General features: G+C 69.0%; 105 protein-coding genes and 14 pseudogenes (2 of these 119 cut by a window edge). 47 read left to right on the plus strand and 72 right to left on the minus strand.

The features are described from left to right. Positions 1-44, plus strand: the end of a protein-coding gene (locus QF037_RS03190; protein WP_307021564.1) for a sugar phosphate isomerase/epimerase family protein. It extends 919 nt beyond the left edge of the window; 44 of the gene's 963 nt are visible here — the last part of the coding sequence; its start codon lies beyond the left edge, outside the window; its stop codon occupies positions 42-44. Positions 45-157: 113 nt separating this feature from the next. Here the strand turns inward: QF037_RS03190 and QF037_RS03195 are convergent, their stop codons facing one another. From QF037_RS03195 to QF037_RS03220, 6 genes are all read right to left on the minus strand, one after another. Next, the gene (locus QF037_RS03195) at positions 158-514 is read right to left on the minus strand and encodes a transposase (RefSeq protein ID WP_373463656.1); all 357 of its coding nucleotides are present in this window, start codon (positions 512-514) and stop codon (positions 158-160) included. A 298-nt stretch (positions 515-812) separates the two neighbouring features. After that, the gene (locus QF037_RS03200) at positions 813-2,099 is read right to left on the minus strand and encodes a DUF3533 domain-containing protein (protein ID WP_307021566.1); all 1,287 of its coding nucleotides are present in this window, start codon (positions 2,097-2,099) and stop codon (positions 813-815) included. Between the two features lie 69 nt (positions 2,100-2,168). Continuing rightward, positions 2,169-2,984, minus strand: a complete 816-nt coding sequence (locus tag QF037_RS03205) for an SGNH/GDSL hydrolase family protein (protein WP_307021568.1) — start codon at positions 2,982-2,984, stop codon at positions 2,169-2,171. A gap of 163 nt (positions 2,985-3,147) precedes the next feature. Continuing rightward, entirely contained in the window at positions 3,148-4,722 is a 1,575-nt protein-coding gene (locus QF037_RS03210; RefSeq protein ID WP_307021570.1) for a CocE/NonD family hydrolase, read from the minus strand. 206 nt (positions 4,723-4,928) lie between these two features. Next, positions 4,929-5,807, minus strand: a complete 879-nt coding sequence (locus QF037_RS03215; protein WP_307021572.1) for an alpha/beta fold hydrolase — start codon at positions 5,805-5,807, stop codon at positions 4,929-4,931. A gap of 471 nt (positions 5,808-6,278) precedes the next feature. Then, a complete protein-coding gene (locus tag QF037_RS03220) occupies positions 6,279-6,848 on the minus strand; it encodes a TetR/AcrR family transcriptional regulator (RefSeq protein ID WP_307021574.1) in 570 nt (189 codons plus the stop codon). A gap of 336 nt (positions 6,849-7,184) precedes the next feature. Between QF037_RS03220 and QF037_RS03225 the strand changes: the two genes are divergently transcribed. The 3 genes from QF037_RS03225 to QF037_RS03235 all read left to right on the plus strand — a co-directional run bounded on the left by QF037_RS03225 (position 7,185) and on the right by QF037_RS03235 (position 8,362). After that, positions 7,185-7,484 (plus strand): hypothetical protein, encoded by a 300-nt coding sequence (locus tag QF037_RS03225; RefSeq protein WP_307021576.1) that lies wholly within the window; start codon positions 7,185-7,187, stop codon positions 7,482-7,484. Beyond that, complete coding sequence (locus tag QF037_RS03230) at positions 7,472-7,756, plus strand: RNA polymerase sigma factor (RefSeq protein ID WP_307021578.1); 285 nt, start codon at positions 7,472-7,474, stop codon at positions 7,754-7,756. Before QF037_RS03225 ends, QF037_RS03230 begins: the two co-directional genes overlap by 13 nt. A 183-nt stretch (positions 7,757-7,939) precedes the next feature. Further along, complete coding sequence (locus QF037_RS03235) at positions 7,940-8,362, plus strand: hypothetical protein (protein WP_307021580.1); 423 nt, start codon at positions 7,940-7,942, stop codon at positions 8,360-8,362. 373 nt (positions 8,363-8,735) lie between these two features. On the opposite strand, the gene QF037_RS03240 is transcribed toward QF037_RS03235, so the two are convergent. The 8 genes from QF037_RS03240 to QF037_RS03275 form a co-directional block, all read right to left on the minus strand. After that, the gene (locus QF037_RS03240) at positions 8,736-9,362 is read right to left on the minus strand and encodes a peroxiredoxin (protein ID WP_046258487.1); all 627 of its coding nucleotides are present in this window, start codon (positions 9,360-9,362) and stop codon (positions 8,736-8,738) included. A 164-nt stretch (positions 9,363-9,526) separates the two neighbouring features. Then, a complete protein-coding gene (locus QF037_RS03245; protein WP_307021584.1) occupies positions 9,527-10,699 on the minus strand; it encodes a thiolase family protein in 1,173 nt (390 codons plus the stop codon). 55 nt (positions 10,700-10,754) lie between these two features. Beyond that, complete coding sequence (locus QF037_RS03250; RefSeq protein ID WP_307021586.1) at positions 10,755-11,432, minus strand: 3-oxoacid CoA-transferase subunit B; 678 nt, start codon at positions 11,430-11,432, stop codon at positions 10,755-10,757. Beyond that, the gene (locus QF037_RS03255) at positions 11,429-12,187 is read right to left on the minus strand and encodes a 3-oxoacid CoA-transferase subunit A (protein ID WP_373463657.1); all 759 of its coding nucleotides are present in this window, start codon (positions 12,185-12,187) and stop codon (positions 11,429-11,431) included. Before QF037_RS03255 ends, QF037_RS03250 begins: the two co-directional genes overlap by 4 nt. An 840-nt stretch (positions 12,188-13,027) precedes the next feature. Then, the gene (locus tag QF037_RS03260; protein WP_307021588.1) at positions 13,028-13,654 is read right to left on the minus strand and encodes a CGNR zinc finger domain-containing protein; all 627 of its coding nucleotides are present in this window, start codon (positions 13,652-13,654) and stop codon (positions 13,028-13,030) included. A gap of 132 nt (positions 13,655-13,786) precedes the next feature. Beyond that, positions 13,787-14,575, minus strand: coding sequence for an enoyl-CoA hydratase/isomerase family protein (locus QF037_RS03265; protein ID WP_307021590.1), 789 nt, complete (start codon positions 14,573-14,575; stop codon positions 13,787-13,789). Positions 14,576-14,645: 70 nt separating this feature from the next. After that, positions 14,646-15,866 (minus strand): alpha/beta fold hydrolase, encoded by a 1,221-nt coding sequence (locus tag QF037_RS03270; RefSeq protein WP_307021592.1) that lies wholly within the window; start codon positions 15,864-15,866, stop codon positions 14,646-14,648. Further along, on the minus strand, positions 15,863-16,585 hold the full coding sequence (locus QF037_RS03275) for a flavin reductase family protein (protein WP_307021594.1): 723 nt from the start codon (positions 16,583-16,585) through the stop codon (positions 15,863-15,865). Before QF037_RS03275 ends, QF037_RS03270 begins: the two co-directional genes overlap by 4 nt. Before the next feature lie 354 nt (positions 16,586-16,939). Here QF037_RS03275 and QF037_RS03280 point away from each other — a divergent pair, with 354 nt between their 5' ends. The 3 genes from QF037_RS03280 to QF037_RS03290 all read left to right on the plus strand — a co-directional run bounded on the left by QF037_RS03280 (position 16,940) and on the right by QF037_RS03290 (position 19,526). Beyond that, positions 16,940-17,710 carry an alpha/beta hydrolase gene (locus QF037_RS03280; RefSeq protein WP_307021596.1) on the plus strand — a complete coding sequence of 257 codons (771 nt, stop codon included), beginning with the start codon at positions 16,940-16,942 and terminating at the stop codon, positions 17,708-17,710. After that, positions 17,703-18,599 carry an alpha/beta hydrolase gene (locus QF037_RS03285; RefSeq protein WP_307021598.1) on the plus strand — a complete coding sequence of 299 codons (897 nt, stop codon included), beginning with the start codon at positions 17,703-17,705 and terminating at the stop codon, positions 18,597-18,599. Before QF037_RS03280 ends, QF037_RS03285 begins: the two co-directional genes overlap by 8 nt. 75 nt (positions 18,600-18,674) lie before the next feature. Further along, a complete protein-coding gene (locus QF037_RS03290) occupies positions 18,675-19,526 on the plus strand; it encodes an MBL fold metallo-hydrolase (RefSeq protein ID WP_307021600.1) in 852 nt (283 codons plus the stop codon). Between the two features lie 495 nt (positions 19,527-20,021). Here the strand turns inward: QF037_RS03290 and QF037_RS03295 are convergent, their stop codons facing one another. Together QF037_RS03295 and QF037_RS03300 are read right to left on the minus strand one after the other, a co-directional pair. Beyond that, a complete protein-coding gene (locus QF037_RS03295; RefSeq protein WP_307021602.1) occupies positions 20,022-20,234 on the minus strand; it encodes a hypothetical protein in 213 nt (70 codons plus the stop codon). Positions 20,235-20,547: 313 nt separating this feature from the next. Beyond that, a complete protein-coding gene (locus QF037_RS03300) occupies positions 20,548-21,282 on the minus strand; it encodes a dienelactone hydrolase family protein (RefSeq protein WP_307021606.1) in 735 nt (244 codons plus the stop codon). Positions 21,283-21,454: 172 nt separating this feature from the next. On the opposite strand from QF037_RS03300, the pseudogene QF037_RS03305 reads away from it, so the two are divergent. Next, positions 21,455-21,664, plus strand: a pseudogene (locus QF037_RS03305) (hypothetical protein); the annotation flags it as partial. Positions 21,665-22,497: 833 nt separating this feature from the next. On the opposite strand, the gene QF037_RS03310 reads toward QF037_RS03305, so the two are convergent. The 4 genes from QF037_RS03310 to QF037_RS03325 all read right to left on the minus strand — a co-directional run bounded on the left by QF037_RS03310 (position 22,498) and on the right by QF037_RS03325 (position 24,187). After that, positions 22,498-22,884 (minus strand): VOC family protein, encoded by a 387-nt coding sequence (locus QF037_RS03310; RefSeq protein ID WP_307021608.1) that lies wholly within the window; start codon positions 22,882-22,884, stop codon positions 22,498-22,500. Positions 22,885-22,966: 82 nt separating this feature from the next. Then, entirely contained in the window at positions 22,967-23,239 is a 273-nt protein-coding gene (locus QF037_RS03315; protein ID WP_307021610.1) for an IS3 family transposase, read from the minus strand. 7 nt (positions 23,240-23,246) lie between these two features. Next, on the minus strand, positions 23,247-23,882 hold the full coding sequence (locus tag QF037_RS03320) for an IS3 family transposase (protein WP_307021612.1): 636 nt from the start codon (positions 23,880-23,882) through the stop codon (positions 23,247-23,249). Then, positions 23,879-24,187, minus strand: a complete 309-nt coding sequence (locus tag QF037_RS03325) for a transposase (protein WP_307021614.1) — start codon at positions 24,185-24,187, stop codon at positions 23,879-23,881. The genes QF037_RS03320 and QF037_RS03325 overlap by 4 nt, the downstream gene beginning before the upstream one ends. Before the next feature lie 83 nt (positions 24,188-24,270). Here QF037_RS03325 and QF037_RS03330 point away from each other — a divergent pair, with 83 nt between their 5' ends. Continuing rightward, entirely contained in the window at positions 24,271-25,236 is a 966-nt protein-coding gene (locus tag QF037_RS03330; RefSeq protein WP_307021617.1) for a helix-turn-helix transcriptional regulator, read from the plus strand. 255 nt (positions 25,237-25,491) lie between these two features. On the opposite strand, the gene QF037_RS03335 is transcribed toward QF037_RS03330, so the two are convergent. From QF037_RS03335 to QF037_RS03350, 4 genes and pseudogenes are all read right to left on the minus strand, one after another. Beyond that, the gene (locus QF037_RS03335) at positions 25,492-25,812 is read right to left on the minus strand and encodes a hypothetical protein (protein ID WP_307021618.1); all 321 of its coding nucleotides are present in this window, start codon (positions 25,810-25,812) and stop codon (positions 25,492-25,494) included. A 355-nt stretch (positions 25,813-26,167) separates the two neighbouring features. Then, positions 26,168-27,442 (minus strand): IS701 family transposase, encoded by a 1,275-nt coding sequence (locus QF037_RS03340; RefSeq protein ID WP_307021619.1) that lies wholly within the window; start codon positions 27,440-27,442, stop codon positions 26,168-26,170. A gap of 63 nt (positions 27,443-27,505) precedes the next feature. Continuing rightward, a pseudogene (locus QF037_RS03345) lies at positions 27,506-28,640 on the minus strand (IS630 family transposase). A 62-nt stretch (positions 28,641-28,702) separates the two neighbouring features. Beyond that, entirely contained in the window at positions 28,703-29,353 is a 651-nt protein-coding gene (locus QF037_RS03350) for an alpha/beta hydrolase family protein (protein ID WP_307021621.1), read from the minus strand. Between the two features lie 97 nt (positions 29,354-29,450). Between QF037_RS03350 and QF037_RS03355 the strand changes: the two genes are divergently transcribed. Continuing rightward, positions 29,451-29,735 carry a hypothetical protein gene (locus QF037_RS03355; protein WP_307021623.1) on the plus strand — a complete coding sequence of 95 codons (285 nt, stop codon included), beginning with the start codon at positions 29,451-29,453 and terminating at the stop codon, positions 29,733-29,735. Positions 29,736-29,756: 21 nt separating this feature from the next. On the opposite strand, the gene QF037_RS03360 is transcribed toward QF037_RS03355, so the two are convergent. Next, on the minus strand, positions 29,757-30,404 hold the full coding sequence (locus tag QF037_RS03360; RefSeq protein WP_307036961.1) for a TetR/AcrR family transcriptional regulator: 648 nt from the start codon (positions 30,402-30,404) through the stop codon (positions 29,757-29,759). Positions 30,405-30,558: 154 nt separating this feature from the next. On the opposite strand from QF037_RS03360, the gene QF037_RS03365 reads away from it, so the two are divergent. Continuing rightward, positions 30,559-32,031, plus strand: a complete 1,473-nt coding sequence (locus QF037_RS03365; protein WP_307021625.1) for an MFS transporter — start codon at positions 30,559-30,561, stop codon at positions 32,029-32,031. Here QF037_RS03365 and QF037_RS51435 read toward each other — a convergent pair. After that, a pseudogene (locus QF037_RS51435) lies at positions 32,028-32,195 on the minus strand (IS630 family transposase); the annotation flags it as partial. The gene QF037_RS03365 and the pseudogene QF037_RS51435 sit on opposite strands and share 4 nt — an antisense overlap. 268 nt (positions 32,196-32,463) lie before the next feature. Here QF037_RS51435 and QF037_RS03370 point away from each other — a divergent pair. Further along, the gene (locus QF037_RS03370; protein ID WP_307021627.1) at positions 32,464-33,069 is read left to right on the plus strand and encodes a dihydrofolate reductase family protein; all 606 of its coding nucleotides are present in this window, start codon (positions 32,464-32,466) and stop codon (positions 33,067-33,069) included. Positions 33,070-33,907: 838 nt separating this feature from the next. Then, positions 33,908-34,252: a DUF6234 family protein gene (locus QF037_RS03375; RefSeq protein ID WP_307021629.1), complete on the plus strand. Its 345-nt coding sequence runs from the start codon at positions 33,908-33,910 to the stop codon at positions 34,250-34,252. 1,211 nt (positions 34,253-35,463) lie between these two features. Here the strand turns inward: QF037_RS03375 and QF037_RS03380 are convergent. Beyond that, a pseudogene (locus QF037_RS03380) lies at positions 35,464-36,428 on the minus strand (helix-turn-helix transcriptional regulator). A gap of 301 nt (positions 36,429-36,729) precedes the next feature. Here QF037_RS03380 and QF037_RS03385 point away from each other — a divergent pair. The 3 genes from QF037_RS03385 to QF037_RS03395 all read left to right on the plus strand — a co-directional run bounded on the left by QF037_RS03385 (position 36,730) and on the right by QF037_RS03395 (position 38,011). Then, on the plus strand, positions 36,730-37,221 hold the full coding sequence (locus tag QF037_RS03385) for a hypothetical protein (RefSeq protein WP_307021633.1): 492 nt from the start codon (positions 36,730-36,732) through the stop codon (positions 37,219-37,221). Positions 37,222-37,323: 102 nt separating this feature from the next. Beyond that, entirely contained in the window at positions 37,324-37,482 is a 159-nt protein-coding gene (locus QF037_RS03390) for a hypothetical protein (RefSeq protein WP_307021634.1), read from the plus strand. 244 nt (positions 37,483-37,726) lie between these two features. Beyond that, positions 37,727-38,011: a hypothetical protein gene (locus QF037_RS03395; RefSeq protein WP_307021636.1), complete on the plus strand. Its 285-nt coding sequence runs from the start codon at positions 37,727-37,729 to the stop codon at positions 38,009-38,011. A 178-nt stretch (positions 38,012-38,189) separates the two neighbouring features. Here the strand turns inward: QF037_RS03395 and QF037_RS03400 are convergent, their stop codons facing one another. From QF037_RS03400 to QF037_RS03415, 4 genes are all read right to left on the minus strand, one after another. Then, positions 38,190-38,726 carry a dihydrofolate reductase family protein gene (locus QF037_RS03400; protein WP_307021638.1) on the minus strand — a complete coding sequence of 179 codons (537 nt, stop codon included), beginning with the start codon at positions 38,724-38,726 and terminating at the stop codon, positions 38,190-38,192. Positions 38,727-39,969: 1,243 nt separating this feature from the next. Further along, complete coding sequence (locus QF037_RS03405) at positions 39,970-40,812, minus strand: hypothetical protein (protein ID WP_307021640.1); 843 nt, start codon at positions 40,810-40,812, stop codon at positions 39,970-39,972. 141 nt (positions 40,813-40,953) lie between these two features. After that, positions 40,954-41,196, minus strand: coding sequence for a hypothetical protein (locus QF037_RS03410; RefSeq protein WP_307021642.1), 243 nt, complete (start codon positions 41,194-41,196; stop codon positions 40,954-40,956). Between the two features lie 993 nt (positions 41,197-42,189). After that, positions 42,190-42,420, minus strand: coding sequence for a hypothetical protein (locus QF037_RS03415; RefSeq protein ID WP_307021644.1), 231 nt, complete (start codon positions 42,418-42,420; stop codon positions 42,190-42,192). 82 nt (positions 42,421-42,502) lie between these two features. Here QF037_RS03415 and QF037_RS03420 point away from each other — a divergent pair, with 82 nt between their 5' ends. Further along, positions 42,503-43,219: a hypothetical protein gene (locus QF037_RS03420; protein WP_307021646.1), complete on the plus strand. Its 717-nt coding sequence runs from the start codon at positions 42,503-42,505 to the stop codon at positions 43,217-43,219. Between the two features lie 9 nt (positions 43,220-43,228). Here QF037_RS03420 and QF037_RS03425 read toward each other — a convergent pair whose 3' ends face one another. The 3 genes from QF037_RS03425 to QF037_RS03435 form a co-directional block, all read right to left on the minus strand. After that, positions 43,229-43,666, minus strand: coding sequence for an SMI1/KNR4 family protein (locus tag QF037_RS03425; RefSeq protein WP_307021648.1), 438 nt, complete (start codon positions 43,664-43,666; stop codon positions 43,229-43,231). 514 nt (positions 43,667-44,180) lie between these two features. Then, on the minus strand, positions 44,181-44,858 hold the full coding sequence (gene lexA, locus QF037_RS03430) for a transcriptional repressor LexA (RefSeq protein WP_307021650.1): 678 nt from the start codon (positions 44,856-44,858) through the stop codon (positions 44,181-44,183). Between the two features lie 1,342 nt (positions 44,859-46,200). Then, on the minus strand, positions 46,201-46,590 hold the full coding sequence (locus QF037_RS03435; protein WP_307021651.1) for a hypothetical protein: 390 nt from the start codon (positions 46,588-46,590) through the stop codon (positions 46,201-46,203). Between the two features lie 480 nt (positions 46,591-47,070). Here QF037_RS03435 and QF037_RS03440 point away from each other — a divergent pair. Continuing rightward, positions 47,071-47,758 (plus strand): annotated as a pseudogene (locus tag QF037_RS03440) (class I SAM-dependent methyltransferase). Between the two features lie 522 nt (positions 47,759-48,280). Here the strand turns inward: QF037_RS03440 and QF037_RS03445 are convergent. After that, positions 48,281-48,457, minus strand: a complete 177-nt coding sequence (locus tag QF037_RS03445) for a hypothetical protein (RefSeq protein WP_307021653.1) — start codon at positions 48,455-48,457, stop codon at positions 48,281-48,283. A gap of 121 nt (positions 48,458-48,578) precedes the next feature. After that, on the minus strand, positions 48,579-49,205 hold the full coding sequence (locus QF037_RS03450; protein WP_307021655.1) for a helix-turn-helix domain-containing protein: 627 nt from the start codon (positions 49,203-49,205) through the stop codon (positions 48,579-48,581). Between the two features lie 153 nt (positions 49,206-49,358). On the opposite strand from QF037_RS03450, the gene QF037_RS03455 reads away from it, so the two are divergent. Continuing rightward, complete coding sequence (locus QF037_RS03455) at positions 49,359-50,348, plus strand: alpha/beta fold hydrolase (protein WP_307021657.1); 990 nt, start codon at positions 49,359-49,361, stop codon at positions 50,346-50,348. A 532-nt stretch (positions 50,349-50,880) separates the two neighbouring features. Here the strand turns inward: QF037_RS03455 and QF037_RS03460 are convergent. The 6 genes and pseudogenes from QF037_RS03460 to QF037_RS03485 form a co-directional block, all read right to left on the minus strand. Continuing rightward, positions 50,881-51,735, minus strand: coding sequence for an oxygenase MpaB family protein (locus tag QF037_RS03460; protein WP_307021658.1), 855 nt, complete (start codon positions 51,733-51,735; stop codon positions 50,881-50,883). A gap of 53 nt (positions 51,736-51,788) precedes the next feature. Beyond that, on the minus strand, positions 51,789-52,277 hold the full coding sequence (locus QF037_RS03465; RefSeq protein WP_307021660.1) for an MSMEG_6728 family protein: 489 nt from the start codon (positions 52,275-52,277) through the stop codon (positions 51,789-51,791). A gap of 11 nt (positions 52,278-52,288) precedes the next feature. Then, positions 52,289-53,169: pseudogene (locus QF037_RS03470) on the minus strand (SDR family oxidoreductase). Between the two features lie 73 nt (positions 53,170-53,242). Beyond that, a complete protein-coding gene (locus QF037_RS03475; protein ID WP_307021662.1) occupies positions 53,243-53,722 on the minus strand; it encodes a hypothetical protein in 480 nt (159 codons plus the stop codon). Beyond that, positions 53,664-55,356, minus strand: a pseudogene (locus QF037_RS03480) (phytoene desaturase family protein). Before QF037_RS03480 ends, QF037_RS03475 begins: the two are co-directional and overlap by 59 nt. Further along, positions 55,349-55,799, minus strand: a pseudogene (locus QF037_RS03485) (SRPBCC family protein). The pseudogenes QF037_RS03480 and QF037_RS03485 overlap by 8 nt, the downstream one beginning before the upstream one ends. 129 nt (positions 55,800-55,928) lie before the next feature. Between QF037_RS03485 and QF037_RS03490 the strand changes: the two are divergent. Next, positions 55,929-56,798: a helix-turn-helix transcriptional regulator gene (locus QF037_RS03490; protein ID WP_307021664.1), complete on the plus strand. Its 870-nt coding sequence runs from the start codon at positions 55,929-55,931 to the stop codon at positions 56,796-56,798. Positions 56,799-56,894: 96 nt separating this feature from the next. Beyond that, positions 56,895-57,755, plus strand: a complete 861-nt coding sequence (locus QF037_RS03495; protein WP_307021666.1) for an oxidoreductase — start codon at positions 56,895-56,897, stop codon at positions 57,753-57,755. A 319-nt stretch (positions 57,756-58,074) separates the two neighbouring features. Here the strand turns inward: QF037_RS03495 and QF037_RS03500 are convergent, their stop codons facing one another. Next, positions 58,075-58,836, minus strand: coding sequence for an SDR family oxidoreductase (locus tag QF037_RS03500; RefSeq protein WP_307021668.1), 762 nt, complete (start codon positions 58,834-58,836; stop codon positions 58,075-58,077). Between the two features lie 424 nt (positions 58,837-59,260). Here QF037_RS03500 and QF037_RS03505 point away from each other — a divergent pair. The 5 genes and pseudogenes from QF037_RS03505 to QF037_RS03525 form a co-directional block, all read left to right on the plus strand. Further along, positions 59,261-59,500, plus strand: a pseudogene (locus tag QF037_RS03505) (sulfite exporter TauE/SafE family protein); the annotation flags it as partial. 377 nt (positions 59,501-59,877) lie between these two features. Further along, positions 59,878-60,936 carry a YihY/virulence factor BrkB family protein gene (locus tag QF037_RS03510; RefSeq protein ID WP_307036963.1) on the plus strand — a complete coding sequence of 353 codons (1,059 nt, stop codon included), beginning with the start codon at positions 59,878-59,880 and terminating at the stop codon, positions 60,934-60,936. A 250-nt stretch (positions 60,937-61,186) separates the two neighbouring features. Beyond that, positions 61,187-63,250 (plus strand): DUF4139 domain-containing protein, encoded by a 2,064-nt coding sequence (locus QF037_RS03515; protein ID WP_307021669.1) that lies wholly within the window; start codon positions 61,187-61,189, stop codon positions 63,248-63,250. A 6-nt stretch (positions 63,251-63,256) separates the two neighbouring features. Beyond that, the gene (locus tag QF037_RS03520) at positions 63,257-64,816 is read left to right on the plus strand and encodes a mucoidy inhibitor MuiA family protein (RefSeq protein ID WP_307021671.1); all 1,560 of its coding nucleotides are present in this window, start codon (positions 63,257-63,259) and stop codon (positions 64,814-64,816) included. 370 nt (positions 64,817-65,186) lie between these two features. Further along, entirely contained in the window at positions 65,187-65,462 is a 276-nt protein-coding gene (locus QF037_RS03525) for a hypothetical protein (protein WP_307021673.1), read from the plus strand. Between the two features lie 500 nt (positions 65,463-65,962). Here the strand turns inward: QF037_RS03525 and QF037_RS03530 are convergent, their stop codons facing one another. Then, positions 65,963-66,799 (minus strand): NAD(P)-dependent alcohol dehydrogenase, encoded by an 837-nt coding sequence (locus QF037_RS03530; RefSeq protein ID WP_307021675.1) that lies wholly within the window; start codon positions 66,797-66,799, stop codon positions 65,963-65,965. A gap of 235 nt (positions 66,800-67,034) precedes the next feature. Here QF037_RS03530 and QF037_RS03535 point away from each other — a divergent pair, with 235 nt between their 5' ends. The 5 genes from QF037_RS03535 to QF037_RS03555 all read left to right on the plus strand — a co-directional run bounded on the left by QF037_RS03535 (position 67,035) and on the right by QF037_RS03555 (position 71,164). After that, the gene (locus tag QF037_RS03535) at positions 67,035-67,871 is read left to right on the plus strand and encodes an alpha/beta fold hydrolase (RefSeq protein ID WP_307021677.1); all 837 of its coding nucleotides are present in this window, start codon (positions 67,035-67,037) and stop codon (positions 67,869-67,871) included. Then, complete coding sequence (locus QF037_RS03540) at positions 67,864-68,448, plus strand: TetR/AcrR family transcriptional regulator (RefSeq protein WP_307021678.1); 585 nt, start codon at positions 67,864-67,866, stop codon at positions 68,446-68,448. The genes QF037_RS03535 and QF037_RS03540 overlap by 8 nt, the downstream gene beginning before the upstream one ends. A 41-nt stretch (positions 68,449-68,489) precedes the next feature. Beyond that, complete coding sequence (locus tag QF037_RS03545) at positions 68,490-69,020, plus strand: hypothetical protein (protein WP_307021680.1); 531 nt, start codon at positions 68,490-68,492, stop codon at positions 69,018-69,020. A 167-nt stretch (positions 69,021-69,187) separates the two neighbouring features. Then, the gene (locus tag QF037_RS03550) at positions 69,188-69,772 is read left to right on the plus strand and encodes a GNAT family N-acetyltransferase (RefSeq protein WP_307021682.1); all 585 of its coding nucleotides are present in this window, start codon (positions 69,188-69,190) and stop codon (positions 69,770-69,772) included. A gap of 834 nt (positions 69,773-70,606) precedes the next feature. Further along, positions 70,607-71,164: a GNAT family N-acetyltransferase gene (locus tag QF037_RS03555; RefSeq protein ID WP_307021684.1), complete on the plus strand. Its 558-nt coding sequence runs from the start codon at positions 70,607-70,609 to the stop codon at positions 71,162-71,164. 314 nt (positions 71,165-71,478) lie between these two features. On the opposite strand, the gene QF037_RS03560 is transcribed toward QF037_RS03555, so the two are convergent. Then, a complete protein-coding gene (locus QF037_RS03560) occupies positions 71,479-71,895 on the minus strand; it encodes a hypothetical protein (RefSeq protein WP_307021686.1) in 417 nt (138 codons plus the stop codon). 327 nt (positions 71,896-72,222) lie between these two features. Between QF037_RS03560 and QF037_RS03565 the strand changes: the two are divergent. Next, positions 72,223-72,431 (plus strand): annotated as a pseudogene (locus QF037_RS03565) (helix-turn-helix domain-containing protein); the annotation flags it as partial. A 21-nt stretch (positions 72,432-72,452) separates the two neighbouring features. On the opposite strand, the gene QF037_RS03570 reads toward QF037_RS03565, so the two are convergent. Beyond that, positions 72,453-72,863 (minus strand): RICIN domain-containing protein, encoded by a 411-nt coding sequence (locus QF037_RS03570; protein WP_307021688.1) that lies wholly within the window; start codon positions 72,861-72,863, stop codon positions 72,453-72,455. A 533-nt stretch (positions 72,864-73,396) separates the two neighbouring features. On the opposite strand from QF037_RS03570, the gene QF037_RS03580 reads away from it, so the two are divergent. The 3 genes from QF037_RS03580 to QF037_RS03590 all read left to right on the plus strand — a co-directional run bounded on the left by QF037_RS03580 (position 73,397) and on the right by QF037_RS03590 (position 74,673). Then, positions 73,397-73,675 (plus strand): hypothetical protein, encoded by a 279-nt coding sequence (locus tag QF037_RS03580; RefSeq protein WP_373463659.1) that lies wholly within the window; start codon positions 73,397-73,399, stop codon positions 73,673-73,675. A 631-nt stretch (positions 73,676-74,306) separates the two neighbouring features. Beyond that, positions 74,307-74,498, plus strand: coding sequence for a hypothetical protein (locus QF037_RS03585; protein WP_307021690.1), 192 nt, complete (start codon positions 74,307-74,309; stop codon positions 74,496-74,498). A gap of 40 nt (positions 74,499-74,538) precedes the next feature. Next, the gene (locus QF037_RS03590) at positions 74,539-74,673 is read left to right on the plus strand and encodes a hypothetical protein (RefSeq protein WP_307021692.1); all 135 of its coding nucleotides are present in this window, start codon (positions 74,539-74,541) and stop codon (positions 74,671-74,673) included. Positions 74,674-74,691: 18 nt separating this feature from the next. Here the strand turns inward: QF037_RS03590 and QF037_RS03595 are convergent. The 6 genes and pseudogenes from QF037_RS03595 to QF037_RS03620 form a co-directional block, all read right to left on the minus strand. Continuing rightward, positions 74,692-74,913, minus strand: a pseudogene (locus QF037_RS03595) (transposase); the annotation flags it as partial. Positions 74,914-74,960: 47 nt separating this feature from the next. Next, positions 74,961-75,401, minus strand: coding sequence for a DUF7144 family membrane protein (locus QF037_RS03600; protein WP_307021694.1), 441 nt, complete (start codon positions 75,399-75,401; stop codon positions 74,961-74,963). A 30-nt stretch (positions 75,402-75,431) separates the two neighbouring features. Next, positions 75,432-75,896: an SHOCT domain-containing protein gene (locus QF037_RS03605; RefSeq protein WP_307021695.1), complete on the minus strand. Its 465-nt coding sequence runs from the start codon at positions 75,894-75,896 to the stop codon at positions 75,432-75,434. 49 nt (positions 75,897-75,945) lie between these two features. Continuing rightward, a complete protein-coding gene (locus QF037_RS03610; protein ID WP_307021697.1) occupies positions 75,946-76,287 on the minus strand; it encodes a hypothetical protein in 342 nt (113 codons plus the stop codon). 402 nt (positions 76,288-76,689) lie between these two features. Further along, positions 76,690-78,048 carry a hypothetical protein gene (locus tag QF037_RS03615; RefSeq protein ID WP_307021703.1) on the minus strand — a complete coding sequence of 453 codons (1,359 nt, stop codon included), beginning with the start codon at positions 78,046-78,048 and terminating at the stop codon, positions 76,690-76,692. Positions 78,049-78,171: 123 nt separating this feature from the next. Next, complete coding sequence (locus QF037_RS03620; RefSeq protein WP_307021705.1) at positions 78,172-78,831, minus strand: HdeD family acid-resistance protein; 660 nt, start codon at positions 78,829-78,831, stop codon at positions 78,172-78,174. A gap of 419 nt (positions 78,832-79,250) precedes the next feature. Between QF037_RS03620 and QF037_RS03625 the strand changes: the two genes are divergently transcribed. After that, entirely contained in the window at positions 79,251-79,376 is a 126-nt protein-coding gene (locus QF037_RS03625; RefSeq protein ID WP_307021707.1) for a hypothetical protein, read from the plus strand. A 19-nt stretch (positions 79,377-79,395) separates the two neighbouring features. On the opposite strand, the gene QF037_RS03630 is transcribed toward QF037_RS03625, so the two are convergent. The 4 genes from QF037_RS03630 to QF037_RS03645 form a co-directional block, all read right to left on the minus strand. Beyond that, positions 79,396-79,593 carry a hypothetical protein gene (locus QF037_RS03630; RefSeq protein ID WP_307021709.1) on the minus strand — a complete coding sequence of 66 codons (198 nt, stop codon included), beginning with the start codon at positions 79,591-79,593 and terminating at the stop codon, positions 79,396-79,398. A 127-nt stretch (positions 79,594-79,720) separates the two neighbouring features. Next, positions 79,721-80,239: a hypothetical protein gene (locus tag QF037_RS03635; RefSeq protein WP_307036965.1), complete on the minus strand. Its 519-nt coding sequence runs from the start codon at positions 80,237-80,239 to the stop codon at positions 79,721-79,723. Between the two features lie 27 nt (positions 80,240-80,266). Next, positions 80,267-81,895, minus strand: coding sequence for an MFS transporter (locus QF037_RS03640; protein WP_307021712.1), 1,629 nt, complete (start codon positions 81,893-81,895; stop codon positions 80,267-80,269). Between the two features lie 36 nt (positions 81,896-81,931). Then, entirely contained in the window at positions 81,932-83,752 is a 1,821-nt protein-coding gene (locus QF037_RS03645) for a glycoside hydrolase family 15 protein (RefSeq protein ID WP_307021713.1), read from the minus strand. 248 nt (positions 83,753-84,000) lie between these two features. On the opposite strand from QF037_RS03645, the gene QF037_RS03650 reads away from it, so the two are divergent. Next, positions 84,001-86,070, plus strand: a complete 2,070-nt coding sequence (locus QF037_RS03650) for a SpoIIE family protein phosphatase (RefSeq protein WP_307021715.1) — start codon at positions 84,001-84,003, stop codon at positions 86,068-86,070. Between the two features lie 4 nt (positions 86,071-86,074). Here the strand turns inward: QF037_RS03650 and QF037_RS03655 are convergent, their stop codons facing one another. From QF037_RS03655 to QF037_RS03675, 5 genes are all read right to left on the minus strand, one after another. After that, positions 86,075-88,756, minus strand: a complete 2,682-nt coding sequence (locus tag QF037_RS03655) for a LuxR C-terminal-related transcriptional regulator (protein ID WP_307021719.1) — start codon at positions 88,754-88,756, stop codon at positions 86,075-86,077. 72 nt (positions 88,757-88,828) lie between these two features. Beyond that, the gene (locus tag QF037_RS03660; RefSeq protein WP_307021721.1) at positions 88,829-89,674 is read right to left on the minus strand and encodes a class II glutamine amidotransferase; all 846 of its coding nucleotides are present in this window, start codon (positions 89,672-89,674) and stop codon (positions 88,829-88,831) included. A 145-nt stretch (positions 89,675-89,819) separates the two neighbouring features. After that, positions 89,820-90,176 (minus strand): carboxymuconolactone decarboxylase family protein, encoded by a 357-nt coding sequence (locus QF037_RS03665; RefSeq protein WP_307021723.1) that lies wholly within the window; start codon positions 90,174-90,176, stop codon positions 89,820-89,822. Between the two features lie 209 nt (positions 90,177-90,385). Then, complete coding sequence (locus tag QF037_RS03670) at positions 90,386-91,189, minus strand: hypothetical protein (RefSeq protein WP_307021725.1); 804 nt, start codon at positions 91,187-91,189, stop codon at positions 90,386-90,388. Positions 91,190-91,226: 37 nt separating this feature from the next. Next, positions 91,227-92,039 carry an NAD(P)H-binding protein gene (locus QF037_RS03675; protein ID WP_307021727.1) on the minus strand — a complete coding sequence of 271 codons (813 nt, stop codon included), beginning with the start codon at positions 92,037-92,039 and terminating at the stop codon, positions 91,227-91,229. Between the two features lie 85 nt (positions 92,040-92,124). Between QF037_RS03675 and QF037_RS03680 the strand changes: the two genes are divergently transcribed. Then, the gene (locus QF037_RS03680) at positions 92,125-92,538 is read left to right on the plus strand and encodes a winged helix-turn-helix transcriptional regulator (RefSeq protein WP_307021729.1); all 414 of its coding nucleotides are present in this window, start codon (positions 92,125-92,127) and stop codon (positions 92,536-92,538) included. 526 nt (positions 92,539-93,064) lie between these two features. On the opposite strand, the gene QF037_RS03685 is transcribed toward QF037_RS03680, so the two are convergent. Then, positions 93,065-94,108 carry an NAD(P)-dependent alcohol dehydrogenase gene (locus QF037_RS03685; protein ID WP_307021730.1) on the minus strand — a complete coding sequence of 348 codons (1,044 nt, stop codon included), beginning with the start codon at positions 94,106-94,108 and terminating at the stop codon, positions 93,065-93,067. Between the two features lie 114 nt (positions 94,109-94,222). Here QF037_RS03685 and QF037_RS03690 point away from each other — a divergent pair, with 114 nt between their 5' ends. Beyond that, on the plus strand, positions 94,223-94,897 hold the full coding sequence (locus QF037_RS03690; RefSeq protein WP_307021732.1) for a TetR/AcrR family transcriptional regulator: 675 nt from the start codon (positions 94,223-94,225) through the stop codon (positions 94,895-94,897). Positions 94,898-94,994: 97 nt separating this feature from the next. After that, positions 94,995-95,354, plus strand: a pseudogene (locus QF037_RS50875) (SDR family oxidoreductase); the annotation flags it as partial. 100 nt (positions 95,355-95,454) lie between these two features. On the opposite strand, the gene QF037_RS03695 reads toward QF037_RS50875, so the two are convergent. Continuing rightward, the gene (locus tag QF037_RS03695; protein ID WP_307021734.1) at positions 95,455-95,943 is read right to left on the minus strand and encodes a flavin reductase family protein; all 489 of its coding nucleotides are present in this window, start codon (positions 95,941-95,943) and stop codon (positions 95,455-95,457) included. A gap of 964 nt (positions 95,944-96,907) precedes the next feature. Here QF037_RS03695 and QF037_RS03700 point away from each other — a divergent pair. Then, positions 96,908-97,051, plus strand: a pseudogene (locus QF037_RS03700) (lytic polysaccharide monooxygenase); the annotation flags it as partial. Positions 97,052-97,270: 219 nt separating this feature from the next. Here the strand turns inward: QF037_RS03700 and QF037_RS03705 are convergent. From QF037_RS03705 to QF037_RS03720, 4 genes and pseudogenes are all read right to left on the minus strand, one after another. After that, entirely contained in the window at positions 97,271-97,777 is a 507-nt protein-coding gene (locus tag QF037_RS03705; protein WP_307021736.1) for a signal peptide protein, read from the minus strand. A 675-nt stretch (positions 97,778-98,452) separates the two neighbouring features. Continuing rightward, a pseudogene (locus QF037_RS03710) lies at positions 98,453-98,809 on the minus strand (ATP-binding protein); the annotation flags it as partial. 92 nt (positions 98,810-98,901) lie between these two features. Next, positions 98,902-99,240, minus strand: coding sequence for a thioredoxin family protein (locus QF037_RS03715; protein WP_307021741.1), 339 nt, complete (start codon positions 99,238-99,240; stop codon positions 98,902-98,904). Positions 99,241-99,485: 245 nt separating this feature from the next. Next, positions 99,486-100,625, minus strand: a complete 1,140-nt coding sequence (locus QF037_RS03720; RefSeq protein ID WP_307021742.1) for a PucR family transcriptional regulator — start codon at positions 100,623-100,625, stop codon at positions 99,486-99,488. 87 nt (positions 100,626-100,712) lie between these two features. Between QF037_RS03720 and QF037_RS03725 the strand changes: the two genes are divergently transcribed. Both QF037_RS03725 and QF037_RS03730 read left to right on the plus strand, forming a co-directional pair. After that, positions 100,713-101,768 carry a ferredoxin reductase gene (locus QF037_RS03725; RefSeq protein ID WP_307021744.1) on the plus strand — a complete coding sequence of 352 codons (1,056 nt, stop codon included), beginning with the start codon at positions 100,713-100,715 and terminating at the stop codon, positions 101,766-101,768. Between the two features lie 7 nt (positions 101,769-101,775). Beyond that, a complete protein-coding gene (locus QF037_RS03730) occupies positions 101,776-102,912 on the plus strand; it encodes a fatty acid desaturase family protein (protein ID WP_307021746.1) in 1,137 nt (378 codons plus the stop codon). A 762-nt stretch (positions 102,913-103,674) separates the two neighbouring features. Here QF037_RS03730 and QF037_RS03735 read toward each other — a convergent pair. Next, the gene (locus tag QF037_RS03735) at positions 103,675-104,571 is read right to left on the minus strand and encodes a helix-turn-helix transcriptional regulator (RefSeq protein WP_307021748.1); all 897 of its coding nucleotides are present in this window, start codon (positions 104,569-104,571) and stop codon (positions 103,675-103,677) included. 221 nt (positions 104,572-104,792) lie between these two features. On the opposite strand from QF037_RS03735, the gene QF037_RS03740 reads away from it, so the two are divergent. The 3 genes from QF037_RS03740 to QF037_RS03750 all read left to right on the plus strand — a co-directional run bounded on the left by QF037_RS03740 (position 104,793) and on the right by QF037_RS03750 (position 107,752). Further along, positions 104,793-105,770, plus strand: a complete 978-nt coding sequence (locus tag QF037_RS03740; RefSeq protein WP_307021750.1) for an aldo/keto reductase — start codon at positions 104,793-104,795, stop codon at positions 105,768-105,770. A gap of 63 nt (positions 105,771-105,833) precedes the next feature. Continuing rightward, a complete protein-coding gene (locus QF037_RS03745) occupies positions 105,834-106,862 on the plus strand; it encodes a zinc-binding dehydrogenase (RefSeq protein WP_307021752.1) in 1,029 nt (342 codons plus the stop codon). A gap of 38 nt (positions 106,863-106,900) precedes the next feature. Continuing rightward, the gene (locus QF037_RS03750) at positions 106,901-107,752 is read left to right on the plus strand and encodes an aldo/keto reductase (protein WP_307021754.1); all 852 of its coding nucleotides are present in this window, start codon (positions 106,901-106,903) and stop codon (positions 107,750-107,752) included. Between the two features lie 501 nt (positions 107,753-108,253). Here the strand turns inward: QF037_RS03750 and QF037_RS03755 are convergent. The 4 genes from QF037_RS03755 to QF037_RS03770 all read right to left on the minus strand — a co-directional run bounded on the left by QF037_RS03755 (position 108,254) and on the right by QF037_RS03770 (position 111,824). Then, positions 108,254-109,225 carry an aldo/keto reductase gene (locus tag QF037_RS03755; RefSeq protein ID WP_307021756.1) on the minus strand — a complete coding sequence of 324 codons (972 nt, stop codon included), beginning with the start codon at positions 109,223-109,225 and terminating at the stop codon, positions 108,254-108,256. A gap of 593 nt (positions 109,226-109,818) precedes the next feature. Then, positions 109,819-110,034: a hypothetical protein gene (locus QF037_RS03760; protein ID WP_307021758.1), complete on the minus strand. Its 216-nt coding sequence runs from the start codon at positions 110,032-110,034 to the stop codon at positions 109,819-109,821. Positions 110,035-110,170: 136 nt separating this feature from the next. Then, positions 110,171-110,590 carry a VOC family protein gene (locus QF037_RS03765; RefSeq protein WP_307021760.1) on the minus strand — a complete coding sequence of 140 codons (420 nt, stop codon included), beginning with the start codon at positions 110,588-110,590 and terminating at the stop codon, positions 110,171-110,173. Between the two features lie 196 nt (positions 110,591-110,786). Then, on the minus strand, positions 110,787-111,824 hold the full coding sequence (locus tag QF037_RS03770) for a hypothetical protein (protein WP_307021762.1): 1,038 nt from the start codon (positions 111,822-111,824) through the stop codon (positions 110,787-110,789). A 758-nt stretch (positions 111,825-112,582) separates the two neighbouring features. On the opposite strand from QF037_RS03770, the gene QF037_RS03775 reads away from it, so the two are divergent. After that, on the plus strand, positions 112,583-113,512 hold the 5' portion of the coding sequence (locus QF037_RS03775; protein ID WP_307021764.1) for a serine hydrolase domain-containing protein. The gene runs 219 nt beyond the window's last position; only the first 930 of its 1,149 coding nucleotides appear in the window; the start codon lies at positions 112,583-112,585; its stop codon lies off the right edge, out of view.

A 113,512-nucleotide genomic window follows, 5' to 3' on the forward strand; every position in this document is an offset into this window, starting at 1 on the left:
TCGCCCTGCGCGAACCCAGCTCCTACAAGCCCCAGGAGATCTGAGCCCGGTTCCACCGGCTTGATTCCCGGTTGATCGTTTCGGGCATGGGGTGGCCGCTGGTCTGCCCAGCTCTTCCACTTTGTCCACAGGTCTCGGGCCCTTTCGGGCAGGTCGCTCAGGGAGCGTCAGAGAGCGGCGGTGCATGCACCGTGCTGAACAGCTGGGTGAAGTCCTCGCTCCAGGGCCAGCGTTCGGGCAGGTGCAGGGTGAGGCGGCAGGCGGAGCCGGCCAGGCGGGCGGGCACGTTGATCAGGCGGTCACGGATGGTGGCGGTGGTCGCCCTGGCATGCAACACGGAGGCCAGGGCGCCGGCGGCGCGGGTCAGGTTGTGTGACAGGGCCGCCAGGGCGAGCCACGCGGCATTGGCCTGGAAATGACCGGACGGCGCGTGGGCGAAGCCGCTGTTCTTGACATCGGCGACCACCTGCTCGACGACATCGTGCCGGCGGTGATCACGCTCGGCATCCCTCAAGGCGAGCGGGGAGTCGGTGAACGCTGCGTGGTAGCGCCAGGCGTCGAAGAGCGTGCCCTTCGGCCAGCCGCGCCACCGGCTCCAGCCCGCCGTACGCGATCAGGTCGCAGGTCGCAAGGCACTTCTTTGTTTCTGGAAGAACCATCCACCGGCATCAAGCCGGTGGATCCGGGCTGAGTGGACGTCAAGTCCGATCGGCGTTGCCCCGCGCCCATGACCACCGCGTCGAAGTCCGTCGCCGTGGTCACTGTTCGGCGGCCTCTCGGGCGACCAGCTCCACCCCTCACCGGTCGTCGGACTATGCCCGGCCGAGGAGCGGCTGCGGTTCCTCGTCGGCGGGAATGCGATGGAGTCCCTTGCGGTCGTAGAACCGGGTCACGCCGAAGCCGAAGAGGCCGGCGACCGCGAGTCCCACACCCAGCATCACCCAGCCCCGGGTCAGACCCGCGTCGGCCTGGGCGTCGTAGTAGAGGATGGAGCGGACGGCGCCCGTGATCTGGCGCAGGGGCTCGAACTCGCCGAGGGCGCGGTAGAAACCGGGGAGCGCTTGGAGGGGGACCGTGGCGCCGGACGTCGGTACCGCCATGGCGATGTAGAAGATCGTGATGAACAGCATCCCCGGCGTGCCGAACACAGCGAGCAGTCCGAGCCCGCCGATGCCTACAACCGCGATCGTGCACACGGAGAAGAGCCACAGCAGGGGCAGGTGAGAGGCGTCCATGCCCATGATGCCCACCGCACCGGCCAGGGCCAGGCTGCCCATGAGCAGGGACAGACCGATCATGAGCGTGCTGCTGATGGCCAGGGTCTGGACGCGAGTCGCGCGCAGCAGCGGGTTGTGGACCCGCAGCGGGCCCATGTCGCTGTGGGTGTAGCCGAGGGCGTGGTCCACCTGGCCGCTGATGACGTTGGCGGCGAGCATGCCGCAGACGACGAGGACGAGGGAGTAGTAGAAGGCACTCAGACCGAGGCCGCTGTGCGAGTCGAGTGGATGCCCGTCCTCGATCTGCACCACGGCCGGGTCGGCCAGCAGCAGGCGCGCGGCAGCGGGCAGTTGGTCCTGCGCGGCCTCGGCCTGAGCGGTCAGCTGTTCACCCACCTGCGCGGAGGCCGACTGCGCGGCCTGCCGCGCCATGCTGGACCCCACGCTGCCGGCGGACTGGTTGGTCAGCACGGTGAGTGTCGGGCGGACGGGCTTGCCGGCCGCCCCGGGGCCGGTGAGGGCGGCGACAGTGGCGGTGAAGTCGCGGGGCACGACGAGCGCGCCGAACAGCTTGCCCTTGCCCAGTTCCTCCCTCATCTCCTCCTCGTCCATCACCTTCCAGTCGATCCTGTCTCCGCCCTGGGACGACTTCTTGATCGACTGGGTGATCTGTGCGCCGAGGTCGGTCTGCTTGCCACCGACCTTCGCCCCCTCATCGGCGCTGACCAGGCCGACGGGCAGCTTGTGCAGGTGACCGGCAGGGTCGATGTTGGCGCCGACGTAGAACACCGTGAACAGCAGTGCCACGAAGCCCACGATCACACCGTTGACGGTCCACAGACGCTTCGCGCGCAGGACGCGGAAGGGGTGGGCATTACTCATTTCCAGCTCCGGAACGAGGAAGAGAGAAGTGCAGCAGGAGGAGCCGCCGGCGTCGTCGCGGGCGGATCCTCATACGGCTGAGGAGGTGTCCCCGGCGGACGCAGCCACCGGAAGCAGCGCCGGCCGCTTGGCCTGGCGGCCGTCGCCGGAGGAGCGGCCACGCAGGCGGCGGCCGAGCCAAGGGCCGAGGAAGGTGCCGGCCCAGCGCACTTCGGCGCCCACGGTCCTCCAGACAGAGATGTCCGTCCCCTCGGCCGGAAGGGGAAGGGTCCACTTGTCGTCGCTGCCCGGCAGACCGAGCGCCTGGGCCACGGCAGCCGCGATGCGCGCGTGCCCCAGCGGGCCGGCGTGCAGCCGGTCAGCACTCCACAACCGCGGATCGGTCGCCGCCGCGTGCGCGGCCGTCTCCGCCACCACCACACCGTGGCGGTCGGCGGCCTCCCGGATGCGTGCGTTGAGTGCGAGAACACGGTGACCGATCGGGCGGGCCAACGGCGTGATACGGCCGACATCGGGAAACATGAGGGTCGCGACGGTGGCGCCCTGCGCCGTGAGGGCGGCGAACATCGCCTCAACATGGTCGGCCACCTCGTCGAGGTCGCAGCCCGGGCGCAACACGTCGTTGACCCCAGCCACCACGGTGGCGAGGTCGGGCCGCATCGCGAGAGCCGGAGCCAGCTGCTCGGCGCGCACCTGACCGGCCTTACGGCCGCGCACCGCGAGGTTGGCGTAGCGCAGGCCGGGGCTGTGGCGTGGTCGCCGACCGTGACCTGACGCGGCACGCCGGACGTCCCCGGAGCAGGCGGGCCGCTCGTACCCCCTTGGCCAGGCCCCCGGTGCCGTACTCGCCCAGATGGCCGCCACCTCCGTATCCGGCCGCGGCATCGCAGGCCGATCGGGCAGAACGTGGTCGGTCTGCTGACCGAGGACTGGTGGAGGTCATCGCCTCCGCCGCAGGATGCCTGCCCCCTTCGACCGAGCCGACATGGCTGCTTCGGCGCCCTTGCCCGCCGGAGCAACGGATCGGCCGGCTCTCCCCTCGCTCCGGTCAGGCCGGAGGCACCACGGGCAGGACGATGCGGGACGGTCGGGCGGGGTCGTGGAAGACCTGCTGGCGGGCGGTTCGGACCGTGGTCGCGCTCTCTTCGGGTTCGCCGGTGTTGAGGTTGCGGTCCCAGCGGGGGAAGTTGCTGGAGGTGACCTGGAGGCGTATGCGGTGCCCTGCCCGGAAGACGATGCTGGTCGACCACAGGTCCACGTTGTGCTCGGCGGGCTCGCCCGGTGTCGCTTCCCGTACCCTCACGATGCCGTCGGTCACATTGCGCGAGACGCCGTTCTCGTCGACGTCGCACAGGCGGGCCACCCAGTCGGTCGAGGGGCCGTCGGTGGCGGCGAAGAGCACCGCCCGGACCCGGCCGGTCACTTCCAGGTCCTCGGCGAGTGGTTCGCTGGTGAAGACCAGGACGTCCTCGCGCGCTTCCACGGCAGCCTGGTCCAGCGGTCCGGGACGGAAGTCCTCGGTCATCAGGAGCGCGCCGCCGGTGGTGGGCACCGGGTCCATCGGGTCGTAGGTGAACTGATCGGCCTGCTCGGCGACGGACGGCGGCTCGGGGGTCAGTCGTCCGTCGGCGCGCAGGTGGAAGTCGGTGTCCACGGCCCGCGACAGGGGCCATTCCGTCTCCTCGCGCCACTGGTTGGTCCCCATCACGAACAGCAACACCGTGCCCGTGTCCGGCTCCAGCGCCGCCCCCTCGCCGAGCGTGCGCGCGAACCAGTCGAACTGCAGGTCGTGCACGCGTCCCCGCATGCCCATGAACTCGGAGTGCGCAGCGAATCCGAAGTTGACGTCACCGACCACGTGCTGCCAGTTGGTGTGGGTCCACGGGCCCATGATCAACGTGGCGGACCGGCCGGCGCGGCGCATGGCGATGAAGTTGTCGAGCGTGCCCTGGGTGAAGATGTCGTACCAGCCGCCGAGTTGGAAGGTGGGCAGGTCGACCTCGTCGTGGCGGCCCGCGACGGTACAGGACCGCGCCCACTCGGGCTCCCGCCGGGAACGCTCGTAGCCCAGCTCGGGCAGATCGTGCCGGGCGAACGCGGGAAACCGCCCGGCGGGCAGTTCCCCGTAACCGCCGCACGCCAGACCGTCCAGATCCCGTACGAGTCCGGTGACGCCGCTCACGAGTCCGTCGAGGTCGGTGCGGTGACGGCGCATCAGGGTGTCGGCGCCGTGCATCAGCGTCCAGGGCGCGGTGATGCCGAGCTCGATCGCACCGCCGCGCGTCCACAGACCGTCATCCGGGTCCGACCAGGTGATCATCGGGGCGATGGCCTTCAGCTCCGGCGGCTTCGACAGTGCCGCCATCCACTGGGTGTTGCCGAAGTAGCTGCCGCCGATCATGCCGACGGAACCGTTCGAGCCGGGCAGCGCGGCGGCCCACCGCACGGTGTCGTAGCCGTCGCTCCCCTCGTACGTCCACGGCTCCCACTCGCCCTCGGAGGCGAACCGACCCCGGGTGTCCTGGATGACCACCATGAAGCCACGCCTGGCCGCGGCCAGCGGATCGAGTACGACGCCCATCATCGGGGTCTGCTTGCCATACGGCAGCCGGGCCAGCAACACGGGCCACGGCCCCGTATCTCCGGGCCGCTAGACATCCGCGCGCAGCACGGTGCCGTCACGCATCTCCGCCGGAACATCGAACTCGATCCGTATCTCCGCCACGCGCTGCTCCTTTGCATGCCACGGCGCTGTCAGACACATGGTCGAGCGTGGTCCCCGTCCCGCACTACACCCGAACGGGGGTGACTACAGCGCTTTCGGGGCGGTCACGCCACCGCGTTCAGCAGGTCGGCCAGAAGGTCGGGCCGTTCCAAGGCGATGAAGTGGCCTGCTCCCGGCACCTGCGTGAAGTCGGCGGCCGGCAGCAGCTCCTTGTCGGCTTGCCGGTCCGAGGGCCGCGACCAGTCCTTCTCGCCGTAGACGAGGTGGACGGGTGCCTTGACCTCGGGGTAGCGCGAGCGGGCGGCGATGAGGCTGGGCATGCTCTGGTACACGGCCCGGGCGACGGTCGAGTAGCCGGGGCGGCTGCCCACCTGGAGGAGTTCATCGAGGTAGTCCTCCCGCAGCGCGGTCTTGTCGACCAGCCCGCCCCGCAGGATCCTGCGGACGACGGGCTTGGGCTCCACCCCGGCGACCACCGCGCCTACCCCCGGAGTGAGGACACCGCTGACCACCACACGGGCGAGCAGACTGGAGCGGGCGATCCCGCCGGGGAAGTCGTACGCGTTCACCGCGACGACGCGCCGGACCCGCTCGGGCAGGTCGGCCGCGGTGGTCAGGGCGAGCACCGCCCCCATGGACTCGCCGACCAGGGTCACGTCGTGGAGGTCGAGTTCGGTCAGGAGCCGCTTGACGCCCGCACGCATGGCCGGCTCGTCGTACGACGCACCGGGCACGATCTCGGAGTAGCCCATCCCCGGCAGATCGAGGGCATACACGGTGTACTGGTCCGCGATCAGCGGGATGAGGGAGCGGAAGTGCTCGGCCTGAGTGCGGACGGTGTGCAGCAGGACCACGGGAGCGCCGGTGCCCGCTCTGAGGTAGCGCAGGGTCCCCTCGTCGCTGCGGTGTCCTGCGCGCGGGGCGATGGTGTGGCTGGTGGTTCCCGGGATGTGAATCGTGGGACGTGACTCTGTGCTCGGCATCTCGCTGGCTTCCCTTTGTGTGACCTGAACTGCTGCAGACGGTGGTTCGGACAGGGCCCGCCCGAAGGAGACGTGGCCACGGACCAGCCCTTGGATTCATTGAGAAACCGACCGGTTTCCAACATCGTAAACCGATCGGTTTCCGAGCGCAAGGCTGAGGTTGCCATCCGCAGCGACAGGGTCAGCGCACAGGAGACACGCGAGCATGTCATCCGCACAGCGGTCGCCGATTCCACACTCAAGGGCCACTACGCCACACCCAAACGCTCCAGCAGCAGGGGATGAGCCCCGGGAAGCCGCGCACCTGCCGCTGGGCGCTGACGTCGACGAGCCGACGGCCTTCCTGGCGCGCGGCACGCCCGTCAACACCCTTACGGCCACCCGCCCCCCTCGATCGCGGGGCATCAGAGACGGGAGCCATCGACCTGGGGAGGCCACACGGTCACGGCGCCTGCCCGAAAAGGGGATGCGTCAGTGCATGCCTGCCGCATCGAGCAGGGTGGTCACGGTGGGCGTGACGAGCCCGGTCAGCTTGTCGGCTCCGATCCCCGCGCGGGCGCTGGCGCCGTCGAAGACCAGGCTGAGCTGCCGGGCCAGCAGGTCGGGATGGCGTGCCCCGCCCCGTTCGGCCTCGGAACGGAAGAAGGCGGCCAGATTCTCCTTGACCCGGTGGGCCACCTGGCTTGCCGGGTGGCTCTGGTCCTTGAGCTCGATCTGGGCAGCCAGGTACCGGCAGCCTTGGAAGTCGGGCGCACCCGCCTGCTCCTCCAACTGGTCGAAGACATGCAGGATCCGCTCGCGGGGTGAACGGCCGTCGTCCGCCCGGGGCAGGAACCCGGCCGCGAAGGCAGAGGCGCGCTCCCCCAGGCTCGCCGCCAGCAGTTCGTCCTTGCTCTCGAACAGCTGGTACAGGGAACGCTTCGACACCCCCGCCGCCTTGCACAGCGCCTCGACGCCGATGCCGACGCCGTCTCGGTAGGTGAGCGTGGCCGCTGCCTCCAGCAGCCGCTCTCTGGTACTTGGCTTCACTACGGTGGTCATACCGCGAGGTTAACTCGATATGGACAAAACGAAAACCGATCGGTTTACGACGCTTCGCCGGGCGCTCTCGCGCCGCCCACGGGCCGGGGCGGGCAGGTGAGTGCGGTTCCGCTACACCGGGGCGGCGGTCTTCTGTGAGGCTTCGTCCGGGCGGGGACACGGTGCAGCCCCTGGCGGCCGCCCGTCGCCCCCGAAGCCGGAGAGTGCGGCCGTGATGAGGCCGACGGTCATCGTCACCCCGCCCCTGGCCGACGGACCTCCCTTGGGCCGGATAAGTACAGTGCCCGGGCGATGAAAGGAACAGTCCCCGGCCGGACAGGTGGGGGTGTGGAATCCATGCTGGAGCAGGAACGTGCCCAGGCCCGAGAAGCCCGCTTCGATGCGTTGGCGCGCGCGGTGGCAACGCCGCTGCACCGATATCTGCTGCGCCGGGCGGACGCCGACGCGGCAGATGACATCCTCGCGGAGACGATGCGCGTGCTCTGGCGCCGTCTCGAGGACGTGCCCGGGCTCGGGAGGGGCCCCGTGACCGACCCCGACACCATGCTGCCCTGGTGTTACGGCCTCGCACGCGGCTGCCTGTCCAACGCCCGGCGGGCGGACGGGCGCGTCGGCTCCGGCTGGTGGAGCGGCTGACACGTACCGCACCGCCGCCGAAGCCCGGGGAAGCCGACCACCCCGAACTGCACGCCGCACTCGGCACACTCGGCGCCCTGGACCGTGAGGTGGTGCTGCTCTGGGCATGGGAGGGGCTGACCCCGCGCGAGATCGCGGAAGTGACCGGACTGACCCCCAACGCCGTCAGCATCCGCCTGCACAGAGCAAAGAAGAAACTCGCCGCTCTGCTCGACCGAAAGAATGACGACATGGCCGGACATGAGATGGGTGAAGGAAGGAGCAACCGGTGAACGACGAAGAACTGCTGGCCCGGATGAGGGCCATCGACCCGGCGCGGACCTCTGATGCTCCCCAGCCCGACATCGACCGTCTCCTGGAGGCCACCATGACCGCCGACACCACAGTCCGCACCTCCCCCCGCACATCGGACCGCCCCCGCCGCCCCCTGCTGCTGGCCGGCAGCAGCCGCCGCTGTGCTCACGGCGGGAGCCGGCATCACCTGGGGAGTCACGGCGACCCGCGACACTCCTCCGGCCGTGGCCGCCCCGCTGGTCCTGACCGTTCAGCAGGACACAAGCGGCGGCCTGGAAACAGCGTGCGCCGAGCTCGACGTCACCACTCTGCGCCAGTACACGACCGCCTTCGAGGGCACCGCGACCTCCGTCGACGGCGACCAGATCACTCTCCGAGTGGACCACTGGTACCGCGGCGAAGACGCCTCCACCGTCCGGCTCGACAACACCCACGCAGGACAACTGGAGTCATTCGGCCAGGAGTTCGCTGTCGGCCAGACCTACCTCGTCTACGCCAGGGACGGCAAGGTCCCGGCGTGCTACGGCGATGCCGAGGCCACCCCGAAGCTGCGGAGCCTCTACGAGCGAGCGTACGGGCAGTGAGCCCACAAGCTCGGCGGCTGTTCCGTCTCGCTAGGTCCGCCGTTGCCTCGATGCGAGATCCAGCGGGAACCGGTCGGTGAACGCGTTACCGCTCGCATCGCCCTGCCCGACGACCTGGGCGGGGACGTCACCGGACACCGCCCCCTGTAGCAGCCGGCGCTCCCCCTCGGCCCCCGCCTTCACTGACGGCCTGATGAGAAGCGGCGCGCTACAGGGGGTGATACCGGTGGGACAGAGGTCGGGGCGGGCGCGGTGCTGGCGCGACCACGGTGCAGCTGACCGAGATCGCTGCTTCGAACGGGACGGCGCTGCGCGCCGGCACAGACATCATTGCTTTCTCCGCCCGTATCGGCCGGTATGGGCGGCGGGAGACTTACGGCTGGTCCGTCAGGCGCAGGTATGGCTTCACCGTTCGATATCCGGGAAACCGAATGGCTGCCTCTTCGTCACTTACGGCAGGGGTGATGACGACCTCCTGGCCGGGCTGCCAGTCCGCAGGCGTGGCCAGTTGGTGCTGAGCCGTAAGCTGCAGAGAGTCCAGCACTCGAAGAATCTCTGCGAAGTTCCGCCCCGTGCTGGCCGGATATGTCATGGTCAGCTTGATCTTCTTGTCGGGACCGATGACGAAGACGGTGCGCACCGTCGCTGTGTCGGATGCGTTCGGGTGGATCATCCCGTAGAGGCCCGCAACGGACCGGTCACTGTCGGCGATCATAGGGAAGTTGACCTGGGCGCCCTGCGTCTCGGCGATGTCGTTCGCCCAAGTGCGGTGATCCTTGGCGGAGTCGACCGACACTGCAGCGATCTTCGTGTCACGCCTGGCAAATTCGGGTTCAAGCCGGGCGGCCGCTCCGAGCTCCGTGGTGCAGACCGGAGTGAAGTCGGCGGGATGGGAGAACAATATTCCCCAACTCTCGCCGAGCCATTCGTGAAAACGCAGTTCACCGGTGGCGGACTCTGCCGTGAAATCAGGGGCGAGGTCACCTATTTGGAGCGTCATTTCAGCATTCTCCTTCAATCAGAGTGGCGTGCGGGAAAGGTAATGCGCGGCGAAGGGCCGCTGAAGCACCTGAAGACCGAAACCGACGTGACGGCGCACAGCACTGCTCCCCAAGCCTCGGTGGCGACGCGGACCGTGGCGAGCCGGCCCTGTCGCTCCGGCGGTCAAGCTTCGAGCACTACGGCGAGTCCCTGGCCGACGCCGATGCAGATGGCGGCGACGCCGATACCGCCGCCGCGTGCGGCAAGTGCGTGTGCGAGGTGTCCGACGATGCGTCCTCCGGAGGCGCCGAGGGGGTGGCCGATGGCGATGGCACCGCCGTCGACGTTGACCTTCTGGGGATCGAGTTCGGGCCAGAGCCGCATGCAGGCGATGCTCTGGGCGGCGTATGCCTCGTTGAGTTCGACGAGGTCGACGTCCGACCAGGTTCTGCCGGCGCGGGCGAGTGCGCGGTTGGCTGCCTCCACCGGGGCGATGCCGAAGACGTCCGGGTCGTTGCCGGCCACTCCTCGCCCGGTGATGCGGGCCAAGGGTTGCCCTCCGGGCAGGGCGTTCTCGGCTCCGAGCAGTACTGCGGAGGCACCGTCGTTGAGGGGAGAGGAGTTGCCCGCTGTGACGCTTCCGTTCGCGAGGAACGCCGGCTTGAGCGCGGCAAGGGCAGCCATGCTCGTGTCGTCGCGGATGCCCTCGTCGCGGTCGAGGTCGACACCGGGCATACCGATGATCTCTGCCGCGTAGGCGCCGTCGGCGAATGCGCGTGCCGCGTTCTGATGGCTGCGCAGGGCGAAGGCGTCCTGCTCCTCGCGGGAGACGGCGAAGCGTTCCGCGAGGATCTCGGCTGTCTGTCCCAGGGGGATGGTCCACTGCTCGGGCATGCGGGGGTTCACGAGCCGCCATCCCAGGGTGGTGGAGACCATGGTCGCGTTGCCTGCCGGGTAGGCTCGGTCCGGCTTGGGCACGACCCACGGTGCGCGGCTCATCGACTCGACGCCGCCGGCGAGCACGAGCGTTGTGTCACCGGCTTCGATGGCGCGGCTGCCCTGGATGACCGCCTCGACTCCGGAGCCGCACAGGCGGTTGACGGTCACGCCGGGTGTACTGGTGGGGAACCCTGCCAGCAGTGCGCCCATGCGGGCCACATTGCGATTGTCCTCGCCGGCGCCGTTGGCGTTGCCGAACACGATGTCGTCGATCCGCTCCGGGTCCAGGTCCGGCTGCCGCTCGACGATGGCGCTCATGACATGTGCGGCGAGGTCGTCCGGGCGTACGCCCGCCAGTGCTTTGCCGTACTTTCCGAAAGGGGTTCGTAGCGCGTCGTATACGAAGCTAGCGGTCATGACCTCGTCCGTTTTCGTTCATGGCGTCGAGTGGCGGAATTGTGCTGGCGTCTTGTCAGGAACCGTCGGCAAGGGGGACTACTCGTCCATCCCTGAGGTGCAGTCCGGTGGCCGCGGTGAGCGCGTCGATCGTCGCGGCGCCGAACAACTCACGCACCGCAAAGCCGGCGGGGGTGATGTCGAATACCGCGTGGTCGGTGTAGACGCGGGACACGCAGCCCACGCCGGTGAGGGGGTAGGTGCACTGTGGGACGAGCTTTGGTGTGCCGTCCCGGGTGAGCAGATCAGTCATCACCCACACCGACTTGGCACCGATCGCCAGGTCCATCGCCCCGCCGACCGCGGGTATGGCGTCGGCGGCGCCGGTGTGCCAGTTGGCCAGGTCGCCGTGCTCGGAGATCTGGAACGCCCCGAGCACGCAGATGTCCAGGTGCCCTCCGCGCATCATGGCGAACGAGTCGGCGTGGTGGAAATAGGAGGCTCCGGGCCGCTCGGTCACCGGCTGCTTCCCCGCGTTGATGAGATCCGGATCGATGTGGCCCGGCACTGGTGCCGGTCCCATCGCCAGCATGCCGTTCTCGGTGTGCAGGACGACTTCCACATCTTCGGGGATGGCATCGGCCACGAGCGTCGGCGCACCGATCCCCAGGTTCACGACGGAGCCCTCGGGAATGTCCAGCGCGATGCGGGCGGCGAGTTCGCGGCGGGAAAGGCCGGAGCTGAGAACGGTCATCGGTTTTCGTCCCGTGAATCGAAGGTGCTCGCGTTCGGGTTGCCCTCCGCGTCCGCGGCGCCGACGAAGGCGCCCTTACGCAGCCATGTCCGCTCTCCGACACCGACCACCCGATCGACGAAGATCCCCGGCGTGACAACGGTCTCGGGATCGATCGCACCCAACTGCACGACGCGGTCCACCTGTACGACGGTGCTCTGCGCGGCGGCAGCCATGATCGGTCCGAAGTTCCGCGCGGTCTTGCGGTACACCACGTTGCCCCAGCGGTCGGCCAGATGGCCGCTCACCAGCGCGTAGTCGGCGTGCAGAGGGTGTTCCAGCACGTGGTCGCGCCCGCCGATGACCCGATGCTCCTTGCCGGCGGCCAGCGGGGTGCCGAAGCCCGTGGGAGTGAAGAACGCGCCGATTCCCGCGCCTGCGGCTCGGATGCGTTCAGCCAGTGTCCCCTGCGGGGCGAGTTCGAGCTCGATCTTCCCCGCCCGGTAGAGGCGGTCGAAGACGTAGGAGTCACTCTGACGCGGGAACGAGCAGATGATCTTGCGGACGCGGCCTGCGGCGAGCAGAGCGGCCAGGCCCGTGTTTCCGTTGCCTGCGTTGTTGTTGATGACCACGAGTTCGCGGGCGCCCTGCTCGAGAAGGGCGTCGATCAACTCCACGGGCTGACCGGCTCTGCCGAAACCACCGATCGTGATCGTTGCCCCGTCCTCGATGCCCGCCACGGCCTCGGCGACGCTCGGACAGACCTTCGAGATCAAGTGACATCACCCTTTCGCGAAGCGGCCTCAACGCCGCCCTGCCAGCGGTAACAGTACATCGGGAGCAGCGATTCGTACATAGTCAAAAGACTAATGCCTATGTACCCAACAGGTCAGCCACGGGCTGTGCCGCACTTCCGCTGGGCAACTGGGCCATGCGTCGAAGGGGTCGCCCGGGGGCCGGGCAGCCGCTTTCGTCCGCCCGTAGTCCCGGGCCAGGCGGTGCAGCGGCCATCCGGCGGGCGGCAGCGGGGGCGTGCCTCATGTGCCCGGAGGAAGTGTCCACAGGAGGAGTCCGGCCGCCGGACCGCGAGCTGCGAAGAGCCACTGGACGCCATGGAAGCATTCGACGGCCGTGGCCCCTGTGGGTTGCCGAGGACAGCGCCGAGCCGGCGGAGGCTAGTTGGTCGCGAGCTGAGAGCTAACGGCGCAGGCAGCGCTGGGCGGCGGCTCGGGCCAGGTGCCGATGGCAACCGGCCGCCGGTCCACCGGAATTCCGGCAGAAGCGGGGCTAGTTGACGCAGGAGAGACCAGGGCGGCGAAGGCTGCCTGCAGAGCCCGCCCCGCGATCAGCGACGCCCGCGTTCGGTGCGAGGCCGCGCGGCGCGCAAGCGGGAGACGGCCTGCGTGACGAAGCGGCAGCCGGCGAGCACCCCGCGAACTGCGCCGGGCAGATCACACCGTACGGCGAGGCTGCCCAGCGTGCCGCGACGGGAGGCGTCAGCCACGCTTCGGGTCAGTTGCCTCGGCTGCTGCCGGACTGACTCGGTCTCTGTGCCTGAGCATCTTCGGCAGCGCCCGCACCGCGCGCGACGGCGTCCGCTTGCGGATGCCGTCGCATCACCGCGCCGAGGAGAGCCCGCGTTCCTTCAGGCGGGCCCGATAGGCCCGTACGTTCTGGGTGTTGCCGCAGGTGGTGACGTCGTGCCAGAGACGCGAGCAGTTCTTGGAGCGGTCGTAGAACGCGCCGCGGCAGCGCGGGTTCGCACACACCTTCAGTCGCCGCATCGTGTCGGCATAGGTGGCGGCGGCCAGTTGGATCATGACGTACGAGCGGAGAAGTTCGACACCCTTGCCGCGAGCGTGCAGCCGCGCGCCTCCGGGGTCCAGACTGACGGCTGCCGTCGTCTCGATCGACGGGGCGGCGACGGCGGCGGCAGGTTCGTCGGCATGCCCGGTGGCCAGCGCGGCACGGAGGTCGTCGCGCAGCGATCGGAGGCGCCCAAGGCCCCGCGCATCGAGGGGGCTGGGAGCGGAAGGAGCGCTGGAGTCGATACTGCTCAGCGTTGTGAGTGAGGACCGGAGCCATTGCTCCGCCGCATCGACGGACTCCAGAAGGTCAGGCTGACGTGGCTTGCCCAGGCTCGCTGTGTTCAAGAGGTCCTGTACGAATCCCAGGCCGCCTGGGGCGTTGTGTTCGACTTCCTCGTAGCGAGCCGAGGCCGGCCATTGGACCGCCGCACTCATCGTGTCCTCCTGGTGCCGTCAGGGTGCTTGCATCGCCTCTGTAAGAGCCTATCGCTTTCACCTGTGACCCATGGCCAGACCGCACGAGCGGGGCCGCCGGCATGACGGCCCCGCGAGGCGACCTACTCCCCCCTATTCCCCGGTGAAGTCGACGGTGGGTCGGGGCTGTCCGGCCTTGTAGGCCGCCACAGCCGACGCAAGAGCGACGGTCACGTCCTTGGACTCGAACAAGGGGATGGCGATGTCGAACATCGAGTCGTCGGCGGCCTTCACGCCACCAGCTTCCCACATCCGCAGCAGCGCCTTGTGCGCGGCGTGCGCCCGGGTGGGCCCTGCGGCCACCTTGCGGGCGAACGCCCGGGCGGCTTCAAGGACTTCGGCATCGGGCAGAACGTGGTTGACGACTCCGGCCTGCGCCATGGTGGCAGCGGGAACCTGTTCCGAGGTCAGTGCCCATTCGTAGGCCCTGGCACGGCCCGCACGAGCGGCCGATCGGTAGATGCCGCCAAGCAGGGTGACGATGCCCAGCGTCTGCTCGGGGTGCCCGAACCGGGCCCCCTCGCCGGCGAAGATCACGTCGGAGCGCAGCGCGAGTTCGAAGCCCCCGCCGAAGCACAGGCCGTTCACCACTGCGATCACTGGCACGGGCATCTGCTCGAAGCGGTTGAAGGCGAACATGTAGCGCTCGAACAGCATCCGCAGCTGCCGCACGTCGAGGTCAGGCCACGTGACGATGTCCCCGCCGAAGCAGAAGTCAGGCCCTTCGGCCCGCAGGAGGATCGCCCGCGCCCCCGATGACTCCGCCTTCTCGACCGCGGCGAGCAGTTCCTCGGCCATCTGTTCGTCGATACGGTTCTGCGGCGGGTTGTCCAGGACGATCTCGGCGACGTGGTCGTTGATGCCGAACCCAAGATGGCTCATCGGTCTTCCATTTCTTTCCTGCGGACACGGTTGCTGAAGGTGGCCGCACGGGACAGACGGGGCTACTGGGCTACGCGCCCTGAGCGGGCTGCGGGTCGCCCGCATAGAAGTGATCGGGCGGGACGATGCCGTCCAGCCGGTCGCGGACCGTGGCGGAGAATCGCAGGACTGCTCCGAGCGGGCGATGGTGAATCGCCGCCCGGACGACGTCGCCGTCTGCGTTCTTCTCCAGCAGCGTGACACCGCAGAACGCCACTCCGCCGAACGCCGTCGCCTTCCACTGCAGGTAGGTCGTGGTGGCGTCGGAGGCCTCGGCCGTGAACTCCAGCGACTCGTAGATGGTGCTCGCGGCCGCGAGAGCGGAGGCGACGAGCGCCCGACCGGCGATCGGCCGGGCAAGGATGCTGGCCTCCAGCACGACGTCCTCGGCGAAGCCCTGGGCGAAGGTGTTCTCGGAGTGCTCCGAGAACCCGCTGCGCCAGCCCGAGGCCGCATCGCCGGCATTCAGGTTCTGGAGGAAGCCGAGGACTTCGCGGGCCAGGGCGTGGGGGTACTCCACGTGCAGCCAGTGCCCACCGCCGGGAACCGTCGCCTGACGCGCAGCAGGGAAACGAGGCGCGATGGCGCCGGCGACGACTTCCTCGGTGACGAAGCCGTCGCTGTCGCCGCGGACGATGAGGACGGGGCCCAAGTACGCGCTCTGTTCCGGTGCCTCCTCGACACCGTTGTTCCAGATGTCGACGTACCGTGCGACCACGGGCGGGGCAACCAGCAGGCCGCTGCGGCTCAGCGCGTCCAGTGCCTCCTTGTCGAGCGCCGGCGAGAGCTGGGTGCGAACGGCACGCTGGGCCTCCGCGTTCCCGCCGAGTACCCGGAACGGCACGACGGCTTCCTCGGGCAGACGGGTGCCCCCGAGCGGGACCGGCGTGAGCAGAACCAGTCCGGCGACGCGCCCGGGCCGGGCGGCGGCCGCGAGTTCGGCAACCTGGGAGCCCATGCTCTGGCCCACCACCACGACGGGTCCCTCGATGTCGTCGACGGCGGATGCGACCTCGTCGGCGAACAGGGCCAGACTCAGCTTCTCCGTGTCCTCGGCACAGGACGCACGGGTCCCGGAACCCGGAAGGTCGATACGCGCCGTCGCCACGGCCCCCTGCAGGGCTTCGACGAAGCCGTCCCAGACGGTGGCATCGTCCAGGAATCCGTGGACGAGCAGCAGTGTCGGCGCCTGCGGGAGCGCCTCGCCACCGCCGGTACCTGCCGGGTCGGCGCGAACAAGGTCTCTGGTCATTTCGATTCCGTCCTCGTTGATCCGGAAGGGGACCATTCCGCCGTGTCGATGGGTGAGAAGTCCGTCGGACGTTCATCGAGCCGCGCGCTGCGCGTCACGCGCAGACGCTCGACGAGCTCCTCGGGAAGGGGGGTGGTGAAGATGTTGTCGACGAGCGAGTACTCGGCGGCCAGACGCCCAACGGCACCCAGGGCACCGATGTCGATGCGCCCGCCGGGCAGGTAGAGGTCGTCGCGCACGTGGAAGCGCTCCACGCGCCCCCAGACCACGTGGTCCGGCATCGGGGGCATGGGGATGATCCGATCGACCACGCACTCCATGGAAATGGGGGCGTCGGCGATCCGGGGCGCCGCGACGACCTCGCACTTGCCCTTCTCCAGGCCGAGTGCCTCGAATTCGTCGACCTCCGGGTCGAACTCGAAGGCGGAGCGGTGCACCTCGTCGGCGTGACCGATCGACGCCATGTTCACCACGAACTCACCGGTGTCCCGGATGTTGACGAACGTGTCCTTCAGGGTGACCTCGTCGGAGCGGGGCTGAAGGGAGATCGACACGATCGGGGGAAGGCGGCCGACGACGGTGAAGAAGGACACCGGGGCCACGTTGCCGATGCCCGCGGTCGACCGGGTGCTGACCCAGGCGATCGCGCGCGGCAGCACGCTGCCGATGAGAAGTTTGTAGCTCGACCTGGCGTCGAGCGATGCCGTATCGATGATCATTTGCACTCTCCGTTGAACGCCTCATCCGAAGGGCTGCCGGTCTCGGCCTGCTCTCGGCGCCCGCGACGATGGCCGGCTCGATTCCCGGTCGGTACCGGGTGGGGATAGCCCCGGGGAAGCACGGGGCGAGAGGGACGACCTCTGATGCGTACAGGAGCGTAGCGCTTACATGTGTGACAACGCCAGATGTGCACCACCTGAGAAATGACAGAGTCATACCGTTGTCACCTGTGTACCGGGCTGTTAGGGTCCGCCGCTATGAGAGCAACAACGCTTCCAGGTCTCACCGGGGAACCGGCACTGGAGATGCGTCACGCCGCGCCACTGAGACCCGCGGCCCCCGGAACACCCCAGTTGCTGTTCGTACACGGTCTGGGCTACGCCGCTTGGGTCTGGGAGGACTGGATGGCCGCGGCGGCCGCGGCCGGACACGACAGCTGGGCGGTCTCCCTGCGCGGCCACGGCGGCAGCGGCGGCACCGCCGCCCGCTCCGCGCTGAGCGACTACGAGGCCGACGTCGTCCGCGCCGCACGCTCGCTCCCGGGGCCCGTCGTGCTGATCGGGCACTCCATGGGCGCGCTCGTCGTCCAACGCGCTGCCGCGGCGGCGAACGCCGCTGCCATGATCCTGGTCGCTCCGCTGCCCCCACGTCCCGCGGTGCACACGATTCTGGCGGTACTGCGCCGGCAACCGTGGCAAGTGCCTCGCTACATAGCCGGCAGGCCGATCAAGCTCGGTCCCCACATCCTCTACGCCCACCCGGACGACCCGGCGACGGCCGAGGCGAGCAAGCGCCTGACCCCCGACTCCCCGTTCGTCCAGTACCAGTTCCTCTTCCACCGGCCGACGGGCGTGCCGCCGCTGCCGGTCCTGGTGGTCGCCGCCGCGAAGGACCGGCTCGTGCCCCTCGTCTCCGTACGGGCCACTGCGCGGCGCTACGGGGCGCGACTCCGGAAGATCGCCGCCGTCGGACACACCATGATGCTCGACCCGGAACGGTCCGAGGGCTGGAAGCAGATCGAGTCCTGGCTCGCCGACGGCCCCCCGACGGCAGCCCACCCCACCGGCCCGCCACCCACCCGGCGCGGCAGGAGTGACAGTAAGGAAAAGAGGAACCATGGTTGACAGGCGAGACGTGGCCTTCACCGCCGACGGCGGAGTGACCCTGCGCGGCTGGTATTTCGTACCCGAAGGCGAAGGCCCGCATCCGGCGATCTCCATGGCTCACGGCTACGCGGGCGTCAAGGAACACGCCCTGGAGGGCTTCGCCCGGCGGTTCGCCGAGGCGGGCTTCGCCGTACTCCTCCACGACCACCGCACGTTCGGCGCCAGCGACGGCGAGCCACGTCAGGACGTCAATCCGTGGGTGCAGGCCGAGGACTGGCGTCGGGCGATCTCCTTCCTGGAGGCGCAGCCCGAGGTCGATCCGGACCGGCTCGGTGTCTGGGGAAGCAGTTACGCCGGCGGGCACGCCATCGTGCTCGGCGCCACGGACCGGCGCCTGAAGGCCGTCGTCGCGCAGGTCCCGAACATCAGCGGCTTCCGGCAGGGGCTGCGGCGGGTGCCTCCGCATCTCGTTCCCGCCCTCGAGGAGGGGCTCGCGGAGGAGGAGCGCAGCGCCGCTCGCGGGGAACCGCTCCAGTACCAGCAGATCGTCAGCAGCGATCCGGCGGTCCGCGCGTCCTACTACTCCGGCGACGCGGTCGACTTCTATCTCCAGGAGCTGCCGGAGGGAGTCTGGGAGAACCGGGTGACCGTACGGTCCACGCGCATGGCGCGCATGTACGAGCCCGGGTCGTTCATCCGCAGGGTGTCCCCCACGCCTTTGCTGATGATCGTGGCCAAGGACGACTACCTGACGGTGACCGACGTCGCTCTCGAGGCCTACGAGGACGCACTCGAACCCAAGAAGCTGGTCCTCATCCCCGGTGGCCATTTCGACCCGTACCGCGCCCAGTTCGAGCGCGCATGCTCGGAAGCACTCGACTGGTTCCAGAAGTATCTGCAGGCATAGAACGAGTGCGCCCCGACACGGCCGCCTCGACCGCGGGGCACGGGCCCCATGACAACTAAACGATAGGAGTCGGCCTTGGCCGGTAAGAAGGACCTTCGATACGCAGTCCACATCTCACCCTCGATCCCCACAGAGATCAGTGATCTGCCGCCCGGTGTGGAGCGGCGGATGTGGTCGCCCACCTCCTCGACACTCGTCTACGGCGAGCGGGACGCGGTACTCGTCGACCCGGTCATGACGGTCCAGCAAGCCGTCGCGCTCGCCGAATGGGTGGAAACGTACGACCGGAATCTGACGACGGTCTACGTCACTCACGGACATGGAGATCATTGGTTCGGGCTGGCGACCCTTCTCGAGCGCTTCCCGACCGCTCGAGCGGTCGCCACGCCGGCGGTCGTCGAACACATGGCGAAGCAGATGGAGCCGAGCTTCGTCGAGAGCTTCTGGAACGCAAGGTTCCCGGGCCAGATCCCGGAGCGCCTCGTGGCAGCCGACCCGATGAAGGACCAGGTGCTCGAACTCGAGGGACGAGAGTTGACGGTCGTGCCGCTCGGTCACACCGACACCGACGACACGACCGCGCTGCACGTCCCGTCCATCGGGCTCGTGGTCGCCGGGGATGCCGCCTACAACGACGTGCACCTGTATCTCGCCGAGTCGCCGAGCGAGGGCCGCAAAGCGTGGAAGGAGGCGCTCGGCGTGATTGCCGGCCTCGGAGCCGACCATGTCGTGGCGGGGCACAAGCGTCCCGGCCGGCCTGACTCGCCGGGCATCCTCGCCGAGACCCGCGCCTACATCGATGGCTTCGAGGACTGCGTCGCGCGCACCGCCTCCACTGAGGAGCTCTACCAAGCGATGTTGGAGATCCATCCGGACCGGGTCAACCCGGGCGCCCTGTGGGGCTCGGCCCGTTCGGTGAAGGGCTGACGCGACACGCCTTCTTCGGCCCCGCGCCACCGTGGCCTGCACCATGCGTCCGGCTGACAGCCGATCACCGACCCGTGGCACACACCGGGCCGCACTGTTCAGGCGGCCGACACTTCCGGAGGCCCCACGACGGCTGGCCAGGCGAAGTCCGCCGACCTCGAAGGCCGGCCAGCGGGCGAGCCATGCCAAGGCGGTCTGCTGTGTCGGTGAGGGTGGTGGAGGAGCGCCGTCGCCACTGCCACGGGCCTTGGGAAAACTTCATGCCCGACTTTGCCCACGCCGCCCGGGGGGCCTCAAGGCTCACGCTGTTGCCCCGTCACCGCAGCGAGCCAAGGGCGACGGGTGAGCGGTTCACCCGCCGTGGGTGTGGTGCGACGTATCGCCCCTCTGATCCTCTGCGGCCTGGTCCTTTCGGCCACGGTGGAAAGGTGTGGCGACGTCCTGGCGACGGCGGCAGTTGGGATGCGGCGGTCCCAAGGACGCGCTGCGGACGCCTCACGGCACCGGGGTTCCGGTTTCGCAAATCGGCGAGGAAAGAGGGGTATCCATGCGCCTGTTGCGCACACAGGAAGGCAGGAAAGGCAGCCGTCCCTCGGCGGCCTTCAGCTGCGGCAGTGCGGACAGCAGCCGCCCAGGCCGAGCGTTGTTGATGGGGTTGTGGTTCAGCGCGGCGTACATCGCGCCGTGCCGGCGCCGGTGCTCGACCACGAGCGTGTCAGGTCCATCAACGAGGTCACCGGCCCGTCTGCGTACGACAGCGCGTCCGCCAGCTCGAAGAGTGCTTCGCCCCCTGCGGTCAGGCATGCGTACACGACATCCCCGGAAGTGCGACGCCAGGCGAACGCGTCTCGCCTGACGTCCAGTTGCAGCACACTCACGTCCACGGCCCTCGTGCTGGTCCCACGTGTGTCTTGATCCGGAACGCAGGATCAGGCGAAGGCCGCCCCGGTATGCGGGGATTGCCCCGTCCGAGCGAACGCGTGCGAGACGCGCACGACAGCACGAGGTTAAGAGATCAAGCTCAGCTCTTGGTCAGGGTGCGGCCGAGAAGCGGCAACAGGCTGTCCCAGTGACGCTGCAGTGCGGCGGGGTTGAAGGCATCGGTGTCGGACATGGTGAAGCCGTGGACGGTGCCGGGGTAGATCTCGGAGGTGTAGCCGACACCCGCCGCGTCCAGGGCCTTGTTGAGCTCGCCGAGGGCCGCGGGCGTCAAGTCGCTCTCGGCGTGGCCGAAGTGGACCTCGGCGGTGAGCTTGGAGAGGCTGTCGGGTCCGTCGGCTCCCACCGGGCCGTGGAATGCGGCGAGGGCGGCCACTTGGCCGGGGTGGGCCGCGGCCGTGCGCGTCGCCGCGAGGCCGCCGATGCAGTAGCCGGTCACCGCAAACGGTCCGGCGCTGACCTCGGGCTGAGCAGTAAGGAACGTGAGATAGGCGTCAGCGTCGCTCAGGACACGTTCTGCGGTGTGCGCCTCGATCAAGGGCATCAGCTGAGCGAAGACCGCCGACCGGACCTCTTCTCCGATGTGCTCGGGAAGTTCGATCACCGGTGCCCGGCCGTGCCGGTAAAAGAGGTTGGGGACGAGCACGTAGTACCCGTGCCCGGCCAGCTCCCGGGCCATCTCCCGCAGCACGGGCCGAATCCCGAAGCCGTCCGCGTACATCAGCACCCCTGGGTGCCGACCGCCACCGTCGGGAAGGGCAGCGAACGCGTCGGCATGGCCGTCCGCGGTGGGAATCTGGAGCATCTTGATGGGCATGAATTCTCCTGTCGTGGTTGACGTATCGAGCCTGTGATCAACACGACGGAGGCGGAGCTCGCGCCACAGCGCAAGATCCTCGATCGAACAGCGGGCCCGCACTGGCCCGTACGGCGCTCAGAGGAGCACCGGGTCACCGATCTGTGAGTGGCGCAATGCCGTCCCGGTAGTCATAGCTGCACAACGTAGCCCACCGGACGAAGCAGATGCCAGACCACCGGGCCACAGTGCGGTTCGCGAGATCGATGACGATGAGGGCCGGCGGTTGCTGCGAACTGTCCGCTGCGGCACGGGGGCGGTGGTGACCTGGCGTCGGGCCCAGATGGTGGGGCTGTCGGCGCAGGGCATGGCCGTGGCGAAGATCGCCACGGTCACGCTCACCCAGCACGGACCTGGTCCGGGACCGACGGCTTCGCTTCGCGTTACCCGAAGTCAGCCGACCGAACCCGGCCTGCCCTTCTCGACCTGGAGCCCGGTTAAATTGGCCGACTGCCTGTCGCCGAGGGGGCCGTCGGCGACATCAGCCAGGCTGACCACGCGACGGCAGCGATGGGGTCGACGAGCCGGGCCTGGTTGGTCCGCGTGGGGCGGACGAAGGGCAGGTGTGTGGGCAGGGTGAGCCACTACTGCCGGGCGGGCTCGTGCAGGGCGGCGAGCCGGGAGCGATGTTGGTAGTCGCGGCGCGCGAACTGGACGTCGTCGAGTGTGCAGGAGAGCCCTGAACTGGTAGGTCACGTCGTGCGCATGTCCGCGACATGGAGAACAGCGCTACTGACCGCCGTTCCGTCAGCGCGCCCGTCATCAGCGGCGCAACGGGCATGTCGGGGCCAGTCGTACGCGTCCCAGCTGCAGGAATGACCTCCGGGCGGGCCATTCAGGCAGCCAGAGGCGTGTGTCAGGGCTGGCCGTCGGGGAGACCCACTCCGCCCAGGACGGCGACGTCCGTGCGGTGCGGTGGGGCCGACAGCACTCGAGGACTTCTGCGGGGCCGGGGCCTTCGGCGGCCGTCGGAGCGGCAAGGGTGGATCGGGCGCTGGTGTCGTCCCGCCAGACCTCGGTGACGTGCACCGTATCCGGGTCTGCCGTGACCTGGCTGATCAGGTAGAACTCGCGGCCAGGAAAGCCGTGCAGCCTTTCCGCGACCTCAGCAGGACAGCGGCGAGTTCGTCGTCCTTGCCCGGATGCGCGGTCATGATCACCAGCTGCCGGTCATGTTCAGACCAGAGTGGTGATGCAGAACGGGTGGCCGGCGGGGTCCAGCAGAACCCGCCACCGGTCGGGCTGGGGCTGGGTCGGGGGCTCGACAGCGCCCAGGGCCAGCAGGTGAGCCTGCGCGGACTCCAGGTCGTCGACGCCCAGTTCGATGTGTGCCTGCTTCTCCTGGGACGGGTCCGGCCAGGTGGGACGCCTGTAGTCGGTCAGCCGGTTGAACCCCAGTCCGGCAGCGCCCTCCTGGCCGAGCAGGATGAAGTCGTCGCTGGAGTAGGCGACGGGCAGGGCGAGGGCCTCCCCGTAGAAGCGGGCCATTTCGGCGGGATCCGGGCAGTCGAAGGTGACGGCCGCGTAGCGGATCGCGGGTGCGGATGTTTTTCCAGTGCTCATGAGGATGACGCTATGACGGGACCAGGACAGATTCGGTCCTGGTCATGCGGGTGAGGTTCCCCCGTCGTGCGGGAACCGCTGATCAGCTGGTCAGCAGGGGTTGACGGGTGTTCAGATTCGTTGGTTCGGCCGTCGCCTGCTCGGCGTAGTACTTCTCCTCGAACTCGATCGGGCTGAGGAAGCCGAGCCGCTCCTGGATGCGGCGGGAGTTATAGAAGCCGTCGATGTACTCGAAGAGCGCGAGATTCGCCTCGGCCCTCGTGGTGAAAGTGCGGCCACGGAGACCCTCGGTTTTGATGAGCATCCAGAGGTTCTCCGCGAGGGCGTTATCGTACGAGTCCCCGACGGAGCCCATGGATGCCTCAACTCCCGCTCGCATCAGCCGAGTTGTGAGCTTGATGGACGTGTACTGACAGCCGTGGTCGGCGTGATGGATGAGCTTGCCCGGCTCGACCTCGCGGGACGCGCGCGTACTCCAGCGTGGTCAGGACCAGGTCGGCGTCCGCGCGGTCGGAGGTCTCCCACGCGACCACCCGGCGGGAGAAGGCGTCCCTGATCGCGGAGAGCCACAACGGTCCCTCGCCGGTGGAGACCTTCGTGAGGTCGGTGACCCACAACCGGTTCGGCGCCGGTGCGGTGAAGTCCCGGTTGACCAGGTCCGGGGCGAGGCTGGCCTTGGGATCGCGGCGCGTGAAGCCCTTGCGCCGCGGGCTGATCCCCGCGATGTCGGCCTCGCGCATCAGGCGCTCGACCCGCTTGCGGCCCACGCAGACGCCCTCGCGTTTGAGGACGGCGTGCACGCGCGGCGAGCCGTAATTGCCGCCGGACTCCGCGTGGATCTCCTTGATCCGCTCGGTCAGTTCGACGTCGCGGCGCCGCCGTTCGCACGGCTCCTTCTCCGCGCGGCGCCAGCGGTAGTAGGTGGAGGAGGCGATGTGCAGTTCCCGCAGGACGCACTCGACTCCCAGGCGGGGATGCTCGTCAACGAGCGCCGTCACCTGGGCCGGGTCGGGTCGAGTTGCGCCGCGAAAAAAGCCGAGGCCGTCCGCAGGACGTCGTTTGCCCGCTTGAGCTGGACGTTCTCCTTGCGCAGGGCCGCGAGCTCGGCGCGTTCGTCGGTGGTGAGACGGTCGTCGCGTTCGCCGGCGTCCGCCTCGGCCTGGCGGATCCAGCCGGGCAGGGCCTCGGGGTGCACGCCGAGGTCGACGGCCAGCTTCTTGATCTGCGGCTTCGGCTCGGTGGTGCGGTACATCCGTACCGCACGCTCACGCAACTCGAGCGAGTATTTCCGGGGTGCAGCCATGGTCACAGGTCCTCTCATGAGTCCCATCTGACCCGCTGTCAACTTCCTCCGCATCTCGGGGGAACCTCAGGGACACTTCAGATGTGATCAGCACATCCGCCCGTCTCCTGCGACTGGTCTCGCTCCTGTCCGCACGGCCGTCGTGGACCTGCGGCGAGCTGGCCGACCACATGGCAGTCACCGAACGCACGGTGCGACGGGACGTCGCCAGGCTCCGGGAACTCGGCTACGGAGTTGAGTCCGACCCCGGGCCATGGGGCGGTTACCGCCTCCGCGCCGGAGCCCGGGTGCCGCCGTTGATCCTCGATGACGAGGAGGCACTCGCCGTGGCCGTCGGGCTACGCGAGGCCGCGCTCAGCGGCGTTCTCGGCGGCAACCAGGCCGCGCTGTCGGCACTGCTGAAACTGCGTCAGGTTCTGCCGCGCCGGATCGCGGACCGGCTGGGCGAGATGGACGCCACCTTTGTTCACACCACAAGGCCCGACGCGCCGCAGATCGCACCCGGCATACTGCTGGAATTGGCCGGCGCGTGTCGCCGGGGCGAGCGGTGCCGCCTGTCGTACCGCGATCGGGAGGGGAGCGCCACGGTCCGGGATGTCGACCCGTACCGCTTGGTGCACACGGGACGCCGTTGGTACTTCGTCGCCCGGGACGTGACGCGGGACGAGTGGCGTACCTTCCGGGCCGACAGGGTTGGTCAGATACAGCCGACCGGGCGCCCGGTGGAGCTCATCGACCAACCCGATCCGGCCGTGCTTGTTTCCCACTCCATCGCGGCCGGGACCTACCCGCTCTACGTGACGATCCGCCTCCCGCTGCCCATGGACCAGGCGCTGCGGCTGATCCCACAGACGGTAGGCACCCATCGCCCGGAAGGTCCTGACGCCACGGTCGTCGACATCGGCGGCCCCGACGCGGACGGGCTCGCCAGGTACCTCCTCAGCCTGGCCACACCACTGCGGGTCCTGTCACCGGACGACGTACGGGAAGCTCTGCTGCGCCGAACCCGGGAACTGACCGAGGACAACGTGAACGACCAGTCCCGGTAGAGAGGCGTTACGCAAGGCAGTCCCCAGCAGCGAGGCCAGGCGCAGGCCAGGGCCGGCTCCGCCGCCCCGTTGACACTGCTCCCCCGATGCTCCGCCGGGTCCAAATGACCGTCTCCGCCCCACGCTTGGAAGGCAGGACAAACTCAGCCAAAGCGGCGTCCTGGTTCCCGCTGGACCGACCGGGCCGGGACAGTAATCGGGCCGATCGCATCCCGCTGCAGCGCGTCGCGCACGGTCGCGGGTCCCTCCCCGGATTCACAGGGCGTGGTGCAGCCAGCGCTGGAGGACGGTGCTGACGTCTGCCGGCAGGGCACTGAGCTGGTCAATGACCGCGCGGTCTTCCGGCATCGGGGGGATACCGGCGGCGGTGAGCGTCGCATTCAGGGCAAGACGCCGCTCATCGCGCGGGTCGAGGATCCCGTTGAGGCGTTCGGCAGGGTTGGGCGGCGGCAGGAAGTAGTCCAGGTCGTCACAGGCCTGGTCGGCAGCCGGCCAGATGTTGTCATGGGTGTCCGGAGCGGCGTAGGGATCGGCGTAGGCGCAGGAACTGAGGTTTTCATTGTTCCAGGGGGTCATCTCTGTCTCCCAGCGGTGTTGTGCGGACTACTGGTCCAGAGCTCCGCGAGACCTGCTTCGGTTGCGGCTGCGGCCCGACATCACACTGCTGGCGTCTTCGGCGGCTGATCACCTCGTGTGACCAGCCGCCGGGTCTGGGCCACGCTTTCGGTGGCGCGGGTGCCTCCCGTATGCCGCGTGGGAGGAGGCTGTGTGCAGAGGGAGCTGAAGGACGGACTGGACGACAGTGGCATCTCCTACCTCTGGGGCTGCCTAGTAGGACTCCGTTAGGTTGCTCTGGCTCTTGGGTTTGGGCTGGTGGTGGCTGTTTGGGGCAGGGGGCGGTGGCAGGTGGTGCAGGTGCCGGTCCAGCAGTTCAGCAGGTCCTGGATGGTGTCGAGGATCTGGTAGAGGGTGAGTCCGCTGTATCGGCTTTTGGGGCCAGACGCTGTTCGGTGAGGAATGCATGGGCGGCGGTGACCAGGGTGACGTGGTGGTGCCACCCGGTCCAGGAGCGTCCCTCGAAGTGGTCCAGGCCGAGGCCGTGTTTGAGTTCGCGGTAGTCGTGCTCGATGCGCCAGCGGATCTTGGCCAGGCGGACCAGTTCGGTGAGCGGGGTGTCCTCGGGCAGGCTGGACAGCCAGTAGCCGGTGGGTGCTTCGGCGCCGTCGGGCCACTCGGCCAGCAGTGTCACTTCGGGCAGGACACCGTCCCAGCTGCCCGGGTCGGTGGCGGCGGCCTGAGCCAGGCGGCGGGATCGGACCCCAGCCGGCCGCACCCGCAGTGCCAGGAAGCGTGAGCACATCGGCCCGCGGGAGCCTTCCCGCCAGGTCACCTCGGTGAACGCCCCCCGACCGTGGTCGTCCGCCAGCGCGGCCACCGCCGACGGCCTGTCGCGGTAGCGGGGCTGGGGCTTGCGGCCGTTGCCGGACCAGGCCGGGGCCGTGGGCAGCGCATCATGCGGGTGGACGGTCACGTCCGAGCGGATCGCCACCACGTAGTCGATGCTGCGATGTTCCAGTCCGTCGCGGAAGTCGGCGTTCTGTCCGTAGCCGGCGTCGGCCACCACAACCGGAGGCACCAGACCCCATCCGGCCAGTTCATCGATGGTGTCCAGGGCCAAGCGCCACTTCTCCCGGTGCCCGATCTCCTCAGGGATCACGGTCTTGCGCCGGCGGACCGGATCGTCCGCCCACTCCCGGGGCACGAACAGCCGCCACTGCAGCGGACAGGACGCGGTGTCGGAGACCGCGTGCACGCTCACCGCGACCTGGCAGTTGGCCTGCTTGCCCAAGGCTCCGCAGTACTGATGGGCGACCGCCACCGACATCCGGCCATCCTTGGGGAACGACACATCGTCGACCGCCCACGCGTCCGGGCCGATCCGGGGCACCATTCGCCGGGCGATCCGCCGCTGCACCGGCATCGGATCCCAGGTCGACTGGTTCACGAACTGCTGCAGGTTCTGCTCGTTGCCGTCCGGCAGCCGCTCCGCCATGGCCTGGATGGACTTGCGGCGACCGTCCACCATCAGTCCCCGCAGATAGCAGTCGCTTTTGGCCCTCTGGTCCTTGCGTGGCACCGAGGCGAACACATCAGCGACGAATAACGCCAACTTCGCCCGAGCCCGGTTCACTTCATGTGCGTCCACACCTTCAGAGTTCCCCCAAACAGGACCGACAGGCAGACGTAACGGAGTCCTACTAGTGCCGCATCAAGCAACGTTGGCCCTGTCGACGACTGCGCGTAGGCGCCGGTCGTCGGCATGGCGGTTTCGCCAGATGATGTAGCGGCGGATCATGCTGCCTTGTTCCTTGTGGTCGGCGTGGTCGGTGCCGTCGAGGGTGAAGTAGCGCAGGGCGGTGAACTGGGCCTCGATGCGGTTGAGCCACGAGGAGTTCGTCGGGGTGTAGGCGATCTCGACGTTGTTCGCCGCCGCCCAGTTGCCGACCCGCTGACACTTCTTCGTTGTCAGACGCGGGGAAAAGTTGTCGCAGACGATCGCGATGCGGACACCGACTGGGTAGAGGGTGCGCAGGTAGCGGCAGAACTCCAGGAACTGGGTGCGTCGCTTGATGGGCTTGATGTGGCCGTAGAGCTTGTCCTTGGCCAGGTCCAGGGCGGCGAACAGGTGCCGCACCCCGCCGTAGCGATTGTAGGTCGCCCGCCGACGCCGACGTGGTTCACGGTCGGGGGTTTTGTGCCTGCCGCCGCGTTCGGCCCACTGCCGTCCGGGGTGCGGCATCAGGTTGAGCGGCCCGAACTCGTCCAGACAGAAGACGACTTCGGGCTCGCCGTCCTCGGCTATGACCTCGCCGTCGGCGATCGCGTAGAGGTGCTCGACGCGGGCTTTCTTGGCCGCGTAGTCCGGGTCACGGGAAGTCTTCCACGTCTTCAGGCGTTGAAAGGAGACGCCTTCCTCGCGGAGCAGGATGCGCAGGCCCTCGTGGCTGATGTCGTCGACCACCCCCTCGGCGACCAGGAAGTCCGCCAGCTTGGTCAGACTCCAGGTCGAGAACGGCAGGTCGTGCTCGGTCGGCTTCGACTTCGCGATCTTCTTGATCTCGCGCCGCTCGGGCAGCGTGAACGTCCTGGGCCGACCGCCGGAGTACTTCGGATACAAGGACCCGAAGCCGTCGGCGTTGAAGTTGTGGATCACGTCCCGGACCCGGTCGGGGCTGGTGAACGACACCGCGGCGATCCGCGCCACCGGCATGCCCTGCGCTGACAGCAGCACCATCTGCGCACGCCGCCAGGTCACCACCGACCCCCGTGCCTCTGCGGATGATCCGCAACAGGCGCTGCCCCTCGTCGCCATCGATCTCGCGGACCTGTACTGGTTCTGCCACCCGCACAGCCTTGGCAATACCGCGCCGTCCGGACCAGCGTCCGGACGGCGTGTCACGTCACCTCAGGACGCGATGGCAAACGCCGTGGTCGCTTGCGTGAGGTCGGTGAGGAACTGAGCGCGGTCGAAGCCCTCGTTTTCGACCGTGCCCGGCGGAGGCGTATTCATGAAGCTGAAGTGACCGGCCCCCGGCACGACGCGAAGGTCGACCTGGGCTGGCGCGCTCTTCAAGCGGATGGCCTGCTCGACGGGCGTGACGGTGTCCATCTCCCCCGCATAGACGAGCATCGGCGCTGTCATCGCGTCCAAGGCACCCGGAGCGGCAAACCAGCCGGCAGCGGGCGCGTACAAGACGAGACGGCCGACGCGTGGCTCGCGTGGGACATCCAGCGGCTTGCCGTCCCGCCCCCAGGGCGTCGCACCGGCGAGACAGAGGCCAGCCCATCCACCGATCGAGTGGCCGACCACCACAACAGCCGCGTCCGGAGACGCCCATCGGTGGAGTGCCTCGACCAGCCCGACCGGGCGTGCAAGCAGCTCAGCGGTGGTCGCCTCCCGCGCGACGAAACGCTCGAAGTAAGGCGCAATGACCTGGCAGCCATGGGCTGCCAGATGCTCCAGGAGGGGTCGGTAACGCTCCGGATCGCCGCCTGCTCCAGCAGCGAAGAGCACGACACGCTCATGGTTCGTGGGACCAAGCGTCAGTGCTTGCATCTCGCTCCTTCACCACAGCGCCGTTCCCCGAAGACGGCCCGCGGGTCACTCCATGCTCTGTTATGGCCTCAGATTAGCGCGCAGACTGGTCTGGTCGATGGTGTCGGTCGACAATCAGAGCATTCTGCAGGTGCTCGCGGACCGGCGTCGCTTCCACCAGGGGCCGCTGACCTGCCAGGAGATAGCCGCGTGGTCCGGCATGAACCTGATGGCGGCCGAGGCAGAGGCGCTGCAGTCGAAGGCCAATCGGCTGATCGCGCGCGGCATTCAACGCCCGGGTCAACTCGCGGTTGACTCCCGTGCGGTCTCCAAGTCCTCCAGTTCGTCCAGCTTCAGCTTCACATCCGCGTTGTCCTGTTCGAGCCGGACGATCCACTGCTGAAACCGCCCCTCGATCCCCGCCTCACGCTCCGGCTTGGAGACGGAGGCCCGTCAGAGTCAGCTCCAGGGCGGAGCGGAACTGGTCGACGTCGTCGTGGCCGTCGAACTCGTCGACGATCTCGTGGACGAAGGGGAATTCCTGTGGGTCGAGTTCCCTCCAGTCCTGGGCGACGCGGTGGAGGTATTCGTCACGGTCCACGGCACCGTCGAGCATCTCTTGGGTCGGTTCCTGTCCGAGGTCGACGGCGGAGCCGACGACGACTCCCACGATGGCGGACACGGCGTGGAACCGCTGGGGCGCGGTGAGGTTCAGGCGGAGAGTCTGCTGACCGAGCTTCTCGTACAGCCCCAAGGTGTTGTTCTGGATGCTGGTGTTGCGCATGAAGTAGGAGCTCAGCCAGGGACGTTGCACGATCGCGTCGAACAACGTGATGGCCATGGCGCGGAGATCACCGATCGGGTCGTCGCTGAGGGGGATCTTCTCGACGTCGGCGAGGACGGGGCCCATGGCGTGGTCGGCAGCCCGGTCTAGAAGTTCGTCCTTGTTGGCGACGTACCAGTAGATGCTGGCGACGCCGCCGCCGAGGCGCTGTGCGAGCGCCCGGAAGGTCAGAGCCGGGGCTCCTGCCTCGTCGAGCAGGGCCACTGCCTCGGCGAGGACGGACTCCATGGAGTGCGAAGCCCGTCGGCGTCCCCCGCCGGAGCGGTTCTGCTGGCGTGTCACGGCTTGATCCCTTCGCGTCTTGCACCGTATCGAACGTTGTTCTATCGTACCGCATCGAACCATGTTCGATAGCCGAACGCCGTTCGATTGGAGAACCGTCATGACCACCGCAACGCTGCACACCCCCGCACGCACCTATCCATCCCTGCGTGCGGCCTGGATTCCCCTCGCCGCCCTCTGCCTGGCCTTCTTCGTCGAAATGGCCGACAACACACTCCTGTCGATCGCCCTGCCCACCATCGGCCGTGACCTCGGCAGCGGGACGACCGCCTTGCAATGGGTCACCGGCGCCTACTCGCTGACCTTCGGCGGACTGCTGCTCACCGCCGGATCCATGGCCGACCGGCTCGGCCGACGCCGGGTCCTGCTCATCGGGCTCGCCGTGTTCGGCTCGCTCAGCCTGTGCGTCGTCCTCGTCACCACAGCCGGCCAGCTCATCGCCCTGCGAGCCGCACTCGGCATATCCGCTGCGGCAATGGCCCCGATCACGAACTCACTGGTCTTCCGCCTGTTCGACGACAAGGCCCTGCGGATGCGCGCCATGACGGTGATGATCATCGTCGGCATGTCCGGGTTCGTGCTCGGACCGCTGCTCGGCGGCACCGCCCTGGCTCATGTCCGCTGGGAGTGGCTCCTCGTCGTGAACGCCCCCATCGCCGTGATCGCATGCATCGGCGTTCGACTCGGCGTCCCCAGCGACCGGCCCGAAGACCTCACCAAGGACACCCTCGACGTCCCCGGCGCCGTCCTCAGCGTCGCTGCTATCGGCCTCGCCTGCTACTCGCTGACCAGCGGTGTCGAGCATGGATGGCTCTCGGCCATCACCCTCACGTCAATCGCCGGCGCCATCCTGGCGGCGGTCGTGTTCGTCCGGCACGAGCGGCGCAGCAAGGCCCCCATGCTCGACCTGAATCTCTTCTCCGACGGCACGGTCCGCGGCGCCGCCATCGCGCAGATCGGCACGTCCATCGCGATGGCCAGCGTGATGTTCGGGCTGATCCTCCACTTCCAGTACGCCTACGGGTGGAGCCCGGTGCGGGCCGGCCTCGCCAACCTGCCGATCATTGTGACGATGCTGACCGCCACGCCCCTGTCCGAGTGGCTCGCACGCCGGTTCGGCCACCGCATCGCCTGCCTGGTGGGCGCCGCCTGCCTGGCCGGATCGCTGGCGGGCCTGTCCTGGGCCGTCGACCACGGCTACGCCGCCATCGCATCCTGCATGGTTCTCATGACCGTGGGACTGCGCACCGTGATGACGATCTGCGCGGTCGCACTCGTCGACGCGATGCCGAGCAACCGCACCTCCATCGGCGCCGCCCTCAACGACACCGCCCAGGAAGTCGGCTCCAGCGTCGGCACCGCCGTCGTCGGCACCTTGATCGCCGCCCTCGTCACCACCCAGCTCCCCGACGGGACTTGGAGCAGCGGCCTCATCGCGTCGTTCTTCCACGGCGAGCGGGTCACCTACGCGCTCCTCGCCGTCGTCGTAGGACTGATCGCCACGGTCGGCGCGCTGAGCCTGACCGACTCCCACACCGTCGAGGAGCGCACCACTGAGGAAGCTGCCCACTGACTTCCTCGGGTCGTTGTCGGCTGCTGAGTGAGGGTCTGTCTGGAGCCGGCCAAGCAGCCGTCGATGAGGTCAGGCTGGAGCCGGATATGACGTAAGCCTCGGCGGAGGGTTCGTTCGAGGTGCTCGTCGTCGGTGAAGACGGTGTTGGTCGGCGGCCCGCGCCGTCTCACTCGTCTGCGCGCGGTCCGGCGGCACGAACCGGACCCAGGCGCAGTGGCGCACCTACATCCCCGACGCGCCGTACCACCGCCTGTGCCCCTGGCGGTACCGGGATGGTGACGGCGCCCTCATAGGAGACACCTCACCCGCTACCGCTCCGCCGACCCGATCGGCCGCAGCGTCCTGCGTTCTCTCTTAACTCCACAGCGCGGCCGATGAGTTTTTGGCTCCCGGCCGGTCCAAGCTGGTGACACCTAACGAAAGGACACCGCCATGTCGGAGCTTCTCGTCGACTTCATCACCTCCCTCGACGGCCACGCATCGGGAGAGGGGTGGCCCGGTTTCTGGGGCCTGGAGGGCCCGGAGTACCTCGGATGGCTCGGCGAGCAGCCCGAGGCCACCTACCTGATGGGAGCGAACACCTACCGCCTGATGTCGGGCTTCGCCGCAGGCGAGGTCCCGAATGGCCAAGACGAGTTCAGGCCCGAAGAAGAAGCATCCGTCGACGAGCTCACGCAAGCGGCCAAGGTGGTGTTCTCCTCCTCACTCAAGGAGCCACTGACGTGGGCCAACTCCACGCTCGTCCGCGGCGACGCCGTCGAGGCGGTCCGCGCCATGAAGTCGAATGGCTCGGGGCTTCTCAGCACGATCGGCAGCCTCACCCTGTGCCGGTCCCTGCTGCGCGCCGGACTCGTCGACCGCTTCCGGGTCGTGATGTTCCCGGTGATCACCGGAGCCACGGGCGAAGAACGCATCTACGACGGTTATCCGGACGTTGCCCTCGAGATGATCGAACACCGCACCTTCGACGGCCGCATCCAGCTGGTCGAGTACAAGCCCCGCGTGCTCGAGCACCCGCCGCTCGGCACCTCTGCGTGACGTCGCCCCGTCCGCCGGTCTGGACGGCCGCCAGGCCCCCGCCGACGGCTTCGGTCGCTGGGCCCTCACACGCGCTCTTCACTCCCCTCCCCCTTTGACCGAGCCGCTTCTGTCCTCGCTTTCTCGTCGATTCCCCCTCCCGTCCCGAAACTCTGCGCCTGCCCATGAACGGAGGGAGGAAGGCGCCGACACCGAGCCTGCGGACGCCGCTGGCGGCGACGGGTCCGAAGGCTCGCTGTCGATGTGCACGGTGTCCTCCAAACCGATCACCGCCAGGTCATCGGCGTAGAAACCCCGGATGAGGGCCCGGGCCGACAGCTACAAGTAGCTCATTCCGTCCGCCTTGTCGCTCTTCACCCAGCCGCTGGCGACCCAAGTGCCGGGGTTGAGACTGCCGATGGGGGTCCCGGTACTGTCCCCGCGCGGTCAGGCAGGCGAAGAAGTCTTCCCACAAGCGTGACGCCTCCGCGAACGGCTCCCGGTCGGCATCGTGATGAGCAGACTCATTCCCCCACGGCCTTCGTACTGGTCAAGTGCCTCTTTGGTCAGAGCACATGATCAGACGGAGGCCGTGTACGCGTCCCCGGAACCCTCGTACGAGCAAGTGCGTTCCCTTGGCAGTTCGAGGGCAGGAGGAGGCCCTGGGTGCTCAGCTCGGCCACGACTCGGTCTCGGCCTGGTGAACCGTGATGCAGCGCGCGGAGTGACGTACGAGCGTGTGGCCATGCCCTTCGAGCCGAGTTCGCGTACACCGCGCTTGCCGGGGAACGATTGCCGCCCGGGAAAGCCTTCAGACTCGCGAGGCGACGGGTTCACGGGTGGCTGCATAAGCCTGATCGTGCTGCTCATAGAAATCCCGGTCGCCATCCTGCTGGGGCTGTCGCTGGCCATCCGTGGATGGGGCCGCCCAGAGGACCAAAGCGGGGCACCCACGATGGACTGGGTCCCGGTCCTCTGGCTCGGCGGGTTCACACTGGGCGTGCTCATAATCGCCATAGTCTTCCTGCTCTCGGCACACCCCTACGCTGGAGCGGTCCAACTGCTCATAGCGGCCATAGCGCTGAGCTTCACGATGACGGCCTGCCACGAGGAGTATGAGCGCGCCCATCCGCCTCCGTTGCCAACGTGCCCGACAAGGGCCGGGACGCCCTGTACGTCACCGGACTCCGCAACCGACCGATAGGACCAACGGCTGGACTCCGCAGTCCAGGGCGGACAGCTACCGCAGCTTCCTCGGGCCGGCATACACACGCAGGCCAACCGATCGCCCAGTCACGGACGACCATAAAGAGCAAGTTCAGAAGCCGTGCACAAACTCCCGCTGGGACGTCGTGTGACCCGTACCCGGGAACATCACGCTCCGCCCCCCCAGCGTGGCGAAGCGCCCCTGCAGTGGCGCCATGAACATGCGCCGGAAGAGCGAGATCTGGTCCTTGAAGCTGGTGAAGCGGCCGGACTAGACGTCCCTGTCTAACTCGAGCGCGGCCGGCGCATCCAGCAGTCTCCTGCGCGGCAGCGGCAACAATCTCGTCGGGCACGCCGACCTGTTCCCCGCGGGACTCGTTGTCGCGGGGATCGTCGGCGCCACGGCGGCGACGTCGGTCGCGGCCACCGTCGCCGCCATGAAGGTCAAGAGCCGGTTCGACGACCGCAAGGCGAAGCTGCGCACCGAGGACGCCACTGACGTTGCCGAAGAGACGCCACAGAACACCCCGGACGCGGCCATGGTCGAGGCGTCAGACGTGTCCGTGACCCCTCCGATCCCTGTGCGACCGTCAGGCAAAGCGCCGGCGCGGCCCGTTGCAGATCCGCATGCCGCACAGGCCCGCGCCGTAAGGCGGCCTCCTTGCTTGCCCAGGCAGATGCACCAATTGGTCTGCGCGATGACAAGTCACCAGCACCGGTCAGAGACGACCATGCTCCGGAACGAGCGTCTCGCACCGGTCACACAGCACAAGGTGAACCCGCCGACTCTCACGCAGTGAGCCATCGGCACCACAGCGCTCACAGATGCCCTCGCTGCGGTCAGCGAACGCATCAGTGACAGCATGGAGGCGCGAGTGCTCCGCATCTGTCCAGATTCCGCCAGGCTTCCACGGCCGCGGGAACGCCTGGAACGCCAGAGCCCCCATTTTCTGCTTCACGGCCAGGAGCTCGTACTCCGAGAACTCCGCGACCACCGCGTGATGGCACTCAAGCACCAACTGCCGCCAGCCAGGACCCACGTCGACGCCATAGGAAGGGTTTCGCAGGTGCTGCCTTATCGGCTCCGGCACATCGCCTGGAGCCGAGGAAGTCTCCATCATGCAGGCCCCTCCTCGCGCAGCAACGGACCTCGATGCTAGGTCCATGGCTTGCCGACGTGATCCATGAGGGAAGCCCTATTGTTGCGGGTCAGGACGTTGATGACAGCGCATAGTGGTGGGCAAGATCGGCGGCAAGGTCACGAAGGTGAGCCCGGGCTTCGGTGGGGCCGTGCACAGTGATGGCGCTCCCGAACGGCAGTAGTGCTCGCACGTCCTCGAGATGCAGGAAGCGGATCGTCACCTTGCGGCCGGTGGCGGATTCTTCATGGTCGTCCTGGACGAGTCGTTGGCCAAAGATCCGTTGCACTCGCTCGATCTGGGTCTGGTCGATGGTGGCGCTGACCTCTATCGCGTGGTTGTGTTCCCACTGAGCAGTGAGCGCCGCAGCGACGGTGGCCAGGGTTTGGTTCTCGCGGATCCGTCGTGGCCGGTCGACTTCTTTCCACGTCGTGATCCGTTCGAGTCGATACATCCGTGGCACTCGGGCACAGTCGGCGACGAGATACCAGATGCCGGCCTTGGCCAACAGCCCGTAGGGATCCACGACCAGGTCGCGTGGGCACGACTCGCGTGCGCTGTCGTACGCGACCCGTAGCCGGCGACCTCGCCGCACTGCGCCGATCAGCGAAGCCGGAGTCGTGCCGAAAGCTCGTGCCTGACGCCAGGACGGCTGTCCACGTGCACGACGTCGGTGAGCGGCAGGAGCTCATCAACTCGGCGTGGCTGTACAGCGGCGATCTTGGAGAGCGCGCGCCGGCTTTCGACCGATGCATCGAGCTCCGCACGTTGCTTCTCATCCAGCCCGGTGAGCGACAGATGATCACGCTCGTCCGGTGTGAGTCGCGTGAGGTCGAGCCCGGACCCGGGCAGCATGGTCACTCCTCCGAGGCGGCCCCGCTGCGCGGTCACCGGCAGACCGGCGTCGCGCAGCCAGTTCAGGTCCCGGGTGATGGTTCGAAGGGACACCCCGAGCGCTGAGGCAAGTTCCTGTGTAGTCACGGCATCCCTCGATTCGAGGAGCAGCATCAGGCTGAAGAAGCGATCTGGGGTCACCCACCGATCTTTTCAAGAATTGCGACAGGATGCGGCGCATATCCCGGTCAGGCTGGCGGATGCGTACCTACAAGCTGCCTGTTCGCCGTGGATGCACGCACCCCCCGATCCGGAAAGGTGCTCGCGATGAGTGCCCACACGACCGACGCCGAATCACCGGTGGCGTACCCCCAGGGTCTGCCGAGTACGACGCGCACCGTGCCGGCTTCCAGTTGCGGGAGCGACATCAGCCGGCCCACGTGGTGGCGGCACGGGCCGCCGGCGACGTCGTGGCGGCCGTCGGCACGCCGCGGAGTCATCTATGCCGATCGCGGTCCAGGCCACGGGACATGGCCTCGCCAACCCGCTCGCCGGTGAAGGTGTATTGGTGTCGACGCGAAGGATGGACAGTGTCGATGTCGACCCCGGTGAACGCCATCGCCGCGTCGGCGCCAGGGCGAGGCGGGTCGGTTCGCTCCATCATTTCGGTTCGTCATCTCGGTGGGGCGCTGTCCACTCCGCCGAGGGTGCCGAACGCAGTCAGCCACCGCGAGGCGATGTACCTGCTGTGTGTTGTAGGTGTGGTAGCCCCGACAACCAAGTCGAACGCACAAGTGCGCGGGCGCTGCACGATGAACTGTTGGCCGGCTGGTCCGGGACCGCCATAGACAGCTCGCCGAACTTCACTTTCGGACGACCCGACCAACGCGCCGCGGCAGAACTGTTCGACGCCGAGCGTCGTGACCGATTGCTGCAGCTGGCCCGTAAGTACGACCCCGCCGGACTGTTGCACCCCAGCTTCGTCATCGCCTGAGCACCTCCTACGAAAGGTTGACCGATGCGTCTGGTCGGCCGCAGACCGGGCCGGAGGCCTGCCTCGCCGGCCCGACGCCCCCTCTACAGTGAAGACAAGGAGATGACCATCGACACGAACCCCACCGCCCAACTGCTCGATGGCGATCGCCCAGCTGTCTTCGCCGTGTGGGGTGCCTCGCCGGCCGCGATCGCGTACACCGCGCTCGGGGAGCGGGCCGCCTGCTTCGGGATCTGCCTGGCCCCTGAGGAAGCCCGCTAAGCAGTCTCGTCGGGCACAATTCCTGCAGCCAGACCGAGGGGTAGGCCCTGTACGACAACTATCCGAGCTTCCCCGGGGTCGAGAACGTCTGCCTGGAGCACAGCTACGTACTGGACATCACGGTCCAGCCGGCTGTTCTGCTCCTCAGGCTCGATCTGCTCCTGCTGCCCGGTCACCCGCAATACCGGGCTCCCTGCCGGGAGAGCGTGCCTGCTTCCGGCAAGCCACGATCACTTTCTCATCCGTGCGTGACCTGCACCGGACGGGCCAGGGCGTCATCAAGCCTGCCGTGGACGCTAGCGGCACCGTCGACTTCGGATCCGTCGACTCGCTGACCAGAGACGACACCAACTATCAGCTGCTGGGCGACTGGGGCGAGATCAACCTGCAGTCAGACAACACACCATCCTTGTCCATCGATCCCACCCCCTTCACCTGGTCCAATCCAACCGTCCGGGACGCTCTCGCGGCAGGCTGGACATCAACCGAGACCCGCGTCCGGGCCAAAGCGGGCGGCAGACCGGTGTAGATCGCCGGGATGTCCAGCCAACTCCTCGGCAAGCGCGCCCAGTTCACTGCGGCAAGCCACGTGCCGCTCCAGATACTGCAGCCACCGTCGGGCCAGTTGATGTGTTGATGTTCAGAGAGAGTGGAACTTGCCCGACGGGATGGGGACCATGACCGCAGGCTCGTAGTTGCGACCGTGCCTACTTGCGCACGCGGAAGCGCAGCATGGTGACCCCGCCCGACTGGACGTTGCTGAACGGTTCCAGGTCGATCCGGTCGAGGCCCGGCGGCGCGAAGCGGACGCCATCGCCCAGCAGCACCGGCAGCACGTACACCAGGATCTCGTCGACGAGGCCGCGCTGCAGGCACTGGGCGGCCACGTCGGCGCCGAGGATCTCCAGGTTCTTGTCGTCGGCGGCGCGGCGCGCCGTGGCCACGGCTTCCTCGATGTCGCAGGTGAGGAAGGTGACGTTGGGGTCCGGCTCGTCGGGCGGGCGGTGGGTGAGGACGAACTGCGCTCCGCCGTCGTAGCCGGTGTTCTCGTCGGCCATGCGCTTGCCGACCTCGTACGTACCCCGGCCGATGAGCATGGCGCCCGTGGCCGCCATGACCTCCGGGAACGTCGCCGACGTCATGTGCTCGAAGATCCAGTCCATCGCGTGGCCGGGACCGGCGATGAACCCATCGAGAGACATCACCCTGTTCACGACGACCTTGCCGGTGCTCGCATCCGTCATGCGTCTTCTCCCAGCGATGGAGGGGCGGGATCGCATCATAGGTCGGTGAGCAACATCTTCTTCGGCGGTAGCCACGAGCTGGACCCGTCCAATGGCGCCACCACGGTGTTCATCGACGTGCTGATGCCGGCCGTGTCCGATCTCGCCTCCGAGGACTGGGACTTCCGCTTCGCGGCCCTGCCGACCCTGCAGGACCGCAACGTCATAGGGCGCGGTGCCGTCGGGTTCGACCTGGCGGAGTTCGACTGGGGTGCGACGAAGCGGGAACGCGCCCGCGCGAAGGACTTCGTGCTGCGTGCCACAGCACTCGCAGCGGCTCCAAGCCGAGCCGACGGACTCCGCGCCCGAGCCCGTACTCGCCGGCGTCGCCACCGGAGCCCCACGCGGGTTCGGAGGGCCGCAGCGCCCCCTACGCCTTCACCGACCTCCACGCTTCTGGTGTCACGCCAGCGCCAGCACCTGCCCAGCAGGTCCCCGGGGAAGAAACGAGGACTGTCCAGGCTCAAGCAGCGCCTCGCACGGGGCGGGGCCGGACCATGGGAGGCCTCTCTGGAGGGTTGTCGAGAAGTTCAAGAAGGGCGCGTCCGGGCCCTGCGCGCCGGCGCGCTCGCCTCCCGCGGAGCTCTCGAACGCGGTCGGCGGCGCGGTCGCTGTCCACGCCCATCGCGATCAGAGCGGCGCTCGCGGTGCGCGTGCCGTCATCGACCCAGGTCCCGGCGTTCACGCACTCCAGGAGCCCCAGCAGGTGCCCCTTCAGCGCTCGGCTCAGAGGACCGGACGGAACGCTGGTGTGGAAGACCCCCTGTCGCTGCCCTTGGGCGATGATCGCTGCCGCCGTCTCACGCGCAGGGGCATGCCCGCGTCACACTCCGCTGTAATTCAGATGCTCGACCGGGAGCCGCCCCGCTACAGTGGGCCCTGTTCAGGTGCGCAGGCTGCGGCTACTTCTCTTCCAAAGAATCCGTACCGCCGCCGACTTCGATCTCTGGACACTCAAGGCCTCGAGCCGCCCGCCACGGGGGAAACCGGCGGGCGGCCTCGTCATGTCGCCACAGCAACCGGCACCGCTGTCGGCGTACGGACTGCTCGCACCGGCGTCTGGCCGGCGCACTACAGCACCGGCACATCTGCACAACGCCCTCCTGCCCATAGCCAGGTGCCACTCGGGGCTGTCGCGGAGATCCCCCACGCCCCGAACCATCTGGAGCGACGCCATCTCCCTCGGCCTGGTCACTTCTCTGCCCTATGGGTGTTCGCCGAATTGGAGAAGCCCGGCGAGGGAGAAACACAGGGCGCCGGTGAGGGTTCCCCAGTTGGCGATGTCGGCGTTGACCAGGCTGTCGGTGGCGGGGCGAGTGTAGGCAGCGAGCGCGGAAATCATGAAGAGGGCGGAGCCGAACTGGTTCACGGCGACGATCCGCCAGCCGAGGCTGCGCGGGCGGAGACAGGGCCGACCGTGGCAGATCTCGACGAAGCCCAAGTGGCCGGAGACCAGGAACAGGGCGCAGCCGATCACATCGGGCACCCAGATCAGCCGGTTGACCTGCTGGACGTTCAGACCCTGCAGGAAGGAATCCAGCAAGTTGACGGCGAAGACAAGTGTGCCCGCGAAAAGGACGAACGTGCTCAGCCAGTCCACCCGCATCGGCTCGTAACTCCACCACCGCCAGCCGCCGGTGACCAGTCGGCCTTCGCCGCCGCCTTCGTGGCGGGGCGCGTTGATCACCTGGAGCAGTGACACGTACCCGCCGGTGCTGAAGAACAGGCCGCCCGCGAAGTAGATCGAGGCGCACTCGGTGGCGGCGCCGGAGCCGAACTGAGCGACGGCCGCACCGGCGGCGAAGAGCGCCCCGCCGATGACGAAAGCGATCGCCGCGATGACGTTGAGTCGGTTCAGGCGGGCGATCGCAACGGCGTCCGCGCGGATGGGCCGAGCGGCCGCGGCACCGTGGGAACGCAGGGCGAGTACGCCGCGTCGGCGAGCCAGCCGTGACTCCCACACGGCGGTGCCGCCGCCGGGAGGGCGCCAGGTGAGCCGGGTGGTGAACGGTCCCGCGCCATCGGCGCGCTGCTCAGGCTGTGCCACAGGTCCAGCCGAGAACGTCAGGCGCGACCGGAGGAGAGGCGAAAAAACGCCTTCCTGGCCAGCCGTCGCCGCGGCCTGCGGGGGTGTGGCATGGCGCCTCGCCAGTCCGGTCTCGGCGGCGGGTTGCGGAGCGTGGTCGGTTCATGCGGGCGGGATGGCGGCGATATCGCCCTCTTCCCCGGGGCTGATGGGCGGGCGTCGTGTGGTGCCGCGCCACGTGTTGCGGACCAGGGTTGACCCGTTCCACGAGGGCAGGACAGGGCCGAGGTACTGCCACGGGGCCGGCAGGCAGGCGGCTGCGTTGACTCCTGCGGCGGAGGGGTGGTCGAAGAAGACGACGATGACGACTGTGAGCAGGATGCCGACCGAGCCGCTCAGGCCCATTGGGGTCCGTACTCCGGTCTGTGCATCGGCCGGAGAAGCCTCCTGCGTCGCTCATGGCATCCCCCCGGTCACTGGGCGCTTGGAGCGCCTCACTTCATGCGCCCCGGAACACGCAGCGACTCTCCCAGATGAAGTCGAGCAAAACGATCATTTCATGCACGTTTTATCCATATCGGTTCGGGTAGCGACGCGACCGCCGTGGCACGCGAGGCGCATGAGCCAGACAGGGACCTGCGACGTCCCCGCAGGCGGTGCCGAGAGACTTGTGGCCAGTGGTTGTGCTCGTGCGTGACGAGTGGATAGAGGTCGGCGGGCTGCGAAAAACGAAGCCACTTCCGCTCAACACACGAAAGCCATGAACGGGCCAGACATCCTTCGACCTTCTCCGAACCCGCATCCTGATTGGCCAGCAAGCGTGATCTCAAAATGCCGAAGCCCGCGGCCCCGAGCAGTTTTACAGTCAGACGCCGTGAGTACGGACCCGTGGCCGTGGAACGCGGCTTGCCCGGGACTTGTCGAGCGCCCTACTCGAGGGGCTGCAGCCTTGGGTGGCAGACGGCCACCAGGCAGGGGCCACTTGGGGCAGCTGGGCTGAGATCGCGGGACTGGACCCAGCAACTGCTCCGGAGCAGTACATTGGCCGGCTCACATGGTCGTCCCTGGCGCAGCCGGCACTTCTGCATCAGCAACTCGTGCCCGCCGAATGGCCCCGGAGCTTGTCGCAGCGGTAGGTCCACCCCCGCACGAACTGGAAGCAAGCGACCACGTTGTCCAGTGGAAGACCGGAGACCTGCATTACCAGTACGAGTCCTTGACGGCTGGATCCATCCTGGGCCCCAGGTCTCACTGTCCACACGTATTTGCCGCCATGAAGGCTCTGGCGGATCGTTTCGGTGAGGACGCTGTCCGACTCGTCGTGGCATTCGACTGACCAAAACTCATCAGCTGGTCGACCACGGAACTGCGGCCAAAGCCAGATTTCACAGAGCGCCATCAGCCGCAGCCGACCACGACATGCCCGAGCCGAAGGGCTGGAACGACGACCGCACCGCCGTCCGCTTCCTGTGAGAGGACACCGCCCCGCACCGGGCGGCCTACCTGCTGCTCCTGGAGAAACTCGCCCACGACGACCACGGCTCCGGCCAGCCCTCCGAGGTCGAGGACCAGGCCAGCGCCGCCTCCCGGGGCAAGGACGGTGACGACACCCCGCCGACCGAGCCGCACCGGCTAGACCACGGCGGAGATCGGTCGCGCTGCCTCACTCGGGCCTAGGCTGACCCAGGTGACAGGGTCCCCAGGGTTCGATGTGCTGCTGAACCGGCTGGCAAAGCACCACGGGCTGTGCGCTGATGACCTGTCCCGCTTGTCCTCTGTCCCGGCGGCTGAGGTGCGGGCGGTGTTGGACGGCGCACCGCCCGGCGCGTCGTTGCTGCGACGACTCGCCCCTGTTTTCCAGCTGGAGGCCGAGGACCTGTACGTCATTGCCGCAGCGGCTTTGCCGTTGGAGATGACGCCCCTGGACCCGCGGGCCGGAACGACTGTGGCTCGCCTCGCTTGGCACGCAGCTCGGTTGCCGAGGGATCAACGGTACCAATTGCGTCGGCTCGCGCAGTCGCTCCCGCAGGAGCGCCGCACCCAGCCGGACCCGGAACCGCGCGCGCATCTGCAGTACCCGCCGGGTCCTGGCGGACTCCTCATGCGCCTGCTCGCCAACCGGAACCTGGGATGGTTGGCGGGAGCACAGACATTCCTGACCTTGACCGGCCGGTACTGGTCTGCGGCAACGTACGGGCAGGTCGGCCACGGCTGCATAGAGCTGACACCCGATCTCCTGGCCGACTACGCCATCGTGCTCGGCATCCGTGCCGACGACCTAGCCGCACTGACCGGCGTCAAGCTGCAAGACCGCACGGCGCCCCCCTCGGAGGTCGCCGTCGACGTAACCGGCCTCATCTGGGACGTCCGCCGCCTCACACTGGACCAGATACAGCACCTGCGCGACACCGCGAAGAGCACGAGTTGATCCAGGCGACTACAACTGATACCAGTCGTCGCCACCTTCGCGAAGCGAGCGCATGAGGTAGTCCCGCAGGTCGCCGGCCACCCACCGCCTGCTGTCGCTCTCGTGCTCCCACACGAAGATGTCGGGACGCTGCGGTCTCTGCACGAAAGCGAAATGATCACCACCCCCGTTGTCTCCGAAGAACAACAGGGCATCAAACGACATATACAACTGGGCAAAGGACGGGTCGGACCAGAAGAGACGGTTCCGCTCGACGATCTGGTCGAGTGCCCAGACGGTATCGACCGCGGTTGGTCCGATCACCCCGTTGCTCTCCAGGAGCATGTGCTGCAGCTCTGCAGGAAGGTCACGGCCCAACCGCCGCTCGGCCTCGGCGAGTTGGGCGTCATGAACTGGCTCCCGGAAGCCGACACCAGGAAAGATCTGCAGGGCCGTCTGTCTCCACATGATCAGAATCGTAGTGACCCGATTCGCTGACTACACACTGAGCCCGGCCAAGCAGAACTCGCCGTCCGGGTAACGACACCACGGCCCGCCACCAGGTCAACCACACCCAAGGCGAACACGCCCGCCAGCTGCGCGAGGCCCACGAACAGCAACTCCGCAGTTTCCCAGGGCCGCTCGAGCCGACGGGACAGCGGATCAATCACGGGGCCGCCGCACCGACCACCACGGCCAGCCAGGAAAAGCACCAGGCGAGCCATGAGGGCATCTCCTCCGACTCGAGCAACGCCACCACCGCAGCAACCGCTCCCAGTGCCACGACCGGAGCAGCCACCCGTCGCGCCCTGACCCGAAAGACTTGCGCCGTCTTCCGCCCCCGTCCCCGGCCACGAACATCTCAGCGTAGAGCCGACGAACCGCACCAGGGACTCCATGAGGAGCGACCCAGAACGCGGCGCGAGCTGTATGGGGCAGGCGAACCCGCGCCCGGGCCAAAGCAGGCGACGGACCGGTGCGATCAGAGCAGGCGCAGGACGCCGACGACCTTGCCGAGGATCTGCGCCTGGTCGCCCGGGATCGGCGCATAGGCGGGATTGCGGGGCATGAGCCACACCCGCCCGTCCTCTTCTCGCCGACGCAGCACCTTGACGGTGGCCTCGTCGTCCAGCAGCGCGGCGACGATGTCGCCGTGGTCGGCGCTGTCCTGACGCCTGACGGTCACGATGTCGCCGTCGCAGATCGCCGCGTCGACCATGGAGTCCCCGGACACCGTCAGGGCGAACAGGTCGCCGTCGCCCACGACTTGGCGGGGCAGGGAGTAAACGTCCTCGATCATCTCCTCGGCGAGCAGCGGGGCGCCGGCGGCGATCCGGCCGACGAGTGGTACGTCGACGGGCGCCTCACCGCGGTTGCCCAGGTCGGGTGCCCACGAGGGCCTGACCCGGTAGGCGCGAGGACGGTGCGGGTCGCGGTAGAGGACACCTTTGCTCTCGAGCGCCATCAGCTGGTGGGCGACCGAGGAGGTGCTGGCGAGATCCACGGCTGCGCCGATTTCCCGCATCGACGGCGGATAGCCCCGCCGGTCGACAGACTCCGTGATGTAGCGGACGATCGCGGCCTGGCGCTCCGTCAACTCGCCCGCTGCGGTCCGCGGGCCCGGAGGGCGGCCTCGACGAGCGTGGCTGGTGGCATCCATCCGGGGCACCTCCATACAAGATCAGCAGAACGCGACCTTAACCCGCCACCCCTTACAAATGGAACACTCTTTCGACTTCTGGGCGGAATGACCGCAGGCCTCGCGCGCCGACCACGCCCTGCGGCACACTGCGGCACACTGCGCGGCGAGGATGAGCGCTCTGCGCTGCGCTCCCCGCCTGCCGACGAGTGGCTCCTCATCGTCTCCTGTGCGACCGGGCACGTCGTCGAGAGCGGCGCTTCTCATGCAGTCCGGTATGAGCGCGTTCAGCGGCGCGTTGGCGGCGATCGTCGTCACCGTCTCCGGTAGAACCAACTTCCCTCGTAGTCGCGGTCAACGGTCTCCTGCGACTCGCAGGTGAACCCGCGATAGAGCTCAGCCATATCGTGCTCAGCGACAACTCTGCGCACTCGGCCGTCAACAGTTGCGTCCTGCTGGCCGGCATCGCGTTCCCGTCTGTTGGGACGCCGAGCCACACCGCGAAATAGAAGGGTTCACTGAAGGCGACGACGAACTCCACGAGAATCACGCCCTCAGCGGCGAACTCACGGAGCAGCCCCTCCCTCACGCCCTCGATGCGTTCCCAGTCCGGCTGCGGCTGCTTTTGCTCCCACAGCCTGCGGCCCCGCTGCTTGCTCATGGCCAGTGCCCCTCCCCCGTTGTCGCCCTGAGCCCACCTGCCTCGGCATCAGCCCGTCGTCCACGGCGGGGGCAGGACAATCCCTGGCGGGAGCAAGTCGGCAGCGTAGACCTCAAGAACGCGTTCAGCCAGCTGGAGAGCGCGTCCCGAAGCGCAGTGCGATGGAACGCGCCGCGGCCCCGGAGGGGTCACTTCGGGGCCGCGTCTGCGCTGTGTGGGAGTGAAGGGCGGTCGCCTACGCGGCGAAAGGCAATGCAAGGCTTCAGCCGAACGATCGTCCCTGCATGCGATAGGTGAGGCCCGGGGACACAGTCACCTTCACTCCCACACCCCTCCCAACACCACGTCCCCGACGCGCATTCCCAGCTGCGCTGAAGGCCGCAGCAGACGCTGGCTCGCGGAACCGGGTACCGCGTCGGAGGTATGCGGCACACAGGTGTCGGCACGGCTGGTGGGGCGAACTCGCCACGGACCGGCGGAAGTGCACGGCATGGGCCGGCGAGAGCGGCAACATGCCAGGCGCCCGCCGCGGCCGCACCAGCTCCGGGTGTTGCACCCCCTTCTTCACCTCAGCCAACACGCGGCAGCGTCCCTGAATGATCGATTCCAAGGGATGCCTGCAGGGTGGTCGGCGGCCGAAGCCACTGCGAGACTCTCAGGCGGCGAGCTGCTGGCTTTGGCTGTCGAGGTGGCAGCGGGCGGTCAGGCGTCAGGATCGACTTCGGGGTGCGTGAACCGCACGGGCTTGCCTAGCGACCGGGCGTAGGCGATTTCGGCTCGGGTGCTGTCTCCGATGTAGTCGCCGACTACGAGAACCTCATCAGCGAGCCGGATCTTCGCCCGGTGCAGATGGTCGAGTCGAACCTTCAGCGACTCGGCCTCGACAGGATCGGACCCAAGTTCGTGCGGCGACTTCATGTCACAGCCCGGCTTGACGACAATCTTCCCGGCTTTGGTCTCCCGCAGATCGGCCTCGGTCATCTCGGTCATGAAGCGGGTGGAGCCGCAGATCACGACGATACGCGGGAGGCTCAACAGCTTCTTCGCCTCGGTGAGCTTCTCCTCAGGGGTGAGTAGGTGCGGATGTGACACTGGTTTCTCCTGGTGGTGTGGGCCAAGGGGTGCCTGCGGAGACGAGTCGGCCGACAGGGACGCGATCGTCGCCGTCCACCATGATGGCGCGGGCAGCTTTCCTCCGCGGCGGGGAGGTCGTCAGCTCCTCCAGAGTGGCAACGTGCCGTGGTCGTACAGGTCACGGACGGTGGCCATGCGGGCGTCCAGCGACCCCTGCCGGTCGGTGGCTGAGTGGCGGCTAGCGCCTGGTCCACGCCGAGCACCAGGACCACGGGCCCGGCGGTCGCCGTGGCGGTGAGCAGCGTGCGGCGGTGCATCGGGTCCTCCTAGGCGTGCGGACTGGCCGTCACTTTAGAGTCCGCGGATGCCGACGGGACCGGTGGTGAAGGGGCTCTGGCACGACGCCGCCGACTGCGGCCCGTGGTCGGGCCCAAGCATTGTCCGGGTGAGATTCCCCGAATCGGCCGCACGGCCGGCCGTCGCCACCAGGATGAGGCGGTGACGAGTACCGCAGACCTCTGGCACCACTACGGTCGCGTCCGCGCCGAACGCGACCGCGCCGTCCCACAGACCTTCCACTGGGTCTGGAGCCAAGACGGCGGTCCCGGCCCGGAGGTCCTCGGCATTCTGACGGGCCGCATCGTCGGCGACCTGGGTGCCGGATCTGCCCGCCACGCCGCCCATCTGGCGGTCCACCACTCCCCCGCCCGCATCGTCGCCGTCGACGGCTCACCCGCCCAGTACGACATGGCCGCCACGCTGTTCGGCCACCTCGCACCGCGCCTGCGCATCGTCTCAGCCGACGCCGTACGCCATCTGACAGCGCGTCCTGACACCTGCGACGTGCTGTGGCGTCTGCGGCGCCGTCGATTTCACCGACCCGCGCTCGCTACTGCCGGCGACAGCAGCCGCTCTGCGCCCGGGTGGCCGTTTTGTGTTCTCCACCCTGGCGCACTATCTGAGCGGCCTGCCCGCGCAGCCGGACGCCGTGGCTGCCGACATCCCGGCGCGAACACCCGAGGGCAAGGAGACCACGATGCGCCGCTGGGTGCTCCAGGAGCACGTGTGGGTGAAGGTCCTGGACGAGACCGGATTCACCGGCATCAACGTTGACCTACTGCCCTCGCCGACCGCCGGGCCTCGTTGCGCCGCCACCCTCCTGGTAACAGCCCATCGCACGTCCTGAGCGCTGACGTCGCCCGGCAGACCTACGCCCTTGCGCGCGGCTGCCGGACGCGGCCAGCGGGCCGCACCGGGTGTGAGCAGCCTGTCAGCGGACTGACGATGGCCTGCCTCCCGATCTTGTTCAAGCGTGGCCAAAGCCTGTGCCGTACGGGCCCGGGAACAAAAATCAGCGCGCGTGCAGTGCCTCGCTGGCACCAGGGACGTAGTGCGTCACAGCGTCGGCGACATCCCTACAGGGCCGGAGCCTGGCCCAGGACCGTGAGCCGAGAAAGCCGCAGGGCCCGTCCGCGCTTGCGGACAGGCCCCACACTCGAGCGCCGGGCAGGCCTTGCACCTGCATCTCCCCGCAGGAAGCGGGACGTCTTTCCTTGGACCACCAACGCAACACCAGCCAGCCTGAGTTGCGGCCACCAGCTCGTGATCAAGTCTAGCGCGGCGAAACCCCCGCCCTCCACTCAAGGCCCAACCACTACCTCGCGTACAGGAACACCGGATCCGGAGATACGCACACGGCCCTGTTCCGTTACAGGAGGGTGCCGTCGAGCTGGGGTGCGGGCAGCCGGCTGATCGCCCGGGGCCAGCGATACGGCGATCTGGGCGAAGCGGGCGTCGTCGTCGGTGAGATGACCAACGCGATGGTGTTGAAGGCGGCGTGGGTGAGTTCGGAGTGGCCGTCTTCGCTGTGGTCGGCGCGGTCCACGACCCGCAGCGCAGCATGGACCAGGCGAAGGCGACCACGTCGGAGTTGGTCATGCCGAAAGGGTGGGCGACGAGCGCGGCCTTGCTCTTTGCCGGGGGTGCGCGGGTCGCGGCGGGGCCCCCTACCGTGCGCAGGGCCGGCGGTTCGGGTGGCCGGCGGCCGGAGGGGTGCGCAAGCGTAGGCGCTCGCCCTGGGGGCCGAACATGATCAGGTACTCAACAGGCCCGCCGATGCCGACGTTCGCTACCCCGTGCGGGGTGTGGGTGTCGAACTCGGTGGCGTCCCCGGCAGTCAGGATGAGGTCGTGGTCGCCGAGTGCGAGCCACAGCCGCCCGTACAGCACGCACAGCCACTCATAGCCCTCGTGCGAGACCTGCCGCGGCCGCGCGGGCGGGTCCTCGAGCGCGGGCAGGATGTGCTTGTGGGCGTGCAGGCCGCCGACGTACCGGGTCAACGGCAGCACCGCCTTGTCGTCGCCGAAGCTCAGCGGTGCCGTGGCGCGCGGCTCGGCCGCGGGAGCGGATCCGGTGCCGGCCAGTTCGTCCAGGGTGAGGCCGTACTCCTTCGACAGCCGCAGCAGCATCTCCAGGGTGGGCTTGCGTCGACCGGTCTCGATCCGGGACAGCGTGCTGGTGGAGATGCCGGTCGCGCAGCTGGCGCCGGCGAGCGTCGTGCCGTGGTGCTCGCGCGCGGCCCGCAACCGGGGCCCCATCGCGGCCAGCGTGCTGTCTACGTCGTCGACTGCCACCTTCTCCGCTCCTTCGCGTCGTGCTTGCCGTGCCGCTTCACCTGCTCTGTTCTGCGCGAGTTTGCCAGTTTGGCAAGGCTGATCGCGTCGGGCGGGTGCCGCGCCGCATGATCGATGGGTAGCTGCGTCCGCCCGCGAATCGAGGAGTCGCCCATGCAGCCCGAGCCGATTGCCGAGCTTTGGCACCGCACCGTCGCAGCCCCGGCCGGGCGCCTGCACCTGGTCGAGCAGGGCACCGGCCCGCTGGTCCTGCTTGTGCACGGCTTCCCCGAGTCCTGGTACTCCTGGCGCCGCCAGCTCCCGGCTCTTGCCGCGGCCGGCTACCGGGCGGTGGCGATCGACGTGCGCGGCTACGGCCGCTCCTCCAAGCCGGAAGCGCCCGACGCCTACCGGATGCTCGACCTGGTGGAGGACAACATCGCCGTCGTGCGCGCCCTCGGCGAGGAGAACGCGGTGGTCGTCGGCCACGACTGGGGCGCCAACATCGCCGCCGCCTGTGCCCTTCTGCACCCCGAGGTCTTCAGCGCCGTCGGCTTGCTGAGCGTTCCCTACGCGCCGCCCGGCGGCCCCCGCCCCTCCGACATCTTCGGCCAGATCGGCGGCCCCGAGCAGGAGTTCTACGTCTCCTACTTCCAGGAACCCGGCCGCGCCGAGGCGGAGATCGAGCCCGATGTCCGGGGCTGGCTTGCGGGCTTCTACGCGGCCCTGTCCGCCGACACCATGCCCGGCCAGGGCGCGCTTGACCCGCACTTCGTCACCCGCGGCGGCGGCCGGCTGCGCGACCGCTTCCCCACGGGGGACCTCCCGGCCTGGCTGAGCGAGGACGACCTCGACGTCTACGCCGGGGAGTTCGAACGCACAGGGATCACCGGCGCACTCAACCGCTACCGCAACATGGACCGGGACTGGGAAGACCTCGCCCCGCACCGCGGAGCCCCGATCAAGCAGCCGTCCCTGTTCATCGGCGGCGCCCTGGACGCCTCCACCACCTGGATGGCCGACGCCATCGACACCTACCCCACCACCCTCCCCGGCCTGTCGGCCTCCCACCTCCTGGACAACTGCGGCCACTGGATCCAGCAGGAGCGCCCCGACGAGGTCAACCACCTGCTGACCGACTGGCTCGCCACCCTCCAGGGCTGAACCAGCCCGGCTGCCCCGGGCAGCCTGGCGGGTCGTTCGAGCTGGGCGGCGGGATACGGCGCATGGCGGTCTGCTCGGTGAGGCCGAACACCCGCATCAGCCGGAGCGGGTCGGCGCTTTCGGCTGCGTCGTTGAGGATGCGGTCTTGTCGCAGGCCGCTCAGTGGCAGCCCGCGGGGAAAGGCTCCGCTCAGGGTGCCGATGTTCACGGCCGGGCGGTCGGGCTCGGCTCTCCTGGCAGACCAGCAGGGGGCGAACCAGGCCGGCCAGCGGTGGTGGCGGTAGGTGTCGGCGTACGGGCTGCCTGGCTCTGGCCGCGGTTGCGTGATGGCTACGTCACGTCCCTCCAACCCTGATCGGCGTGACTGGCCGGATGACCGCCCAGCCCTGCATGGCCGGCAGTCGGCGGCATCGGGAAGTCGACACTGGCCGGGCGCTGGGCAGGCGAGCGGCCGTGTACAACCCCGTGTGGTGGATCACGGCTGAGTCGCCGAGCAAGTTACGGCCACGGCAGGCAAGCACCCCCTCTAGCCCTAACCGCGGGTCCCTCGTGGGGTCATGGCCCAGCGGATGGTTCGGGTCAGGGCCTGGCCGGTGGGCCGCACGGCGAGGTCGTCCAGCAGGGGCAGGCGCGGCAGCCACAGCATGTCGCGGGCCCAGGAAGGGAGGAGAGCTACGGCGCTGGCGGCGAGGCCGCCGTAGAACGGGCGCACCACGAGGGGCAGTGGGGGCCGGAGGAGGAGGAATCGGGCGGCGGCTCGGGCTTGCGGGGTGGCGTGCAGTTCGGGGAGATAGGCGGCCAGGCTCTCCGACAGTTCGCGGCGGTCGCGGGGTGGCGCGATGACGCCCAGCGCCTCGGCGACGCGTGCGGTGTCCGCGACGTAGGCGTCGTAGCCGGCTGGGTCCAGCGGGTGGGCTCCGTACCGTTCGTGGGCGCGCAGGAAGCTGTCCGTCTCGGCGGCGTGAACCCAGGCGAGCAGGTGCGGATCGGCCGCGTGGTACGGCATTCCGTCGGTGGTCGTCCCGCGGATGCGGTCGTGGATGCCGCGGACGTGGTCGACGGCCCGCTGGGCGTCCTCTGCGGTGCCGTAGGTCGTCACGGCCAGGAAGGTGCTGGTGCGCTGGAGGCGGCCCCATGGGTCGCCGCGGTAGCCGGAGTGCCCGGCCACCGCCGCCATGGCGAGGGGGTGCAGGGACTGCAGGAGAAGTGCGCTGAGCCCGCCGATGAACATGGAGGCGTCACCGTGGACGGTGCGGATCGGGCGGTCGGGGGCGAACCAGCGCGGGCCCGGGGTGTCATGGATGCGGGCGCGGTTGGCCGGTCCGTCGGGGCCCGCGACGCGGCGGAACAGGGCCTGGCCCAACTGTTCACGGACTGTCGTCAGCATGGTCGGCCTCCCCTCTTCTGCTGCTTTCCAGTGTGCGCGTGCCCGTGCATGGGTTACCGGCCGGCGGGCGCCTGCTGCGGCTCACGGTTCGATGCCGGCCACACATAGGGCAGATCAGCTGGTGCGTCGGGAAACAGAGCGGCGTACACCTCCGGTTCCTTACGGACCAGTGCCGAGCGGTGGCTTTCGTGGAAGGCCTCGTCGCCGAGCCAGGGCGGCAGTTCGCCGGCGGCGGCCAGCTGCGACTGCTCGCGCACCGCGACACCGGGCCGGTGCGCGGCCAGGCCGGCGACGAGCGAGGCGGCACAGCTGTCCTGGTGTCCCTGTGCGCGCCAGACCCGGCAGATCTCCAGGCCGTACCGTACGAGTGCCTCCTCATACCCGGTCCACATCCGTACGGCCGGGTGTCTGCGCCAGCCGTATCCGGGGACGGTCAGGCCGCGCAGCACCTGCAGGGCCTCGACCCGCTGTTTGCCCAGCCGGCGCCGGTCCAGCAGCAGGGCCGTCTCCCGGAAGTCGGGGTGGGGCAGGAAGGTCTGCATGGCTCACCTGCTCAGTTCTTGCGCCGCCCGCGGGCCGCGCGGTCGGCGAGGCCGCCTGCGCCGAGGGGGCCGGTGTATTCGACGGGCTTCTCGGCCTCCAGACGGGGCAGCGCGCGGCGTCAGACCCGCAGTACCAGGGGTGGCAGGGCCGCGCGCACCGGTTGGGCCAGCCGTAGCCAGGGCGGCGCGTACACGGTCGTACGGCGCCGCTCCAGACCCGTCACCAGGCGTGCGGCGACCGTGTCCACCGGGTAGACGCGGCGGGCCGGCGGGGGCATGTGGGTGCGCAGTTCGCGCAGCACCGCATACCGGTCGGCGTCGCGGATCATGTCGGTGTCGGTCCAGTTGAGGTATCCGATGCCCACGGCGACGCCCCGGTGCGCCACCTCCGCCCGCAGGGCGTGCGCGAAGGCTTCGACTCCGGCCTTGGATGCGCAGTAGGCGCTCATCAGCGGAGCGGCGCCCAGCGATGCCAGCGAGGCGATCTGGAGGAAATAGCCTGCCGTGTCGAGGAGGTCCGGCAGGAACGCCCGGGCCGTGTGGGCGCTGCCGGTGAGGTTGACGTCGATGACGCGGCTCCAGGCAGCCGGATCCGAGGCGAGGAACGGGCCCCCTTCCGCGATGCCCGCGTTCGCCACGACGGAGGGCGGGCCGAGATGGGCTCGCACGGCGGCGGCCGCCGCGTCGAGCGCGGCCGGGCCGGTGACGTCGACCTCGATGGCCAGTGCCGGGCCCGGCAGGGACGCGGCCATGGTGTCCAGGGCGGCCTTCTCGTGGCCGAGCAGCGCGACCCGGGCGCCGGGCCGGCGATCTCGCGGGCCATGGCCGCGCCCAGACCGCGGGCTGCTCCGGTGACGGCGACTGTCCGGCCGGCGAGGGGGCTGCTGCGCACGGGCTGGCCTTCCTTCCGTTGGACTGTGCCTCCTGTCGGATACTTCCGTGGCGACGGGGTGTGCGGATGCGCGTCAGGTTTCCGGGCTCGGTGGGCACGCGGCGTGGTGGGGGTGGCCGGGGGTGCGGCGCTCTTCCTTCATCTGCGCCTCGTACAGGTGGTCGCGGCCCTGTGCGAGCTCCGCCACCACGGTCGACTCCAGCTGCTGGAAGGGGCGGTAGTAGGTGGCGTTGTAGGCCTCGACGATCTGGAAGGTCCAGTGCCCGGGGATGACGTTGCGTCCCAGGATCTCCGCGCGGATCTTCTCGGCCCATTCGGGGTGGCCGGCTTCGCGCAGCAGCCGGACGGCACGGTCCAGCTCCAGGTCGGCGCCGCCGGTCAGCTGGTGGAACGCGTACAGACTGCCTCTGGCCCGCTCGGTCGTCTCCAGGGCCTTGGACAGCGCGCCGAGGGCCTCGACGGTCTTGTCGTCGACCCCGGGCGGCCGCCGGTGGTCACAGTCGGGGCCGTTCGGGCTTTCGGGGCGGTCGGGGGTTTCCTGGACGTGGTTCACGGGTTCTCCTTGGCGTCAGCGGCGGGCCACCGGCGCGGTCGCGGCGGGTCAGCAGCCGTTGGGCGCGGGCCAGACCGGGTGGCCGGTGGCGGCGCAGTGTGGCCCGGGCGGCGTTGGCGCCCGGTGCGCCGTGGACGCCGCCGCCCGTGTGGGCCCCGGAGGAGGCCAGGAAGAGGCCGGGGACGGCGGTCTCGGGGCGCCCGGTGCCGGGGGCGGGGCGGAAGACGAGCTGCTGGTGGAGCGCGGCCGTGCCTCCGTTGATGGCGCCGCCGTGCAGATTGGCGTCGAGGGACTCCGGGGTGGGGGGCGCCAGGATGCGGCGGGCGCGGATCAGGGAGCGGAAGCCGGGCGCGAAGCGTTCCACCTGGCGTTCGACCCGGTCGGCCATGAGTTCCTGGTCCTTGGTGTCCCAGCGGCCGGTGATGCCCTCGTCGCCGGCGTCAGCGCCGATCTCGTGGGGGAGGTGGGTGTAGGCCCAGGCCGATTCGGTGCCCTGCGGGGAGCGGGTGGCATCCGCGGTGGTCATCTGGCCGAACAGCAGGAAGGGCCGGTCCGGTATCTCGCGCATGGCGATCTGCGCGGCGAAACGAGTGAGCTCGTCCACGCCGTCGGCGAGATGTACGGTGCCCGCCCGGGGCGCCCTGCTCGGCCTGCCAGGGCACCGGGCCGTCCAGCGCCCAGTCCACCTTGAAGGTGGCGAAGTCCCACTGGAAGCGGCGCAGGTCATCCTGAAGCTGCGCGGGCAGGTGCTCGGGGTCGAGGAGATCGCCGTACAGGGCGGGCACCGACACGTCCGCCAGCACCGCCCGGCGAGCCACCACCGCGTCACCGGCCGCCGTCCGCACGCCGACGGCCCGCCCGCCACGGACGACGATCCGCTCGACGCGCTGCCCGCAGCGGATCTGCCCGCCCTGAGCCTCCAGGCGCCGCGCCAGGGTCTCGGTCAGGGCGCCGGAACCGCCGACCGGGACGGGGAAGCCGTACGTCTGTCCCAGCATGCCCATCAGCCAGCCGAAGCCGCCGCGGCCCGCCGACTCGGGGGCGAGATCGGCGTGCAGGGCGTTGCCGGCCAGCAGCAGCCGGCTGCCCTGGCCGCGGAACTCCTCCTCGCCCATGCGGCGCACCGGCAGGACCAGGGTGCGTGCCAGGCGCAGTCCGCCCGCGACCCGCAGCCGCCGGGCCAGCCGCGCCGTCGCGCGCACGGGCGGGAAGGGCGTGAACAGGGCGTCCAGGATGTCGGGCCGCAGAGATTCCCAGTCGTGCAGTCGCCGCCAGGCGGCCCCGTCGCCCGGTGCGAAGGCGTCGAGGGACGCGGCGGTGGTGTCGATGTCACGGTCCAGGAGGGCGCAGCTGCCGTCGGTGAGCGGGTGGGCGAGCACGCTGGGCGCGTGGCTCCAGCGCAGCCCGTACCGGTCCAGGCGCAGCGCGGTCAGGACCGGAAAGGCGGCTGCGAGCGGGTTGAAGGCGCTGAAGACGTCGCTGACGTAGGCGGGATCGACGCCGTGGTCGTGGCGAACGGCGCCGCCCGGCTCCGGCTGCTCCTCCAGCACCTCGACGCTCCATTCGGCGTCCGCGAGCAGGTTGGCGGCGACCAGGCCGTTGGGGCCCGCTCCGATCACCACGGCGTCAGGCATGCCCGGCTCCCGCCACACCCTGCACCGACGCCTGCCGCGGAGCCTCCCGGGCCTGGCGCACCTCGTTCTCGCACAGCCGGGCGAGGCGGGCCAGCATGGTGCGGTGGCGCATCTGGACCAGCGCTTCGAAGCCGATGTTGTGCAGCCGGCCGCCCGGCGCCCTGCAGGGGGTGCTCGTCCACGATCACCAGGCAGTGCTCGCCCCACGGCCGCAGTTCGATCGCGATGCGTGCGGTGCCCAGCGGTCCGGCGTGGGCCTCCAGCTCCAGGGCCACGCCTTCCTCGCAGCGGCGCACGACCGTCTCGTTGACCAGCTTGAGCGGGCCGAGCGGGACCTGGAAGCGAATCGCCGCGTCCTGGTGGGGCCACTGCCCGCGAACCGGCTCAGAGTGGGAGCCGCCGCGCACCGAAGGCGCAGCCCAGCTGCAGCTTCTGTCCGTCATCGGCACCCAGGACACGATTCCCCGCGCGCACGAACTCGGACGTCCGCAGGCTGAGTCCGACCAGCCTAGGAGTATCGCGGCCACCTTGCGCTGCTACATCGGACGTGCGGCGGGGCTACCGTCGATGGCATGGACAGCGACAACCTTCTGGGGCGGTTTCTGCGAGCTCGACGCGGCCTTGTGCGGCCCGAGGACCAGGGCATGCCCGTTTTCGGCCACCGCCGTGTGGCGGGCCTGCGCCGGGAGGAAGTGGCCATGCTGTCCGGGCTGAGCACCGACTACTACGTGCGCCTGGAACAGGGGCGCGAGAGGAACCCGTCGGTGCAGGTGGTCGACGCGCTGGCGCGCACGCTGATGCTGGACGACGAAGCGATCGCCCATCTGCATCAGCTGGCCCGGCCCGTGCCGGGACGCTCCCGCAGGAGAACCCGGCGCCAGCGGGTCAGTCCCTCTCTGCTGCAGATGATGAACGGCTGGACCGACACACCTGCCGTGATCCTGGGGCATTGTATGGACGTACTGGCCCACAACGCCCTGGGCGGCGCCCTGTTCGCGGGCCACACCTATAGCGGCGACCTGATGCGGCTCGTCTTCCTCGACCCCGACGCCCGGGACTTCTACCCGGACTGGGACCGGGTCGCCGCCAACACGGTCGGCGGCCTGCGCGAGGCGGCGGGAACCGACTACGACGACCCGCAGTTGATCGAGCTGGTGGGCGAACTGTCGCTCAAGAGCGGCGAGTTCCGCAGGTTGTGGGCGCGTCATGACATCCGCCAGAAGAGGCACGAGACGAAACGCTTCCGGCATCCGCTAGTTGGCGAACTCACCCTGACCTACGAGTCGTTGACCATCAACAGCGCGCCCGGGCAGCAACTGGTCGTCTACCAGGCCGAGCCCGCCGGCCCCTCCGCTCACGCGCTGTCGCTGCTCGGCAGTCTCACGGCGACGGAGACGGCGCGGGCTGCGGATTCCGCGCAGCAGGACGTCACCACAGACTGACCGACCGCACCCCGACCGCCATTCCTGGGAGTTCGCCGCGCCCATACGCCGCGGTGCCTCACTCAACCACGCACGTCACGACGGAACGTATCCCCCATGTCTGCAGATGCTACGCCCGTCTGGTTCATCACCGGCTGCTCGACCGGACTCGGCCGCTCCCTGGCCGACGCGGTCCTCGACCGGGGCTGGCGAGCGGTGGTCACCGCCCGCGACCCGCGTTCCATAGCCGACATCGTCGCCCGCCACGAGGACCGAGCGCTGGACCTCGCCCTCGATGTCACCGACGCCCAACAGATCGACCAGGCCGTCGCGGCAGCGCAGGAGACCTTCGGCCATATCGACGTACTCGTCAACAACGCGGGCTACGGCTACCTCGCCGCTCTCGAGGAGGGCGAGGACAACGAGATCCGCGCCCTGTTCGACACGAACGTCTTCGGTCTCGTGGACGTCACGCGCAGTGTCCTGCCGGGCATGCGCGCCCGCCGCCACGGCCATATCGTCAACGTCTCCTCACTCGGCGGCCTGGCCGCCTTCGGCGCCACGGGTTACTACCACGCCACCAAATTCGCCGTCGAAGGACTCTCCGAATCGCTCGCGGCCGAGGTGTCACCGCTGGGCATCAACGTGACGATCGTCGAGCCCGGAGCCTTCCGCACCAACTGGTCCGGCCCCTCCATGCGCCAGTCGGCCACGCGGATCGACGACTACGCGGACACCGCCGGCGCCCGCCGCAAGAGCACCCTGGACACCTACGGGCACCAGCCCGGCGACCCGGACCGCGCCGCCGCAGCCATCATCGAAGCGGTGCAGTCTGAAAACCCACCGCTGCGCCTGCTGTTGGGCAAGGTCGCCCTCGATGTGGCCCTGGCCCGGCTCGAAACCCTCCAGACCAACTTCACCGCCTGGCGCGACGTCACCCTCAGCGCCGACTTCCCCGGCGAGCGCACCACCGTCTGACACGAACGACCCCACCCTGGACACCCCATGCCCATCCTGGCGATCATCGGAGCAGGACCGAACCTCGGTCTGGCCACTGCCGCCAGATTCGGAGCGGAAGGCTTCGATGTAGGCCTGGTCGCACGCAACCACGACAAGCTGCGGACCATGCAGGACACACTGGCGAGCACATCCGCCCGCGCAGGGCGGCGAATCCGTCCGGGTCACGCCAGCGCAGATCGGCCGCCGGCAACTCCGCCGCCCGCCCGACGAAAGCGCGGCCTCCGCGCGCGACCCCAAGGTCACCCAGAGAGCGGCCGGGCCGCCGACTGCCGCGCCGCTACGGCCGTTGCCGCGCGGGCCGGATGACCATCTCATTGACGTCGACATCGGCGGGCTGGCTGATCGCGTAGGAGATCGCACGGGCAATGGCATCGGGCGGGATCGCAGCCGAGCGGTAGGCCTTCATCGCCGCCGCGGCTCCTGGTTCGGTGATGGTGTCGGCCAGTTCGGTCTCGACGACGCCGGGTGAGACGGTCGTGACTCGGATGCACGGCTCGGCCTCCTGCCGCAGGCCTTCGGTGATCGCCCAGGCCGCGTACTTCGTGGCGCAGTACACCGCGGCCGTGGGAACCACGGAGTAGGCACCGATCGACGCGATGGTGATGAAGTGCCCGCTGTTCTGCCGCTGGAAGTGCGGCATGGCCGCGGCGATGCCGTGCAGCAGGCCCTTGACGTTGACGTCGATCATCCGGTCCCACTCGTCCACCAGCAGTGAGTCGAGGCGCGACAGCGGCATCACACCGGCGTTGTTGACGATCACGTCGATGTGCCCCTGAGCGGCAACCGTCTCGTCGACGAACCTGGCCACGTCGGCCCGGTCGGTGACGTCTAGACGGCGTACGTCGATGCTGCCGCCGTCAGCTCGGATGCTCTTGGCCAGGCCGGTCAGCCGATCCTCCCGACGCCCACCGGCAACGACATGGTGTCCTTCGGCGGCGAGCCGCCTGACGATGCCTTCGCCGATGCCGCTCGTGGCACCCGTGACGAGTACAACTTTGCGGCCGCCCTGCTCTGTGGTCCGAGACGTTGTCCGTGTCACGGCTTCCTCCTGGTTCAGTCAGGGCGCCCAGGCCCCGTCGACGGTTCGTTCACCTGCGAACTTGCCGTGTTCTCGAGGGCGGAAGAAGGTCAGGATCTTCCTAGGAGTGCCGCACCCACCACGTGGCGTCGGCTCACGAAGTCAGGTCCGGCCTGACGGCCTGCCTCACCCCTCAAGCACGGATTTGCCCGCCGCCCGGCCCATGGCCTGTCGACAAGTGCCGAGGACTGCCCGTCCCCGGGGCAGCGGTTCACGGCACCCATCCACTAGCGCGTGTACATGGTCGGCTGGGCGGCAACCTCTCCTTCATCTCCAACGCGACCATCTACTTCCACAGCAGATACACGGGCGCCGAACTCACCATGCAGACGGCGATCGCGTAGAGGTGTTCGACGCGGGCCATGGAGGCTGCGCAGTCGGGGTCGCACTCGCCGCCATGTTCGCCACCTCCCTCGTCGGCGCCGCTGCCTACGCGCTGCTCTCCCTCGTCAGCTCCGGAGACGTCGCCCCCGACTGGTGGCTCGGACTCGCCTGCGGCACCGGCGGACTGATCGGCGGCCACTTGGGCGGCCGCCTCCAACCCCGTCTGCCCGGGCAGGCCCTACGATTCCTGCTCGGCGCCCTCGCCCCAGCTCTCGGCGCCATGTACACCGTCCAGGCCCTGAACTCCCGTTCGCCCTACGCCGCGAGGACGATCCCGCACGGGGAGACCAGCGTCCGTGGGGAGACGCGGATCCTCGCGCCTGAAGCCACAGTGCTCGCCGCCCCAGGGCGGCTGTCACCACCTCTCGCACTGCCCCAGCCTCTGATGCCTTCGCCGTCCTGGTGGAGGGCGATACTCCGGATGTCCGATGGCCATGACAGCCCGGAACACCCTGTCCCTGCTCGCCCATCGGGCAGGGAGTGCTCTCACCCCCTGGGGCATGATGACGGTGGGCAGTCACCACCGCCGTCATGGCCTTTGCAGCAGAACACCCGAAAATATTGCGGTTTGTTGCGAATGCGTGTGTGAGGCATGCGAACCCCGGCTACCCGTACGCCATGGTGCGGACTGTGAAACGGCATGGAAGGCACGGCGGGCACGCGGTGACCGGCCAGGAGGCCGGGACCGGGCGGGTGCCTGAGGCCGGGCCGGATGCGCAGGTGGAGCGGCAGGCGCCGGATACTCCGACGGATCTGTCCAAGCACTCCTGGGGGGCGGTGCTGAAGGGCACCGTGAAGGAGTTCAAGAAGGATGAGCTGACCGACCGGGCGGCGGCCCTGACCTACTACGGGATCCTGGCGCTGTTCCCGGCGCTGCTGGCGCTGATCTCGCTGCTGGGAATCGTCGGGCAGTCGGCGACGCAGCAGGTGCTGGACAACATCCAAAAGCTCGCCCCGGGAGCGGCGCGAGACGTCCTCAGCAGCGCCGTCAGGCAGATGCAGGGCAACGCCGGGATCGGTTCGATCATGGCGATCGTGGGTCTGGTGCTCGCGGTGTGGTCGGCGTCGGGCTATGTCGCGGCGTTCATCCGCAGCGCGAACGCCGTCTACGACATCCCGGAAGGCCGCCCGGTGTGGAAGGTTCTGCCCGTGCGCGTCGGCGTGACGGTGGTCCTGATGGTCCTCGCGGTGATCAGTGCGGTGATCGTCGTGTTCACCGGCGGCCTGGCCCGCCAGGTGGGCACCGCCCTCGGGGTCGGCGACACGTTCTTGACAGTGTGGTCGATCGCGAAGTGGCCGGTGCTGATCCTCCTGGTCACAGTCATGATCGCGATCCTGTACTGGGCGACGCCGAACGCGCGGGCGCGCGGCTTCCGCTGGATCACGCCGGGCAGTTTCCTGGCCCTGGTGATCTGGATGATCGCCTCGGCCGGGTTCGCCCTGTACGTGGCGAGCTTCGCCTCCTACAACAAGACCTACGGCACCTTCGCCGGCGTGATCATTTTTCTGGTGTGGCTGTGGATCACCAACCTGGCGATCCTGCTCGGCCTGGAGCTCGACGCCGAAATGCACCGCCAGCGGGCCGTCGCAGGCGGCCATCCGGCCGGACAGGAGCCCTACGTGCAGCCGCGGGACACCCGCAAGTGGGACGAGGAGGACCACCGCCGCCTCGACTGAGGCGCCGGGACCGGCGCGGACCCAGGCCTTCGCCCGGGAGCCGCGCCGGCCTAGGTGATGGCGGCCGAACTGATCACCTGCCATTTACTGGATCCGCTCACGAAGCCGCCGCCTCTCGGAGCAGCCTGCCACCCTCCGCGTACCGCCTTACACCGGCCTATCGCGGGGATCACCACCCGTCACCACCCCCGACAACGCCCCGAGGAAGTCAGTAGGCTTCCCTCGCACGGACACGACGGGGGTTAACTGCATGAAGTCGGAAGAGGCACCACGGTGGGCGTCGGCCCTCGACAAGGTCGTGGTCTACGCGCAAGGTGCACTGTGCAGCCGTCTGGCGCGGGGCACGGTGCCGTCCGGCGGCCGGGTGCTGGTGACGGGACTGCCCCGCTCCCTGGACGCCGGCTCGGTCCGCGCCCGCGTCGTGGGCGACTCCGGTGCACAGGTCACCGAGGTGCGCGTGGAGGTGAGCGCCGAGCCGACCGGTCCGGGGCCCTCGGACGGCTTGCGGCAGACCATGAAACAGGTTCACGACGCGTGCGCCGCGGCCCGCGGACGGCGCGACCGGCTCCTCCAGCGGATCAAGGAGATGACCGATCTCCACCCTGTCCCCCCGGCCCGAAAGCGTGAGGATCCGCACCGCCGCACCCCTGCCGAGGCTTGGCTGACGCTCGCGGACTTCGTCGATGAGCGGCTGACGGGCCTGCACGACCGCCTCGCCGCACAGGAGGAGGAGCTGCTCCGCCTCGAGCACGATCTCGCCATCGCCGAGGACCGCTGGAACCGGTCCTCCACCGACACACCGTCAGCACAGCTGCAGACCACGGTCTGCGCGGCCCTGAGCCTCGACGGAACCGGCGAGGTGCAGCTGGAGATCGAGTACGCGGTCCCGGGCGCCGTGTGGGTACCGGCCTACCGGCTTTCCTACCGTCAGGGTGACGGCAGCGGCGCCCTCGTACTGCGCGCCTCCGTGGCCCAACGCACCGGCGAGGACTGGACCGGGGTGCGCATCGCCCTGGCCACCGCCGACCTCAAGCGCCGCACGGAGGTGCCGCGGCTGCGCTCGCTGCGGATCGGACGCCGTCAGCCCGCCCCCGAACCGGCCGGGTGGCGTGAACCCCCGGCCGGTCTCGCCGACCTCTTCACCCCCTACGACGCGGCGGGCCCACGCCAGACTCCGACCGCCCTACCAGTAGCCGTGGGGTCCGCTCCCCCGCCCGCCACCGGCGCCCCCGTACCTCCTCCTCCCGTCCCCCTGCCCCCGGCCGCACCGGCCTACGGCGGCCCACCACCCGCGCCCGCGGCCCCTGGCGGCCTGGAAGCGATGCCCGTCTTCGCACAAGCCGACGCGATGCCCGCCTTCGCACCAGCGGAACGGCCCCGCCCCGGCAGACCTCCGCGCGGCAGCGCACCCGCAGCTGCTCCGGCCGCACGACGGGCAGCACCGTCGGGTCCCCTCCCACCCGCGCCGGCAGCCGGTCCTCCGCAACCCAGCGGCGCCGAACTCGACTACGCCGCGCTCGTCCTCAACGGTCCCGACGAGCCCGCCGGCCGCAGGGGCCGGCTGTTCCCCTCCGCAGCCTTCGACCCGGTCGCGGTCGAACACCGCCGACGGGCCGAAGCGGTGGCCGCACTGCCCCTGCCCGGCCACGCCGCGCGGCCCCGTGCATCAGCGGGATCCTTCGACCACCGCTACGACGCCGTCGCCCGCGCCGACATTCCCTCGGACGGCACCTGGCACACCGTCACCGTGACCGAGATCCCGGTCGGTCTGCGCACCGAGTACGTCTGTGTGCCGTCGGTGGAGCAGCGGGTGTACCAGACCCTGGTGCTGTCGAACGCGACCGACCAGGCTCTGCTCGCCGGTCCCGTGGAGGTCGGCGTCGACGACGACTTCGTTCTGACCGCCGCCCTGCCCACCCTCGCCCCGGGCGGCGTCCGCCGGATGGGGCTCGGACCGGCGGAAGGCATCCAGGTCACCCGGCGCACGAGCCTGCAGGAGTCGACGGCAGGGCTGCGCAACAACATCACCGTGCTCGACCACGGCGTCCACGTGGAGCTGGCCAACCGTCTCACCAGACCCGTCACCGTCGAGGTCCGCGAACAAGTACCGGTCACCTCCGAAGCCGACGTACGGATCGAGGAACGGGCCGACTGGGCGGTTCCCCCGGACGACGAGGGGCCCGATCACCTCGGCCCGGGCACCCGCGTGTGGCGCGTAGACCTGCCCGCCGGAGCCACCGCCGCCCGCCACGGCGGCTACGAGATCCGCATCCCGGCCGCGAAGGCCCTGGTCGGCGGCAACCGCAGGAGCTGACAGATCATGTCCACGGACCTCGAGCCGATCCCCCTTCCCGTCACCGCCGTCACCTGTCTGGAAGACCGCGCCCAGATCGAGCGATCCGCCACGCTCGACCTGCGGGCCGGCGTCCAGCGACTGCGCCTCGGGCCGATCAGCGCCCTGGCGGTCGACCGCACCCTCCACGCCGAGCTGACCGGCGACCACCGGGCGACCGTCCTCGACGCCAGGATCGTCCGCACATGGACGCCGCGAGAGCCGTTGCCCGGCGCCGACGACTCGGCTCTGCGCCTGCGCGTCCACGACATCACAGAAGAACAGACCGCGCTGGAACGGCGACGTGACCGACTGCGCGCCCGCCTCGACCTCCTCGGCCGCCTCACCACAGACCTGCTGCGGGAGATCGGTGAAGGCACCGGACACGGAGAGACCGACACCGCACGCTGGAGCGCCGAACTGGACCGGGTCGACGAGGAGCGCGACGCCCACGGCGAACACCTACGGGCTACCGAGGCCCGGCTCAAGGTCCTCACCACCGAACTCCAAGCGGCCGAACGCGCCGTCGAGCTCTCCGAACAGCGTCCCACCGAACTGGTCGGTCACGTCGAACTGACCGTGGAAGCCGCCGTCGCCGGCCCTGCCCGGCTGCGGCTGACCCACCTCACCGCGTGTGCGCTGTGGCGCCCCGCCTACCGGGCCGTGCTCGACGGGGACTCGCTCACCCTGGAAAGCGACGCGATGGTCTGGCAGCGCACCGGCGAGGACTGGTCCGACGTACGCCTGACCCTGTCGACGGCCCGCACGGCACTGTCCACCGAACCACCCCGTCTCGACGAAGACCGCCTGACGCTCACGGACCGCTCCCCCGAGGAGCGCCGCACGGTCGCCGTCGAACTGCGCGACGAGGAGATCGCGGAGCTGGGCCCGGCGCCGGTGCTCGGCCTGCCCGGAGTGGACGACGGCGGCAGCACGCGGGTCCTGCGCTCCCCCGCCCCCGTCTCCGTCCCCGCGGACGGCCACGCCCACCGGGTGCCTCTCTCCACGACCACCACGGCCGTCAGCAGCGAATACACCTGCTCCCCGGAGCTGTCCCCCCTCGTCGCCCATGTGGTGCGCTGCGACAACCCGACCGGTCACGCGCTCCTGGCAGGCCCGGTGGACCTCGTCGGCGTCGGCGGGTTCGGCGGCCGCGCAACGCTCGACTTCACCGCTCCCGGCGCACCCCTCGAGCTCGCTTTCGGCAGCCACGACGACTATCGAGTGCTCCGCGACACGGAGGAGTACCGCGACACCACAACCATGACCCAGCGCACCACCGTCACTCGCACGGTGCGCCTGCACCTGTCCCGTTTCTCCGCCCCCGGGGAACAAGGCGAGCAGGTGGTGGCACTGCGGGAACGCATCCCGGTCTCCGAGGTCTCCGCGGTGGAAGTGAGGCTGCGCAAGGAGGCCTGTTCCCCCGCCCCCGACACGGTCGACGCCGAGGGCATCGCCCGCTGGGACGTAGCCCTGCCGCCGAACGGGCGCCGCACCGTCACCCTCGTCTACGAACTCTCGGCGAGCGGCAAGGTCACCGGTCTCTGAGCCTGATCCACGAGGAGCTCCAACGCCCTCAACCTCACCCGTGCCTGGAACTGCCTCTTCCTGGGGGTCTCCGTCGCGGCGGAGGTGGGAGCGCGTGCCGGGCGGGGGTGGGAATACACGTTGCGTCGTCGTAGGGGCTCCCGGAAATCCCGGAGACGCTGCGCGAGCTCTCCTTGGGGCCGATGTGAAGCCCGGGGAACTGGTACGGCAGGCCCAGGGCCTCACCCTCGTCGAGCTGGGGAAGCTGACCCCCTACCCCGGGGTCCAGCGGTCCCGGTACGAGCGGGGCATCTCCCCGATGACAGCGATTGAGCATTCTCACGCAGGTTGCTCCATTCTGGAGGCCCCGACCAGCGAGACGGAGGCAGCGATGATCGCGAGGGTGGCCGTGTGGGAACCGATGCCGACTGACGACCGGGACTGGGTGCTGGATGCTGCAGCCGCCGTGCCCGGCGTCCATGGCGCGTATCACCTTGTCGATCCCGCGACTGGCAACGGACTGTCCGTCGCCTTCTTCGAGGACGAAGCCGCAGCTCACGCCGCACACAAGGCAATCGAGAAGCGCGCCGAGGAAATCGGCTGGAACAAGGCCCCGCACCCGGCGCCCGTCTCCCAGACGAACTATCAGGTCGTCCGGCACGCGTAGCGCGGCCCGAGGAAGCACGAAAGCTCAGGATCCGATCACACGCCGCTCAGCCCTCGACGGCACAGGACACTCTCGAAGACACAGAACAAGCTCAGCGCGTCGACAAACGGCTGGGCCGGCGTGCCCGGCCCGATCCGGCGGCCTGCTGCAGCCATTCCTGGGCAACCGAGGACACCTCCTTGTATGCCACACCTGCTCCGGCATCCCACTGCGACACAGGCATTCTCAGGGCAGCACCATCACAAAGCGGAGGACGCCAGCCACCAGTCGGTACAAGACGGTTCGTGCTCGCAACGCCGACGGTGGGCCGGTCAGGTCACATTGCCGTCACCGAGGGCCTGGTAGATGGCGGTGGTACAGGACGCGGCCCACTGCGAGCCGAGAATGCCAACCGCCCGGCAGCCGTGCCTGCCTTTGCCTCATCCCCGGACAACCAACCGTCAGCATCACGAGATACCCGATCGCCCATCGAACCGGATGCTCCCAGGAGAACGACGGAGCTACGCGGACACCTCAACCACGTGCTTGCCCACGCCGCCGCCGCGCTCGAATGACTGATGCGCCGCGGCGATGTCTGCGAGCGAGTACACGCTGTCGACCACCGGGCGCAGTGCTCCAGAAGTGACGTGATCCGCCAGATCACGCAGCATGGCGGTCTCGGGATTGGCGCTGAAGGTGCGGATGCGGCGGGCACCGTACACGCTCGACGCCGCGATCGCGGCCAGGGCGCCGGCCGACAGCCCGACGGTGACCATCCGGCCGCCCTTGGTCAACCGGCGTCGGTAGCACTTCAGTTCTGAGCCGACCGTGTCGACGATGACGTCGAAGGGTCCGATCTGGTCCGAGGTGGTGGAGCCGTAGTCGAGGACCTCGTCGGCACCGAGGTCGGTGAGCACTTGGGCGTGGCGGTCGCGGGCCAGCGCGGTGACGTGGCAGCCCAGCGCGTGTGCCAGTTGCACGGCGGCTGTGCCGACTCCGCCCGCCGCGCCCCGGACCAGGACCCGCTCCCCGCTCACGACGTGCACGGTGTCCCGCAGCGCGATCAGCGCCGTCGCGCCCGCGACGACCAGGGAGGCCGCGTCAACCGGCGAGATGCTCGCCGGGGCGGGCACGATGCGGTCCGCAGGGACCACCACGTACTCGGCCGCCCCACCGGTGGTGTGCCGCTGCCGGGGATGCACCATGCCCCACACCCGCTCCCCGACCCGGTAGTCCTTGACATCGGCGCCGGTCGCGGCGACGACACCCGCGAAGTCCAGCCCCACACCGATCGGGAAGCGGCGTCCCGACACGATTTTCAACTCTCCGGCGCGGACCAGCACGTCGTGGCCGTTCACGCTGGAAGCCTCGACCGACACCAGTACCTCTCCCGCACCGGAATGACGACGACGCGGACCCGGCCGAGCCGCGCGTCAGCCCATTCCCCCACCGCTCCACCCCGGACTGAGCTGGACCTTCCCCCCTCGCCCTCCCCTGGCACCCGGCCGGGGTTGACCCTCTTGGCTATTGGCATTAGCTTTTAGCTAATCAGATTAGCTAACCGTTGTTGCATTTAAACGAGCAGGAGATGTCATGGCTGAGTTCGTCTCCGTCCCGGGCGGCACCATCGCCTACGAGGTCGCCGGAGAAGGGCCGCTGATCGTCCTGGCCCACGGCATGGGGGACAGCCGCGCGGCGTACAGGTCCGTCCTGCCGCGTCTGGTGGCGGCGGGGTATCGGGTGGCCGCGGTCGACCTGCGGGGCTGCGGCGAGTCGAGCGTGCAATGGCCTTCCTACTCGCGCACCGACATCGCGGGCGATCTACTCGCGGTGATCCGCCACATCGACAGCGGCCCGGCCGTCCTGGTCGGCCACTCGATCTCCGGCGGCGCCGCCACCATCGCGGCCGCCCAGGATTCCGGTCTGGTCAGGGGCATCATCGAGCTGGGCCCCTTCACGCGCGCGCAGTCGATCAGGCTCGGCGACTTCCGCTCGAAGAGCTACCGCAAGGGTGCCTTCCGGCTGCTCGGCGCCGGCCTGTTCGGCAGCGTGAAATTGTGGTCCCGCTATCTCGACCATGCCTACCCGGGGCGAAAGCCGGCCGACTGGACCGACCGGCTTGCCCGCATCGAGGCGATGCTGGGCGAGCCCGGACGGATGCGGGCGCTGCAGAAGATGGGGCAGTCGGCGCCGACCGACGCCGGCGCCCAGTTGGGCAACGTACGGTGCCCTGCCCTGATCGTGCAGGGCTCGCTCGACCCCGACTGGGTCGATCCGCGCGCCGAGGGCGAGGCGATCGTGGCTGCCATGCCGGCCGGTGTCGGAGAGCTCGCGGTGGTCGAGGGAGCCGGCCACTACCCGCACGACCAGTACCCCGAGGAGACGGTTTCCCTGATGCTGGCCTTCCTGGAAGCACACGCCCGTGCCTAGGGCGGGCCTCGATACCAACTCCGTCGTCGCGGCAGGAGCGGAGCTCGCCGACGAGATCGGTTTGGCGGGCCTGACCATGGGTCTGCTGGCCGACAGGCTCGGCGTACGGCCACCGTCCCTCTACAAGCACGTCGGCTCCCTGCACGAACTGCGGCACGGCATCTCCGTCCAGGCCAAGCGCGAATTCGCCCATCAGCTGGCCCGGGAGTCCGTCGGCCGTTCCGGCCCTGACGCGGTCCGGGCGTTCGCCGACAGCTACCGCCACTGGGCCCTGGAGCATCCCGGCCGCTACGCCGCCACCCTCCCCGCTCCAGCGGCCGATGACGAGGAGGACCGCCGCGTCAGCGAAGCGGCGGTGCAGGTTCTGCTCGACGTCCTCGCCGGTTTCGGCCTGCCCGACGCCCGCGTAGTCGACTCCGCACGGGCAATGCGATCAGCACTTCACGGGTTCGTCACCCTTGAAGGCGCCGACGGCTTCAAAATGGCCCGCGACGTCACGCGGAGTTTCCACTTCCTCATCGACACCCTGATCGCTGGCTTCCAGGCCGACCCTCGTGACCACGCCTCCGAAGGATGACGTGACCGCCCCCGATCCCCCTATCCACCCCACAGCCACCTGTGAGACTCCGTCCGAGGCGGCAGGACACACTGGTCACCACAGCCGTGGGGGCGCTGTCCGCCACGATCGGGGTCCTGGTCGGGGGCATCGTCACGCACCGGGCCCAGGACCGTCAGTGGCTGCGGGACAAGCAGTTGCTCGCCGATCAGGAACTGATCAGCCACTACGCCAAGTTCACGATGGTCATCAGCCGCGCCCATGCCGATCGACAGGGATGGGACTACGACTGGAGCGAGTGGAGTGCGGCCCTGACCCGTGCCAGCTTGGTCGCTCCCGCGGCCGTCGCGGCGGAGATCGACAACTTCGGCAGGGCCATCGGCGCCTTCCTGGACCAGGTGGCGCGTGACCCGGTACGCGACCCGGCACGTGATCCGCTGAGCCAGGAAGAGTTCGCCCAGGCCAGCAGGGCGCCCGCCCAGGCACAGGTGCAGTTGGTCAACGCCATACGCCGGTCACTGAGCAAAGATCAAAAGGCACTGCCCTTCTGGACAGGCGGCTCCCTCGCGGGCAGCCCCGACGGCACCCGATAGACGAGGCACCGCCGAAAGCCCGTCCAGCGCCCACGAGCAATCGCGGCCAAACGGGCCGATCTCGCCTCGAGCTGGCTTACCCGCTGCACTCCACCCGACGGGCCAGGCTTCCGATCTGACATAAAGTGCCTGATCACATAGGGGGTGCGGGTGTTATCGTCCCTCGCATGGCTGAACTGATCGCTCCCACTGGACGGCTGCATTCCTCGTGGCTCACGGCGCGTGACGAGTGGCAGCCTGGTGCTCACCAGGACGGGGCCGGCCTGCGGCTGGTTGGTGACGATGATCTGGACAGCCCGGAAGGGTTCGCCTCATGGGTCGAGCGACTGCGGCAGCAATCGGACCGGTCGCTGCCTGTCGGGGAAGGGCGCGTCCACGCCACTCACTGGTGGATCGTCGACGGCGAGACGTACCTCGGGGCCATCGACCTTCGGCACTATCTGAACGCCCTTCTGTTGGAAGGCGGCGGACACATCGGCTACAGCGTGCGGCCTTCTGCCAGGAGACGCGGACTGGCCACGTGGGCGCTGGGAGCGGTTCTGCTCAAGGCACCGGCGCTCGGTCTGGACCGGGTCCTCCTCACCTGTGACGATGGCAACGTCGGCTCCGCGCGCACCATCGAAAGCAATGGTGGCGTCCTCGAAGATGTGCGCAGCACCGAAATCGGGGTCAAGCGCCGCTACTGGGTCACTCTCGATGACGCTGGTCACAGCCATTCATTGATGGCCGCGTCAAGGGCGGTTGCCTCGTAGCGGACTGCTCCCGGTAGTCCGTCCCTCGTGGCCACGGCGCGGCGCCTTTTGAGGCGATTGATGCCGCACTCGACGGCGTGCCGAGCCAGGAAGTCATGTGGGTCGAACTGCGGCCAGGCTGCCTGTCGTTCGGTAACTGTGGCTCTGGCACGGCCCGTTGCTCGTCCGACAGATCTCCACTCGCCACCGGCCCCGCGCTTGCAGCGCACTGATGCCGGGCTCGTCAGGTGATCGCGCACTGCCTTCGCCCTGGCGAATGATCACGACTCCGCACCCCCTGGCAGGATCCGTTTGACCGGCAGCGCTCCGGCATCCGGCACGGCGCGTGCGAGACAGCGTCTGCCCAGGCCGCGTTCACGTCGGTCGGGCAGCGGTGAGGTGCCGCCCCGGTGCGCGCATCGTCGATCTGGCGGTGCACGGTGGACAGCCGGCTGCGGCGACACGATCCTTGAGCGTCCGGTTCGAGGCAAGGCGCTGCGCGATGGTGCCGCGATGGGGCCGCCTATTCGCGGGGCCGGGGCGTGGGCAGAGTGGCCGGCTCGGCTGTCGGCGCGTCGAGTGCCTGGCGAGCTGTTGCGACGCGTTCGTGCAGACGTCGGGTGCAGCGGCTTGTTCCTGTGGCTGGGGGTTGCTGCTTCGAGTTCGCGGGCTTCGCCGAGGGCGTTGATGACGATGCCGATGAGAGGTTGAGCCAGGCTGACGGCCTTCGAAAGGAGATACCTCGCTGCGGCGGGTAAAGCAGGGGCACGGTCATCGGGTGAGCCTGGCGCCCCGAATAGGATCAGCGGCGATGGGGCAGTCTGACTGCCGGGAGCCATGGGCGAGGGGAATGGTATGGGGCAGGTGTTCTTCCGCAAGCTGAGCCGGTGGCAGGCTGACGGTGACCGGGAAAAGCTGGCGGACCTGTACGTGGCTGCCTACGAGGAACCCCCGGGTGAGGAGTACCGCAATCGCGAACGGTTCCTGGCCAGACTCGCGGAGGATGTCCAACGTCAGGGCTTCGGCATGGTGGCGGCTGACGATGAGGAAGGCGATGACGACGAACCCGCGGGGGTGACGTATGGCTATCCGCTGCACCGTGACGGCTCGTGGTGGCGGGGATTCGTCGGCGTCGTTCCCGACGCGGTCGAGGAACTCACCGCCTCCGGCAAGGCGTTCGTCATAGCCGAGCTGATGGTGCTGCCGGAGCACCGTCGCCGCGGGATCGGCGGTCGCCTTCAGGAACTGCTGCTCTCCGCCAGCCACGCGGAACTGGCGGTCATCCTGGTCGACCCCGCCAACACGGTGGCGCAGGCCGCCCTTCGGGCATGGGGTTGGGATGGGCTCGGCGAACTCCGCCCTGGCACCGGGGATTCCGTACGTCACGTGCTCACCAGGGCTCTGCCGGGCTGAGCACCAGAGGCGTGCCGGGGCACATCCAGCTCTTTCGCCGGCTGGCCTGTGTACAGGCTCCCTCTCACAAACACTGCGCTCCATAGGTGCGTGGATCGTGGCGCCGGGCACGAGCTGGAGTAGGGGGCGGCAACACAATGGCCGAGGAATGTCGGCGGTCCGGCACGTTCACCGGACCGCGCAATGTTCATGACGCGGGCGATCAGACGGCGGATGTCGGCGCTGTTGCCGGCGCCATACTCATGCCAACTTCTCGGACACGGTGGCCGTGGTCTCGATCCGTCTGTGGCTCCGCAGGAAGTGAAACGCCCCGCTCAGAGGTCTGATGCATCCGGGTAGTGACGACGTAGCTCGGTGACTATGCGCTCGTCGAGAGCCCGGACGTCCCACAACGAGCTGTCTACTTCGGTCAGGACGACCTCCGCCTTGTCCCCAGCGAACCCGCGTGCTTCGGCGTCGATCAACTGAAGGAACGGGGTCGTCAGCGACAACAGCGTCAACGTGTCCATGCCGCCGATGGCAGACAGTCTCTCCAGCTCGGCACAGCGAGGATCGACGATCTCGTCGAATTCGACGCGCCATGTCAGGTCCAGGCCGAAGCTGCCGAGGCGAACCAGGAGTTCAGCCAGGGTCACGTAGTGCTTTCCCTGCCAGGCGGGGAACGTGATCCCCTTCATCCCCGCCTCTGCTTCAGCCGTATCGCGTGACAAGCGGCCCCCTTCGTTCAGCATCGCACACCAAGGCACGGCCCTGCCCGGCTCACACCACCCATCGGACAGCTCCTAGCGGCCCGACAGGCCCTGGACGAACTGCATCACCGACACGAGCGCCAACCGACAGGGTAGCCAGGCGAGTTGACCACGGTGTGGGAACAGATCCACGAAGTCCTTGTCGGCGAAGAGCGGCCCGATCACTGCCCCTCACCCGGCAGACGTGGACAGCGGCACCCCGATCACCCCACGCTCGCGCCCTCACGCCGTTCCCGGCCATCATCCCGCCCCGCAAGGTCATTTTGCGACCACGACCGAATTCGCCAACGGTGTCCCCAGCGGGACACCATCCACGAGCACGACGCGACGGGGCCGCGCGATCTGTGGTCTCCCTGCGCATCTGGCTCGCTCGCCACGGCCAGTAGGACGCGGCGGCGGCCGACTTCGGTGTCCAGCGCCACACCTTGTGCTACCTCATCCGCTGCGTCGAAACCCTCCTGAGCCGCTCTTTGGACGACCCGCAGGTCCGGGTGGAACTGTGGCCGGCGGTGAGAGCACAGCTGTGGTCTGAGGGCGGATCAGCTCCACTGCTGGTCCTGGTTGAGGGTGCAGGTCCACAGGATCGGCTGGACGCCGCTGGCAGTTTGGGAGTTGGGAACGGCGAGGCACCAGTCGCCGTACGGGTGACGCAGGCGGCCAATACTGTCGTAGATCCAGAGGAATTCGGAGCCGGAACCGCAGGAGTACTGGAAGGTCGCGATGCGGTCGGCGTTGCCGGCGCCGAGGCATCTGCCGGTTGCCTTGTTGACAAGCCAGACCTCATTGTCCCCCTGGTCCTTGTCACGCAGCTCCCAGCGCTGATCGTCGTTGTCGTTGCACGTCCACTGGACGGCCGCGACGCCGAAGCTGTCGTCGGAACCGGGAATGGCCAGGCACTTGAGGGTCTTGTCGTTGCGCAGCTCCACGTACGTGGCGGCCTGCGAGTACACAGGTTGTTGCCTCTTCGTCTCCTCAAGTCGGTTTCCATGGCCCGGGACCGGATCGCCCGTTCGACCAGGAGCAGGGCTGGCCGCAGGCACTTGTCGTGGGCCAGGCGCTGGGGCAGGCAGGGTAACAGGGCATGCAGACCGCGCTTCCCGAACTCATCGGCCCCCTACGGCATTTGGTGTTGGCTCCTGCAGTCCGTCAGGCGTGTGCGTCGAGGCGGCACACTGATCTCGCTGAGTCAGGTGTCATAGCGCTCAGGCTTGGGAGTGCGCGCGACGAAGCGAGTGGCAGCGTCCTGGGCGGCGGGCCGGCCGTTGATAACGACACCGGCGATGGGCATCTCGACGTCGTGACTCCGGGCCAGATCCAGGATGGCTTGGGTGGACTTGACGCCCTCGACTGTCTAGCCGGTGGCAGTGGCGGCTTCGGCGGCGGTCGTGCCGCGGCCGAGGTGGGCGCCGAAGGTGCGGTTGCGGGAGAGCGGGGAAGAGTGAGCACCGGATTCATCCGCGAACCCAGGGGCACATTGAATTCCATGACGACTGGGGCGAAGTCCTACTACTACCCCACCGACGCCGCCGGCAACGTCCTGGGCCCGGTCGACGACGCGGGCAAGCGCACCCGCATCTGCGCCTACGACCCCAAACTCGGCCGCTTCACCCAGCCCGCCCCGTCGGGACAGGAGACCAACCCCCACCTGTACGCGGGCAGCGTCTTCATCAGCAACAGAGACCCCACCGGGCTGCTGTCGCTGCGGATCAGGGCACGACGTGACAGGCCTCAACCCCGGCTCTCCTACCTGGAGTTGAGATGAGGGAAACGGGAACCAGTGTCGCTGCCGTTATCACCGGGGGCGGTCCTTGGAGCAGTTGGGTTTTCGGAGTCGTGGTGGTCCTCGTGTTCGTCGTCTGTGCGGTCGTCTGGCGGAGCCGCAGCAGGTAAGAGAGACCGGACATCACGAGCTGGCACCAGGGAAGTGACCATGAGGAATGTGTCTTCTCGCAAAGTGGCGGGGGCTGCCAAACTCCTCAACGTTGTCTTCACCGTCGCAGTCGCCACTCTTCTTCGCGTCAATCGGCCATTACCTTGCTCTCCTCGCCATTCGCTTGCGGCAGCGGCTGAGAAAGGAACTGGAGCGCGATGCGACGTAGGAGGACGTCGATGGATGATGCGATTAGGGGAACGCGGAATTTTGCCGCGATTGCGCTCCTGGGAGGACTCTTCGCGTGCATGGCAGGGGTTGTCACCGGTGACACGGTGCCGATCGTGCTCGGAGCAGTTGGCGCAGCATGCGGCGCGGTTCTGGCGGTCTTTGCCTTCCTCGCCCACCGCAAGACCCGCTCCTGAACCCCAAGGGGGCCGGAGCCTGTCGGACTGTTCGTCGCGGCCGTCATCTTCGTCGGCATCATGTACGCCAAACGTCGTTGCTGAATAGGAGAACGGACATGACCGCTGTCGTGGGTACTCTCATCGCTCTCTTCGGACTGGCCACGGCATTCAAGGGACCGCGTATGGCATCCACGCTCAGCGGCCGGTCCAACGGGCGATTCGAAACGTCCAACGCGCTCGCCTTTCGCCTGATCGGGACGGTCCTGGCCGTCCTCGGGCTGCTTTATGCGACCGGCGTGGTGGGTTGAGGATCACAAGGAGAAATTTCGTCGCAGGACGGGAGGTTGCATGACCAGCGCGACAACTGAACTGATGGCTCGCGGCGCCTCCGGACCGGCGCTTCCCACCTGGTTGTGGATTGTCATCGTGATTTCTTTCATCGGGCTGGCCGCCTACGGAATTTCTCGAAAGAGGCAGGGATGATATGTGGAATATCGTTCCGCACCGTTCGGCGGCCTGGTCGAGCAGGGCGGTGCCAGGGGTGTTGTCGTGGGCGGATGCAGCCGGCACCACGACACCAATGACCGGTCCCAGGACGTCCACGGCCAGTCCGCGCTTGCGCCCCGACGCCTTCTTGCCAGCGTGCCGCCCCGTCGTGGTCTTCGGGGCACCCGCGGCCGCGCGCACGGACTGGGTATCGAAGATCACGAGAGGCGGGTCCTCTCATCACCGGGCTTTCACCGACCAGGACGGCAGTTCGGCAGCTCGTCCTATAGTGGGCGATCCTCTGACAGGTCGTAGAGGTTGCCGCGCTGGACCACGCACAGCGCCCAGATGATGAAGGCCGAGATGGCGATCATCACGACCGACCACACCGGGTAGTACGGAAGGGAGAGGAAGTTGGCGATGATGACGAGTCCGGCGATGGCCACGCCGAGGACGCGGGCCCAGGTCGCGGTCCGCAGCAGCCCGATGCTGACGAGCACGGCCACCACGCCCAGAGCGAGGTGGATCCAGCCCCAGCCGGTCAGGTCGAACTCGAACACGTAATTGCGCGTGGTGAGGAAGATGTCGTCCTCGGCGATGGCCATGATGCCCCGGAAGAGGTCGAGCAGGCCGACGAGGAAAAGCATCACGGCCGCGAAGGCTGTCAGGCCGGTTGCCCATTCCTGCTTCGCCGTGCGTGCCGGCCGGGTGTGTGTGGCGGTCATCTTGAGCCTCGTTTCGTGTGATCCGGATGCTCAGGGATGGGCGGTCCGGGAGGTGGAGCCCGCGGGTTCCGTCGGGCCGTGGCCGGCGAGGACCAGTTCCTTCGCCCTGCGGAACTCCTCGTCCGTGATGTCGCCGTGGGAGCGGATCTCGGACAGCCTGGCGAGTTCGTCGACGCTGCTGGTCCGGCCGCCGGCCGAGGTCTGCCTGATGTAGCTGTTGAACTCCTCCTGCTGCGCACGCGCTTGCGCCACCTCGCGGCGGCCCATGTTCTTGCCGCGGGCGATCACGTAGATGAAGACGCCCAGGAAGGGCAGCAGGATGGTGAGCACCAGCCATCCGGCCTTCGCCCAGCCGCTCATGGTGTCGTCACGGAAGATGTCGGTGATGATCCGGAAGAGCAGGACGAACCACATGATCCACAGGAAGAACAGGAGCATGCTCCAGAAAACGCTCAGCAGGGGATAGTCGTACGCCAGGTACGTCTGCGCGCTCATGTCTCTCCTCCGTCCCGGGCGTCCGCCCGGCCGCCGTTGCCTGCTGTGTTCAGCGTGCGCAGGACAAGGACCGCTGCGCCTCACCCGACGCGGGTGAGCCTGCGGCAGCTCCGCAGCCCCGGTTGACGCGCTCCGGGGGCCCGGTCAGGGGGCGACGTGCCCACCGCCGCGGGGTGCGCAGGCCCAGGGGGCCGAACTCGTCCGGGCTGCGCTCCATCGCTGCGGGCACCAGAATGCGGGCGCCCCGGCTCAGCACGACCGTACCGGTGTCGGCCAGGAGCGCTCCCGGCACCAGGCTCCACCGGCCGATCCGGCCGCACAGCAGCAAATGCTGGGACCACCACAACAGGGTCGCCGAGAGGGACAGCACCATGCCGGTGACGGCAGGCACCGGGGTACGCGGCAGGTGCCAGCACCGCTCGCACACTGCCTGAAGCGCTCGGCTGAACGCCGTGGTCGACACCGGCGTTCACCGGGGTACGCGGCAGGTGCCAGCACCGCTCGCACACTGCCTGAAGCGCTCGGCTGAACGCCGTGGTCGACACCGGCGTCACCATGACACCCGCGCCTCCGGTGGTCTTCCGTGTGGTGCCAGTCGTGGAGAGACATCTCGCAGTTCGTCGAGGGTGTCGCCCCGCACTCCCAGAACCGCCCGCAGAGAGTCTGCAGTCGTTCGCTCCCGGCTAGTCCTCCACGACATCGAGTGCCGACAGACCGGCCAGCAGCCGAGCCGCGGCCCGCGCGACCGTGCGGCCGCGGGTTGTCTGCCCGGGCCCCGGTTTCCGATCATGGCTCACGGGGCCGCCCGTTCCGCCGCCTGGTCCCCCGCATGACCGGCCGGTCCGGCGGCCGCCGCGAGGATTGCCAGGATGAGCAGGACGGCCAGGCCGATGCCGAGAACGAGCACCACTCCCCCGACCGTGGGGTGGTTCCAGAGCACCAGGGCGAGCGCTCCGGCCGCGATGACGGCACCGGTGGTCCATGCCCGGTTGTCTGTCAGCCAGCGGCCGGTGGCCCCGGTGCGCAGTCCGGCGTGGCGCAGCCCCCGGCCGGCGGCCGCCGTTCCCCGGTCCGTCACCGTGCGGAGGGCGCGGGCGGGGCGTCCGGGACCGTACAGATAGGCGGCCAGCGCCGTAATCACTGCCAGGACCAGCAGGGTGCGCGCGCTGTCGCGCAGGAAGCGGACGAACGTGTCGTAGATCGCCGCGGCCGCGTCGGTGGGGAGTGCCGTGGGCGGGACCGAGTCCAGGTAGACCCTTCTGGCGACGACGAGCGCGACGAGCAGCACCCCCATCATCACGCCCGCACCGATCGCGGTGATCATCACCATCACCCGGTGTGCCGGATTGGTCCAGACGGCGAGCGCGGCGAGCGCGAGGGTCAGGACGGGCAGCCAGGTACCGAGGATGTCCAGCAGCCGCATGGTGTCCTGTGCTTTGCCCAGTTCCTCGGCCTGGAAGAGCGTGATGGTCCGGTCCGTGTCCGGGATGGCGGCTGCCTTGTCGAAGCCCGCGTCGACGAGCCGCTCCCGTACTTCGTTGATGACCTCTCCCACGTCCAGTTGGACCGTGTCGCCCTCGGCGCGCACGGCACCTTCGCGTTGGCCGGTGAGCATGTTCACCACCGCGGTGTGCGAGCGCCAGTTGGCGCCCTCCCGCGCCTGCTGGAAGGCGTCGCCGGTGATCACGCGGGTGATGGTGCGGTCGACGACGCTTCTGACCGCGCTGCGCAGCGGCCCTTCGAGGGATTCTGCGCCCGCCACGACGCGCGGTGACGCTCCGGACTGCTGGAGCGCCTTGCTGAGCGAGTCCGTCACCGCCGCGACGTCGACGTTGTCGACGACGCGGTTCGTGAGCTTGTTGATCACGACCTCCTGCACGGCCGGCTCGGACGCCAGCGGAGCGACGGTCTCGACGTACCGGTCGGTGTCGGAGACCGTGTCCTGGACCCAGGCCGCGGCGACGGCCAGGGGCGCGAGCAGCAGGGCCAGCAGGAGCAGGACCGCGGAGCCGACCTGGCGCAACCGCCGGTGGCGTGTCGCCGCGTGCCGGCGCAGTCGCTCGTATTCCGCTCGTTCCTCGGTGCTCATGACCTGTTCCTGGTGGGAGGCTCCGCCGGGATCCGGCGGGTCCGGGGTGGCGGCCGGGTTCATGGATGCTCCCTTTCCGTGGGTGCGCCGCCCCGGCCGCGACCGTCGCCGCTCGGGGTGACACAGCGGGAAAGACCGTGCGGGGCCGGTGCGTCTGTCACGCCCGCCGGAGCGGCGGGCAAGGTGTCAGGCGCTCCCGGCGGGGGCGCGCGGTCCTGCCGCCGAGGTCTTTGCGAGCGCGGCCCGCCACGCGAAAGCGACCAGCGCCTCGGCGAGGCCGAGCAGGACGAGCCACAGGCCGAGCAGCCGCGTCAGGGCGCGGGCCGACTCGGCAGGCAGGGCGAGCACCACGATCCCCGCGACGATCCCGAGCACCCCGACGAGCATGACGACGCCACGGTGCGGCAGGTCCTGGACGGCCACGGCCGTGTAGAGGGTGAGGATGCCGGACACGAGCCAGACACCCCCGGTGATCAATGACAGCGCGGCGATCGTCTGCAGCGGGTTCCGCAGGCACAGCACCCCGGCAAGGACGTACAGCACGGCCAGGAGCAGGCCCGGCAGCCGTTCGTCCGTCGCCCGCGCGAAGACGCCCACGAACCGGAACGCCCCGGTCACCAACAGGTACAGGCCGATGAGGACCGCCAGGACGTGCAGGGTCGCGTCCGGCCAGACGAGTATCAGCAGGCCCGGCACCAATGTCGCCAGGGCCGCGCCCAAGATCCAGGTCCAGGAACGGCCGAGCCGCCCGAGTACGTCCGCGGAGTCGCCCATCGGATCGGGGGCCGCGCCGTCGGGCCTGTGTTCCTGCCGGGCGTGTGATGCCGGGCCATGCGGCATGGACATGGCTCCTCCTCACGTGATCAGCCGTCGCCTCCGCGAGCTGACGAGGCGGGGGGAGGGCAGTGTGCGTGCGCCTGACCGCTTCAGGGTCAGGCTGCTGCTCGGTGACCGGCTCACCCACCACGGGTGAGCCATCGACGCCGCCACGGCGGTGAGGTGGAGGACCCCGGCGCCCGGCCAACACCTTCTGGCCGGCCTGAACGGCCCGAGCCCGGCCCGGACGGACCGCGCCCGGGCCGGGCCGGCCGCGTCGGCGGCTCCGCCCTCGCCGGTAGGCGGCGATCGTCGCCGTCGCCCGCACCGTTTTCCTCGCGGTCGGCTTGGTCGACCGCGAACTACCTCCCGCCTCCGGACGAGCACCGTACGGCTGGAGCGTCGGCTCTGCTCCTGGGCGGCCTGCTGACGGTGCTGCTGGTATTCGCGTGAGAGGTGCGGGCCATCGCGCGCTCACCGAGTTCCCCCAGTCCTACGGCGACCAGAACGAGCGTGACTTCACGGCGCTGAAAGCCGCCCACAACGGCGGCCGGATCAAGGCGGCGCGGCTCTGAGGACGGCGCCCCGGCCCCGTCACTCCGGCAGTGGGCGCATCTCCAATACCCGCAGTCCCAGTGACTGGCAGCGGGCCAGCAGCCCGTACAGGTGCGCTTCGTCCACGACCGGTCCGAACAGGATGGTCTGGCCGGACATCACCACATGACCAAGTTCCGGAAACGCCTTGGCCATCGTTTCCGACAGGTGTCCCTCGACTCGGATCTCGTAGCGCACGAACGGTCCTTCCTGGACTGTCTCGAACAGCTGGACGGCGCCCCTTCCCTACCGATCGTCGGCCTATGTGCTGCTTGGGGCCTCACCCGGTACAGGTGAGCGTCGCCCGGCGACCGGAAGCCGGGGCTCAATGCTTCAGAAAGATCTTGAAGGAAATGATCAGCAGACCGAGCAGCAGGTTGACCGATGCCGTGACGACCATGAGCCGGGGCGAAGCGCCGACGCGGCGTGCCGCAGCCACGGACCAGCCCACCTGGCCGGCCACAGCGACACAGAGAGCCAGCCAGAGGGAACCTCGCACGTCCAGACCGAAGAGCGGACCGGCAAGCACCGCGGCGGCCGGCGGGATGGCCGCCTTGACGATCGGCCACTCCTCACAACACACGTTCCATACGACCCGACGGTCCGGAGCCTGTTGCGCCAGGCGCGCCCCGAAGAGCTGGGCATGCACGTGCCCGATCCAGAACACCACGCCGGTGAGCAGCAGCAACAACACCAACTCGGCGCGGGGGAACGAGCCCAGGGAACCGGCGCCGACCACCACGGAGGCCGCCAGCATGGATCCGTAGACGCCACCCGTGTAGTCCGCGCGAGCCCGGCGCTCAGCACGGTGCTCCCGCCGGGCCGGGCCGGTCGTGACTCTCATCCTGGACACCGGTGACTCCCTCCGGACTCAGCGCGTCTCTCCGGCCGCACCGGCCGGAACATCGGTGTCCGGCTGCCGCTGACGGCTTTGCCGGGCGGTCGGCAGGTTCGGCGTGACCAGGAGACTGGCGAGAGCGATCCCACCGGTGGCCAGGACCGCCGCCTTCAGGCCGTCCAGCTGCGCGGAGGCGTAGGAGTCCGCGACGGCGTCAACCTGGGACGGCGGCAGCCCGGCACGCTCGGCCGCCGAACGCACCTGATCGGTGGGGACGAAGGTGACCCCGGCCTCAAGAGCGACACCGACCTCGTCACGGGTCTGTTCGGACAGCCGCGGATCATCCGTCACCTGCGAGGTGAAGGCCTGCGCCAGCGCACCGATCAGGATCGACCCGATGAGCGCGGTGCCCAGCGCGGAACCCAGATTCTGTGCCGTGAACTGGAGCCCTCCCGCCTCACTGCGTTCCTCCTCGCCGACGCCCGACTGGACGACGTTGCCCAGTTGTGAGGCGAGCAGGCCCACGCCCACGCCCAGCAGGGCCATCGCTCCGGCGAACTGCCCGTCGTCGATGACCGGGTCGATGGTGGCCAGCAGCCACACGATGGCCGCCGTCAGGGTCGCCAGCGCCAGCCGGACCACCCGGCGCGCGCCCCACACCCGGCCCAGCGAGGACGCCGACAGGGAGGTCACCAGCATGGTGGCGGACACCGGGAGCAGACGCAGCCCCGTCTCGAACGCGTCGAACCCCTGCACCACCTGCAAGTACAGCGGGATCGTGAAGAACAGCCCCAGCAGGATGAGGTTCTGGCTCAGCAGGGTCATCAGCCCGGACCGCAACACGGGCCTGCCCAGCAGGGAAAGATGCATAAGGGGGTCGGCCCCGTGCAGCTCCCGCCGCCGCTCCCACCACCGGAAGACGGCCAGGACGGCCACTCCCAGGCCGACGACGAACAGCGTCGGGGCGAAACCGAGGACGGTGAAGGGCGGGTTGCGCGGCTGCACCCATCCCCAGGTGCTGCTCTGCAGGACCCCGAGCACACCCAGCCCCAGCCCGGTCGCGGAGAGCATCGCCCCGACCCAGTCCATCCGGGGGCGCGGCCCGGTCGGGGCGGAAGGCGCGATCACCCCGCGGCACAGCAGGACGGCCACGACGACCACGACCTCGCCGGCGAAGACCAGCCGCCAGGTGAGGTACGTCGTCACCCAGCCGCCCAGGAGCGGACCGACCGCGATCCCGGCGCCGGCGAGCCCGCCGATGACCGCGTAGGCGATGGCCCGGTCCCGCCCGCGGTACGACTCCGCGACGAGGGCGGCCATGGCCGGCAGCACCATGGCCGCCCCGAGCCCCTCGATCACCGACCAGCCCAGCGTGAGCACCCACAGCGTGGGCGCCACCGCGGTCAGAGCCGACCCCACACCGTAGACGGCCAGCCCCGCAAGGAACATGCGGCGGCGCCCCAGGATGTCCCCGAACCTGCCACCGATGATCATGAACGCGGCCATGACCAGCGCGTACAGGGTGATGACGGCCTGGATGGCGGTGACCTCTGTGTCGAAGTCCTCGACCAACTGGCTGATGGACACGTTCATGACGGAGGTGTCCAGAACCATCAGGAACTGGGCCGTACCGAGGACGATCAGAGCCCGCCAGTGCTTCACGCTGTCCACCTCGCCGGGTAGGTCCCAAGTGATGCTTCAGCGAGCGGTGTCCATCTGCTCGTCGAGGGAGAGAGCGGCCGTGATCAGCGCGAGATGAGTGAAAGCCTGCGGGAAGTTGCCAAGTTGCTCTCCCGTGGGACCTATTTCCTCCGCGAACAGACCGCCGTGATTGGCGTACGTGAGCATCTTGTCGAAGGCGTACCGGGCCTGCCCGAGCCGTCCCGCCCGCGCGAGCGCGTCCACGTGCAGGAAGCTGCACAGCGAGAACGTGCCCTCGCTGCCGCGCAGGCCGTCCGGGGACGCCTCGGGGTCGTAGCGGTAGACGAGGCTGTCGGAGACGAGTTCCTGGCCCATCGCGTCCAAAGTGGACAGCCAGCGCGGATCGTCCGGCGCGATGAATCCGACGGAGGGCATGAGCAGCAGGGACGCGTCGAGGGTGACGTCGTCGTAGTGCTGGACGAAGGCCTGGCGCCCGGGGCTCCAGCCCCGCTCCATCACCTGGCGCAGGATGTCGTCCCGTGCCGCGCTCCATCCCGCGATGTCTGCGGGACGGGCGAAGTCGCGGGCCATCCGGATGCCCCGGTCGAAGGCCGCCCAGCACATCAGCCGGCTGTAGGTGAAGTCCTTCTGCCCGCCCCGCGTCTCCCAGATTCCCTCGTCGGGCCGGTCCCACGCTTTGACCAGCCAGTCGAGCACCCCGGCAAGGGACTGCCAGCCGTCGTACGGTGGGATCTCGGCGGCGTCCTCGACCGCCTGGGACAGGGCGAGGGCCGCCTCTCCGTAGATGTCGAGCTGGAGCTGGCTCGCCGCGCCGTTGCCCAAGCGCACCGGTGCGGATCCTTGGTAGCCCTCCAGGTGGTCGAGGACCTCTTCCGGCAGGTTCGGGTCGCCGTCGATCCGGTACATGATCTGCAGGGGTTCACCACTGACCGTACTGTTCGCCTTCAGCCGGTCACCCAGCCAGCGGCGGAAGGCGTGCGCCTCCTCGCGATAGCCGAGCCCGAGCAGCGCACCGACCGACATCGAGCCGTCCCGGACCCACGTGTAGCGGTAGTCCCAGTTGCGTCCGCCGCCGATCTGCTCCGGCAGCCCCATAGTGGGGGCCGCGACGGGCGCTCCGGTGGGCGCGTAGGTGAGCAGCTTGAGCGTGATGGCCGCGCGGTTCACCATGTCCTGCCAGCGTCCCCGGTACCGGCTGCGGCGGACCCACGCGTGCCAGAAGTCCCGGGTCTGCTCGAACAGCGTCACCACGTCCGCCCGGCTCAGCGGTGGCTGCGGGGCATCGGGCGAGTCCTCGATCGTCAGGACGACGGCGGCGAAGTCGTCCGGCCCCAGGAATACTTCGCCCCGGGCGTCATCGCCCTCCCCGGTCCATATCACCGGGCCGACCGTCTGCAGCGTGGCCCGGACGGCGCGCCCGTCGAAACGGACGGCGTCCTCGGCGAGATCGAGCCGGTGGCCGGCACGGCCGTAGTCGAAGCGAGGGCGGCACTGAAGGGTGAAGCGGACCCGGCCGCGCGTCACGCGCAGCATGCGGACCAGCCGATGCCGCCCCGCCGCCCGCTCCGGGTTCTCCACCGGCATGAAGTCGACCACCTCACCCACGCCTTCCTCCGCGAGGAAGCGCGTCACCAGCACAGCGGTGTCCTGCAGGTACAACTGGATCGGAGGCCGTGGAGTGTCGGCCCAGATGCTGAAGTGGCCGCCGCGGTCGTGGTCGAGCAGCGAGGCGAACACGCTGGGCGAGTCGAACCTGGGCGCGCACAGCCAGTCGACCGTGCCGTCGGAGGAGACCAGTGCGGCGGTCTGCAAGTCACCGACCATCCCGTGATCGGCGATCGGAGGATAGCGTCGCATGATCGGTGCTCCTTCCGGCGCCACGTCCCGGTCGCCATGGAGCGCCCGGTGTATGCCCACCATGGCCACGTCGGACCGTGTCGGCCTCCCCCGCTGCGGGTGAGTCCTCCCGAGGACTGCCGCCCTCCGGCCACGGCTCGCGCCCGCGGATGCAGCGGCCCGGTGTGCGGAGGACGCTGGAAGGACGTCTGGGCGCGCGGCGGTGGTGCGCCGGGGCGAGCGCGGGACGGTATCGGGAGGCGATCTTCATGGCACACGACGCGGCCGGCCGGGTGGCGGGCGAGACGGCCCTCGCGATGCTGGACGCGTTGTTCGAGCAGTCACCGATCGGGCTGCATCTGCTGGACACCACGTTGCGGGTGATACGGGTCAACACCGCGACCCCCGCCATGCGGTCTCTGGCCACGGACGAGCTGACAGGACGCCCGGCCCGCGAGGTCTACGACATGGTCGATGCCGATGTCGAGGCACTTCTGAACGAGGTCCTGGACACCGGCGTGCCGGTGCTGGGACGCATCGTCCGTGCCCGCGTCGATGGGGATCCGCGGAACTACGAGGTGACCGCGCAACGCCTGCACAGTGCTCGCGGACAGGTGCTCGGTGTGGCGGTCGCCGTGGTCGACGTCACCGAACGCGAGCGGGCCCGGGCCCGTGCCGACGTGCTCGACGCCGTACGAAGGGGCGTGGGCCTCACACTCGATCCCACGGTGACCGGGGACGAGTTCGTGACCGCCGTGGTCCCCGCTTTCGCTGATGTCGCGGTCGTGGAGGTAGTGGACGCCGTGATCCGCGGCAACGACCCGCCACTGGCCCCACCACCGCCGGGCACACCCCTGATGCGCACCGCCTTCCGCAGCAGCCGCACGCACCCACCCCAAGCCCCTTTGGTGGGGAACGTATCCGGCCTGCCCATCCCCACGCCCTTCACCCAGGCCCTCGCCGACCTGCGTCCCGGCGTGGTCCCCCTGGATGCCGCCGCCCCGTGGCTCTCCGTCGATCCCGCGCGTGCGGAGACGATCCGCTCGACGCAGGCCCACTCCCTCCTCGTCGTCCCCCTGGCGCTGCGCGACGCGGCCCTCGGCCTGGTCAGTCTGTATCGCGCCGGACAGTCTCCCGCCTTCGACGCCGGCGACCAGGAACTGGCGGTCGAACTGGCCGCCCACACGGCCCTCTGCATCGACAACGCGCGCCGCTACGCACGCGAGCACACCGTCGCGGCAACGGTGCAGCGGCAGTTGTTGCCCCGCCGCCCGGAAACCCACGCCTGGCTCGAGGCCGCCTACCTCTCCCTCACGGGCGAAAACCCCGGCGCCTGGTACGACACGATCGCCCTCTCCAGCGCCCGCACCGCCCTGGTCGTCGGCAACGTGTCCGGACGCGGACTCAACGCCGCCGCGACCATGGGCCAGTTGCGCACCGCCGTACGCTCGTTGGCGGCGTTCGACCTGCCCCCCGAGGAGCTCATGGAACGGATGCACGCCACCGCCGGTCAGCTGGCCGCCGAACGCGCCAACCTCCCCCTTGCGGATCCGCTGCGCCGCGAAGCACTCACCGCCGACTGCGTGTACGCGGTCCACGACCCCCTCACCGGCACCTGTACCCTGGCCGCGGCCGGCGGTCTCACCCCGCTCGTCGTGCGCCCCGACGCCACCGTCGCCGTCCCCGCCACAACGGCCGGGCCTCGCCTGGGCACAGCGCAGGAGGCGCCCTTCGCGGCCGGCGAGGTGGAAGTGCCGGACGGCAGCGTGCTGGTCTTCACCAGTGATCCGGTTCTCACGTCGTACCTGGCAGAAGTCGCAGGGCCGCTCCCCTTGACGCCCTACCTCCGCGATCGCACGCTCCAGGACCTGTGCGACGCACTCGTGTACGCGCTTCCGACGGACTTGGGCATCGGCGATGCGGCCGTGCTCCTCGCGCGCACCCGGTCGTTTCCACCCGACCGATGCGCTGTGTGGCAGCTCGACCCGGATCCCGCGGCCGTCGCCGTCGCCCGACGCCGTACCCGCGAACGGCTCGCCGCGTGGGACGTGGACGACGAGACTGCGGACGACACGCAGCTCATCATCAGCGAACTCGTCACCAATGCCGTGCGGTACGGCAGCCCTCCCATCGAGCTCCGCCTGATCCATGACCGCAGCCTGACGTGCGAGGTACGGGACGCCGGCTCGGCCTCCCCCCACCTGCGGCACGCCGGCGCAGCGGAGGAGGGCGGACGCGGCCTGTTCATCGCCGCCCGGCTCGCCCAGGCGTGGGGCACGCGGTACACGGCTCAGGGCAAAACGATCTGGACTGAGCAGACGCTGCCGCCCGCTCCCTGAAGGGTCACAAGAGGCGCAGCTCGCGTGCGCGGCGCACCGCGTCGCCTCGCCGGTTCACCGCAAGCTTCCGGAACACGCTCTTGAGGTGGGTCTTCACCGTGTTCACCGACACGTACAGATCAGCGGCGATCTCCTCCGTCGACATCATCCCGGCCAGCCGCTCCAGGACATCCCGCTCGCGTCCGCTCAGCTCCGCCGCGACGAGCGGCGAGGACGGCGACTCCGCGCCGGACCGCCCGCCCCTTCGCGCGGGGGCCGGACCGGGCGTGAGCCAGCCCACTGCCAGCTCATGCAGAGAGGCCGTCGCCAGAAGAGGCCGGATCCACGCTCCGGCATCGAGGAACGGACGCCTCAGCCGCTCACGCCGGGCGTCGAGGAGCGCCTGGGCCAGGAGTCTGCGGACGGTGGCGGTGTCTCCCGCCCACTCCGCGGCCTGAGCCCTCACCAGCGCCGCCCGCACCGTCACCGCAGGACCTGTCCCGCCCTGGCTGCGGATGCTGTCGAGCAGGTCGACGGCCGCCTCGCAACGCCCTGCGGCGAGCTGGAGCCCCGCGGCCTCCACGGCGCACGCCGGCTGGTCGCCGGACACCTGCTCGAGGACCGCGCTGGCTTCGTCCGGCCGTCCTTCGGCCAGGTGGGCGGCGGAGACGACGAGTACTTCATGGCTTGCCGCCCAGGGTGATGCCACGGCGGTGGAGACGGCCGGGTTCGCCGCCTCGACGGCAGCTCGCACCTTGCCCCGGACCAGCAGCAGACGAGCGGTGACGAGCGCCTGTCCCCCCGTCAGCACCGGATCACGCGCTCCCGAGGGGAGGTCCACCTCGTCGAGAAGGGCTTGGGCCCGGGCCAATTCATGGCGCTCGACGGCCACGGCGGCCAGGACCAGCCGTTCGATGCCGGAGCCGGACGACTGGGGCAGGCCGATCCGCTCCGCCTCGGACATCGCCGCCAGGGCCTTGCGTTCCGCCCGGCCGAGCCAGCCGTTCAGGTAGTCCAGCAGGGCCAGGTGCCCCATCGACTCTTTCCGGGGCAGCACGGTGCAGGCTCCGTCGTCGGTACCGGCCACGACGGTCAGGGCAGCGCGCGCGTCATCGAAACGTCCGGCCCACAGGCGCACCGAGCCCAGATGGGTCAGCAGCAGAGCGTGGAGTTCGGGATGCTTGTCCAAGAGGTGCCCGGGGACTTCCCGCAGCAGCTCGTCGGCCGCCGCGGCGGCCTTCTCGGCCTGCGGAGGACACCCGGCGAACCGGGCCGCCAAAGCCTCCAGCAGCGCGCAGCTCAGCCGGGCGGCCGCGAGGCTGCCCGGGTCGTCGGCCAGGTGCTCCTCAGCGCGGCGCAGGCGGGCCAGACCGCGGTCGAGGTCACGCCGGGACAGGTCGTGCGCCGCGCGTACGAGGTCCGTCGCAGGACTCCTGGCCTCGGGCCCCATGAAGGAGAACAACTGGGTCAGGTCATCCGAGCGCAGACCGGTGAAGAGCTGCCCGATCGCCAGGTCGTCGATCAGCGCACCGGCGGCGAAATTCCAGTCTCCCGCGGCGGCGCCGTGGGCGAGTGTCTCCGTCAGGAAGCCGTGCCGGCGCAGCCACCGCGCGCCCCGCCGGTGCAGTTCCGGCTCCACCCCGGGCAGGCGCACCCGCAGGTGGGCCCGGAGTATCTCCCCGAACAGCGGGTGCAGTTGGTACCACGTATGCCCGAGGTGCTCGACGAAAGCGTTGTCGCGATGCAGCCCGGCGAGGATGGGCTCGGCATCGGCACGGAGGGTCAGCGCGTTGGCCAGGTCCGGGCAGAAACGCTCCAGGACGCTCACCCGCAGCAGAAGGTCCTGTGTCTCGTCCGGCTGTCCCTTGAGAACCTCGGCCAGCAGGAAATCCGCGACCGTACTGCGGTCCGCTTCGAACTCCTTCAGGTAGAGCTCCGGGTCGGCGCTCTCCCGAGCAGCCAGAGCGGACAGGCGCAAGCCGGCGGCCCAGCCCCGGAGTCGGTCCACCAGGGCACCCGCGGCGTGGAGCGGAAGGCGCAGACCGTGCAGCTCCAGCAGTGCGACGGCCTCCTCGGCCGTGAAGGCCAGCTCAGCGCCGCGGATCTCCGTCAGCTCGCCGGCCGCGCGGTAACGGTGCAGCGGAAGCAGCGGCTCGGTGCGGGTGACAAGGACGAGATGCAGGCCGCCCCCCGCGTGGTGCAGGACGAACTCCAGCTGCTCCGCAACCTCCGGGGCGGTCACGCGATCGTATTCGTCGAGCACCAGGACCACGGGCCGGTTGCGATCGTTCAGCTCGGCGGCGAGGGCCGCCAGCAGCTTTTGGTCCACCCCAGCCGCGTCCGCGGGGGTCCCGACCGCCTCGGACACCGGTGCACCGCAGGCGCGCAGTGCCTGAAGGACGTAGGCCCAGAAGACCCCCGGACGCCGGTCCCCCACTTCGACAGTGAGCCAGGCGACCGGCGGACGCAATCCGGCAGCCCAGTCGGCGACCAGCAGGGTTTTACCGGCCCCGGCCGCACCGTTGACCAGTGTCAGCGGAGTCCGCAGAGCCTGGTCGAGGTGCTGGAGCAGCCGCTGCCGCCGAAGGAAGGTCACGGGCCTCGCGGGGAGGGCGAACCGGGTACGCAGGAGCGGGTTTCCCAGGGGATCGGCGCACTGAACGGCCGGAACGGTCGGCCCCTGCACGTTGTCGTGGGTCCCGGCCATCAAGCTCACCACCCCTTCCGCCAAGGTCTCGCCACCGGGCCGATGGCCCGTTCACCGGCCTGCTGGTCAGCTTCAGACCGATGCGCCTTGCAGAGAGGGCCGGAAGGCATGGAGCGCGTCTCCACCTGGCTGAATGATGCCGAAACTGCTCTCCGGCACCTCGTTCCAGGCGCCGGAGAGGGCGCCCAGCGGTTCGGAGACGACCAGGCGAGTCTCATCGGAGATGTCCCGCAGGAACGCGGCATCAGGGTGGAGCGCACGCAGGGCGTCCACCTTGGTGCTGAAGTACAACGACCGCGAGCGGCCCTCACTGGAGTAGCGAAAGGCCCATACACGTTCCCCGTCGGCCACCGCGAGGGTCATCTGCAGCGGGTGACGGATGCCGTGCGCGTGCCCCACCTTCTCGACCAGGGCGGCCATACGCGCCACGGCATCGGGAGGGTTCTCCGCCAGGCCGAACGTGAGGGCCAGGAAGAACATCAGCTCGGAGTCGGTGGAACCCTCGATATCGGGATACAGGGCCGGGTCGACGGCCAGCGCGAGATCACGCCGGAGCCGGTCGAACCCGCTGATCGCCCCGTTGTGCATCCACATCCAGCGACCGCTCCGGAAGGGGTGGCAGTTGGTCTGCTGCACGGCAGTCCCGGTCGAGGCCCTGACGTGCGCGAAGAACAGACCCGAGCGAACGTGGTGGGCGACCTCCGACAGATTGCGGTTGCTCCAAGCCGGACCGACATCCCGCAGCACCGCCGGAGTGTCCGTGTCCCGCGCGTACCAGCCGACGCCGAAACCATCGCCGTTGGTCGTCTCCACCCCCATACGGGAGTGCAGGCTCTGGTCGATCAAGGAGTGTTCCGGCTTGAACAGGACTTGGCTGAGAAGGACGGGCGTACCGGAGTAGGCGATCCAGCGGCACATTTCGGCTCCCCCGTTTCTTGTATCGGAGGTATCGAGTGATGGTTCATGCAGCCCGCTCACGGTCGGTGCGGTCGCCGTGCTCCGCTGCCGGTACCCGTTTTGCGACGAGGACGGGTACCAGCCCGAGACAGATCGAGAGAGCAGGTCAGGGCTTGCTCCGGGTCTGGGCTTCCGTCTCGGCCATTGCCTCGGCCTCGGCCTCGGCCAGCGCGATGGTGATGCCGAGTGCCTCGGTGATGTGAGTCGCGGCCGACATGACACGTGCGGTGCCGACGACTGGCGCGATGGCAACGAGAACGTCCTGCAATACCTCGGGGGTCAGGTCGGCCTTGAGGGCAGGGTCGACATACGCGAGGTAGGAGATGGCCGGGGCGTCCATGGCCGCGAGCGCGGCCAGGCGGGTGAGAATGAACGTTTTCTCGTCCAGGCCACATCGCTCGATCGAGTCGACCGTCATGGCAACGAGCGTGTCGAGAACGGGAGTGTCTGACTGCATGGCCATCCCGAGGCCGCCTTCCGGTGGTGTTCGGAGCCGACACACTCCTCGCCCCTCAGCCACGGGCCCCTCCCGCGCCAGCCGTTTACTCATCCACGGTAGGAGCGGCGAGAGCCAACCGCATGTCGGACCGAGCAGGCGATCGAGCCATCCTCCGCCCGGCCACAGCCTCGGAGCTCATTCTCATTCCGCACCTCGTGTGCGGATTCCGCTGGTCAGGTACGGGATCGCAGCTGCCACGGAAGGCTTGCCTCCTTGCCGGTCGCGATGTCGCGGGATGGCGGATGCCGTCGATGTGCGTCGTGTGGGAAACACGTGGGAGCGATGCTCTGGCGTTGATCGGCTGGTCTGCGCAGGCACCGCTGACTTTGTCGGGCGCGCTCCTGCACAGCTGGGAGGACCGCTTCGGCGCCCAGGTCGTCGCGGTGTTCGGCCAGTGGGGCGCATCTCTTGTCGAAGGACAGCACCACGGCCCCGCCGGGTGGGTTGAGGCACACGTCGCAGATGCCGGCAGCTCGCTGCCAGAAGTCCGGCGTGTCCCGACGGGTGAGCCAGCCCCGCGGCCGGTGGGGTTCGAGGTCCAAGTCCGCCAGGATCCGACCGGCCTGGGACGGCGAGATCGCGGCGAAGGCCATCCCCGCCACCTCCACGGCGATCCCGCGATGGGACCAGGACGACTCCGGATGCGCGGGCGCGCCGGTGGCTGCGGCCACCACGCGGACGCGCACCTGGGACCCGTAGGTACGAGGCCCACCCAACCGTTTCGCGTCGTGGAGAGTGGCCAGGCCACCGGAGACGAAGCGGCCCCGCCCCGAGCGCACCGTGTTGACGCTGGCCTTCGGCTCACGTGCGATCGCGGCGTTGGCCAGTCCGTCGGCCGCCGCGAGGACGATCTTCGCCCGCAGTGCCTGCCGCACCTGCGCGGTCACGGACGCTGCCAGCCGTCGCAGACGCGCTCGCACCGGCTCGGCAAGTGCCACCACAACTGCCGCCGGAGCCGCGTTGGTGGCACAAGGCATGGGACTTTCCTGGCCGCCCGGCTCCTTGCCCCGGGGACTACGCAAGGGCCGCTGCGAGCGGGGAACGGGGCTCGCGGCCCAGCAGTTGTCGCAGGTCACCACCGGTGTGGCACATGAATCCGGCAGCGATGGCGGAGTAGGTGCCCACCAGCATCGGCACCTGGAACGGCTCGGCGCCGGAAGCGGAGAGGCGGGAGCGGGCCTGGGCGAGTGTCTCCGGCTCGTAGGCGACGTGCGGCCCGTGGGCGTGCGCCAGATCAGTGCCGCCGATGGCCTGCTCACCGACGAGTTCATAGATGCGCCCCGCATGAGCGGCAGCTTCCACCGTCACTCGTACCGCGGCGTCGGCCAGATCCGCACGTGCCACGGCCGCCAGTCGGCCCTCGCCGAGTGGGGCAGTGATCCGCCCGTCCTCCGACGGCGCCGCCAGCCAGGCCAACAACTCGGCGTAGAGGCCATTGCGCAGGATCGTCCAGCCCATGGTGCTCTGCTGGAGACGACGCTCGGTCCAGCGGTGCGGCAGGGCGTAGGGAAGGTGGTCGCCATCGGCGGTCAAGCTCGTATAGACGACATGTCCCACACCGGCTTCCTGGGCCGCGTCGATAGCCCTGCCGTGCCGGGCCATGACGGTGTCATCCTCGCCGTAGCCTGCCGAGATCATCAGCAGCACGTCCACGCCCTGGAAGCCCGTGATCAGCGTGTCGGGATCGTCGAAGTCGATGCGGCGGACAGGCAGCGGAGCCTCGAATCGCTGAGGTTCGCGCGTTCCGAGGACGGTGTCGTCGCGGTCGGCCAGCCGTTCGGCGATCAGTGCGCCCAGGGCGCCCGTGGCTCCAGTAACCAGGATCATGAAGGTCTTCCCGTTCCGGTAGGTTCTCTGCGGTAACCGGGATCATCCTGCGGGTTTGCGTCAGGGCGCGTAAGGAGGCACTTCAATGTCAGTGGGGCACACGGAGGTAACCACCGAGCCCGTCGTCAGCTGCGGGGACGAGCACGAGGACTGCGGGATCCGCGAGGTGCTCGACCGGATCGGGGACAAATGGTCGGTCCTGGTGGTGGTCGAACTGGCCCAGGGCGTACGCCGTTTCCGGCAGCTGCAACGCGCCGTACCCGGTATCTCACAGCGGATGCTGACGCTCACCGTGCGTCGGCTGGAACGGGACGGGCTTATCACCCGGACCGTGTATCCGACCGTGCCTCCGCAGGTCGAGTACGAGCTCACAGCGATGGGCCACAGCCTCACACATCTGGTGAAAGCCCTCGCCGACTGGTCGTCAGAACACCGTGGCGTCATCTCTCGAGCACGCCAGGAATGGGATGCCGAACATCCCGACTCCGGAATCCGCTGAACAAAAGGCCCCAGTTACCGGCTGAAGAACCGCCTCAACGCCATCGAGCGAGACAACGACGTGGCCTGACCGGCTGCGATCAAGACAACGGGTTCTCTCCCGGCGGGATGAAGGCGTCGGCGCCCTCGGCATCCTCGACATGCCCTGGGCATCGACCGTGATGGCCGTCGCCCGCCCCTGCGACGTGATGAGCCAGGCCAGCACCTCGGGAAGCGGCCCATGGGTAGTCTCTTGAAGCGGGTCTCGGGAATCCGCTGGAACGAACTCCGTGACGCACAGCAGGCGTCGGCTGGAACCATCCCCCTCTGTTGTCCCGCCACCGCCATCAGCGCCAGACCGCGAGGGCATTCGCGTCATGTGACGCGCGGATGGTGAGTCAGCGACCGGGTCACTTCACGATGGGCCGCACGAGCCACCTCGAACTCTTCAGTGTGTTCGTCGAGTTCGCCCTGCTTGTTCGACAACTGCCGTTCCAGCTCACGACAAAGGGCCGACCACGCCGCGCCGAACGACGTAGGGGGGCGCTTCACGACGACGGCCTACAGCGTCGCTCCGCGGGCAGGGAAAGCGCCACCTTGCCCGTGGCGCGGCCCGCGAGAAGGTGTCGGACGGCTGCGGCAGTCTCGGCGAGCGGATAGACGCGGTCCACGACGGGGCTGAGCGTGCCCGCGTCGATGAGAACGGTCAGGTCGCGCAGCCCATCGGCGTGCTCCGAGGAAATGAAGGTGCCCAGACGTTGGCCGGTGAACGGGGAGAGCATCTGCGCGCGGAGCTGCCGGTCGGTGCCGCCGAGCCAGAGGCCGTTCGTCTCGCCGCCGGTGATGACCAGCCTGCCGCGGGGCGTGAGGGCGCGGCGCAGATCCCTCAGACCGCGGTTGCCCGCGATGTCGATGATGGCGTCGTAGCGGCGCGGGCCGGCAAGGAAGTCCTCGCGGGTGTAGTCGATCACGTCGTCGGCGCCCAGCGCCCTTACAGCGTCGAGTTTGGGGGTGCTCGCGACGGCCGTGACCCGGGCGCCGAAGGTGTGGGCGAGTTGGACGGCGAAGGTGCCTACGCCGCCGGCGGCTCCCGTGATCAGGACCTGCTGGCCCTCCTGCACATTGGCCTTGTCGCGAATCGCCTGGAGTGCGGTGAGCGCGCTGACGGGTACCGTCGCCGCTTCCTCGAAGGTGAGTCCGGTCGGTTTGGGCGCGATCCTGTCGGGACGGGTGGCGGCGTACTCGGCGAACGCCGCCACTGCCGTGCCGTAGACCTCATCGCCGGGCGCGAAGGCGGTCACGTCGGTACCGACCGCCTCGACGATCCCGGCGATGTTGCGGCCGGGGTTGGGGAGCTTCGGCCTGCGCAGCCCGCTCACGGGCCGGATCGCGTACGGCAGACCGGCCATCATGTGCCAGGTGCCCCGGTCCACGCTGGATGCGCGTACACGGACCAACACCTCGGCCCGCCCGATGCTGGGCCTGGGCAGCCGCGCCGTGCGCAGTACGGCTTCCGGCTCGGCACCGTAACGCTCCTGTACGACGGCCGCCATCATGTTGGTCGCACTGCTGGTTGCGATCGGCTCGCTCATCGTCACTGCTTCCCGTTGAGTCTTCCGCGCGTTCACGGCGCAGTCAGACTTACGCCGTAAGTACAACACTTACGGCGTAAGCTCGTCAACGCAGGAAGACGATGTGAGGGAGTGATGTCCACCGTGACCCGACGTACCGTCCGGCAGCCTGCCCGCGAGACGCTCAGCCGGCAGCGGGTGCTGCATGTCGCCGTCGAGCTCGCCGACGCCGGTGGCCTGGAGACGCTCAGCATGCGCAAGCTCGGCCAGGCCGTCGGCGTCGAGGCAATGTCCTTGTACAACCATGTGACCAACAAGGAAGACCTGATCGACGGCATGGTTGACCTGGTCTTCGGCGAAGTCGAACTGCCGGCGCCGGGGGACGGCTGGCGACAGGCGATGCGTCAGCGGGCCGTCTCCATGCGCCTCGCGCTGACCCGCCACCGCTGGGCCATCGGGCTCATGGCGTCACGTTCCACTCCAGGCCCGGCCACTCTTCGTCATCACGACGCCGTTCTCGGCTGCCTGCGTCAGGGAGGGTTCTCCCTCACTCTGACTGCCCACGCCGTCTCGGTGCTCGACAGCTACATCTACGGGTTCGCCCTGCAGGAGAAAGCCTTGCCCTTCGACTCCCCGGAGGAGACCGCCGAACTGGCGGACTCCATCATGAGCGGTTTCGGCGATGGCGAGTACCCGCACCTGACCGAGATCGCCACCGCTCACGTCATGCGTCCCGGGTACGACTACGGCGACGAGTTCGAATTCGGACTGGACCTCATCCTCGACGGCCTCCAGCAAGCGGCGGGCTGACGAGCTGGCGGCGTACCCGCAGCACCCGGCGCGTTGTCATGTCGAACTGATGGGCCTGATGAGCCCGATGATGCCAGCGCACTGGGCCGCGGCGGTGGTCGTGGAGGTGAGCCATCTGGGCTTCGTGCGTGGCACCCGGGCTCTCGCTCCAGCGTATGGTTCCGCGGGACGCCGGCGTGATCGTGCAAGTCGGCTCCCCCTCGGTCACGCCGAGCTCCGGCGCACATCGGCACGGCCGGGTGGGTGTCACTGTGGTGCAGATGCCGGCGTTCCACACTCCGCAGTTCTCCTGGCTCTTGACCCGTTTGTCGAAGCGCCCCAGCCCGTACCGCCCGTCGTGTACAAGCCGCAGGTGGCCGTGAGAGCCGTAGGCAACGCGGCGGGCCATCCGCTCCGCAAGCAGCACTGCGTAGGCGCCTCCACGGCCGCGACCATCCTCGCGAACAAACTGTCGCCCCCGTGCCGCTCGTGTCAGCCGCCGTGACGGAATCGGCGGCGGTGGGTGGGGGCGCGGCGATTCGGCGCACGCGGCGACGATAGCCCGGCACGGGGGCCGCTCAGTTCGCTGGGTGGCCCGGGGTGATGTCGTGGGTGTCGTTCAACGTCAGCACGGGGGTGCGGCTGCCCGTGAGTCTGTCCGCCGCCTCCGGCGCGAGCAGGAAACCGACGTGGTCGCCGCCGTCGATCCGGTTCTCCACGCGACCGACAAACCAGGCGGGAGCCTCGTCCAGGATCGGCAGACCGCCTGGCTCCGCGTGCCACGGGACCTCGGTGAACTTGTCGGTGTGGTCGCCGGTCTCACCGCCGAAGAGCCGGGCCAGCCGGTCCTGGTCGCGGCGCAGAAGATGGACCGCGAGTCGGTCGGCGCGCTCGGCCACCCGGTAGGTCCGGTTGGCTCTGGACAGCCAGACCATGAACCGGGCGGGCTGAATCGAGCACTGCGAGGCGAATCCGACCAGGCATCCGGCCTTTTCCCCGTCGGCCTCCACGGTCACGACGTACATCGGGTAGTCGAGCAGATCGGTGAAAGGATCGAGATCGGTCATGGTATTCGGCTCCCGCCTCAAGAGATCGGATATGGGTCAAGCATTCACCAGTACCGTTCCCCGCACCGCTGCGGTGTGCCGGCGTTCCGCTGATCTCCTCGGTCACCTCAATGCCTGTGTCTTCACCCGCCAAGAGCCATGGGCAGCCGAGGCGCGGGCGGGCGCCGCTGGGCCGGGGGCCGTCGGTGAGGTGGACTACAGCACCGGAATGGAGCTCCTGACGGCCGCGACGGGCGCGTGGTCCGCGGCCGCGTCACGGCCTGGGTCTGCCCGCAGGAGGACGAACTCAGCCTCGATGGTCGTCTCCAGGATGTGCTCGCGTCCACGGGCCCACCGCCGACCTTGGTGACCGGCCCTGCCTACCTGCGCCCGGGCTCTGGCCTGGCAGGTGGTTTCGTTTGGATCACTGAAAGCGCAGGCGTCCAGTGGCTCCATGGGCGGCTGCGATGTCAGTGCCACGGTCTACGGTGCGATCATGTCGTTGCCCTGCCCAACGGTCTGCCTATGGGCCGGTTCGTATCCTGTGGTCCCGTAGAGGTGCCGGTCTCTGACGAGTTCCCTCAGGCGCCCCACGGCGCACACGGCTCAGGCAAGCCCCAAGGGCTTCGCGGGTAGAGCAGATTCGTGAGGCCCGTTGCCACTGCCACCGTGGTGCTGGCGACTGCGGGTGCAGGTCGCCGGAGTGAGCGTCGTGGACCTCCACCCGCGGCTGGAGGCGGTATCGGCGGCCCCGGGCCAGTCGGGCCTGGCTGAGGTGGAGCTACGGCCGGTGTCGGTGGGCGCGGAGGCGCAGCCGCTGCGGGCGTCGGGCAAGACGGTGGCCGTCGTGGGCGCAGATTTCAGGTATCGAGCGATCACGAACCGAGGAAGACCGAACCTGACGCCCACTCAAAGCTGTCGAGAACGGCTGGAGAAGTGGCCGCCCGCCACCAGCGGTCACCGTCTTCCCGGTCCCGGGAGCGGTACCGGCCGCTTCGCCCCGGCGCAGGACATCACGTTCCCCGCCCAGACGTCCGGCTACACCGGACACCACACCCTGTTCGTCATCTGGCAGGCCTCGCACCTGGACCAGGCCTACATGTGGTGCAGCGACGTCAACTTCGGCTGATCCGGCCAGCACCGCACACGGCACCGGCCTCTGCCGGACACCCGTAACCCGCCGCCCGGCCGACCGAGCTCCGTCGGGGTGAGAGACCCATCTGGTCACCCTGCCCCGACAGGGCTTGCCGCGCTCCTGGCCTCGCGTTGGACCAGAGCCTGAGTCGTGATCGTGCTGCACCCCCTGTCGAGGTGCAGCACCACAACCGTCGGGTAAGGCGTCGTAACGTCAGCCGTACAGCGCCACGCGCGGTTGGACGGTACCCACGGCACCAGGGGTTATCACCGAGACCCGGTACCGCTCCGTGAGCGTCTCGCCCGGACGAAGGGTGCGCTGCACACTCACGAGATCGGTGAACAGCGTGCCGGTCTGGCTCGCGACGGGTACCGCTTCGCGAGAGCCGTCGGCGTTGCGCCGCTCGACCTGGATGTCAGTAGGCGCCAGGAAGGGGCCCGCATCAGGGGACTCCACGAGAATTTGCGGAGCCACAACCTGGTCCACGGATGAGTCATTGCGGTAGGACAGGACGAACGTGTGCGACTTCCCCGAGGCCGGGAGAGCTCTCGTGGGGAGGTTCACGAAGTCGACGGGAAACAGGGCCGCCGTCTCGTCGCCCTCAGCGGCAGTTGCCGCCGCAGCTGTGCTCGCCATGGCGGTGCCCGCACCGGCCACGCCCACGAGCGCGGTGGCGAGGGCCAAGGCCGCCGCTGCCAGGCGGTAGTTGGTCAATGACACGCAATGCTCCTCTTGCTACAAAGTGTTGGCTCGCTGGTCCACTGACAAGGCCTGCCGGGATTCGCCAGCGCATGGACGAATGCCCCACCAACCACCGGCACAGAAAGCGCTCTCAGCAATTACACATGCTACTCCCACATCCTCACCTGCCTTTCCCTCTTGAGGACCCTTGCATTTCCCAAAGGAAAGTCATTGCACCGCATACCACTGCCCATGGACGTATTTCGAAGGGGCTCGGTTGACCAGGAACTCGGGGAGTTCATGTGAAGAATTGGTGCATGCAAAGCTTCTGTCGCGGATGGCATCGCAGTCCAAGGGAGTTTCGGCACTGACCGAGATGGATTTTCGTGTCGTTGGAGCTGTTCATCAAGGAAGTCATGCCGACGTTCCAGTGAATCAAGGCTGTCCTCAGCGATGCGCAGGAGGCGGAAGCCGTGCAGCCAGGAGGCCGTAGCCGCGGTCGGCCAGCAGCGCGTCCGGCGCCGGCGCGGTCCGCCGACCAGCCCTGCAACCCCCGGAACCAGTCAAGCTCGTTCCTCGACCGCAGTTCCCCCCGTACTTGGTGGAGCGGATCCCAGACGCCGACTTCACTCCAGGCAGCCCGTCAGCGCCAGCAGGTCATGTGTCGACCGTGGTCCACTGCCGTCGCCCCAAGTACTCGTTACCGATCGCCCGTCACCTCGGCTCCCGGGTACCGTCGTACTCCGCGTCCGGCGTTTCGGGCTCGAGGAGCCGGGCCCTGTCCAGGGTGAGCCCCACCTCAGCGCCCCCTCCCGGCCGCGTACGCGCGAAGACCGTGCCGCCGTGGGCCTCGGCGACGTCGCGGACGATGGCCAGGCCGAGCCCGGAGCCAGGCAGGGAACGGGCGGTGTCGGCACGGTAGAACCGGTCGAACACGCGAAGGGCGTCGGTGGCGTCGATGCCCGATCCGCGGTCGCGGACGGTGACCCGGCCCTGCCTTATGTGCAGCTCGATGAGGTCGTCGCCGTCGGCGTCGAACTTGGCGGCGTTGTCCAGCAGGTTGCCTACGGCCACCGGACAGGCCGGGGCCTGCGACCTCCACCACAGCTTCGCTGAATGGGAGAGACGTGACGGGTGTCGCGGCCACGTGCCGCAGAGGCCGCTCAGAGGTGGTTGTCGAGGAACTTCCGTACCTCGGCGATGGTCATAGGCCCCGTGGCGTGCGCCACCGCCTCCCCCTCCTTCAGCAGGACGCAGGACGGGGCTCCGGTGATCCCGTATCGCTCGGTTGCGGCCGGACAACGCGTGATGTCGGTGCGGACGGCCGTCAGGCGGCCCGTGTAGTCGTCGGCGATGCCACCCACGACGAGGTCCATCACCCGGCAGGGCTCGATTGCCTTGGGCCATGTCCCGGTGAAGTATGCGAGGACCGGGACTTTGCTCATCCCGAGGATGAAATTGAACTCCGCGTCCTCACGGGGTCGGTGAACCCGCTGCGCCATGGAAGCTCCTGCCCTCACGTTCCGTCATTCCCTCCCCATCATCTCTCGCGCGGTGTGCCGGGCCGGCCCGGTCGGTCACCCAGCTGCAGCCCGCCGCGCGCCCGTGGGCAGCTCATGTCAGGACAGCGCCCTCCACGACAGCATCAAAGCCGTTCTCCAGGGCACAGCGGTCCAGATCAGCGACCAGATGCTCGACGAGCGGGCCGGTGCGCTTCATCCACCGGATCCAACGGCCGAAGAACGCGTCAGCTGACCCCGAGACCGACCGCCAGCGTCAGTTCGAGGACCCGGTGTGGCGATGCGAGATCCGGAAACAGCTCCCGCAGCTGCGACATCCGGTACCGGACCGTCTGGGGATGGACGAACAGCGCCGCCGCCACCTCCTCCCGCCTGCCCTGGTGCAGCAGCCACGCCCGCAGCGTCTCCTCCAGCCGCCGTGCGGTCGCGGCAGGCAGGGTCCGCAGCGGTGCGAGGGCTCGGGCTCGCAGGTCTGCGAACGCGTCCGCGTCGGCGCTCAGCACGAGCTCGGGCAGGTGGTCCTCGGTGTCGCGAATGTCGGAGGAGAGCAGGCGCGCGCGTACGGCTCGTGCGTAGGAGGCGGATGTACGAGTCCATGGCCGGGGTGGGCCGACCACGGCGGTGCGGTCGGTCAGCTGCCGTAGGAGATGTGATCGGTCGGCGTCGGGGACGAGCAGCACACCGGTGGCGTCCGGCAGATCGTCGAGGACGAGGGTGTTCGGGTCGAGCGCGCGGTAGGCGGGCCGGGCCTGGGCGGCGGGCAGCAGGACCGCGGTCAGCGAAACCGGAGGCTGCCACCCGGCCCGTTGGACAGAGGCCAGCAGCACGTCCGGGCTCGCGCCGGCGAGGAGGTCGCGGGCCAGGTGTTCCAGGTGGCGCTCCTGGTCCCTGCCCCGGGCGGCCAGTTCGTCGGCGTGGCCTGCGGCGCTCGCGGCGGAGAGCTCGTCGATGTAGGCGAAGGTCAGCTCGGCGAACTTGGCGACCTCGGCGGCGGGCAGGCCTGCGGGTACGGCACCCGCTGCCAGGCATCGCCAGGCCACGCGGGCGCCGACGCGGTAGGCGCTGAGCAGGGCGTCCATCGAACGGCCGTCGCGCACTTCGCCGCGGCCCAGTTCGTAGGCCGCGTCACCGGCGTCGCCGCCGGTGGCGTTCCCGCTCGCGAGGTCCAGGTAGTGTCCCAGGGCGGTGCGGACGGCTCGGCGGATGGTGGCGCCCATGTGGCCCGACAGGGCGTTGGCGTAGGGAGGGACCTCGTCGATGATCGCCTGGACGACCTCGTCGGCGGTGCTCTTCAGCGCGGCCCGAAGTGCGGTGACCGTCGTCTCGTCCAGGGCCAGTTCGCTGGCCCTTTGGGTTGCATGGCTCACGTTTCTATTCCCTGCGAACAATTCAGTCAGCCAGATTTACGTCCTACGGTCAGGACTTTACGCCTTGAGGCGCAGCAAGCTGGAGTCATGACGAGTACAGCCCTCCGCAGCAGGGCGTGGAAACTGCTGGAGATGGTCACGACGCCGCTGCTGCCGTCGGACTACCTCGACCTGGTCAGTCCGCTGCGTGCGGGCGCTGACCTGCGTGGGCGCATCGAGGCCGTGCACGCCGAGACGGGTGACGCCGCGACGATCGTGATCAGGCCGGGACGGGGCTGGCGCGGCCACACCGCCGGTCAGTACGTGCGGATCGGGGTCGACGTCGACGGGGTCCGCCTGTGGCGTGCCTACTCCCTCACCTCGCCGACCAACCGCCAGGACGGCCGCGTCACGATCACCGTGAAGGCGATCCCGGACGGCAAGGTCAGCAACCACCTGGTCCGCAGAGCGAAACCGGGCACGCTGATCCACCTCGACCACCCGACCGGCGACTTCGTGCTGCCGCAGACCAAGCCCGCCAAGGTGCTCTACCTGACGGCCGGCAGCGGCATCACGCCCGTGATGGGGATGCTGCGCGACACCGAGTTCGACGACGTCGTCATGGTCCACTGTGCGCCACAGCCGCACGACGTGATCTTCCGCAACGAACTGCACGACCTGGTCGCGGACAAGAAGCTGCGGCTCACCGAGGTACACACCGACACCGACGGCATCCTCGACATCGCCCGACTCGACGAACTCGTGCCCGACTGGGCCGAGCGCGAGACCTGGGCCTGCGGGCCCGCGGGCCTGCTCGACGCCGCAGAAAAGCACTGGAGCGAGCACGGCGTCCACGAGCGCCTGCACACCGAACGTTTCCGCCCCAGCATCGTGGTCACCGGCGACGGCGGCGAGGTCACGTTCAGCGCCACCGGCAAGACCGTCGACGCGGACGGCGCCACGCCGTTGCTGGACGTCGGCGAGGGGGCCGGCGTGCTCATGCCCTCCGGGTGCCGCATGGGCATCTGCTTCGGCTGCGTCACACCGCTCAAGGCGGGCGCTGTCCGCGACCTGCGCACCGGCGAGATCACCGAGGCCGAACCGGGCGTCCTCATCCAGACCTGCGTGTCCGCCGCGGCGGGCCCCTGCGACATCGAACGGTAGGAGCACCGTGACCGCCATCGACCCCACCGCCCACCTGACCGCCGAGCAGATCGAAGAGCTCGGCCGCGAGCTGGACGCGATCCGCGACGAGGTGATCGCCGACCGCGGCGAGAAAGACGCCGCCTACATCCGTAAGGTCATCTCGGCGCAGCGCACGCTCGAGCTGGTCAGCAGGGGCGTGCTGCTGTTCTCCATCTTCCCGCCCGCGTGGGTGCTCGGCACCGCCGGCCTGTCCGTGGCGAAGATCATGGACAACATGGAGATCGGCCACAACATCCTGCACGGCCAGTGGGACTGGATGCGGGACCCGAAGATCCACTCCACCACCTGGGAATGGGATCACGTCTCGCCGGCCGACCAGTGGAAGCACTCGCACAACGAGCTGCACCACACGTACACCAACGTGATCGGCAAGGACAACGACCTCGGCTACGGCATCATGCGCGTCGACGAGGACCAGAAGTGGCACCCCTTCCACCTCGGCCAGCCGCTGTGGAACTTCCTCAACGCCTGCTTCTTCGAGTACGGCATCGCCGCGTACGACCTGGAGCTCGGCAAGAACCTGAACAAGCGCCGCCGCAAGAACCCGGAGTTCCGCGCGCGGGCCAAGGCCGTGGGCCGCAAGATCCGCAAGCAGGTGCTCAAGGACTACGTGATCCACCCGCTGCTGTCGGGCCCCTCGTTCCTCCCCACGCTCGCCGCCACGTTCACCGCGAACCTGGTCCGCAACGTCTGGTCCCACTCGGTGATCATGTGCGGGCACTTCCCCGAGGGCGTACAGGTCTTCGAGCGGCGCTCCATCAAGGGCGAGACACGCGGCCAGTGGTACCTGCGCCAGATGATGGGCTCGGCGAACATCAGCGGCAGCAAGGCCATGCACTTCATGACCGGCAACCTCTCGCACCAGATCGAGCACCACCTGTTCCCGGACCTGCCCAGCAACCGGTACGCCGAGGTCGCGGTGAAGGTACGCGCACTGTTCGAGAAGTACGAGCTGGACTACGTCACCGGCCCGCTACCCAAGCAGGTGTTCTCCGCGTGGCACAGGGTCGTCCGGCTCTCCCTGCCGAACAAGCCGAACAAGCCGAACAACAAGCCCACGGTCAAGACACCGGACCGCGAGCCGGAACTCGTCGCCGTCTGATTCCCGGAATCGGTCCAGACCTCTCAGCCGTCCCGGCGCCACCGCCAGCTCCGGTGGGATCCGTTACGGACGGTGGGCGACCGCGGCATCAGACCGCACGGCACGGGATCCAGGGCAGCCGGCGTCCGGCCTCGCTGCCGCCTGGACGTGCGCCAGAAGCTCAACACAGCCCCCGGCGAGGTGCTGTACTGCGCTGACCAGCCATGGTCGGGCCAGTAGCCGGGGGCGCACGCGCACTTGGATCGCCGACCGCACTGCTGCCAAGGTGAGCGGGTGCGCCGACCGCGAGTGCAGCACTACTGGGCCCGCGTCGACGGAGACCAGGGCCCGCCGCCCGTCCCCTCTCCGGGGCACGAGCCTGGCGGCAGGCTTCGCTTCCGGAGACCGAATCCGGGAACAGCCATCTGCCGGACACGACGGCACCGGACGGCGAGCTCATCGTGGGAAGGCGGGCCGGCTCGCGTTCGAGCGTCCCAGCCGCGCCTGCACCGCCGCGGTGCAGCCGCGGCCCGCGCTGCCGTCGCGCTCCCACCCACCTGATCGCGTTCGGCCAACTGCGCCTGAACGGCCAGGACCTCACCGGCCGCCCCTTCAGCGAACGCTACGCCGCCCTGCAGGCGTGGGTCCTCAAGCACGGCCCGGCGCCGCCTCGGTCACTGTGCCCGACCCCCCACCGCCCCGGAGCAGGCGGCCGCGCGGCTCGCCGACCACACCACCGACGGCATCGAAAGCCCAGCTCGACACCGTTTGTGAGAACGACGGTCAGGGTGACGTGTGGGGCATTTCCCGGCCGGGCGCGGCTACGGGCGCGGTCATGTCGAGCAGCGTCATGGCGTCGTGGTCGGGTGTGCCGGGTTCGGCGGTGTAGACGCCGATGCGCTGACCGGGAGTTCCTTCCAGATGCATGGACTGGGAGGTGAGCGTGACCGTGCCGACGCGGGGATGCTGAAAGGTCTTCTGCGCGGGCTTGCGGCCGGTGACCTCGTAACGCTCCCACAGCCGGGCGAAGTCGGGGCTCTTGAGCAGCAGCTCGCCGACGAGGTTGGTCAGGTCAGGCGCGTCGGGGGCAGTGCCGGCGACAGCGCGCAGCCGGGCGACGCAACCCCTGATCTGGCGGTCCCAGTCGCCGAAGAGATCCCGCGCGGCCGGGTGCAGGAAGAGGTAACGGGCCAGGTTGCGATGCTTGGCCGGCCAGTCCTCCAGGCCCGCGTACAGGGCGAGGCCGCCCGGGTTCCAGGCCAGCATCTCCATGCTGCGACTGATGACGTAGACCGGGTTGGGCCGCAGCGACTCCAGCAGCAGCTTCAGGTGGGGGCGCACGGTGCGGCTCGGGGCCGGCGGCGGCTCGGGAGCGTAGCGGGCCGCACGGGTGGCGAGTTCACGCAGGTGCTGGTGCTCCTGGTCGTCCATGTGCAGAGCGCGGGCGAGCGAGTCGAGGACTGCGGGACTGGGGCGGGTCTCCTTGCCGCGTTCCAGGCGCACGTAGTAGTCGATGCTGATCCCGGCGAGGGTGGCCAGCTCCTCGCGGCGCAGGCCGGGGGTGCGGCGAATGCCGGCGCCGACGGTGAGGCCGACCTGTTCGGGATTGGTCTGGGTGCGGCGGGCGCGCAGGAAGCGGCCCAGCTCGGCGCCCTCGCTGTGCGCGCTCGTCGATGCCATGACTCCCAGTCTCACCCGCCGGGCACCCGGTTCGCGGGCGGGAGGGGGGCCCTGTCGTTACCCCCGAAGAGCCCGCCCTGCCACAGCGGAGCAATCCGGGCGAAGGTGAATGAGGAAGACGCCGGCCCCCTCGGCGGCCGCCCGGGCTTCGACCGGCACGACCTCTGCCGGACCGGGTGAGAGCGAGAGGCCAGGCAACACCATGATCGGAAGAGGGCGAGATGCGGTACATCAAGCTGCGTGACCTGGAAGTTTCCCGGATCGGGCTGGGCGCGATGGGCATGTCCCACGGCTACACCGGCTCCGGCACCGACGACGCGGAGTCGATCAGGACCGTGCACCGGGCGCTGGAGCTGGGCGTCACCTTCATCGACACCGCCGAGATCTACGGCCCCTACACCAACGAGGAACTGCTCGGGCGAGCCCTGAAGGGCCGCCGGGACAAGGTGGTGCTGGCCACCAAGTTCGGCCTGGTCTCGCACACCGGCGAGGGCGCCTGGAACCTGGACTCCAGCCCGGCCAACATCCGCACCGCGGTCGAGGGCTCCCTGAAGCGGCTGGGGACCGACCACATCGACCTGTACTACCAGCACCGGGTGGACCCGAACACGCCGATCGAGGAGACCGCCGGCGTCGTGGGCGAGCTGATCGCCGAGGGCAAGGTCCGCGCCTTCGGCCTCTCCGAGGCGGGCCCGGACACGATCCGCCGCGCCCACGCCGTGCAGCCGGTCACCGCGGTGCAGTCCGAGTACTCCCTGTTCACCCGCGGCATCGAGGACCGTGTCCTGCCCGTCCTGCGGGAGCTGAACATCGGTCTCGTGCCGTTCTCCCCGCTCGGCCGCGGCTTCCTGACCGGCGCCGTCCGCTCCACCGACCAGTTCGACGAGAACGACTTCCGCCGCGACAACCCGCGCTTCACCGGCGAGAACTTCCGGCACAACCTGGCGCTCGCTGACGAGGTCAAGGCCCTGGCCGACGAGGCCGGTGCCACGCCCGGTCAGGTGGCGCTGGCCTGGCTGCTCGCTCAGGGCGACGACATCGCCCCCATCCCCGGCACCAAGCGCGTCAGCCGGGTCGAGGAGAACGCCGCAGCCGATGCCGTCACGCTGACCGTCGAGCAGCTCGACACGCTGACCAGCCTGCCGCCCGCCGCCGGCGACACCCACACCGAGGCCCAGGCGCAGATGCTCGAACGCTGACCCGCCCCGGCCCGCCGCGCTACGCGTGGCGACCCCGCCCCTCGTTTTGGAGAAACACCTTTCATGCGTGCAGCAGTGATGTACGGAGCCGGAGACGTCCGCGTCGAGGACCGGCCCGACCCGAAAATCGTCCAGCCGACCGACGCGGTGGTGCGCACGCTGGCCGCGTGTGTGTGCGGCAGCGACCTGTGGCCCTACCAGTCGATGTCCGTCACCGACGCCGGCCGCCCCATGGGCCACGAGTTCCTCGGCCTCGTGGAGGAGACCGGCGCGGACGTGACCGGCCTCAAGGCCGGTGATCTGGTCGTCGCCCCGTTCACCTACAGCGACAACACCTGCGACTACTGCGCCAAGGGCCTGCACATCTCGTGCCGCAACGGCGGCCGGTACGGCTTCGGCGGCGTGGACGGCGGGCAGGGCGAAGCCGTCCGCGTCCCGTACGCGGACGGCACCCTGGTGAAGCTGCCGGTGGCCGCCGACTCCGCGCTGCTGCCGTCGCTGCTGGCGCTCTCCGACGTGATGACCACCGGCCACCACGGCGCCGTCACCGCAGGGCTCGGCCGCGGCGACACGGTGCTGGTCGTCGGGGACGGCGCGGTCGGCCTGTGCGCCGTGATCGCCGCCAAGCGGCTCGGCGCCGGGCGGATCGTGCTCGCCGGCCGCCACGAAGCCCGCACCAGCCTGGGCCGCGAGTTCGGCGCCACCGACGTGGTCGCCGAGCGCGGCGAGGAGGGCATCGCCCGCATCCGCGAGCTGACCGGTGGCGTGGACAAGGTGATCGAGGCGGTCGGCACCCGCCAGGCCCTCGACACCGCGCTCGGGGCGGTCCTGGACGGCGGCACCATCAGCCGCCTGGGCGTCCCCCAGTACGAGCAGGGACCGATCGGCCCGGCCGAGTTCCTGCGCAACATCACCCTGACCGGCGGCGCCAGCCCCGCCCGCGCCTACATCGAGCAGCTGCTGCCTGACGTCCTGGACGGCACCATCACCCCCGGCCGCGTCTTCGACCAGGCATTCACCCTCGACCGGACACCGGACGCCTACCGGGCCATGACCGACCGCCAGGTCCTCAAGGCCCTCATCCGCCCCTGACCACCGGCCCCCGCCCTCGAGCGAAGGACTTCCCGCTCATGCAGACCGTCACCCTCAACAACGGCGTCGAGATGCCGATCCTCGGCTTCGGCGTCTACCAGATCCCCGCCCAGGACACCGAGCGCGCCGTCTCCGAGGCACTGGCCGCCGGCTACCGCCTGCTGGACACCGCCGCCGCCTACGGCAACGAGGAAGCCGTCGGCCGCGCCATCAAGTCCAGCGGCATCCCGCGCGAGGAACTGTTCGTCACCACCAAGCTGTGGGTCCAGGACGCCCCCGCCGAGGACAACACCCGCCGCGCGTTCGAGACGTCCCTCAATAAGCTGGGCCTGGACCATCTCGACCTGTACCTAATGCACCAGCCCTTCGGCGACGTCTACGGCCAGTGGCGCGCCATGGAGGCCGTCACCCACGAAGGCCTGACGAAGGCGATCGGGGTCGCCAACTTCTACCCCGACCGGCTGATCGACCTGATCATCAACAACGAGATCACCCCGCAGGTCAACCAGATCGAGACTCACCCCTTCTTCCAGCGCGCCGACTACCAGGACCTCATGCGCGACCACGGGGTGCAGATCCAGTCCTGGGGCGGCTTCGCCGAAGGCAGGAACGACCTGTTCACCAACCCGCTGCTCACCGAGATCGGGAAGGCATACGACAAGTCCGTCGCCCAGGTCGTCCTGCGCTGGCTCACCCAGCGCGGCGTCGTCGCCATCCCCAAGTCCGTACGTGCCGAGCGCATGGCCCAGAACATCGACGTCTTCGACTTCGAGCTCACCGACGAGCAGATGATCCAGATCGCCACCCTCGACACCAGCAGCTCCCTGTTCTTCGACCACCACGACCCCGAAATGGTCACCTGGCTCGCAGGACGCCGCCTGGACAGCTGAACGCCTCACTCACTGCCCCTCGCCGACTGCGGGTGCCCTGAAGCGAATGCCCGAGGCACCCGCCCGGCTTCCATCGTTCACCGGGAGCCGACCACCATGATCACGCCGCAGCACCACGGCGCCCCGTTCTGCGCGGCGCGCTGCTCGCCCGGGCGAGAACTACTACTACGGCGGCCGTACCAACCTGGCGATCGGCAACACCAAGGCTCTCGCCGAGAAGGTCGCCAGCCGCATCATCTGCGACACCCACCGCGTCCAAGCCGCCGCCCCCTACCCGCACGACTACGACGCGACGGTCCAGCGCAACGCCGTCGGCGGGGACGGCGGCACAGAAGCTGGAGCGGCGAGGTCACCGGAGTGCTGGTGCCCCGGCGACTTTGCTGCTCGGCCGCTCCGATGCCAACGCACAAGTGCGACTGATCGGCCGCACCACGCCGCTGCGTACGGCGGACCGTCGTGACCTCGACCGGCAACTGATCCCGATCCCGCCACGAGACCGGCTCAGCTGTAGAAGTTCTTCTGCCAGCGGTGCCTGGCCAGCAGCGCAACCTGCTCGGGGGAAAGCGGCGATTCCTCGGCCACCGCCGCGTTGCGTTCCACGTTCGTCAACGACCGCATCCCGACGATCACGGTGGAGACCGCCGGCCCGGCGAGCGCGAACCGCAGGGCGGTGGACGGGAGTTCCTCGACGGCGATTCCCAGATCGGCAAGGAGGGCATCCACCCGCTTCTCGACCTGGGCGGGCCGGTCCTCCCGGAAGTACCAGTTGCGCCAGTCCCCCTCGGGGAAGGTGACCCCCGAGCGGACCGAGCCCGTCAGAGCGCCCTCGTCGAGGACGACTCGCCCGACCACGCCCACGCCGTAGTCCTCGCAGGCCGGCAACAGGGCGTCGGCCGGGGCCTGTTCGAAGATGTTGTAGATGACCTGGACCGTGTCCAGCACCCCGGTCCGCAGCACGTTGAGGACATTGTCGGGCTGGTGGTCCTTGACGGAGATCCCGAAGAACCTGATCTTGCCCTCCTGTTTGAGGGCGTCAACGGTCTCCAGGAGGTCGCCGCGGCCGGTCCACTCGTCCTCCCAGGTATGCAGCTGGAGCAGGTCGACATGGTCCCGGTCCAGTTCGCGCAGACTGGTCTCCAGGCTCTCGCGCAGGTGCGAGCCGGGGAACGTCTCCGTGACGTCGAGTCCGCTGGACTCCAGCGGTACCGGGACACGGGGCCCGGCCTTCGTCGCGACGTACACGCCGTCGCCGCCGCCCGGGAGCTCCTTGAGCGCACGGCCGACGACGCGTTCGCTGCGGTCGTACCCTCGGGCGGTGTCTATGAAGTTGACGCCCAGGTCGAGGGCTCGGTGCAGGGCGCGGACGCCGGAGTCGTCGTCGGCGCCGACCCACGCCCCCTGGCCCAATCCCCAGGCACCGTAACCAATTTCGGACACGGTCAGTCCGGTTCGGCCGAGTTCGCGATAACGCATGTGGTGTTCAAGTTCCTTTGCTGTTGGTGGCGACGGACGGAGGCGGTGCACCGGCCGTCCGGGACTCAGGATGCAGATCGAGCCGTACGGCCTCGTCGCGGTCGCAATGCAGCCTGCCGTCGACTGGCCTCAGACACCGCTCGCCTCCTATCGCCCAGCTGATCAGCAGCGGTCTCAGCAGCCCTGACGGCGCAAAGACACCGGCAGCGATCAGCCAGTCGGTGAACGTACCGGAGGCACCACGCCCGTGACCAGGACAAGCCCGGCCATCGACCGCAACCCGCTGCCGACGGCACTTGCCATCCGCGGCCACGGGCACCCGTTGGGCGGACTGCGCCGCGGCGAGGTCCTCGGCCTCCGGCTGGGCGATCCCGCCGGGAGAGCGCCGCGTCTTCATCAGCGAGGGCGGAACTCGCGGATGCGACCAGGTTCTACCAGGAACGGTGCCCACCAACACTTCGCTTCGCCGCTGCCGCGACCTGCAATCCAGGCGCGGAGATGGCCATGCCGCACCAATCGCGCTGTTGCCGAACGGGTGACGGCTGCACGGAGTCGGTAGGACTCGTCTCGGGCATGCCGGGTTCCGTGTCCAACTACTCGCTCACGGTGTTCGTCTTGCGCATCTGGCCGGCGAGGCAGTACGGCTGGCAGCCGAGATGCCGAAGTGCCGAGACAGGGGCGACCTGGAAGCGAGAGGCGGGCAAGCCCGCGTCGCGTTGGAAGCCTTCGTCGCAAAGGCAGCCGACGTCATCACGAGCACAGGTCAGCCACGCCATCACACCTTTCAACGGCCCCTCGATATTGGCCACTTGGCCCTACCTGGTCGAGCAGCTACGCATGACGCCTCGAAGCGGCCCAACCCCCGCTCGCCTGCAGGTACGGCCATGAGGCGGGGCCACTGCAGACCGTCATCAAACCCCTACAGGCGTCGGCGGTGGCCAAATCTCACTTTCGTTCAGGTGAGTTGATCGCGACAAGTTCGACTTCGAAACCGTCGTCGTTCTCCAGGTAGGCGGCGTAGTGCCGGCCGCCGCCGGCGTAGGGATGCCGCTCGGGAAACATCAGGTGCCAGCCGTGCTGGACGGCGTTGGCGACCAGCTTCTCGACCGTGGCGGCGTCTTCGACGTGGAAGGCCAGGTGGTTCAGCCCTGGGCGCAGGCGATCGTGGTCTTCGGCGGTGAGAGCCGACGACTGCTCGATGACCAGGTAGGTCGCCCCGAGCCGCCAGCTGCGTCCGCCTTGCCAGCTCTGGAAGAGGGCATACCCCAGCGCTTCCAGCAGCCAGCCGAGAGAAGCGAGCGCGCGATGAATGTCCGGCACCCACAGCTCAAGGTGATGCAGCATGCCGTGCGACGGCCGGCTCATACAGCGATCACCTCAGGACGCTCGCGGTTTACGGGCTACCTCAGCCAGCTTCACGGGGAGATCAACAGTCGTGCTACGTACACGACCGCACGAAGTGAACCAGAGCCCGACTTCGGACAGCAATTGTCGATCGCCAAGCGGTGCAATGTCGATGTGAACTGACACCCCCCGGCGGCTGGGTTGATGTCTTTCCTATCTATTCGTTGATGTTGGGGTTGCTGCGCAGGATGTCCTCGGTGGTCCGCCAGAGCCGGGGCAGGAACCGGGTCACCTCGTCGGCCCGGTGGATGAGGTCATGGGTGGAGCTGATACCGAGATCGGTGACGGCTGCCTGGAAGGCTGGGGCGAGGGCTTCGTGCAGCTGAGGGGCGTCGGCCGCCAGGATGGTGTGACAGCGGGCGAAAGTCGCGATGATCCAGAAGACAGCCTCCTGGTGGTCGCCTGAGTCGATGAGCCTCTGACTTCCGTCAATCGCGATCGGCCGCGCGGTGGGCGTGATGTCGCTGCTGAAAAAGAACGGGGTCTTCGCCACTTGGACGGTGGCGTCGAACGTCGCGGCGAGTTCACGCAGATGGTGCTGGACGCGCGGCGCGGTCAGATGGGAGCAGCCGAGAAGGTTCAAAAGTTCCGGGTAGAGGCTGAGGTGGCCGTAACCGGTGAGGACCTCACGAGCAGCCAGGTAGCGCAGGCGGATGGTGGGGTTGCGCAGGGCGGCAACCAGGAGGACGTGGCAGGTCACGCCGGTGGGGAACAGCCAAGCGAGCACCTGCTCGTGGAACGGCGCCGAGGTGTCGATCGCGGCGAGGCGGGTTTCGATCCGATGGCGGGCATCCTGGCACCTGCGGCCGACCGAGATCCGGTCGGCGAAGTGGCACGAGATGTGTGCGTGCAGTTTGTGCAGTTCGCCCGTGGGGTCATCGATGATCGCGCCAGTGCGGAAACTGCCGGCCAGGTGGTAGGACGCCAGGACGTCGTCGGCGGAAGCAAGTTCGGTCCAGGGCAGGTAGCTGACTTCCAGCAGGGCGTCCTGGAAGCGAAGTTTCCCTGGCTTGGCCGGTAGGTCCTCCTGGGCGGTGACAACGAAGATGTCGACGTCGGAGGAGGGCGACAGCTCCGCGTCATCCGGCAGCCCGACGGTCGAGCCGCTGAAGTACGCCCCTCGGAAGCCGGCATCGGGTTGGGCGTATTGCGCAACCCATTGGATCGCAGCGGAACGTGCCAGTCCGACCTTCACAGCCGCATCTCCCCGGTGACGTGTGCAAGATCTTTCATTGTTCCAGTAGCTGAGGTCGAAGTGATGAGCTCTGACCGTCTCGTCAACGCGGCCACCGAGCCGAACCGAGCGTTCTTCGACAACTTGGGACTGCCGGCCAGCTGACTCCGTTCATGATCATCACTGGCGATCTCATCGCCCATTGCTGAGCACGACACAGCTCCGCGACGCAGGCCGAATTCCCCGGCGGCTCTGTGAGACCAGGCCGGGCCCTTGTGCTGGCCAGCCAGCTGTCCGCCGCCAAGGACTGGTTGGCCGGGTGCCGTCCGACCCGCAGCGGACGAACCAGCGCGCGAACCTCATAGGCCGTCTGATACGCGGCGAGCCGGGATGCGGTTCTGGTGGTGGAAGGGGCCGGCCATCCCCTCACCGTCCTTGCCCCGGGGCTGGTCGCTGCCCGAGCCGATGCGCGCCGTACTGGCAACACCCCGGCGCTGCTCGCGGGGTGGGCGGTGCTGGTGAAACGGGACGGCTACCGGGCACTGGCCGGTCGGTGGGCCGAGGGCCGCGTCTCCGTACGGAGTCGTCACGGCAGCAATCTGGCCCGGGTGTTCCCGGAATCGAGGACGCCTTCCGCCGACCGCCCGCCGATACGCTCTACGATCCATGGCACGGCACCGTGTTTGAGGAACAACGTCTCCCACTTGTCGACGCCGATGCTTCCCGGCTCGTGCGGGAGTCTGAGCTTTCGACAGCGATCTCCTGGAAGGCAGCCTCACATGACTACCCTGCTCGACTTGCTCGAAGCGCACGTCGGTGCCGGTACGTTGCCGGGAGCGGTTGGCCTCGTGGCCCGGGGCGACCAGGTCGAGGTGGTGGCCGTCGGCGCGCAGGACGCCGGTGACGGCACCCCGATGGCGAGGGACTCCATCTTCCGTGTCGCCTCGATCACCAAGTCCGTCACCGCCGCCGCACTGCTGATCCTCGTGGAGGAGGGCACGGTCGCGCTGGACGACCCGATCGGCATGTGGCTGCCGGAAGTGGCGAAGCCGATGGCCGTGCGCACGCCGGCGAGCCCGGTAGACGATGTTGTGCCGGCCGACCGGCCCATCACCGTGTTCGACGTGCTGGCCTCCCAGGCCGGGTACGGATTCCCCTCCGACTTCACCCTGCCGGCGGTGCAGGAGTTGTTCACGGTGCAAAAGGACGGCCGGGTGCCGAGCAACTTCCCACCAGCCGACGAGTGGATGGCGGCGCTCGGCCGCATCCCGCTGCTCTACCAGCCGGGCGCTGCCTGGTTGTACGACACCTGCTCCGTACTGCAGGGGGTGCTGATTTCGCGGGCCACCGGGCAGCCGCTGCCTACGTTCCTGGCAGAGCGGATCTTCAGGCCGCTGGGCATGGTGGACACGGGTTTCGAGGTGCCGGCCGCGAAGCGGGACCGGTTCACCAGCTTCTACCGGCCAAGCGACGACGGCAGCCTGGAGCTCGCCGACGGCCCGGACGGCGAATGGAGCAGCCCGCCCGCGCTGCCGCTCGGCAACGGCGGGCTGGCCTCGACGGCCGACGACTGGCTGGCCTTCTGCCGGATGCTGCTGGCCGGTGGGGTGGCGGCCGACGGCCACCGGGTACTGTCGGCCGACTCGGTACGCATGATGACCAGTGACCATACGAATCCGGCGCAGCGCAACATCGGCCGACTGTTCCTG

Source organism: Streptomyces canus, from assembly GCF_030815415.1.
Classification (GTDB): domain Bacteria; phylum Actinomycetota; class Actinomycetes; order Streptomycetales; family Streptomycetaceae; genus Streptomyces; species Streptomyces canus_F.

Coding starts and splice junctions, on each gene's coding strand:
- QF037_RS03200 (WP_307021566.1), bottom strand. CDS start 2,099: ATGAGTAATGCCCACCCCTTCCGCGTCCTGCGCGCGAAGCGTCTGTGG.
- QF037_RS03205 (WP_307021568.1), bottom strand. CDS start 2,984: ATGCCGCGGCCGGATACGGAGGTGGCGGCCATCTGGGCGAGTACGGCA.
- QF037_RS03215 (WP_307021572.1), bottom strand. CDS start 5,807: ATGCCGAGCACAGAGTCACGTCCCACGATTCACATCCCGGGAACCACC.
- QF037_RS03220 (WP_307021574.1), bottom strand. CDS start 6,848: ATGACCACCGTAGTGAAGCCAAGTACCAGAGAGCGGCTGCTGGAGGCA.
- QF037_RS03225 (WP_307021576.1), top strand. CDS start 7,185: ATGCTGGAGCAGGAACGTGCCCAGGCCCGAGAAGCCCGCTTCGATGCG.
- QF037_RS03240 (WP_046258487.1), bottom strand. CDS start 9,362: ATGACGCTCCAAATAGGTGACCTCGCCCCTGATTTCACGGCAGAGTCC.
- QF037_RS03245 (WP_307021584.1), bottom strand. CDS start 10,699: ATGACCGCTAGCTTCGTATACGACGCGCTACGAACCCCTTTCGGAAAG.
- QF037_RS03250 (WP_307021586.1), bottom strand. CDS start 11,432: ATGACCGTTCTCAGCTCCGGCCTTTCCCGCCGCGAACTCGCCGCCCGC.
- QF037_RS03260 (WP_307021588.1), bottom strand. CDS start 13,654: ATGAGTGCGGCGGTCCAATGGCCGGCCTCGGCTCGCTACGAGGAAGTC.
- QF037_RS03265 (WP_307021590.1), bottom strand. CDS start 14,575: ATGAGCCATCTTGGGTTCGGCATCAACGACCACGTCGCCGAGATCGTC.
- QF037_RS03270 (WP_307021592.1), bottom strand. CDS start 15,866: ATGACCAGAGACCTTGTTCGCGCCGACCCGGCAGGTACCGGCGGTGGC.
- QF037_RS03275 (WP_307021594.1), bottom strand. CDS start 16,585: ATGATCATCGATACGGCATCGCTCGACGCCAGGTCGAGCTACAAACTT.
- QF037_RS03285 (WP_307021598.1), top strand. CDS start 17,703: ATGGTTGACAGGCGAGACGTGGCCTTCACCGCCGACGGCGGAGTGACC.
- QF037_RS03300 (WP_307021606.1), bottom strand. CDS start 21,282: ATGCCCATCAAGATGCTCCAGATTCCCACCGCGGACGGCCATGCCGAC.
- QF037_RS03310 (WP_307021608.1), bottom strand. CDS start 22,884: ATGAGCACTGGAAAAACATCCGCACCCGCGATCCGCTACGCGGCCGTC.
- QF037_RS03315 (WP_307021610.1), bottom strand. CDS start 23,239: ATGGGCTCCGTCGGGGACTCGTACGATAACGCCCTCGCGGAGAACCTC.
- QF037_RS03325 (WP_307021614.1), bottom strand. CDS start 24,187: ATGGCTGCACCCCGGAAATACTCGCTCGAGTTGCGTGAGCGTGCGGTA.
- QF037_RS03335 (WP_307021618.1), bottom strand. CDS start 25,812: ATGACCCCCTGGAACAATGAAAACCTCAGTTCCTGCGCCTACGCCGAT.
- QF037_RS03350 (WP_307021621.1), bottom strand. CDS start 29,353: ATGCAAGCACTGACGCTTGGTCCCACGAACCATGAGCGTGTCGTGCTC.
- QF037_RS03355 (WP_307021623.1), top strand. CDS start 29,451: ATGGTGTCGGTCGACAATCAGAGCATTCTGCAGGTGCTCGCGGACCGG.
- QF037_RS03360 (WP_307036961.1), bottom strand. CDS start 30,404: ATGGAGTCCGTCCTCGCCGAGGCAGTGGCCCTGCTCGACGAGGCAGGA.
- QF037_RS03365 (WP_307021625.1), top strand. CDS start 30,559: ATGACCACCGCAACGCTGCACACCCCCGCACGCACCTATCCATCCCTG.
- QF037_RS03370 (WP_307021627.1), top strand. CDS start 32,464: ATGTCGGAGCTTCTCGTCGACTTCATCACCTCCCTCGACGGCCACGCA.
- QF037_RS03385 (WP_307021633.1), top strand. CDS start 36,730: ATGCCGATCGCGGTCCAGGCCACGGGACATGGCCTCGCCAACCCGCTC.
- QF037_RS03390 (WP_307021634.1), top strand. CDS start 37,324: ATGACCATCGACACGAACCCCACCGCCCAACTGCTCGATGGCGATCGC.
- QF037_RS03400 (WP_307021638.1), bottom strand. CDS start 38,726: ATGACGGATGCGAGCACCGGCAAGGTCGTCGTGAACAGGGTGATGTCT.
- QF037_RS03410 (WP_307021642.1), bottom strand. CDS start 41,196: ATGGGCCTGAGCGGCTCGGTCGGCATCCTGCTCACAGTCGTCATCGTC.
- QF037_RS03425 (WP_307021648.1), bottom strand. CDS start 43,666: ATGTGGAGACAGACGGCCCTGCAGATCTTTCCTGGTGTCGGCTTCCGG.
- lexA (WP_307021650.1), bottom strand. CDS start 44,858: ATGGATGCCACCAGCCACGCTCGTCGAGGCCGCCCTCCGGGCCCGCGG.
- QF037_RS03455 (WP_307021657.1), top strand. CDS start 49,359: ATGCAGCCCGAGCCGATTGCCGAGCTTTGGCACCGCACCGTCGCAGCC.
- QF037_RS03460 (WP_307021658.1), bottom strand. CDS start 51,735: ATGCTGACGACAGTCCGTGAACAGTTGGGCCAGGCCCTGTTCCGCCGC.
- QF037_RS03465 (WP_307021660.1), bottom strand. CDS start 52,277: ATGCAGACCTTCCTGCCCCACCCCGACTTCCGGGAGACGGCCCTGCTG.
- QF037_RS03490 (WP_307021664.1), top strand. CDS start 55,929: ATGGACAGCGACAACCTTCTGGGGCGGTTTCTGCGAGCTCGACGCGGC.
- QF037_RS03495 (WP_307021666.1), top strand. CDS start 56,895: ATGTCTGCAGATGCTACGCCCGTCTGGTTCATCACCGGCTGCTCGACC.
- QF037_RS03510 (WP_307036963.1), top strand. CDS start 59,878: ATGGTGCGGACTGTGAAACGGCATGGAAGGCACGGCGGGCACGCGGTG.
- QF037_RS03515 (WP_307021669.1), top strand. CDS start 61,187: ATGAAGTCGGAAGAGGCACCACGGTGGGCGTCGGCCCTCGACAAGGTC.
- QF037_RS03520 (WP_307021671.1), top strand. CDS start 63,257: ATGTCCACGGACCTCGAGCCGATCCCCCTTCCCGTCACCGCCGTCACC.
- QF037_RS03525 (WP_307021673.1), top strand. CDS start 65,187: ATGATCGCGAGGGTGGCCGTGTGGGAACCGATGCCGACTGACGACCGG.
- QF037_RS03535 (WP_307021677.1), top strand. CDS start 67,035: ATGGCTGAGTTCGTCTCCGTCCCGGGCGGCACCATCGCCTACGAGGTC.
- QF037_RS03550 (WP_307021682.1), top strand. CDS start 69,188: ATGGCTGAACTGATCGCTCCCACTGGACGGCTGCATTCCTCGTGGCTC.
- QF037_RS03555 (WP_307021684.1), top strand. CDS start 70,607: ATGGGGCAGGTGTTCTTCCGCAAGCTGAGCCGGTGGCAGGCTGACGGT.
- QF037_RS03560 (WP_307021686.1), bottom strand. CDS start 71,895: ATGCTGAACGAAGGGGGCCGCTTGTCACGCGATACGGCTGAAGCAGAG.
- QF037_RS03580 (WP_373463659.1), top strand. CDS start 73,397: ATGACGACTGGGGCGAAGTCCTACTACTACCCCACCGACGCCGCCGGC.
- QF037_RS03585 (WP_307021690.1), top strand. CDS start 74,307: ATGACCGCTGTCGTGGGTACTCTCATCGCTCTCTTCGGACTGGCCACG.
- QF037_RS03590 (WP_307021692.1), top strand. CDS start 74,539: ATGACCAGCGCGACAACTGAACTGATGGCTCGCGGCGCCTCCGGACCG.
- QF037_RS03600 (WP_307021694.1), bottom strand. CDS start 75,401: ATGACCGCCACACACACCCGGCCGGCACGCACGGCGAAGCAGGAATGG.
- QF037_RS03605 (WP_307021695.1), bottom strand. CDS start 75,896: ATGAGCGCGCAGACGTACCTGGCGTACGACTATCCCCTGCTGAGCGTT.
- QF037_RS03615 (WP_307021703.1), bottom strand. CDS start 78,048: ATGAACCCGGCCGCCACCCCGGACCCGCCGGATCCCGGCGGAGCCTCC.
- QF037_RS03620 (WP_307021705.1), bottom strand. CDS start 78,831: ATGTCCATGCCGCATGGCCCGGCATCACACGCCCGGCAGGAACACAGG.
- QF037_RS03635 (WP_307036965.1), bottom strand. CDS start 80,239: ATGAGAGTCACGACCGGCCCGGCCCGGCGGGAGCACCGTGCTGAGCGC.
- QF037_RS03645 (WP_307021713.1), bottom strand. CDS start 83,752: ATGCGACGCTATCCTCCGATCGCCGATCACGGGATGGTCGGTGACTTG.
- QF037_RS03650 (WP_307021715.1), top strand. CDS start 84,001: ATGGCACACGACGCGGCCGGCCGGGTGGCGGGCGAGACGGCCCTCGCG.
- QF037_RS03655 (WP_307021719.1), bottom strand. CDS start 88,756: ATGGCCGGGACCCACGACAACGTGCAGGGGCCGACCGTTCCGGCCGTT.
- QF037_RS03660 (WP_307021721.1), bottom strand. CDS start 89,674: ATGTGCCGCTGGATCGCCTACTCCGGTACGCCCGTCCTTCTCAGCCAA.
- QF037_RS03665 (WP_307021723.1), bottom strand. CDS start 90,176: ATGGCCATGCAGTCAGACACTCCCGTTCTCGACACGCTCGTTGCCATG.
- QF037_RS03670 (WP_307021725.1), bottom strand. CDS start 91,189: ATGCCTTGTGCCACCAACGCGGCTCCGGCGGCAGTTGTGGTGGCACTT.
- QF037_RS03675 (WP_307021727.1), bottom strand. CDS start 92,039: ATGATCCTGGTTACTGGAGCCACGGGCGCCCTGGGCGCACTGATCGCC.
- QF037_RS03680 (WP_307021729.1), top strand. CDS start 92,125: ATGTCAGTGGGGCACACGGAGGTAACCACCGAGCCCGTCGTCAGCTGC.
- QF037_RS03685 (WP_307021730.1), bottom strand. CDS start 94,108: ATGAGCGAGCCGATCGCAACCAGCAGTGCGACCAACATGATGGCGGCC.
- QF037_RS03690 (WP_307021732.1), top strand. CDS start 94,223: ATGTCCACCGTGACCCGACGTACCGTCCGGCAGCCTGCCCGCGAGACG.
- QF037_RS03695 (WP_307021734.1), bottom strand. CDS start 95,943: ATGACCGATCTCGATCCTTTCACCGATCTGCTCGACTACCCGATGTAC.
- QF037_RS03715 (WP_307021741.1), bottom strand. CDS start 99,240: ATGGCGCAGCGGGTTCACCGACCCCGTGAGGACGCGGAGTTCAATTTC.
- QF037_RS03725 (WP_307021744.1), top strand. CDS start 100,713: ATGACGAGTACAGCCCTCCGCAGCAGGGCGTGGAAACTGCTGGAGATG.
- QF037_RS03735 (WP_307021748.1), bottom strand. CDS start 104,571: ATGGCATCGACGAGCGCGCACAGCGAGGGCGCCGAGCTGGGCCGCTTC.
- QF037_RS03740 (WP_307021750.1), top strand. CDS start 104,793: ATGCGGTACATCAAGCTGCGTGACCTGGAAGTTTCCCGGATCGGGCTG.
- QF037_RS03745 (WP_307021752.1), top strand. CDS start 105,834: ATGCGTGCAGCAGTGATGTACGGAGCCGGAGACGTCCGCGTCGAGGAC.
- QF037_RS03750 (WP_307021754.1), top strand. CDS start 106,901: ATGCAGACCGTCACCCTCAACAACGGCGTCGAGATGCCGATCCTCGGC.
- QF037_RS03755 (WP_307021756.1), bottom strand. CDS start 109,225: ATGCGTTATCGCGAACTCGGCCGAACCGGACTGACCGTGTCCGAAATT.
- QF037_RS03765 (WP_307021760.1), bottom strand. CDS start 110,590: ATGAGCCGGCCGTCGCACGGCATGCTGCATCACCTTGAGCTGTGGGTG.